Below are 110,247 nucleotides of genomic sequence, written 5' to 3' on the forward strand. Positions count from 1 at the left end.
ATTTTGTTGAATTTGCACAATGCTGGTTTTTTCCCATTGGCATCGGCCATTTTGAGCATGGGAATTTTTTACGGTGGTTTGGCTCAGGTGCTGGCTGGCATCTTTGAGTACAAAAAAGGCAATACTTTTGCTGCAACCGCATTTACCTCTTACGGTATGTTCTGGTTGAGCCTGATCGGATTGCTGTTCCTGCCAACGATGGGATTGGCTGAAGCAACCAGCCATGAATTCCTCGGCGTTTACCTTGCTCTGTGGGGTATTTTCACCTTGTTTATGTTCTTTGGAACATTGAAAGCCAATCGTGTCCTGCAATTTGTGTTTGGCAGCCTGGTTCTGCTGTTTGCTTTACTGGCTATCGGTAATATCACAGGTAATGCGAGCATTTTGACCTTTGCTGGTTTCGAAGGGATTATCTGCGGCGCGAGTGCTTTCTATCTGGCAATGGCTGAAGTTCTGAATGAACAATATGGCCGTACTGTTCTACCGATTGGTGAAGTGAAGTACGCTTAACTATTCCAAACAGGATGAACTCTTAAGCTCATCCTGTTTTGTTTAAGATCCAAATCTTTTTTATATTCAACCCGTTCTTTTATTCAGATAAAGCCCCAACAAAAGACCTATCGCAGATAAAGCCATAATATAGTAAGCGGGTGCTAGTGGCGTATATTTCATCAGCAGAGTGACGAAGATCGGCGTCAGTCCACCAAAAATGGCATAGGCCATATTATAGGAAAATGAAATACCACTGAACCGTACTTCTGGTGGGTAGCTGTTAACCATGACGAAAGGTGCTGCGCCAATTACGCCAACAGCCAGCCCTACCAGGGCATAAGCGCTAAATAATTTAACCGGTTCATGACTGATATTGTGATAAAAGAACCATGCTGTGGCGGCTAATAGAATACAGCCGATGATCAACACAATACCAGCTCCGCATTTATCACATAGATATCCCACAGATATGCAGCTAATTGCCAATGAGATAATCGCCAGGCTATTTGCTTTCAGGGTCAGTGACTGTTCCAGATGGAAGACCGTCTGCATGTAAGTTGGGGCCATCAAGATAATGACCACGATACCGGCAGAAAGTAACCACGTCAGCAGCATAGAGATAATGGTTGCGCGTTTGTGATTCAAAACCACGGATTTCAGCGGGAGTTCTTCCGCTAATGCTTTACGCTCCTGCATTTCTTTGAAAACAGGGGTTTCATGTAGCCAACGGCGTAGATACATAGCGCAAAGACCGAAAAATCCACCTAAGAAGAATGGCAGACGCCATGCCCAATCAAACACTTCCTGTTTGGTATAAATAGAAGTAATAACGGTTGCCACAAGAGAGCCAAACAAAATACCCATGGTTAGCCCGGCAGTGAGAATGCCGCAGGCAAGGCCGATGCGTTTCTGAGGAACATGTTCCGCCACAAAGACCCATGCGCCGGGTACTTCTCCTCCAATTGCTGCACCTTGCATGATACGCATCAGCAGGAGCAGCAGAGGAGCTACCATACCAATCGCATCATAGGTGGGAAGCATCCCAATGGCCAGAGTTGGAATAGCCATCATCAATATACTGAGCGAAAACATTTTCTTGCGCCCAATCAAATCACCAAAATGCGCCATAACGATCCCGCCTAAGGGACGAGCCAGATAACCGGCAGCAAAAATGCCAAATGTTTGCAGTTGCCTAAGCCATTCAGGGATGTCCGCAGGGAAAAACAGTTCTCCAAGCGTAACGGCAAAAAAGACAAAGATAATAAAATCGTAAAACTCCAGAGCACCACCTAAGGCAGACAAAGACAGAGTTTTATAGTCCTGTTTGTTTAATGTTCTATTTTGATGTTGTGACATAAGTTACCGATTTATAGTTATAAAATTAGGCAATTGTGATTATTTTTAATCGCCCATTAGAGATCGTAATCAGATTAAAATAAAACTTATGCTATATTAAAAGACGTTTATTCTGCAATTTGTTTAATTAAACAAATGTGATGATATGCAATTTAAAGGTGGTCAAAAAGGAAAATTTAATGCTTTAGGTATTGAATAAATTTCAATTAGTAGTCAATAAAACAGAAAATTGAAAGATGGAAAAGCTGAAATTGAAGAAGGGAAGAGTACGCCGCTTATCAGCTAATTAACCGCTTTACTGAGTCAAAAAGGCTGAATGCTCTTCCACATATATCCCTTTTATTTTAGAGGTTACTCTGGCAGATGCTGCCTCAGTAAGGAAATAACCGTTTCAATATCCGGTAATGATGGATGCCCAACCATCCGTTTCAATGATGCATCAAAATTCTCATGCCACATGGGTTCAATAACATGATAGCCATCATCCCGTAATTGATTGATATTACGATGCGTTGCATTTTTCTCCCACATCACGCTTCCCATGACAGGAAAAAACAACACAGGGAATGTAGAAGCCAGAATGACAGTGGTTAAACGGTTGGGGGCGCTGCCATGAGCAACTGCTGCAAGAGTGTTTGCTGTTGCAGGCAAAATGGCCATGAGGTCGTGATCGGCGACAATGCGTGAAGGTTTATCTGTTGGCCAATCTTGCGGGTTTTCGCCACTGATGATTCGATCGGCATAGAGCGCCATCGTTGCAGCGGGTAGAAAGGTGGTGGCACTGTTAGTCATCAATACAGTTAATGTACAGTCAATCGTTGCTTTAATAGCTGAAAGATATCTGGGAAGAAGAGTGATATCTACGGATCCGGTAGTTCCAATTAAAATGCGTGGTTTTATTGGTTGGATGATTTCATCATTTTTCATGGGTAAATTGCCTTTATTATCATTAATATAATTATTATTAATATGGCGTGTTATCGATATTCATTGGCATGTTCCAGTAGCTTATCCAGCTCCAACAAGTAAGAATGCCTGCCATGTTCCTGCCATTCTCGTGGGTATCCCAAAGACACTTCAACATGGACGACATCTTCAATATATTCGACATTGGGGATATGCAGGTGGCCGTATACCACCATACGGACGCCTTTTCTTGATGCCCACCGATGAGTTTTTTCACTGCCACACCAAATGGAAAATTCGGTATTACGTAGAGATTCGAGTGGTTTTCGGATAATGGGGAAATGGCTCATAAGAACGATATCTTCGCCGTCCGGGATTTCGTTCAAGCGCTTTTCGGTATATTGGATACGTTCCCGACACCAATCGATAATATTTTTATGGGGATAGGTTTTCAGAAAAAACTCGTCAGAACTTATGATTCCGCAACGACGGGCGCGTTCTATGGCCTGATCCGCCGTATAGTCAGAAATACCCCTGAATGAATAGTCGTATAACGTGAAAATAGGCGCAATGGTAACGGCTGCGCCATTTCCCATGTGGTAACGACCGAATTTATCTTCAGGGGTGAGGACGTTATGCTGTTGGCAGATATTGACCAGATGTTCATAACGCGGCACGCCGGGCAATTTTAATTGATCTCTTGGTGTGCACCAGAGTTCATGATTACCCGGTGTCCAGATGATCTGAGCAAATCGTTGGGAAAGTGTACTTATGACCCATGTAAAATCTGACTCCTGTTCTGCAATATCGCCAGCCAGCAGAAGCCAATCATCGGGGGTTGATGGTTTGAATGATTCGACTATCGCCCGATTTGCTGCATGGGATACATGTAGGTCACTGACAGCCAACAGCATGATTTCACCTCTAATTACCGAGAAATAAATTTATATATCAATAAATTTAGTGCGGAATTATGGCGTTCCCGGAGGGGCTGCTCCCCAATCCCATTTAGGCACCGTTTCGCGGCGTGAGGGGGTTGCATCAGGCTGAGAATTGGCCTCAGCTCTGCGGGAACCCCATTCGATATAACCTGAGAATGCTGCACGAAACTCCGGATCAGACGGTAAGCCGATCTCATCAGCCGCTAGCATCAGTAATTCAACCCATCTTTTTCTCTGCTCTGGTTGTATACTTCTGCCTCTGTGACGACTCAGCATAACTTTGAAGCCACCCCGCTCATTGGTATAGCGTTCTTCTCCACCAAGTACTTCTTCCAACCACATGGCTACATGGGCGGGGTGGTCGGATTTCATGTTTTTGAACAGGGGAGCGAGGAGTTCATCTTTTTCAACTTTGTCATAAAAGACGGTCATGAGTTTCATCAGAGCCTCACGACCACCCATCCATTCAAATAAAGTCGGCGTTTTATTCGTCATACAATACCTCTCAGTAGGAATACATTAATGATATTGATACTCAGGTTGTGCTTGTTTTTTTGAATACCTATTACCCTAACTCCAAGGACGCGATAGCCTTGACTTTATCCAGCCGTCCTTTTGGTATGTTGTTACCTTTGTACATTCTGAAGGTAAAAAAGAGTTCTCGTAATCCAATCTCATGAGCCAGCAGAAGAAAGTCATTGTTGGTGGTTTCAGGAATATCGGCTGACACTTGTTCCCCTGTGGGTACTTGTGCCAAGGCTGTGAAGGTAAGAGTTTCAACAGCCTCTGCGTTATCGGCGTGGAAAGGGCCTATCCGGTAACCATTTTCAGATTTACGTATCCCAATCATGCCGGTAACTCTGTTTTGGGAGACGGTATAAAAACCATATCGGTTTTTGCCGAAAAACCAGTCTGTTAGCAGTGCCCCACGATGAATACCGGTACATTCAGCGTCATATTGGATCACTTCAGCAATATTGGCAGGGGTAATTGGCAAAGCCCCTAATGGGAGGGGCATTTTCTGTGTGACGGCACCTGACAATCTCAGATTGCGGTAGTAGGGAACGAATCCTCTTTTTTCATATAAATGTGATATATCCCAGTTACCATCACAGCCAATAGTCCGTTGGTCTGCAAAAATCATCGTGGTCTTCCATATTCTTCCGGCACAAATATGATTACGAAACTCAGGTTTTACAATGAAGTTGCCACCATGTGCATAGGTATCTGAATAACGTGCCATTGATATGGAGGATATGGGTTGTTCACCACGATAGGTAATGAAAAAACAATTGGGATCAACATTAAAGAAAGAGTCAGTATCACCTTCTCCCATATCCCAATTCTCGGCGCTAGACCAATTAAGGATGATGTCACTCCATTGAGTGTAATTAACCGATCGGATAGTACATTTTTTACTGTTTCTCTCTTTCATGGCCGATATATCCTTCCAACACATTCTGTAGTTAATGTAGAGGTTCAGATCTCTGTATCCGTCGCACGATCTAATGACCTAGAGTTACAAACTAAAGTCCCATTGATTTACTGATGATTTCTTGCAGCACTTCGCTGGTTCCGCCGTAAATAGTTTGGGCACGGCTATTCAGCCAATTTTTGCCAGCAATGGAATCACGCATATAACCCATTCCTCCGTGCAATTGCAGGCAACGATCTGCCACTTTCATTTGCAACTCGGTTGTCCACCATTTAATACGGGCGGCATCTACCAAACTGAAGAGACCTTGGTTAAAGAGCGCAACAGCATTATCGAGATAGACTCTGGCTATTTTTATTTCGGTATCTAATTGAGCGAGGATAAAGCGGTTATATTGAAAAGAGCCAATGGGTTGGTTGAAAGCTTTTCGTTCTTTCACATATTCCAGCGTGCTCTGCAAAATATGTTCTGCACTGGCAACCGCCACCGCTGAGATGCTCAGGCGTTCACGGGGCATTGCCGACATGAAGTAATAGTTACCGAGGTTTTCACGGCCAATCAGGTTGGTAATGGGAACTTTGCAGTCATGAAAAAAGAGTTCAGCCGTATCGCTGCCATTCCAGCCAATTTTCTTCAACGGCTCTCCTCTGGTGAATCCGGGCATGTCCCGCTCTATCACCAGTAGGCTGATGCCTTGACCCTGCTGCCCTTCTTCCGTTTTGACCGCCACAACGATCAAATCGGCATGGATGCCATTAGTGATGTAAGTTTTACCACCATTGACCAGATAGTAATCGCCCTGCCGCTTGGCAATAGTTTTGATGTCTGCTGTATTGGAGCCGCCACTAGGCTCTGTCACCGCAATGGCTACGACTTGTTTTCCGCTACATAACTCCGGCAGCCACCTTTTTTTCTGTTCCGTATTACAGAGAGCAAAAATGTAGCTGGCGACAACATCATTGTGAGCAACGATCCCCGGTACGGTCACGCCTGCTTTGATGAGTTCTTCGATCAGGATCACCGCGAATCGATAATCGTGTTGATCCAGTCCGCCAAATTCGGGGCTAACACCCATGCCTAATAATCCTGACTGGCCCAATTTTTCCCAAAAAGTGCGTTCAACCAGCCCATTTTCTTCCCATATTTTATGATCAGCTACGATTTCACGCTCAATAAATGCATGGCAAGATTTCCGGTAATTATCGAAGTTATCAATCTCAATACGCATATTCACCCCATATTCGTTGTCAGCTATTTTTTTACTCAGCAATATTGTTTTGCACAGTTATATTGTTTTACTTAGCAATATTGGTTTGATGGCTTCCCAATGTCGGTATACAGCGAAGTGATCCCCTTCAATACGGATGAGCGAAATATCGCGAGACGTGTAATTTTTCCACGCTTTCATCGCTGCTAAACTGACATACCTATCTTGAGTGGCTGAAACCAGCATCAGCGGGTAATCCACTTGTATATCGTCAAGCTGGGGAAATTGGCTGCGTATCAGGTAATCACTGCGCAATTGCCTGATGATCGGTTTTATCAGTGCAGGTTCGTTCAAAATTGCTTCCGGCGTTCCTTGATCTTCTTTGGTTTTCTGAATTAATTGTTCGTCTGTCCATGTATGCCGCTCATCTTCCTGTTGAAGATGGGGGGGAACAGAACTGGACACCACGCCAAATAGAGGAGAAATGCCATATTTTTTCACTAACATCTGTCCTACCGCAATACTCAGTACGCCGCCAAAACTGTGGCCGAAGGTGACCAGTTCCGTGATCCCCTGAGTGTGTTTCTGCTGGAAATCTGTCCAGATATCAGATGCCAGCCGATTAACCAGTAAATCCAGATCGTGGATTTCGGGCTGTTTTGCCAGATAACCGCGTCCGGGGATCGCGACAGGCTGTAGAATTGCAGCCTTGGTTGTTGTCAGGTCATTCAACCAAGGACGATAAATCGCCGTTGTTGCTCCCGCATGTGGAAAGGCATAAATAACCCGTTTGTTACTCGTGTCCATTTGCCCTCCGTTCGCCGGTGGTTTCTCTCTCCATCAAAAAAGTTTCTCTTTCCATCAGAAAACTGACTATGCGTTCGGCGGTCATAATAGTTGTCAGATTGGTTGGCATGGAGGGAATGGTGGGAAACAGGGAAGCATCAGCGACGGTCACACCTGTGATTCCGTGCACTTGTCCATCTTCTTGTGTGGCACTGTCAGGATCACTAACGTGGCCCATTCTGAGCGTTCCAGAAGCATGCCAACCCGGATTGACAAGGTTCGTGATTGCACTGTTCATGATTTCGTCGTTATAAATCATGGAGTGAGACCAAAATTGAATACCGTCAAGGAAGCCTGCCACTTCTGGATGGCGCAAAACCTCCCAGACCTTGCGTACACCACCTATAAGACGAGCGATATCCGCTGAGCTACGGGTTAATGGCAGGTCAATGTGAGGCAGTATTGTCGGGTCAGCGGCGCTGATAAAAACCCGCCCTTGTGCTTGTGGGCGCATTAACATCACGGAAGCCCCAACTAACATTGGATAAGCAACACGATCTTTAAATCCCGGCACGGTGTCACTGGCAACATTGTTCAGCAAGCCAATTTGTACATCGACTTTTTCGTCATAGCCGCTGCTGATGCGGGCAGCAATTTGTCGCCAAGGCAGGCCGGTTGTGCAGACTCCTGCTTTGGGGAGTGCCCATAGCACGACTGAAGCATGATCGGTTAAATTTCTGCCCACTGCGGGGACTTCAGCAACAATGGGAATGCCTAATGCGTTTAGATGCTCGGGATCACCGACACCGGAACGCTGTAACAATGCAGCCGAACCGATCGCACCAGCGCAGAGAACAATTTGTTTTGCCTGATAAACCGACTCTTTTCCTGCCTGAATGACTTTGACGCCAGAGGCTACTGTGCCGTTAAAGAAGATCTGTGCGACCAATGCATCAGTGATAATGTGCAGGTTTTTCCTATTTAAAACTGACTCTAGGTATGAACGGTAAACATCCACTCTTTCCGCACCATTGATGACATTAGCAGGCACAGGCCCTACAGCGGGATGTTCGCCGACATTAAGATCATCAACATAAGGAACGCCAAGTTGTTCGCAGGCATGGGCAAAAGCCATATCGAGAGGATGAATCTCGCCATCCGGTGGTCTGCGCAGGCACATTGGCCCTTGTGAACCGTGGCTATCATCATTGACACGATCGACATCACTCTCCAGATGCTTAAACCACGGTAAAACCTGTTCCCAAGACCATTTGGGGCAACCCATGCTGGCCCATTTATCGAAATCGCTCGGAAACCCCCTCAAAGCAATGGCACCATTGACTGCGGAGGAACCGCCTAACACTTTGCCTACCCGATAATTGAAAGGTTTGCGCCCTTTATGCTTACGAGACGGCTGCGCATTATTTTGCGGGTGAGCGGGAGAATGAATGAGGTCGGCGAAGCTGTCTTCACTGCGCACATTGGCCTCATAATCCCAGTTATATCCTTCCAGTACGAGTCTTGATGCGTCCCTGAGCGGGCTAACGGGGTTGTGGACATCGGATGCGGGGCCAGCTTCGATGAGCAATATCGATTTCATGCCATTCTGCGATAGGCGTGATGCAGCCACGCATCCCGCCGAACCCCCGCCTACCACGATATAATCGTATCTCTTACTCATAGGTTGTTCACCGCTTGGGATTGCAGAAGTGTCTCGATAATTCGGGAAAAGGACTGAATATTGGAATTCATGAATAGCCCTTCGATGATGTCTTGTTCGCCAATTGGCGTAATCTTAAATTCTTGTCGCAATGCGCTGAGTAAGCCAACAGCATGCAGTGAGTCACCGCCAATATCGAAAAAGCCATCAGTAACATCAAAATCATCATGCTGAAGTTGTACTTGCCAGAGTTGCAGGATTTTCGCTTCAATATCATTAGCAGGTGCAACGACGGCATCGGTATGTTCTTCTGTATCAGGCCAAGGGAGTGGCAGTGCCTTGCGGTCAATCTTCCCGTTACTGGTTAACGGCATATGGGGTAGCAAAACGTAATAACTGGGCACCATATAAGAAGGCAGGGTTTTTCGGGCAGTCTCCCTCAGTTGTTCCTGAAAATGAAGAGGATCGTCCAAGGTTTCAGCAGTACCCGGAACAATATAAGAGACGATATGCCGTTGCCCGGTTTTGGCATGAATAGGCGCATCAATAACGACGTGACTGGCATTGTCGTGATTCAGGAGACAGGCTTCAATTTCGCCTAATTCGATGCGATATCCATTGATTTTGACCTGATTATCTTCACGTCCCAGAATTTCTATCAAGCCGCCTGCAATATAGCGTCCCAGATCGCCTGTTCGATACAATCGTTCACCAGTGATGGGGTGAGTCATAAAACGCAGGGCAGTTTTTTCGGCATCACCTAAATAACCTTGAGTCACACCATCTCCACCAATATAGAGTTCTCCTGTCACCCATTTGGGGCAGGGGAGCAGCCAATTGTTCAGAACGTGGAAGGTTTGGTTTGCTAATGGCTTGCCATAAGGAATGCTCTTCCAGTTTTTATCTATTTCTTGGATGGGATAGTGTATCGACCAGATAGAACCTTCGGTGGCTCCGCCAAGACTAATGATCGCAACATGGGGCAAATTCTCCCGAATACGTTCTGGCAGATCGACGGGTATCCAGTCGCCACTCATGAGAATTAACCTTAATTTTGTCTCAGAGAGCGCGGAGCCATTTCTGTCTACCAGCACCTTAACCGGGGCTGGCACACTGTCCCAGATAGTAATTTGGTGTTTAATAAGCAGTTCCAGCCAGACTTTTGGGTCATTGGCGGTTTCAGGCATTGAAAAGACGATTTTTCCTCCTACACCCAATAACCCGAAATAGTCATAAACAGACAAATCAAATCCGGCAGGTGCGACAGACAATACCGTGTCTTTTTCCGTTACATGGAATTTGTGATTAATATCTAGCACGGTATTTGCTGCATTGCGGTGGGAAGCCATGACACCTTTTGGCTCTCCTGTTGAACCGGAAGTAAAGATGATATATGCCAGATCATCCAATCCCTGTACTGACATCATGGAAGCCCAATGTAGAGAATCGATGTGTTTAGGACATTCATCCAAATTGATCCGGAAAAAATTTGCTAACTCATCGTGTTTAAAAACTGTGCTGGCAGTGACGATCCCTTTGGCTGAACAGCGATTAAGCAAACTCATTCGACGTTCGACTGGGAGTAGAGGGTCGATTGCCACATAGGCAGCACCTGACATAAGAATGCCCAATAATCCGATCACCAATTCCGGGCTTTGTGGCAGAGATACAGCGACAATATCATTGGGATGAATTAGGACGGAGGTTCGTAGTTGCTGTGCTATTGCACAGGCTCTGCTGACCATCTCTGCATAGGTAATCTGTTTTTCGCCCTGAACAAGCGCAATGGTATTGGGGAATTTTTCTGCGGCCTGTAAAACCATTTCATGCAGCAGTTTGAGATCAAATTCGGTATCCGTGGCATTGGCTGCTGCTCGCTCCATCAGGTCTGAAGCGGGCAACTTCACCAATGATGCGTTTTTATCCCATACGAAATCATTTTCCGCACACGTTGTTATCAGCGCCAGATACGCATCCAACATGGCTTCCACCATACCGTCAGGGAATAGCTCACTGACTGTATTCCAGTTAATTTGGACAAGATCATCAACACGAACAATCTGATTCTCTAACCATACTTGTGGGGTCTGATTGCTGCTATAAATTTGGGTCGCTTCAGTCCAACCAATATCTGTCACTACATCATCCAAATTGGCCGTCAGGGTATTGCTAAATACGACGGGAGCGGCGGCGGCTCGGTTGCCATTACTTAGGTTGCCATGACCCCGGCGGGTCAGCTCTCTCAGAACCTGCACACCATTGTAGGAGCAATGCCAGCGATTCATCATCAAATCAGTCTGGATCTGTGTTAAACGATCATTGAGGCTTTCATTCCCGGTTCCCCGTATGCCCAATAACATAGGATGCAGGAAATTGCCGACGACATTTTCGATGCCATCAAAATAGGGACGTCGCCCAAATTGAGTGATCGTCAGTGTAAAATTTTGGCGTTTCGACCATTGACGAAGGACTTCTGCATACATGCCGAGAAGCACCGTTTCCAGTGTTAACTTGCGTGATTCCGCTTTTTGCCTGAGAGCCAGTAATGTCTCGGCAGCGATTTTTCGGCTGTAACGTTTGGACACCGGGGGAGAAATCAGCTCAGGAACATTTTTCAATGGTAGCTCTGGTGATTGCGGTAAAGTATCTAGCTGTTGTTCCCAATAGGCCTTATCACGCAGTCCCTGAGGCTGTCCCTGTAGATAACGCTCCGATTTGATATAAGTGCGAAAGCCATGAGTATGAAGACCTATGTTGGCAGGTAACATCGGCAACTCATGACCTTGATAAATCAGCCACCAGTCTCGTAATATCAAATGGACACTATGAAGATCGACAAACATCAAGTCGAAATAAATATGCAGGCGGGTAATATCATCATTAATTATTGTTGCCCGTATATCGAATGTCGGTGTTTTATCAACGGGCAATAATTGAGTTTCCATTTCCTGACGAAGTGTTGCCAGTTTTATCTCTTTTTCTGATGTTGACCATGTTCTGCCATCTTGAATAGAAATGGTGTAGTTCAATGGCGCGGATAAAATCCGTTGCTGTCCGTCCAAAGACAAACTAGCCCGTAACATTGGGTGATATTCAATGAGCTTGTTCAATGCGTCATTTAATACTTTGAGATTTAATGCATTAATATCCCACTCGGTATACAGGCAACTGGTTAGCCCCCCCAATTCCAATCCGGGATTACGCCCGATCAAATAAGCATATTGAATATCCGTTAATGGAAAATCTTCTGCCTCTGGGATCTCTGTTTGGGGAGTTATTGGGATGGGAGCATCCAATGGTAATACATTCCTAAGCATTCCATGAATCTGTTGTGTCAGTTGAGAAAGTACCATTTCTGTATTTTTATTTTCTAGTTCATATCGTTCAGGAGAAACAGAAAAATGTAATCCAGATTCTTGCAATGCCTTGAGAAAATGTTGCATACATTATCTCCTACCTTTGACTGAGAAGTTGCGGTTTTTCTATGTGATATTGTATTTGGTTGTTTGTGATTATTTTTTATATTAGAAATAACACATCACCGAAAATATATATCTAGATTGATTGGTTGGACATTGAGTTTTATTTGCTGTCATTTTTTTACACAATATAAACACTTTTATAACTAATGGTTATACCTAATAACGATATTGAATTAATAATAATTATTATATAATTTTTATTACGCATTAATTAATAAGGAATTTAATAAAAAGTATTTTATTGATGGTGTTTTTATTCATGATTTGTTTTTAATAAGGAATGAAAAATATAACGGTGGGTATTCTCCGTCGATAAATAACGTAAATTTATCGACGGTTATTTGAGAATAAAATTAAGGAAATAATGTTAATAATAGCGCGGTTAAATACAGCCCAACACCGTAAGAGGTATGTGCCATCAGGCTTCTTAATCTAGCTGTGGTCGGTGCCGGGGTTTTGGAGGCAGCAATGCCCATTCCCATGCCGGGTTGCATAATGAAATAAGGTGCCACTAATGTCACGATACCTATCACTAAGGCGGGTAGAAAAGTGGGATTTTCTGCCCAATCAGGCCCCATAATTGATAACAGCAGTCCCGCGAAAATGATGCCAATTAAATAGTGGGCAAACCAGCCAATTCCGCTTTCACCTTTTACGGGGGTAGCCTGTAGAATGCTTGTATGGATAAGTTTCCCTTTTGGAATATGCCCAATCCAGCGCCCTACCATGCTATAGTTCAATGAGGGGATGCCGAAACAGCGTTTAATGAAAACCGCCCAAATATCCATAACAACCGTGGCTCCAGCACCAATCAATACAGAACGAACAATAAACTCCAATCCTTCATTCATTTGTTGCTATCCTCCGAATTTTGCCTATCTACATTTGTCTATCTACAACGGTTAATTCCCGTTAGTTACTTAGAGCCTTCTGGGGGAGACTCTTAGCTGGTGGCACTCGAAATGCCTAAAAAACTCTGATACTATCATAGTCAATAAATTTATTGAATGTAATAATATTGGAAACTGGCTATCAATGTTTGATAAACAAATTCTTGTCGAGATCGCGGAAATTGCTAAGGTGCTGGGAAATGCTCACCGGTTGACATTGCTTGAATGTTTAGCGGATGCCGAGCAATCCGTGGAGTGCCTGTCGGAACTGTCTGGCCTCTCTATCGCTAATACTTCTCAACACCTCCAGCATCTCAAGCGAGCAGGGTTACTTCAATCCCGCAAGTCAGGCAAGAATGTGCTTTATCGTCGGGGTGAAGGCCCTGTTATGGAAGTTATATCTGTACTTCAGAAATATGCCAAATTTAACCGTACAGAAATGCGTAGGCTGATCGACGATACGAACAATCAGGAGGCCATTTCATGGGAAGAGCTGCTGGACAGGCTCAAAGACAAAAGTATGACCTTGCTTGATGTCAGGCCAAAAGATGAGTTTGAACAAGGTCATTTGCCCAATGCCATTAATATTCCGGTCGATGAACTGGAAAGCAGGCTAGATGAATTGGCTGCCTATCAGGATCTTATTGCTTATTGCCGTGGCCCTTATTGCGTACTTTCTGCTAATGCCCTTGCATTACTGCGTGCTAAAGGTATTCAGGCTCGTCGGTTTAAAAAAGGTTTCTCAGGTTGGAAAGAGGCGGGAATGCGTATTGAGGAATAAAGTGATTATTCCAATGGATTTCAAAATGCGGTGCTTATGTCTTGGGAACGAATCCCCAGAAGCATAGCTAGCTATGTGACTGGGGTGAGTGAACGTAGCCAACAAAGCTGAAATTTGAAAGACGACAGGTATATTTGGTAATAATCACAAGGCAGGAGCGATCACTATCACACTTCTATCACCCTCAGTTTGAGGTATCTCTGGAAGCCACTAAAATTATAAAGTAGATTGTTACTTCTTAGGCAGACAAAACCTGATCAACTAGTTCATTATGCTAGAGGTCAGGTTTTTTTTCATCGAAAGAAACCTTATGGCTTTTGCTCCATCAGCAATGATGAAAATGATGAAAATGAGAGAAATGGCATGAAATACCAGACACTGGCTCAAGAAATCATTGTGGAAGTTGGCGGTAAAGAGAATATCGTCAGCCTCGTCCACTGCGCAACTCGGCTACGTTTTAAACTGAAAAATTGTACGCTTGCCAATATTGATAATCTGAAAGCCCATCCGAATATCATTACAGTTATCAAGAGTGGTGGACAGTTTCAGGTTGTGATTGGCAATGATGTCAGAGAAGTATATCAAGCTATTCAGCAGGTATTTTCTCCGCCCGATGAAACGGGGAACTCAGACAACCGACAAGAAAGTCTCTTTAATCGTTTTATTGATATTATTTCCGGCATTTTCACCCCCTTTCTCGGCGTTATGGCCGCATCTGGTATTTTGAAAGGATTACTTTCGGTTGCTGTTGTATTTAACTGGATGTCGTCTGACAGTGGGACTTATCATATCTGGTATGCCGCCAGTGACTCTCTATTTTACTTTTTCCCTCTATTACTCGGCTATACGGCGGGTAAAAAATTCGGGGGTAATCCCTTTATCAGCATGGGGATCGGCGGGGCACTGGTTCACCCCCTGATTATCTCGGCTTTTCAGGCATCCGCAGCAGGCGGTACGGCAGAATATTTTATGGGAATGCCCCTCGTGTTCCTGAATTACAGCTCTTCGGTGATACCGATTATTTTTGCTTCTTGGGTCAGTTGCAAGATTGAGAAAAAATTAGATACCTATCTTCCCTCCGCCATCAAAATGTTTGTCACTCCCTTGGTTTGCCTGATGCTTATCGTTCCTCTGGTATTTTTGGTTATTGGGCCGGCCGCAACTTGGTTAAGTCAGTTATTGGCACAGGGTTACCAAGCGATCTATGGATTTGCACCCGCGCTGGCTGGTGCAGTCATGGGAGCTATCTGGCAGGTTTGTGTCATTTTTGGTCTGCATTGGGGATTAGTTCCTGTGATGATCAATAATTTAACGGTTCTTGGTCATGATACGTTGGTGCCTTTGCTACTCGCGCCAGTGATGGGACAAACAGGGGCTGCGTTGGGGGTATTTCTTCGAACACATGATGTCAAATTGAAAATGTTGTCTGGCTCTGCGGTTACCTCAGGTATTTTTGGTATTACAGAACCCGCGGTTTATGGTGTGACTTTGCCTTATCGACGTCCTTTTATTTTTGGCTGTATCGCTGGAGCAATCGGTAGTGCTGTGATTGGTTATTATCAAAGCGCTGTCTACTCAATGGGGCTGGTTAGTATTTTTACCTTCACCCAGATTATCCCACCAACAGGAATCAATAATACGGTGTGGGGAGCAATTATGGGTACAGCTCTGGCTTTTACTATTGCCATGGTTTTGACTTGGTTATTTGGCCTACCCAAGGAGAAGCTCTCTCGCCAGTAACTGGGCACATTACTTCGCTGTATCCATTATTATTTGCTAAGTGTTCATAAGAGGAGATCCGAATGAAACAGTTCCCAACGCATTTTCTTTGGGGAGGCGCAGTTGCTGCCAATCAGGTGGAAGGGGCCTATTTAACTGATGGAAAAGGCCTTTCTACCTCCGATGTTCAGCCGCAAGGCATTTTTGGTTCTATTATTGAGCGTGATGCGTCAAATGCTATGCAGTACCTTAAAGATACCGCCATCGATTTCTATCATCGTTATCCCGAAGATATCGCATTGTTTGCAGAAATGGGTTTTAAATGTTTGCGTACATCCATTGCATGGAGCCGAATTTTCCCGCATGGCGATGATGCTCAGCCTAATGAAGCAGGGCTGGCATTTTATGACAAGCTATTCGATGAAATGGCTAAATACGGTATTAAACCATTGATTACTTTATCTCACTATGAGATGCCGTGGGCATTGGTTAACCAATACGGTGGCTGGGGAAACCGCAAGATAATCGATTTTTTTGAGCGGTATGCGCGCACGATTTTCACTCGTTACCAAAAGAAAGTGAAATTGTGGCTGACATTTAATGAAATCAATATGTCTCTGCATGAACCATTGACGGGAGTCGGGCTTTCCAGAAACAGCACTCAATCGGAAATTTATCAAGCGATTCACCATCAATTGGTTGCCAGCGCCCGAGTGGTGAAATTATGTCGTGAGATCATTCCTGATGCTCAGATTGGTAATATGTTGCTCGGTGGTTTGATGTATCCATTGACGTGTAAACCGGAAGATGTGCTGGTGACTCTCCAGCAAAATCAGAAATGGCTGTTTTTTGGTGATGTACAGTGTCGTGGTGCTTATCCCGGTTATATGCTGCGTTATTTCCGCGAACATGGGATTGATGTCACTATCACAGAACAAGATCGACAAGAACTGCAAAACACCGTCGATTTTATCTCATTCAGTTATTACATGAGCGGCTGTACAACCGGAGATGAAACGGAGTATCAGAAACAAAGGGGTAATATCCTGAACATGATCCCTAACCCTTACTTAGCTAGTTCAGAATGGGGCTGGCAAATTGACCCTGTTGGTTTACGCACATTACTCAATTTATTATGGGATCGTTATCAGAAGCCACTGTTCATTGTTGAAAATGGGCTGGGAGCGAAAGATACCGTCGAAACTGATGGCAGTATTCAAGATGATTACCGTATCCATTATCTCAACGACCACCTTGTACAAGTGCGTGAAGCAATTGAAGATGGTGTCAACGTGATGGGATATACCAGTTGGGGACCGATTGATCTTGTCAGTGCCTCAAAAGCTGAAATCTCCAAGCGTTACGGTTATATCTATGTTGACCAAAATGAACAGGGAACAGGTTCACTGGAACGACGTCGTAAGAAGAGTTTTTATTGGTATAAGCAGGTGATTGAAAGCAATGGACAGAGCCTGAGCGAGAAATAAAAAGTGTGATGATCATTTTATGATGGCTTAATGAGTTGATGTCTCGCTCTTATAGGCCCTCAAAGGGATCCTGATATCCTGTCAGGATCTCTGGTTTTCATATGATGATTAATTACAAATGGTCATTATTAGGGGATGTTATTTATTACCCTCATTAACGACGGGCACTTTTAGGCCTGAACGTTGCCACAACGGTTTCATTTGTTTCTACATATGGGCCATCCAACAATTGGATGCAATAAGGAACACTGGCAAAAATACCTGCTACTAGCACTTTGCCACTGTCATCTTTTAGCCCTTCCAGCGTTTCTGCGATGGCTTTCGGTTGGCCTGGTAGGTTGAGAATCAAGGCTTGATTTCGGATCACGCCCACCTGACGGGATAAGATTGCTGTCGGCACAAATTGCAGGCTGATTTGGCGCATTTGTTCACCAAATCCGGGCATTTCACGGTCGGCAATCGCCAATGTTGCATCAGGAGTCACATCGCGACGAGCAGGCCCGGTTCCTCCTGTTGTCAGTACCAAATGGCAGCCTAGTTCATCGACTAATTCACACAACGTTTGTTCTATCAGGATTTGTTCATCGGGGATCAGGCGAGTTTCTATGTCAAAAGGTGTGGTAATCGCTTTCTCCAGCCATGTTTCCAATGCAGGGAGGCCCTTATCCTGATAGACACCGTTTGAGGCACGATCAGAAACCGATAGAAGGCCAATACGCAATACATTCATATAAACCTCAATTAGCAGCCAAGAAAGAGGCTATTTGAAAGGTGAAAGATAAAAAAGGCGACCGTATTATGTCGCCTTTGTGCAAGAAAAAATAGCTCATTGCCTGAAATTACAGCAGATCAGCGATCATACTCTCAAGTTTGCCTTGGTCTACTGCAAATTTGCGGATACCTTCCGCTAGTTTTTCAGTCGCCATCGGATCTTGATGGTGTTCCCAGTAGAATTCAGCTTCGGTCAAGCGAGCAGGGCGCGCTTTGATTTCGCCTTCATAGCCCAGTTTACGTTCAACTTCGCCTTTAGTTTCAGACAGCTCTTTCAGCAGCGCTGGAGAGATAGTCAAACGGTCACAGCCAGCCAGTCCCAGAATTTCGCCAGAGTTACGGAAGCTTGCACCCATCACGACGGTGTTATAGCCATGCTCTTTGTAGTACTGGTAAATTTCAGAAACAGAAATCACGCCCGGATCTTCATGTGGTGCGAATTCTTTCTGGTCACCGTTGGCTTTGTACCAGTCAAGGATACGGCCAACGAATGGTGAAATCAGGTAAACACCCGCTTCGGCACAAGCACGAGCCTGAGCAAAGGAGAACAGCAGAGTCAGGTTACAGTTGATACCTTCTTTTTCCAGTTGTTCCGCCGCACAGATACCCTGCCAGGTAGAAGCCAGTTTGATCAGAATGCGATCATTGCTGATACCTGCTTCGTTGTACAATTTGATCAAGCGTTTTGCTTTCGCTACACTCGCTTCGGTGTCATAAGACAGGCGAGCATCAACTTCAGTGGAGATACGGCCAGGGATCAGTTTCAGAATTTCCAGACCAATGTTGACAGCTAATTTATCGCCGGCGTCAATAATTTGCTGTTCACGGGAATCGCTCTGACCACGTGCCCATTCAACGGCTTCATCAATCAGTTGGCGATATTCTGGAATTTGAGCTGCATTCAAAATCAGGGAAGGGTTGGTGGTCGCATCTTGCGGCTGATACAGTTTCATCGCCGCGATATCCCCGGTATCTGCTACTACTGTTGTCAGTTTACGCAGGGAAGTCAGTTTATCGGTCATGTTTAATATCTCATCGTTATACGTAAAATATTGGCACTGTTGCCTCGCCATCCTGTGATAATAACATGGTCGCGTCTTGCTGTAAGGTAGGAAAATCCTATCGCTGTTATCCCCTTCATTTTTCAAATGACTTCTTGGTGGGTTTCATTCATTAATCACCGCGATACAACGCGAAATCTATCGGGGATATTCTGCCTTTTCGGTCTATTTTTGCTAAAGTGGAGAAAGAGTGGAGAAAGCCTCAATTTTTGAGAAAATACATCGAACCAGAATCTCGGAACAAAATCATGCTTATTACAATCTCACCTGCAAAAACGCTCGATTATGAAAGCCCTCTCGCGACAGAAACATTTAGTCAGCCGGAATTGCTGGCGGAATCTAAGCAATTGATCGATGTTTGTCGAACGTTAACCCCGGTGCAAATCGGTAGTTTGATGAGTATTAGTGATAAATTGGCTGGCCTGAATGCTGCTCGTTTTGGGGAGTGGCAAATCAATTTTACGTCTGAAAATGCCCGCCAAGCGATCCTTGCCTTTAAAGGTGATGTCTATACGGGAATGCAGGCAGAAACGTTTTCTGATGCTGATTTTGACTTCGCTCAGAGCCACCTGCGAATTTTGTCTGGTTTATATGGGGTATTGCGTCCTCTCGATCTGATGCAACCGTATCGTTTGGAAATGGGGATCAAACTGGAAAACCCACGCGGTAAAGATCTGTATAAGTTTTGGGGCGATCGTATCACTGAAAACCTGAATACAGTGCTGGAACAGCAAGGTGATAACGTACTGGTCAATCTGGCCTCTGATGAGTATTTCAAATCGGTCAATACCAAAAAATTGTCTGCCCAGATTATTAAGCCTGTTTTTCTCGATGAAAAAAATGGCAAATATAAGGTGATCAGTTTTTATGCCAAGAAAGCTCGTGGGTTGATGAGCCGTTTTATCATTCAGAATCAACTGACGGAGCCTGCGCGATTGGCGGAGTTTAATCTGGAAGGATATAGGTTTGATGAATCCCTCTCCAAAGGGAATGAACTGGTGTTTAAGCGCCCTGAGCAGGACTGATCTCCCCGGTGGTCATCACTTCACCGAACAGATGGAGTGATGAATGGTATTTAATTCATTTAATCTGAGGTTCCTTTAAGAAGGGAACCGAAATAGAAAAATAAAGTTTGCTATATCAGTAAAGGTATGAGTTAATAGCGTCATCGGTTTGGAAGTACAGACCTATTTATGACAAGCAAGTTTAAAGCAGTTCACCATTAAGCGTTATCTTCGATATCCTTCATTGCGAATTCCTTCTAATTAGTTCCCATAAGTACGTACAAATTAAAAACAAACCTTATTCTGCCTTATGGCAACTCAAAAAATTTAAAGGAATTCATATGTCTAATACAATGACTGGTTTAGTAAAATGGTTTAATAACGATAAAGGCTTCGGTTTTATCTCTCCAAAAGATGGCAGCAAAGATGTGTTTGTTCACTATTCTGCAATCCAAGGTAATGATTTTAAAAGCTTAGATGAAGGGCAAGAAGTTTCATTTACCATCGAAAATGGTATGAAAGGCCCAGCAGCTGCAAATGTGGTGCCTCTCTAAGGCGACATCTATTTCAGATGCCCATGCTGTAAAGGCTCACAGTATCGGAGGTATCTCTTTGATGTATCAGAGAGTAATCCATACGGAGCAAAATGTATTTTCTGTAAATCAGTTATGTTGCCTGTTTAAATAGAAATACATTCAGATAGTTAAACCTCGCAGATGCGGGGTTTTTTATTGCCTGAAAATCAGATAAGACTTACTGTTTCCTTTGGTCAGAGCTACATGTGTAGTTATGCACAATTGAACAGATGCTTCATTTTAATATCGTTCACAAGGCCGCTTTTGGCTCTATAGTAGTTAAAATCCGAAAATTTTTTAACCAAAATATACTATTCACGCTTGAGTCATAACCTCTTTGAGATTTTTGGCATTTCCTACCCATGAATAATTCTGACCAGAATATTCGAATCTATGGATATGCCTGAGGGTTTTCACAATTTTGTTTTTTAGTAAAACCTTAATCGTGTCTCAGGCATTGAGTTCTTTTCTTAAAGTAATTTCAGACTACGTTACTTCGGCGCTCTTTCCATCAGGTATTCGCGTAAGGTAGCAAAATCCGCAGGCAGGAAATCAGATAATAAGGCGAGATCTGCACGCTCTGCCAGTTCTTGTGGCAATGGAAGTGGTTGGCCGAGGATCTCTTCAACACTTTCTTTGAATTTAGCTGGGTGAGCCGTGCCCAAAAACAGGCCATATTCCCCTTCCTGTAATTGATCGCGCAGGACACGGTACGCCACGGCAGCATGGGGTTCGGAAATATAGTTTTTTGCTGCCAGTTCTTGCATGGTGCTCTGAGTGGTTTTGTCATCCACAACCCCGTTTGCCAGTTCACTCAGTGCCCAACCTTTGCGCTGGAACAGTGCTTCGATGCGTGGCCAGTTATTGGGTTGGCTGACATCCATTGCATTTGATAACGTGGCAACGGTCTGATGTGGCTGCCACGCGCCTTCTGCCAAATAACGGGGAACGGTGTCATTGACGTTGGTGGCCGCAATAAAACGTTTTACTGGCAGCCCCAGCGATTTTGCCAGCAATCCCGCAGTTAAATTACCGAAGTTGCCACTTGGGACGGAAATGACCAACTGGTCGCGTTTCTCGGCTGGGATCTGCGCAACGGCTTCAAAATAATAGCAGATTTGTGCCAGTAGTCGGCTGATATTGATTGAGTTGGCTGAATTGAGGTGCAGGGCGCGTTTCAGTTCCTCGTCATCAAAAGCCTGTTTGACTAAGGACTGACAGGCGTCGAAATCACCTTTGATAGCAACGGTGTGGATATTGTCGCCTAGTGTGCAGAAGAGTTTTTCCTGCAATGGACTGATTTTGCCTTCGGGATAAAGGATCACGACTTGTACGTTATTCAAGCCATAGAAAGCATGGGCAACGGCGGCACCCGTATCACCGGATGTTGCTGTCAAAATAGTAACAGGCTGTTCTCCCGCAATCTGTGCGAGGATTTGTGCCATGAAACGACCACCAAAGTCTTTGAAGGCCAATGTTGGCCCGTGATACAGCTCCAGTGAAGCGACATCGTCTTCAATGCTCATGACAGGAGCAGGGAAGGCAAATGCATTTTTAACGCGGGTTGCCAATTGCTCTGTGGGGATCTCATCACCAATAAAGGCAGAGAGAATCCGCTGGCTGCGGCTGACGAAATCTAATGTTAATAATTCGTCAATTTCAGCACGACTGAATTCAGGTAATTCCTGAGGAAAAAAGAGCCCCTGCTGTTTGCCCAATCCCTGTTTTACCGCCTGTGAAAAACTGACCTGCTCGCTGCTGTCTTTTAAGTTATAGAGTTTCATCGTTACTTTACCTGTCGTGCGCCTGTGTGATCCAGACGGCAAATGTGTACAAAGCCTTCATCATTCTGTACGTAATGTTGTTGCAGCCATTGCGCTACTTCTTCTGCTGCGGATTTTTTATTACAAATCGCAAAGAGTGTCGGGCCAGAGCCTGAGATACTGCATGTCAGAGCACCCAATTCTTTTACTGCATCACGTGCGTTGGCAAAACCGGGGAGAAGTTGTGTGCGATAAGGTTCAGCAACAACATCTTTCATCAATTTGACGGCCAGTTCTGGTTGTTGGGTATGGCAGGCATGGATAAAACCGGCAAAATAACGGCCATGATCAATGATGTCCCTGCGAGCATAGTGTTTCGGTAGGATCGCACGGGCTTCTGATGTCGATACTTTGATACCGGGATACGCCATCACCCATAACCAGTCATCAAACGTGGGAACGGAATAGCAAAGAGGATCTTCCTGAGACAGGATTAACTGTAATCCCCCTAAATAGCATGGTGCGACATTATCATAGTGAATCCCGCCAGAGATGCGTCCTTCCAGTTCTCCCATCATGGTCAGCAATTGGTTACGGTCAAATGGGCGGCCAGCATATTCATTCAGTGCCACTAAACCTGCGACCACAGAACAGGCACTGGAACCTAATCCTGAACCAATCGGCATGTTTTTTTCCAATGTCATGGCGACGGGCAGTTCTTTTCCCAGCCGATGACAAAAAAGCTGCCAACATTGGTAGACAATATTATGTTTGGGATCGACAGGTAATTTGCTGACAAATCGCCCTTGATTATTCAGGCTGAAATGTTCAGCTTGGCTTACGGAAACACAATCCCCAAGTAACGAACCATCAATCGGAGAAACCGCAGCGCCGAGCACATCAAACCCGACACCAACGTTCCCAATAGAGGCGGGCGCATAAACCTTGACTACCATTAAACCCCCAATTTCCATGACAGAGTGCGTAATATATCAGCAAAAACCCCTGCTGCCGTCACATCGTTTCCTGCACCATAACCTCGTAGCACCAGCGGGATCGGTTGATAGTAACGGGTGTAGAAAGCCAGTGCATTTTCGCCATTTTTGACTTTGTATAGTGGATCATTGCCATCAACGGCGACAATTTTCACCATACAACGTCCTTGTTCAATCATGCCAACATAACGCAAAACTTTCCCTTGCGCAGCAGCATCGGTAACCCGCTGGCTGAACTCTTGATCCAATTGCGGTAAACGTTGCAGGAAGTTGTCAACATCGCCATTTGAGTCAAAGAATGCAGGTAAGACTGGCTCAACGTTTATATCGTCTAATTCCAGTTCATAACCTGATTCACGTGCCAGAATCAATAGCTTACGGGAAACATCCATACCGGAAAGATCGTCCCGTGGATCAGGCTCGGTAAAGCCTTTTTCTTTTGCCAGTAAAGTCGCTTGTGAAAGTGTTATACCTTCATCCAGCATACCGAAAATGTAGGATAGCGAACCAGACAAAATTCCGCTGAACTGCACCAACTCGTCTCCCGCATTGAGCAGGTTCTGCAAATTTTCGATAACAGGTAACCCAGCCCCGACGTTAGTGTCATACAGGAATTTACGTTTAGATTTTTCTGCCGCCTGACGAATTTGGTGGTAATAGTCCATCGACAAGGTATTGGCTTTTTTATTCGGTGTGACAACGTTAAAGCCGTCACTGAGGAAACTAGCATATTGTTCCGCAATCGATTGATTAGAGGTACAGTCTACGATGACCGGATTCAGGAGATGATACTCTTTTTCAAGGCGGATCAGACGGCTCAGGCTGAACGGTTCGCTCGCTTCTGAGAGTGCCTGCTGCCAGTTATCCAGATTGATACCTTGCATATTTGTTAATAAGGCTCTGGAATTAGCGATACCACAAACGCGTAGTTCAATGTGTTTTTGTTTGAGCCATACTTGCTGGCGACGGATTTGTTCAATCAAAGCGCCACCCACGCCACCGACACCGACCATGAAGACTTCTACGACTTGAGTGGTGTTGAATAACATTTGATGGCAGAGTCGAACAGCGGTGGTTGCCGTATCATTTTCAATGACAGCGGAAATGGAACGTTCAGAAGAACCCTGTGCAATGGCAACAATATTGATATTGGCACGTGTCAACGCCGAGAAGAAGCGGGCCGAAATGCCTCGTTGGGTACGCATACCATCCCCAACAACCGAGATAATGGCAAGATTGCCTATTATGTCGATGGGATCAAGTACGCCATCTTTCAATTCCAGATAAAATTCTTCTGTCAGCGCCTTTTGCGCTTTTGCTAACTCTTTTTGCGGCACACAGAAACTGATGCTGTACTCTGACGAAGACTGCGTAATTAACACAACGGAAATGCCTTCGCGGGACATCACGGAAAATATCCGGGCAGCCATGCCAACCATTCCTTTCATACCAGGGCCGGAAACATTGATCATTGCCATGTGATTCAGGTTAGTAATGCCCTTGACCGGTATGTTCTCATCTTTTTGTCCATTGCCAATGAAGGTCCCAGGGGCGTCAGGATTAGCTGTGTTTTTTATCAGACAAGGGATTTGAAATTGGGCGATAGGGGCGATGGTACGGGGATGGAGAACTTTGGCACCAAAGTAAGATAACTCCATGGCTTCTTGGTACGACAGGCTTTTCAGCAAGCGAGCATCTGCGACTGCCCTTGGATCACAAGTATAAACGCCATCCACATCAGTCCAGATTTCACAGCAATCTGCGCGTAGACATGCCGCCAGAACAGCTGCTGAATAATCAGAACCGTTGCGTCCCAGTACGACTAATTCTCCGTTTTCGTTACCCGCGGTGAAGCCCGGCATCAGGATAATATGATCAGCAGGGATGTTAAGACTAGCAATCCGTTTAGTCGATTCATGGATATCAACAGTGGACTCAAGGCAATGTCCATGTGCTAACAAATTGTTGACGGGGTCAATGACAGTGACTTTGTGGCCGCGAGCCTGTAATAACGCTTCCATGATGGCAACTGACAGCTTTTCGCCACGACAGATCAGGGATGCGTTAATGCTGTCTGGACAATACCTTAATAAGGAAATACCGTGCAGAGTCTGTTTCAGGTTGGCGAATTCACGCTCGACTATTCCTTTCAGGCGTTCAAAATCGAATCCAGCTTGTTGCTCTTTCAGTCCCGATAACAAATCAGCAAAGATTTGGCTCGCATCGTTCATATTGGAAATGATGTCTTGCCCTGCAACCGTTTTTTCAATCATTGCCACTAAGTGGTTTGTTATCTTTGCCGGTGCAGAGAGTACCAAGGCGACTTGCCCCAATTGCAACTCATTTTCGGCGATATCCGCAACACTCAGCATCCGTTGGTCATTTGCGACCGAGGTGCCCCCAAATTTCAGTACTCGCATTAACGTTCTCTCCTGATTTCTGACCAAAAAAAAGCCCGTATCTTGTGGGATACGGGCTTATTATTGTTTTATGTATATGCGTCAGCCCGCACCGCTACTCGTTGTTCCGGTGGTAATCGTAGTGGTGGTTTTTGTTGTAACCATTTTTTTCAGGCTGATTTGTTGCATAATTTCCTGTCTGTCTTTTTTGGATTCATTTGACCCCCTATTGGTTAAAGTAAATTGTGGTCGGTGTCAAATATTTTTTCTGCTGATAGCAGAAAAAAACGTCATTTTCCGTATTGTAATTATTCAAAATATAACAAAATGACCAACTCATTATCTGGTTTTTGAGCTTATTTTCTAGCATTTAATTTTATAAAAAACATATTTTGTAATTGTTTTATCTTTATGATAAAAACATGTATGTCTGGACGGTTGAGTGCCGGGCTGGTTCAATCAGGCATTCAAGATACCATGACGATTGTTAACATATTTATTTCAAATAAATAACAAATGGCCTTGATTGAAATTAACAATTACAATTAATGTTAACGTGCTACAATTGATTTTGATATGTATCAACAAAAGTTAGTTTTTTTAGAGGGTAAATGCATTACTAGCTGTTATCTTGCTGTTAATAGACTACTATAGGACCGTTATTTAAAACGGGTTCTTCGGGTATGTCCCCTCCAAAAAAGCGACGCTGGCTTTTAGCGTAAAACATATCAAAACGTTTATTTTGGACATGAGCTGGTTTTCTGTCATTCAGAACAAAATCAGTATGTTTTTCTTTTAATAATAACAGCTTATGCCATACAGATTCTGTTTTTTAGCGATTTTAGGTAGCAACCATGCAAACCCCGCACATTTTGATTGTTGAAGACGAAATTGTCACACGCAATACCCTGAAAAGCATTTTTGAAGCTGAAGGGTATGTCGTTTATGAAGCGACTGACGGTTCGGAAATGCACAATATTCTGTCAGATAACGATATTAATTTAGTTATTATGGATATCAATCTACCAGGTAAAAATGGGTTACTTCTTGCCCGTGAATTACGTGAGCAGGCAAATGTCGCGCTGATGTTTTTGACAGGCCGTGACAATGAGGTGGACAAAATTCTTGGGCTTGAAATTGGTGCTGATGATTACATCACCAAGCCATTTAACCCGCGCGAATTAACTATCCGTGCGCGGAATTTGCTTTCGCGGACAATGAATCTGAGTCATTCAGGTGAAGAACGTCGTCAGGTTGAAAGCTATAAGTTCAATGGATGGGAGCTGGATATTAATAGCCGCTCTTTGGTTAGCCCAATGGGTGATCAGTACAAACTGCCACGTAGTGAGTTCCGCGCGATGCTCCATTTCTGTGAGAATCCTGGAAAGATCCAGACTCGTGCAGAATTGCTGAAAAAAATGACAGGGCGCGAGCTGAAACCTCACGATCGTACTGTTGATGTGACTATCCGCCGTATTCGTAAACACTTCGAATCGACACCGGATACTCCAGAAATCATTGCGACTATCCACGGTGAAGGTTATCGCTTCTGTGGTGATTTAGAAGACTAAACCTCTTTGATACTCATTCTTTAATACTGATATTCTTTAATACTAATGTAGTGAAAGAGTTTTAGTATCAGCTAAAAAGCCCGAATGTTTTACAACATCAGGGCTTTTCTTTTTAATTTAACAGACATTGCCTACTGGACGATAGTTTAACAGTCGGTCTATTTCGTGGTTCAATCACTTTTTCCACGGCATAATTGGCACGGCACTAATCGCGTTTTTAGGAGAACCATCGATCACTTTGTCAGAATAAGTTAGGTAAATCAATGAATTACGATTATTATCATAGAATCGTACAACTTGAAGTTTTTTAAACACCAGAGAAGTACGTTTCTGGAAGACGACCTGTCCTTTCTTGGGGGATGTCTTAATCTTATCTGCCAATTCAATCGGGCCAACCTGCTGACAGGATATAGCAGCGTCTGATGTGTCTTCTGCCAATCCCAAACCGCCCTTAATACCTCCTGTCTTAGCTCTGCTCAAATAGCAGGTGACATTTTTAACATCGGGGTCATCAAAGGCTTCTATTACTATTTTGTTATCAGGGCCAAAAAATTTGAACACGGTATCAACAGAGCCAATCTCTTCAGCATGCAGAAGCACAGGAGAAAAGAGTAAGGTAGCTGCTACCACTATTTTCTTGATTGTTACCATATTTAGTCCATATGAATTAAATAAATGCAGTGAAAATATCCACCATTAACATATAATGCAAGTAAATGGTTGCGGTAAAACCATTTTCATCATGAATATACATAACGAAAAGCCATGCCATTATATACCTAATAGGTTTCGAGTTGCATGAGATAGTAGGCTAATAAATAGTCTTTAACAGCGCATGTAATATAATGAAGGGAATTTTTATTTTTAATATTTTCATGTGGTTGTGTGGTTTTGAAAGACAGTACTTGACTTATTATTAAGTTTCCCATTAACTTATTCCAAGTTTTATCTTGTTTTATTATATCTGTGATCTGATTGATAACATTGATGAAACAAAGTTAATTAATTATTTAAGCAATATTTAATATGCCCACTATATAGTGCTAGTCGCATTCTGTGTGCGGCAATAAATTATGTGGCAATAAATAAAGTAATTAACCCTAAGTAATAGTATAAAAATATTTCTATTACGCTTGGAAGCAAGGACTGTATCTTAAAATGTAAAACCCACAATATGCCTGAGTAACAGGTAATCTGGAGGATGAAAAATCCATATTGTTATCTTTGAAGAATGATAGGTATTGCTTATCTATCAAGCTACGTAACATATGTGTACAGAAAAATGTTTTTTCAACAAAGTAAGTTGTTTTACATTTTCTGATTTTTCTTTTTGTCTTGATGACTTAGGGAGATGTATGGATCAAACCAACATCATTCGAGATTTGCTGCATTGGCTGGATAATAACTTAGACCGTCCACTATCGCTCGATAATGTTGCAGCAAAAGCAGGTTATTCTAAGTGGCACTTGCAGCGTATGTTTAAGGATGTGACTGGTCAGGCAATTGCCTCTTACATCCGCGCGAGAAGATTATCTCGAGCTGCTGTTGCATTACGTTTAACCAGTCGACCTATTCTGGATATTGCTTTGCAATATCGTTTTGATTCTCAACAAACTTTCACAAGGGCTTTCAAAAAACAGTTTGATCGAACGCCCGCATCTTATCGCCGAAGTGAAGAATGGTGTGCAAAAGGAATATGCCCTCCTATCTTGCTGGATAACAAGCCTCTGCCAACACACAAATATATTACGTTGGAAGATAAAATATTGATTGGCACTGAGCACTCGTGTAGCTATATGTTGGAAGAGTGGCTAACTGCTTGCACAGGCATGCGGCAAAACTTTTGGATTAACTATCTACAGCATGCGGAAGTATTACCACCCAGACTTTATGGGTTACATCATACTATCCTCAGTCATGAGCATGAAGAAGAGCAAACCGTTTTCTATACCACAGCAATAGAGCCGGAATATGCCGTCTTTGATACTAAAGGTAGTAGCCCAGTCGTCTTGCCTGGGGGGGACTATATTTCGTTCAGTTATTTTGGTAATAAAGAACAATTACAAGAGTTTCTCTTTACCATTTATGGTACTTGCTTGCCTAGATTAAATGTTACTCGCAGAAAGGGATATGATATCGAGCGATACTATCTCACTAATCTCGACTGGAAAAATATCGAGGATGAGTCTCAAAGCCATGTGATGGAATTTGAGTACCTCATCCCAATTGAGCGTTAGCCTTGTAATTCATCCAAAGCGGGCATATTCAGATGTGTGATATCGCCTGCTGTTTCAACGATCCAGCCTGAAGCTAGCCATGGGCTATTTTGATAATCGACTCGTGAGATAGAACAGTTTCTCAGCCTTAAACGACGTTCTGAATTGGCAGGAAGCCCCAGAATTGAACAGACCAAACAGACAAGTGCCATACCATGACTTACGAGCAGTGGGCGGCTGCCAGCCGGTAAATTGAGGCAATTATCCAGTGCAGCTCGCATACGGATAGATAATTCATTCATCGATTCACCTTCTGGGATACGTCCATTTGGTGTACCATCGACGAGACTTTTACGCCAAGATTCTTCTTCGGGGGAGAGGGAGTTTAGTTCGCGATTTTCCAAAATCCCCATATGTAATTCTCGCAAACGTGGTTCCAATATTACGTCACACCCACAGGCTTTGGCGATGATCTCTGCGGTTTGGCGTGTTCGGCCAAGATCACTGGTGATAACATGGGTAATGTTTTCTGATTTGATTTTTTGCGCTACCAAGTGAGCCTGACGCAAGCCAATTTCAGTCAAAGGACTGTCAGATTGGCCCTGAATGCGGCGAGCCACGTTCCATTCGGTTTCGCCATGACGAACAAGATAGACCTGTAACATATGTATTTTCCGTTATACTGCATCGTGAAATAGTTCAAAGGATAATTTATTTATTATGTATCATGTTATTGCGGCAACAACTAACCCTGCGAAAATAAAAGCGATTAGCCTTGCATTCGATGATGTTTTTGGCTCGGGCACTTACCACATAGAAGATGTCAATGTAGATAGCAGTGTACCTCAACAGCCTATTGGCAATACCGAAACCCGAACAGGTGCCCGCCATCGTGTTATGGCTGCCCGTCAAGTCCGGCCTGAAGCTGACTTCTGGGTTGGGGTTGAAGCTGGAATTGAAGATGACATGACGTTTGCCTGGATGGTGATTGAGCATAAACAAATTCGGGGAGAGTCGCGTTCTGCGAGTCTTATGCTTCCTGAAAAAGTATTGGAAGGTATTCGCGAAGGACGAGAACTTGGCCATGAAATGGCTGAAGTCACTGGCATTGATAATATCAAGCAAAAAGGGGGGGCAATCGGTTTTTTTACCAACGGCATTCTGACTCGCACCAGCGTTTATCATCAAGCTCTGATATTGGCTCTTGTACCTATTCATCATGAAATTTACAAGGATATTAATAATTAACTTTAACGGCTGTTTATCCCCGCCGTCTTTCAAGTTGCAGCTTTGTTGGCTACGTTTACTCACCCCAGTTACATAGGTTAGCACATAGTTAGACATAGTTAGCTATGCTACTGGGGATTCGTTCCCTTGCTGTCGAGCTGCAACTCGAAATCCATTGGGTATACAAGTAAGCCGTTTGGGGTCATAACATGATGACCCCGCTTGGCTATTTAAGCCGTTATTTGCACGACTTAATGTAATTATTTAATAGCAGTTATTTTAATAACTGCGCTTCCAACCATGCTTTAACATGAGCTGGCGCTATTTTTAAGCTGTTCGAACCACGAGTGATTGTTGCGATACCCACACTTAGCTCGTTTTTCAGTTCGCGTTGGTTCATTTCTCCACGCATCAATTCCTGAATAATCCGAACTCGGGTTGATAAAGCGGTACGTTCATCGGGGGTCAATAATAGCTGCAAAATAGAATGTTGCAAATTTTCTTCAAATGCGTTTTGCAATAACTTTACAAAAGTGAACCAGTCATCACCATCTTCCGGGGAAATCGCCGGATCAATCAAATGATTTTGTGCCATAAAAAGCCACCATACTATTTAACTAGTACAGCAGCATATCATACATGCATCCTAAATTAATAATGTCTTTGCCATTCGGTATCGGTCAGTACGTTAGATATTTTCCCCATAAAATTATGGTAGAACATATCGTAGGCAAGAACATTTTTGACATAATTGCGTGTTTCATTGAAAGGGATGCTTTCAATAAAGGCAATCGGATCAAGGTGTCCAGAGGTATCAGCCAGCCAACGATCAACATTTGTAGGCCCTGCATTATAGGCGGCACTGGCAAGAATACGGTTATTGTCAAAACGCTGGTAAACCGAATCCAGATAAGCGGTGCCAATTTTAATATTCATAATTGGGTTCATTAATTGATTTTTACTGGCATAGCCCTGAATTTTATTCGTCTTTACCGTATGTTCGGCGGTTTTAGGCATGATTTGCATTAGCCCACTGGCTCCTTTAGAAGAGCGGGCTTGCGGATCCCACGCACTTTCCTGACGAGCAATTGCCATTGCATAACTTTGGGAAATATTTTTGTCTGCTGTAAAGTTTGCGAACTCGTTTTTCCATGCCAGCGGGAAACGTTCTTCAAGATGATCCCACATTTTTCCCGTAATAGTAGCTTGCACACTAAGCGAGGGCCAATGTTGTTCAAACGCATAACGCGCCAATTGTTCCTGCGTCAATGGATTTTGTGAGGCCACTAAGCGAACCCACTCCGAACGTGCCAGACTCTCCATATCCCAATACAACAACTCTTGGATGCGCTTAATTTCCGGCATACCAGCAATGGTCATATCGGGTCTTTTGGCTTTATTAATGTTCAGAGGATAAGTTATATGCAATTTCTGAGCGGCTACCATGGGATAAAAACCACGGTGCTTGGTTAGGTTACGCAATATTGCATTTCCTTCTGTGGTCTTTCCTTGATTGAGCAGAATAATGGCACTCCAATATTGCCATTCATCATTTTGCAAGACCGTTTTGGGCAGTAGCGCCAGCCAGCCATCAAGGCTAGTATAATCGCCATCCCTCAAAGCCAAACGAGCACGTCGCTCAAGCAATTTAGTCGATTGTGAATCCCGGATAGTTTCATCTCGCCACTTTGCTTGTTCTGGTGTGACATCTCCCATTAATTGCCATGCAATGAACTCTTTTAATTGCTGCTGTTCGGAGTCATTCATTTTCTGCATTCGCACCAGTGTTGGAATAGTTATTCTGGCTAATTTGGCATCTTTGCGGGCGAAACGCTGAAAGGCGGTGATAACGACCGAGCGGGTGAAATCTGTTGGAGCCGTGGTGGTTGCGAATTGTTCAACTAATTCAGGATCATGTTGTAGTTTTACCAAACTAGAGACTAACTTCTGATAATTTAATGGCAATCGCTTGGCAAGATAGCTAACGAGTGGAACGTTATTTTCTTTCATAGCCAATTCAAGACGCTGCAAAATTAAATTTGCAGACAAATATCCAGATTGTTCCCAAACATTAATGAGTTGATTGCAACTGTCAGGTAATGAACTGCCGCTGAGCCAAATTTTCTCAGCTCCTTGCCACGCAACCTGCTGGTGACCAGTGGCCCATTGGGCGAAGTAGTAATGGCAACGTTCGGCAACTGAATTTGGGGGATTGGGGGAGAAGGTTAAAAGGTTGTGCCAGTCGCCATTTTTTGCCAGTACATTGATAAATTGAAGTTTCAGCGAGTGTGTTAGTGGCAGAGTCGGGTAATTATCAATAAAGTGTTGAACTTGTTCAGGGGTAACTATTGCCAAATCCTGAGTTAATTGACGATATTCAAGATAAGGGTAGAGAGGATACTTTTGCAGCGTGGGCATTAGACGTGCAATTTCCTCTCTATTTTTGGCATCCCAAGCCTGTTTTATTTCTTGATATCGTTGACGTTGTGCGTCTAGCGAATCAGCATGAGCTGCTCCCACAACAACAAAAACCAGACTTACAGCTATTGCAAAATGCTGCCACTTACTCATTGCCACACACCTCTCCAGAAGATGATTCTACTATCATGCCAAAATGCATATACCCCCTATTTTTCAAGTTTCCGCTTGGTTGGCTACAACCTGAAATCTACTGGGTATGGCTAAAATACCATGTAATTATAAGCATATTATTGATGTGATTGATCACAACTAATACGTGCTAATAAGGAAGGGGCTGTAAAAGTGTTTATTTTATAAGAGAGTAGATAAACCTATTTGTATTCCATCCCTCAGTGAATACAATCGACAGATTGGAACGGCGATGCTATTCATAAAAGGACGTTCCGCCCAGAGGCTTTTTACCGTTTGCGGTTATCTAGCCCCCTGAACGCAAACGAATTTCAAAATTTCCTGATTAATTAAAAGGTAAAATACATTGGCTCAATATGTTTATAGTATGCATCGGGTTGGTAAAATTGTTCCCCCGAAAAGACATATTCTGAAAAATATTTCTCTGAGTTTTTTCCCGGGAGCAAAAATTGGTGTTCTCGGTCTGAATGGTGCCGGTAAATCGACCTTACTGCGCATCATGGCGGGTATTGATAAAGATATTGAGGGTGAAGCTCGCCCACAGCCCGGGATAAAAATTGGTTATCTGCCGCAGGAACCAAAGCTCAATCTTGAACATACTGTTCGCGAAGCAGTGGAAGAAGCTGTCAGCGAAGTAAAAAATGCTCTGACACGCCTTGATGAAGTCTATGCTGCTTATGCTGATCCGGACGCAGATTTTGACAAGCTGGCAAAAGAACAGGGTGAACTGGAATCTATTATCCAATCCCATGATGGGCACAACCTGGATAACCAGCTTGAGCGGGCGGCTGATGCTCTGCGTTTGCCTGCTTGGGATGCTAAAATTGAACATTTGTCAGGTGGTGAACGTCGTCGTGTAGCAATCTGCCGTTTGTTGCTGGAAAAACCAGACATGCTGCTGCTTGACGAACCAACCAACCACCTTGATGCTGAATCTGTCGCATGGCTGGAGCGCTTCTTGCATGATTATGAAGGCACAGTCGTTGCGATTACCCATGACCGTTACTTCCTTGATAACGTTGCTGGCTGGATTCTGGAACTTGACCGTGGTGAAGGCATTCCATGGGAAGGTAACTATTCTTCATGGCTGGAACAAAAAGATGCGCGCTTGGCGCAGGAAGCTGCATCAGAAGCGGCTCGCCGTAAATCCATTGAAAAAGAACTTGAGTGGGTTCGCCAAAATCCCAAAGGGCGTCAGGCAAAAGGTAAGGCACGTCTGGCTCGCTTTGAAGAACTCAATAACGTTGAGTACCAGAAACGTAATGAAACCAGTGAATTGTTCATTCCACCTGGCCCGCGTTTGGGTGATAAAGTGCTGGAAGTGACCGATCTGACTAAGTCTTATGGTGATCGTATTCTGATCGACAACTTGAGTTTCTCCCTGCCGAAAGGAGCGATTGTTGGGATCATCGGCCCGAATGGTGCGGGTAAATCGACACTGTTCCGTATGTTGTCAGACCAAGAGCAGCCGGATTCAGGTTCAATTTCATTGGGTGAAACCGTTAAATTGGCTTCTGTTGATCAGTTCCGCGATAGCATGGATGACAGCAAAACCGTTTGGGAAGAAGTTTCGGGCGGTCAAGATATCATGCGTATCGGCAACTTTGAAATTCCGAGCCGAGCTTATGTTGGGCGCTTTAACTTCAAGGGCGTAGATCAAGGTAAGCGTGTTGGTGAATTGTCTGGTGGTGAGCGTGGCCGTCTGCATTTATCCAAACTGTTGCAAGTCGGTGGCAATATGTTACTGCTTGACGAACCAACCAACGATTTAGATATTGAAACGCTGCGTGCGTTGGAAAATGCCCTGCTGGAATTTCCTGGCTGTGCGATGGTTATTTCCCATGACCGTTGGTTCCTTGACCGTATCGCGACACACATCATTGATTATCAGGATGAGGGTAAGGTGTCCTTCTTTGAGGGGAACTTCACCGAATACGAAGATTATAAAAAGCGGACTCTGGGGGCTGAAGCACTGGAGCCACACCGCATTAAATATAAAAAGATCAGCAAGTAAGCCTGATAAAGAAAACGGCCTGATATCAGGCCGTTTTTCAAGTTTAAGTTTATAAACAATAACTACACTAACACAACACGCGTTGTTCCAGAAAAGACTCATAAGTTTTAACGGCCTTTCCACTTGCTAAAGTGATGACACTATCTGCATATTGCATTAAGCGTTTATCTTGAGAGGCAATTACAACCGTACCTTTCTGTTCATGTGCAATAAATTTAAAGATATTAATCACCATCTGAAATGCCTGCTGATCTAAGTTGCGCATTGGATCATCTGCAAATAAATATTCAGGCCTTCTGACTATGGCTTTTGCCATTGCAGCCAGTTGTTTTTCGTTTTCAGACAGCTCCTCTGGATAATAACGGCTCTTATGGCCTAATTTGACAACGTCCAACGATTTCTGCGCGATTTTTTCTGCTTGTTCACGAGAAAGCGATAATCCATAAGACGTTGATAATAACAAGTTATCTAACAGAGTGAGTTCTCTAAATAAATTGAAACCCTGGAAAATAAACCCACTACTCTCGGTATGAAACTTTCCTAATTCTCTATCATTCATCAGTTTCAGCTTGTTATTATTTATTAATACATCTCCTTGGTCTGGTTGTAACATACCCGATGCAATCGACAGCACTGTACGGTTAGTCGATGCTTTCGGCCCTGTTATCAAAGTAATTTCACCTGGTATAATAGAAAATGTGATATCTGAAATCATTTCATGATTAACTGTATTATCAGTTAAACCATATGAAATATTGATAACCTCAATCGATTTAAATTGATTTAAGTTCATATTCTCAACACAATTAGGTTAAAAGATTAAAGCTTTTTCCTTAACATATACTGTCTAAGTCCATTCGCAATAATACCTATAAGGAATTGCGCAAATAAAAATAGTTTATATGTGAAACATTCACATCAGGGATATACTCATCTTATGTCAATTATTATTTACAATGATTATATAATAAATGAGATGTTTCTTAGTCTTGGAATAAAAAGTCAAAAACGTTAGTTAATTATGCTTAAGATAAAGATTTAGTTAAATAAAAATAGCATAAATCATTCTATTTTTATTCCACTTTGATAATAAGGAAAAAAGTCATTATGTTTTTATTAATAACTTAACATTATTTTGTGCATCACCCCCATTGTTGATAAAAGACCTAACATATTTGTGGGATTATTAATAACTAATAAAATTTATATAAATAAATCAATAGGTCTGTTCATTAAATGACTTATTTCTCTGTAATTCAAGTCAAAACGGTAAAATTCAAGCATCAAAAAATATTATTATCACAATTTATTTTATTGCTATTGTAAAAATAACCACAAGAAACATTTAATTAAACGTTAATATGGAATAAAACAAGGTCGAAAAAAGTTATGGCTAAGAATCAATTACTATCTATTAATTGTAATAATAATAATATAATTTAAATCTATTTTATAGATAAAAGTTAGTTACTCCATTAACATTTCTTGAACTAATTCAACACAGCGCAGAAAACGTTGATCATAGTCTGGCGAATTGACACAGATATAATTGATATTATTTTTCTTCAACATACTTTCAAGTAAATGTTGAAATTCTTTGCGATCCCGTTCGCTACCCAGACTTCTCAAACCATCAGCTACCCAAGGTGTGTTATTTTCTAAAAGAATAACTAAATCAAAGCGATACTCATCAATCATCGCTTGAACAAAAGGATGTTCTTTACCTTCATAGCGTTTGCAAAATGCCTGTGTTGTCACGAAATCGGTGTCAATAAATACAACTTTATTGGCATATTTAACTGAAAAATCAATATATTGAGCATGACCTAATGCAATCTTATCGTAATCTGAGTATTGCAAAGCCATTTCATCCCCCCCTAAGTGGGAAAATACATATTCACGACCGTATTCCCATGCACTGGTGGTGTTAAACATATTGGCCAGCTTATTCACTAATGTCGACTTTCCGCTCGATTCACCACCAAGGATAGCGACAGTGCGCACAAAGAATGGCTTCACTTCTGTAGGGATATATTCCCAATAACGGAAAGGTGCCTGACGAATTTGGCTGCCACTGATATTCATAAATGAACGCTGTGGATCAATAAGAAAAGTCTCAATACCGAAGTATTCTTTATAGCGAGAGACATCCTGCTCTTCACTGGAATAGATATAATTAGGATTGATACCTTTTTCTGCCATGAATGTTTTCACGCCTTTACTCCAAGCTTTCCAGCCATTCGGATAAGGCTCCATTCCTTGTTCATCAAAAACGTGAATATGGATATTTTTCTGATACTTAAACGTTTGCAATAACCATCTCAGGCGATCACTCACTGTGGGTTGTTGGGACATCGAACTGTTGATAAATAACTCACGATCCCGGGTTTCGTCATAACAAAGAACAACATGCAATTCATCAACTTGGCTGGATGCCCGTTGAATCAAATAAATGTGTCCGGTATGTAATGGGTAAAATTTACCAAACACGACTCCAATTGTTTTCTTTTCCATAGGATAGGCTAATCCTAGATATTGATGAAGAGCTGCCAGTTTCTGAGCGCTGGGACTCTTTATTTTGTCATTAACCAATTGGCTCAGATAGCCTTTTGTCATACCGCTCGCATCAGCAATTTGTTGTAACGTGTAACCTGCCTGTTTGATAGCATCTTTCAAATAGTCAAACTGATTCATACATCCTCCTTGTGTTTAGTATATTAAACAACATAGCATGCTCGCTGTGAAAGGTAAAATAAAATTGAGCATATTGATATTTTGGAATGAAATATTGCTATTTTCATGGCCGTAAGAATTTAAAATTAGATAATCAACAATATATAAAAAATAAAATAAATATGTATTAAATTTATGGTTAAATCGAAAAAATAATCACTATATTAATTGTTGGATTTTATTTAATACGATTGATCTATCTTTGGGATTTCGTAGTTATATTTGTATAACTATTTCGGATTAAATGTTACTAATAGTTTTTGATTAGGAAAATAGCGTGGGTTGATAGGGTGAATTTATTACCTGCCTTATTGGTTCTGATAATGTCAGGCAGGTAACAAAATATTTTATGTAACTCGGAATCTATTAAGGATAGAACGCTCTGGAGTAAATAGTGACTCAGTCATCCAGATCGTCCAAAATAGCTAAGGCATCAGCCAGTTTTTTAACACCGAATACCTTCATATCCGGCAATGCTTTTTTGGGAACATTGGCATGAGGCACAATAGCCCGTTTAAAGCCATGTTTGGCGGCTTCTGAAATGCGCTCCTGACCACTGGGAACGGGACGAATCTCACCCGCCAATCCCACTTCACCGAATACCACCAGATCACGGGGTAAAGGACGATTACGGAAACTGGAAACCAAAGAGAGCAATAATGCAAGGTCAGCACTGGTTTCCGTTACTTTCACACCACCGACAACGTTAACAAATACATCTTGGTCAGCCATTTGCAAACCTCCATGTCGATGCAAAACCGCCAATAGAATAGCCAACCTGTTTTGTTCAAGCCCTACCGCGACACGACGAGGATTTGACATCATGGAGTGGTCTACCAGCGCCTGAATTTCAACCAGCAAAGGACGAGTGCCCTCCCACACAATCATGACAGAACTACCCGATGTCACTTCATCGCCACGGCTCAGGAAAATGGCAGAAGGGTTATTCACTTCCCGCAATCCTTGTTCGGTCATAGCGAACACTCCAAGCTCATTGACGGCACCAAAACGGTTTTTATGACTGCGCAGTGTGCGAAAACGCGAATCTGCTTCGCCATCCAGCATGACAGAACAGTCTATACAGTGTTCGAGCACTTTTGGACCGGCCAAAGAGCCATCCTTTGTGACATGCCCAACCATGATAATGGCAACGCCACGGGTTTTTGCAAACCGTGTCAAGTAAGCTGCGGTTTCTCTCACTTGCGCTACACTGCCCGGTGAGGATTGAATATCCGCCATGTGCATCACTTGAATCGAGTCGATTACCATGAGTTTCGGTTGTTCCTGTTCGGCAATCAGGCAAATTTGTTCAATACTGGTTTCTGACAGCATGTTCAGTTCATCGGTCGGTAAGCCTAGCCGATGTGCTCTCATCGCGACTTGCTGCAATGATTCTTCCCCTGTGACATACAATGTTTTCATCTGGGTCGATAATTGGCACATAGTTTGTAAGAGCAGGGTACTTTTCCCTGCGCCAGGATTACCCCCGATCAAAATGGCACTACCAGGAACCACGCCGCCGCCAAGAACCCGGTCAAACTCTTTAAATCCGGTTGAAAAACGGGGCAGTTCTTCCAAACTGATCTCTGAGAGTTTCTGCACTTTGCTGATGCCCACATCTCCGGCATAGCCGCTTAAACGTTCATTACGGGAAGATGAAGCTGCGGCCAAACGCACTTCCGTAATTGTATTCCATGCGTGACATGCGGTACATTGCCCCTGCCAACGTGGATAATCTGCACCACACTCGTTACAGACAAATGCCCGTTTTGCTGCTTTTGCCACTCTGTTCTCCCTCAATATGACTACTAACGTTCTTCGTGTTTCAAGCCACCACTCAAAACACACAAAACACCCATCAAATCGGCATGGCGGATCGCAACCTTAGCCTGCGCATATACTTTGGGCTTGGCATGATAGGCAATTCCCAATCCTGCTTTGCGGATCATTTTCAGGTCATTGGCGCCATCACCAATGGCAACGGTTTGGCTCAGAGGAATGTTCAGCTCTTTTGCCAATCTTATCAGCGTAGTTGCTTTATATTTCGCATCGACAATTGTCCCTTTGACTTTGCCCGTCAGTTTGCCATCTTTAACTTCAAGTTGATTGGCTACGGTGGCAAAAAGACGCAGTTGTTGGCGAAGATTATCGGAAAAGAAAGTAAAACCACCGGAGGCGATCGCAACATGCCAGTCCAATGATTGTAACTTGCGGACAAGGCTCGTCAGGCCAGGCATAAGAGGGAGCGTATCCAGCACTTGCTGCAAGATTGCTGCATCGGCACCCGCCAGTTGAGCAACGCGTTCGCGCAGGCTTTCTGAGAAATCAAGCTCACCCTGCATTGCGCGTTCTGTGATTTCAGCGACTTTGTCGCCAACGCCAGCCAAACGAGCGATCTCATCAATACACTCGATCTGGATAGCGGTTGAATCCATATCCATCAACAAGAGGCCAGGCGAGCGCAGACGTGGGATTTGCCCCAATGGAACAACATCCAGACGACATTCATCTGCCAGTCGTTTAATGCGAGGCGAAAGGCTGCCAGCAATACGGACAACCTGATAATCATCAATACGCCATGAGGATACGACCACCATAGCTGCACCAAGCAGATGCTGAAACTCGCTGATGCGTTGTTTATCCAAACCACGCCCATACAGCAACCATCCGCTGTCCCCAGCTCGGTAATCCAGTGGCATCACTTCATCACCACTGAGGGATAACGGTAATCCCGGCCATTTATGGATCTCATCCGGTAAGTAACGATAGGCCAGATTATTAGACATGAATATCGACTCCTGTATTCCATACAATTTTGGCGGCAAAAAATTCTTTTCAAACTATCCTATCAATATTGCATCTGGCAACATGTGCCTTTGGTGCATGGGATGAGATAATAATGATGATAAAAGCTAAACTAAAATTCCGATTACACAAGACAGCGATTATTTTAGTATGTATAGGTCTGCTGGTACTGCTGATGCAGGGGGTTTCCTATTTCAGTCGTTCTCAACAGCAATCCCATATGGCTCAGTTCGAGGATCTGGCGAAGACATTGGCAAAACAAGTTGCATTCAGCTTATCTGATTATATAGATAATGGTAGCAAAGATATTGATAGTAAAAAAATTGTAGATAATTTGGATTATCTGACTCGGGAGAGTCGAATCTTGGATGCTAGTGTTTATTTGGCAAATGGAACACAGATTGCACGGAGTGGTGAACCGATCTCTGTTCGCGAACGATTATCGCTAGAGGGAAAAAAATCCAGTGGTTATTTTAACCAGCAAATAGTCGTACCTATACCGGGTAAAAACTCGCCCAAAGGTTTTCTCCGCCTGACATTGGATACCCACAGATTGGCAACTGAAGCTAAGCAGGTCGATAACACCACTAACTTACTCCGTATCATGCTCCTGCTATCCTTGGCGATTGGCTTTATTCTGGCCCATAATTTATTGCAGCTATCTCCTAGCCGTTGGCAACAGTCGCCTTATCTGTTGACTGCTAACACCAAATCCGCTGATGAGGTAGAAAATAAAGATGATGATCCTCAACAGTAACTTCAATGCTATAGGTTGGGCAGGTTTTGTAGATTAACGCTTATCATAAATTGCTTTCCCATAATACCGATTAAAGCAAACGGAATAGATTACACCGTGTAAAAGAGCAATCACAATTGCGCCATAAAACACAATCGGTTTATGGGACATCGCAACATGCAAAATAGGGAGCTGATCGAAGCGGAAGATATACATATGGAAAGCAATAACCGCTACCGCAAACATAATACCTGCCGCATTGTGGTGAATGTGCTTTGATAACAGAAGCCACTTTAAGATGAAGAAAAAAGGGATAAGCATCAATAAAGAAATCACTATGTAAATCATAACCATTTCCTTAAGTATTATTTGGGTTAAATATGGAAGTAGATATGTTTTTTACTCTCTAAAAAAACATAATTAACTTACTATCCATTTAATACATATAATATTTACTGTCATACAGTAAGTCTATGTCATAAAGCATACACCAATAATCAACATTGTTATTATTCATAATTTTGATTTTATTAATGAGTTGCAGTGCTTTTATCCCATCAACACTACATCTGGCAACGTATGCCTTTTGCGACACCCTCGATAGGGTGAGGAGCTGTCACAGCGTGAGTTATACTCCTGGGAATTCGTTTCCCTCGCCGCCGCTATGCAACCTGATATCCTATTGGGTATGCCGTGACCTGAATTCTGTTATTCGACAGAATTCAGGTCCTGTTGGATTAGATTATATGGAGAGTTATTAAAAGGTAGCTAATTCAACCAGGTTGTAAGTCTCAGGATTCGGGCCTATCCGCTTGCCAATATCCAATGTTGCCATGGCAGTTAAATCTTCTTTTTCCAATCTGAAATCAAACACCTCAAAATTTTCTTTAATACGAGAAGGGGTAACGGATTTAGGAATGGCAATCATGCCACATTCAAGGTGCCAGCGGATGACAATTTGCGCCGGTGTTTTTCCGTATTTAATGGCAAGTTTTTCAACTAATGGAGAGTCAAAAACGCCTTTTCCTCCCCGTGATAATGGGCTCCAGGATTCAGTTGTAATATGGTGGGTTGCATTCCATGAGTGAAGCTGTCGCTGTTGCATCAGTGGATGCAATTCAATTTGATTGATAGCAGGAATTTCGTTGGTTTCGGATATCAATCTCTGCAAATGTTCAATGTGGAAATTACACACACCAATACTGCGAACCAACCCCGCCTCTTTCAGATCAATAAGTTGTCTCCATGCATCAACATAATGATCTTGCTCAGGCGCAGGCCAGTGAATGAGATAAAGATCTACATAATCCAGCTGTAGTTTGTCCAAACTTTCCTGTAATGCAGCACTGGCGTCCAGATGGCGATCATTCCAAAGTTTGGTGGTGACAAAAATCTCTTCCCGTGGAATATCACTTTCCTTCAAGGCTTTTCCTACACCTTCTTCGTTATGATAAATCGCTGCTGTATCAATAGAACGATAACCCACTTCCAATGCCGTGTGGATAGCTTTAACAACCTGTTCATTACTCGCTTGCCAAACCCCAAGCCCCAATTGTGGCATGTGGTTCTCATCAACGAGCTTAATAATTGTTTGCTGCCCCATGCTTACCTCCTTCAGATTTGGAACTTCAGATGGACGCCTCATAAATTCGCTGACTGACATCAAGCGTAATATCTTGGTGTTCACCGAGAGCAACCAAACCTTGTGTTTCTAATTTTTTGATCATTGCAGGAATAGAACTGCCATCAAGCCGATAATCAGAAAGATGAGTTTTCACTCCCATATCTTCAAAAAACTGACGAGTGGCACGGATAGCCTTGCTGATTCTTTCTTCTTCAGAACCCTCAGTGAAATCCCAGACACGTTCAGCATATTGCAGGAGTTTGTCGTGTTTCGCTTCGCGTTTTTCTTGTAAAAGATGCGGTAATATAATCGCCAGTGTCTGAGCGTGGTCTAACCCGTGAAAGGCGGTTAACTGATGACCCAACTCGTGTGTTGCCCAATCTTGTGGCACTCCGGCACCTAAAAGACCGTTTAGCGCTTGGGTTGCTGTCCACATAATATTGGCGCGAATAGCATAATTTTCAGGTTCTTTTAGTACCTTAGGCCCTTCTTCAAGTAACGTCATCAATAAACCTTCTGCATAACGATCCTGCACTTTGGCATTTACGGGATACGTCAGGTACTGCTCCAACGTATGGACAAAAGCATCTACGACGCCATTAGCCGTCTGCCTGACTGGAAGAGAATATGTTACTTCGGGATCGAGGATGGCAATTTTGGGGAAAACAAAAGGAGAGGAAAAAGATTGCTTATCGCCTGTTTCCCGACGGCTGATGACTGAAAAATTATTGGTTTCGGAACCTGTTGCAGGTAGTGTTAGTACACAGGAAAAAGGAAGAGCAGAAGTGATATATGCACCGTTGGTTATTAATATCTCCCACAAATCATCATGAGGATAATTAACTGCTGCCGCAATGAATTTAGTGCCATCAATGACAGATCCTCCCCCGATTGCCAGTAAATAATCAATCTCATGTTGGCGGATGTAATCGACAGCTTTGATAAGTGTTTCATAGGCGGGATTGGGTTCAATACCACTGAACTCGTCAATTGTATAGCCTTCCAATGCAGCATAAACTTGGGAAAGTACCCCATTGTGCTTAATACTACCACCGCCATAAACTAACAAAATCTTCGCCGTTTTCGGGATTTCATTACTTAATTGGGCAATTTGCCCTTTGCCGAAAATGATTTTGGTGGGGGTGTGTAGGGTGAAATTCTGCATAATAATAACCTTTTCTTACTCGTTAGATCATGTAAGTTTTGGGATATATCAATGAGCATCCTTTTGTTTATTGAGACGATTTTATTTGTATAGTTTCAACAGCATCACGTTAGGATATTGATCGATTGATAAGGTCGTCCATCCCATTCAGGGAAGTTATTCAGCCTATGAAATTCGGGTACTGCTCAAACTGTTGGCACTAACGGTTGCCTGTCGGAATGGACTCTGGTTGTTTAATTTTTGGGGTTGATAAATTTTCAAATAAAAAAACAGCCGCTTTTATAAGAAAGCCTAAACAACAAGTTTTTTGACTTACTTTCTCTTTGATGATTTTTTGTGGCGCCAGTACATCAGTAAAGAAGCGGATAATCCACTGATCAACAAAATCACAGGCAGAATTATCAAAATGTTCATCACCAGATCTTGGTGCGCTTTGACAAATGGGATCTGGTTCAGTATGTAGCCAAAACCCACGATAATAATGACCCATAAAAAGCCACTTAACCAGTTAAAAAACTGAAAGCGTTTATTATTTAGACCAGAAATACCCGCAAATGTTGGCAGAAGAGTACGAACAAACGCTAAAAAACGTCCGATAAGCAGAGCGGATAGGCCGTATTCGGAGAATAGTTGATTGGCACGTTGGCGATATTGTAAGGGAAGTTGCGCCAGCCAATTTTTCACTATTCGGGTATGACCGAGCCAGCGACCCTGCAAATAGCCTAGCCAGCACCCCAGACTTGCCGCAATACTCAATAGAATGACGGTGGGAATGAAACTCATGACGCCTTTGGCAATCAAGGCACCAGAAAGTATCAGCAAAGTATCGCCGGGTAAAAAAGCGGCTGGCAATAGCCCGTTTTCCAGCACTAACGTGACAAAGAGAACACCATAAATAATCCAGATGACATCGGGATTGGCGAGTTGGTTAAAATCATGATGCCAGAGCGCATGCACAATCTCGCTTAACGTTTCCATTGTTTATCCTGTAATTTTTGCGAATGAACTAATTAACGAGCAGGTCTATACCTATATTTCGAATGTAAAAGATGAAAGGAGGTTTCAAGTGTACCGCAAAATGAAGGGGGGAGGGGGGGATTTGATACAACATAAAGGCTTGAACGGGATGACAGGGAAAAAATGACATCATGACTCTCTTTAATACTCTTTTACGACCCCCTCGCATTGGGGCGAGGGTTTACGGCGTTTTTCGCTAAATAGAGAGGCATGATGTTAAAGAATTCATTCTAAACATTGAGTCTCTGATGTTATGCATACTTGGAATTAAAAAAGAGCCAGGCGGGCAAAACCGGCTTCCAGATCATCAATCAAGTCTTGTGGGTTTTCCAATCCGATATGGAGACGGAATAACGTGCCCGTTTTCTGGGGCGAATCATATTGGCGCATTGTCTTAAGCATTTCAGGCTGGATACCCAAAATTAATGATTCAAATCCTCCCCATGAAAAAGCCATCTTGAAATGGGTGAAATTATCCAGATAATCAGAAAATTGTGTCGGTGTAAGTTGGATATTCAGGAGAAAAGAAAATAACCCGCAAGAGCCTGTGAAATCGCGTTGAAAATAATGATGTCCAGGGCAAGAAGGCAAGGCAGGATGGTAAACTTCAGCCACTTCTGGCCGCTGTGCAAGCCATTTGGCAATCTTGATACTGTTTTCTTCATGCTGTTTCAGGCGAACAGCCAGCGTACGTAACCCACGGGTTGCTGTATACACTGTTTCAGGATCAGCAATTTGACCCTGCAAATAAGAACTTTCCCTGAGTTGATCCCAACAACGTGCATTGGCAACCGCGGTTCCCAGCATGCCATCCGAATGTCCGATGATATATTTTGTGGCAGATTGAACGGAAATATCGATACCAAATTCCAGCGCCTTAAACAGCACACCCGCCGCCCATGTATTATCAATGATAATCACCATCTCAGGATTAACCTGACGGACAGCCTGCACGATAGCCGGAATATCCTGTACTTCCATCGTCAGTGAGCCGGGAGATTCAAGAAAAACCACCTTAGTATTGGGTTTAATCAACGAAGCAATACCTTCTCCGATCATCGGGTCAAAATAGTCGGTAGAAATGCCCATCTTATGGAGAAACTGATTGCAAAATTCCTGTGTAGGTTCGTAAGCTGTTCCTGTCAGCAAAACATGATCGCCAGTTTCCACGAATGCTAAAATCGAATGGGTGATCGCTGCTGCTCCAGAAGGATAAAGGGCACAGCCAGCACCATTTTCCAGTTCGGTCATGGCTTCCTGAAAGGAGAAGTGCGTGAGTGTGCCACGGCGTCCATAGAATAATTCACCTTTTGCCCGATTCTTCAAGGCATGTTTCATATCTGCAACGGTATCGAAAATGACAGATGATGTACGTTGAATAAGGGGATTAACCGCGTTTTGCGTATATTTTTTTTGCCTTCCTGCACTGACTAATAAAGTTTCTAGTTTTTTTTCTGTCATAGCATCCCACCCCTAAGCTCATGTTTGGTTCACTGTCCAAGTAAAATTGTTCAAATAATGATAAGCAAGTTAAAAGATTTGGGGCGGTTTTGCCAAAAGGAATTGAGCAACTTGACGAAAATTCAAGGTGCTCTATCAACAGTAAGTCAGAAGAGATTAAATAATATGCATCATTAATTAGCACTTTTTTATCAAATAGTAATGATAATTACTATCAAATCGCTCAATGTCTGATATCATTCACGGCGGACTTTTACCCCACTTGGGGTGATAAGTATGGATCAGGCTTCAAATGAAGCTTTTATACCTAATCGATTTCAACTTGCAGTGCGATCAACGTGCAGTCAACAGAGAAGCAACGGGCAAGATGAAGGAATACATGGTGAAAAATGATCCATACTCAGAATATATATTAGGATTAGCAAGATGAGTAAACGCGATTCACTGCTAAGTAACAGAATCTATAAGAAAGAGAGTAAGGCTAACTGATGCGTAATTTGACAGCTTCTATTCTATTGGCACTCGGATTAACAAGTTCAGCATGGGCTGATACTGCGCCAGCAACGCCAGAAAATCAGGCTGCTGCTCAGGTAGCCGCTCCGGCCACACCAGCCCCTGCCGCAGCTCCTCAGCAAGAGGCTGAAGCGAAAACCGAAGCGCCATCAACCAAAAAACCGCAAGCTACAGAAAAGCAAACCACAGAGCCGCAATCAGACGCGGTTGAGACAACAGAGAGTGTGACCGCAGAAAGCGTGACAACTGAAACTGTTACCACTTCGGTTTCAGACGAATCTGAAAATCTGTCCAGTGGTTTTGCAACGGATCTGTCTATTTGGGGTATGTATCAGAACGCGGATGCAGTAGTAAAAACTGTTATGGTGGGGTTAGTTATTGCCTCTGTCATCACATGGGCACTATTTTTCTCCAAAGGAGTTGAACTGCTGACAGCTCGCCGTCGTTTACGCAAAGAACAACAGGCCTTGGCTGACGCGACCAACTTGGATATGGCAGCGAAAATTGCAGCTGATTTTAGTAAGCAGAGCATCAGTCGTCTAATGTTGAGCGAAGCTCAGTCCGAGCGCGCTTTATCTGCTGAAAGTACCGACAAAGCGGGTACGAAAGAACGTACAGCCTTCCGCATGGAACGTACCGTCGCGGCAATCAGCCGTCATATGGGCCGTGGCAACGGCTATCTGGCAACCATTGGCGCAATCTCCCCATTTATCGGCCTGTTCGGGACTGTCTGGGGGATTATGAACAGCTTTATTGGTATTGCCCATTCACAAACGACAAACTTGGCCGTTGTCGCACCGGGTATCGCGGAAGCACTGCTGGCAACCGCACTGGGGCTGGTAGCAGCGATCCCTGCGGTAGTGATTTATAACGTCTTTGCCCGTGTGATTTCATCATATCGTGGACAAGTGGGGGATATGGCGGCTCAGGCAATTCTGTTGCTGGGACGTGATCTTGATCTGGCTGACAGCAAAGCAGAAAAAGCAGAAAAAGCAGAAGCAAGGTAATCAATTATGGCAATACGTCTTAATGAAGATTTGGACGATAGCGGTGAATTGCATGAAATTAACGTCACGCCATTTATTGACGTGATGTTGGTGCTGCTGATTATTTTCATGGTGGCGGCACCACTGGCAACAGTAGATATTAAAGTTGATTTGCCGGCATCCTCTGCTAAACCGCAACCGCGCCCGGAAAAACCCGTATTCCTGACCGTTAAAGCGGATCATCAGCTGTACGTGGGGGATCAATTGGTTGAGCGCGATACTTTATCTTCGGTATTGGATCAAACCACACAATCCAATAAAGAAACCACGATTTTCTTCCAAGCAGATAAATCTGTGGATTATGAAATGTTGATGAGTGTGATGAATTCACTGCGCAAAGCGGGTTATCTCAAAGTTGGGTTGGTGGGAATGGAGTCTGTTGCCGCTCAGTAAGTTTCATCAAGGCTATCTGATAGCGGATGCCGCAGGAAGATAGTGTGATAAATATGAACTGTCCAATTGATTGGGCAGTTCAATTTTTTATCTTTTATTTCTATTCGGTATATTAATGGTATACCGTCATAACTCCCTCCTCAAAACAAACACCATTCTTTATCTCCATTTGTAGATATTAATTGAGATTATTGTATTAAAAATAAAAAACTAAAGATTGTTTTTTCTGTATGCATATATATTCATGTTTCGATATTTTATTTTATGTTTATCTATACTCGTCGTCTTTCAAGTTGCCGCTTTGTTGGCTACGCTCACTCACCCAGTCACATGGCCTATGCTCCTGGATATTCGTTCCCTTGCCGTCGCGCTGCAACTTGAAATCCATTGGGTATATGCAAAAAATCTTATGCCAAACATTGAATTGTGGCGTTTGCATTCATGGCATATTGGCGGAGTTTTATAATCTTTATATTTGAAATCGACTCCTGGTTTTCTAATAGGGCAAGTATCATCATAATGATTCTTACCCTTTGATTTATCTAATGGTTCGGCCTATTTACTCAAATAATTAAGCATCCGTTCCAGTGGATATACCGCTCGTATCACTACTTCATCACGCATTTGTGTCCCTTGTGTCAGCAATTTCTGGGCATCCTGTTGCTGTTGTGGCGAAAATGTTTTTCCGGCCTTCACGTGATCCAGCATCACTAAACCAAGCTCGGCAATTTCGCTGACATCATTGGCAACGGGTACGAGATCACGCATCATATAGTTCGCTTTGACAATCTTCATCACGGAATTATGGTTATCCCGCCAACGTATTAGTCGATCACGTAATGCCTGCTCCGCCTGCCAATCCTGCTTATTCTTTAATAGCCGATCAACCAATGTTTCCATTTCCCTGACAACCAGACTTTCTGATCCTAACGTATCAGCAAAACGATAAAGTGGTTCATATTGATGGTAATTACCGGCTTGAAACTTAGAATGATGGCGGGAGTAATACTGGGCTGGCTCCACTGCTTCAGCCAAGATTTGCAGTGGTTCAATATTCGTATTGTTTGCCAAACGGGTCATCAACCGTTGGCTATTGGCTTGCTGTTGCAAGCCGACGGATACCGTTGTCCACGCATCCATCGTATGTAAACGCTGATACATGTGCTTTTCATTCGTCACATCTTTGGCAGACCAAAGTCGTTCAGCTATGGCAAAGGTACGTGGCCAGAGTTTAATATCCAACACTTCAGCGGTGACATTCTCTGACCATAATGCAGCTTCAGCTCCCAGAATATTGTGCTGATGGTGATTCGCTGGTACAACAGGTTGATTGCCAGCGGGAGTCGTTGCTAACTTTTCTCCTGTGACTGGATAGCGCACATTACCTAACAGGATATAACCGCTCGCGGTTTTTTGTTGCTGATTGAGGTTTACAACCGGAGTCGTTTCTCCCATCCAACTATCCACAGTAAACTTCACTGTCTCCCCTCGCCAAACAATGCTGTTAACGGCGCGACGTGATTTTCCGGCGAAATCAATAAAACCACGCCATTTGCCGTTGTTGTCCTGAATCAGAGTAAAACTGCCCGTCACTGGGTTTCCTTTTAAACGTGGCATCGTAAATGACCAGCTTTGCGCGGTCTCATCTGCTTTCACGTTATCATCGATGTTGAGTGTTTGTGGCAAGACTTCATTGCGATAGTGATAGGCCGCACTTTGGGGTTGATCAAGATAAAACCCTGTGGACAAGATTCCTTGATAGCCTTCATCAGCGGTCTTGCCCAGTGAATCTTGCCCCTGCCATGATTGAATAACGATAGATTTCGGTAATGCGGGATGATAGATTTCATCCCATCCCACCATTTTACGCCCGTGTTTTTCAAGGATCGTTTCTAGCTCTTGATTGAACCACGCGTGCAAGGCATGACTATCTTTCAAGCCTTTTTCCTGCATAAATATCTGGATTTTTTTAGAAGCCTGCCATTGAGAAGCATCAACTTCATCACCGCCAATGTGAATGTATGGGTCAGGGAAAATTTCAGTGATCTCACCAATTAAAGTATCGACAAACTGATGTACTTGCGGATTGCTTGGATCCAGCGTTGGTTTGTGGACTCCCCACTGGCGCTGCATCTCGTAGTTTCCATATGTGCTGATCAATTCAGGGTAGGCAACGGCAATGGCGGAAGCATGACCGGGTAAATCAATCTCAGGTACAACGCGAATACCTAAACTGCTGGCATAAGCAACCACATCCTGCATCTGCGCTTTACTGTAAAACAGGCCATCGCTCGCACGTTGTTGTAGTTTCGGATAATGATCAGAAGCGAAACGCCAGCCTTGATCATCGGTTAAATGCCAATGAAAGACATTCATTTTGGCGGCAGCCATGCCATCCAATTGGCGTTTAATCACTTCAACTGGCAGAAAATGACGAGCAGAATCAAGTATCACGCCACGCCATGAAAATCGCGGATTATCGGTAATATTGACCAGAGGCAGATAAGTACCTTTGTGATCGTTTTGCAATAATTGCAACAAAGTTTCCACGCCACGCATAGCACCAAAACGGGTCGCTGATTTCAATGTGACACCGTGGGAATTAATGACTAACTGATAACTTTCATCGTTGTTGGGTTGGGGAATCGGCGCTGTTTTCTTGGCTATGCTAATTCTGATCGTCGGGACAGAGGAAATAGAATATTCAGGTGGCGGCAATATCCAGCCAGTTTGTGCTTCAATGCGTTTTCGCCAGCGGGATATGGCATCTTGCATCTCATCTCCCGTAACGATGATATTCAGTTTTCTGTCAATATTATAAAGACGCCCCTGTTGTACTGAAACTTGTTGTGGCCAAGGCATAAGAGGAAGGTGATTGGCAGAAACCGCCATAGCCGAAAAACTACAACTTAACGCGGTGATTAATAATAGAGGGCGGAAGGGAAACTTCATGATTTTTCTCTCATTTTTTTCAATAATGCGTAAAACAATTTTTTTAATGCAAATTCGTTAATTCAAATGGGCGCCGATGTGATTATCGTTTCGGCGCCGGTTTATATTTCCGTGAAAATGAGATACCCGGAAATAGTCACTATTCCTCTAAAAATTCATACTTAATTAATGACATTGCTGCGGTAATATGAGGCGTGATATCTGTTTCTGGCACTGGAGGGAGGATACCCAATGCCATTTTCCTGAGCGGTTCCGCAATAACCATTGAAATTATCAATTCGCTAATAAGGTTATAATCAAGTTTTTTTATTAGCCCCTGCTGATATTGGTGTTCAAGCCAATTGGCCAGAATATTCTTCCCTTTTTCAATACCACCTTGCTGATATTTATCCAGCAGTATTTCACGATAAGGAAAATCAGATTGTAGTAACTTAAATAAACCTACAGAATCTGAAGATAATGATTCCTTGGCCATTTCACCTAAATATATTTTCATTAGTTTGATGACTTGCTGAGAGTTATTGGGCTTTTTCTTAAAGGCGGGGGTAAAATTATCTGCCCAGCGCATGACAACTTGTTCCATCAGGTTTTCTCGATTTGTGACGAAACGGTATAGTGTTTTTTTGGCAATGCCCGCTTTTTTGGCAACCACATCCATCGTTGTAGTTATATATCCTTGATTAATAAGAAGTGAAAGAGTGATATCATGAATTTTTTGGCGTATTTCCTGCTCTGGAATTGTAGGGCGGCCTCTTGGACGTGAATGATTTTCTGCCATTTTAGCACCTTATGAGTTGTGAATATTTGTACCGCATTGGCGTGATTCCATTAAGAAACAGAAATTACTGATTTAAATTTAAATGGATAACTAAATCACTCCCCACCAAATACAGAACTCACCGTATCTTGTCAATAATAATATTTATAAATTATTATTTATTTAAATGAGTTATTAATAATTGTGAAAATAAAATGGAATGAAAAATCACTTCTATCATGACACTTATTTTTTATTACTTTCATTAATATTTATAACTTACCCTTTTTAATTAATTAGTCCCATAACGAGTGCTATCAGGGGCTTAAGTTCCCCCTTAACTATGTGATTTTCTTCACAGGACGGCATTTTTCGTCAAATTTTGTTAGTAAAAGGTTTTTTTAGATCTTAATATCCCCTTTGCTTGTTACAAATTTAACATTTAAGTAACGAAAGCGTGTAAAAAAACGCTACCACCTGATTATTGATTCTGGGAAAAGTAACTTCTTAGAGAGTGCATTTTTTTGCGGTGGCGCAAAAAATAACAACATTAATGAGGATCATGATAATGATAAAACACAACGCAATAGCAATGGCAATTCCGGTACTTCTTCTCACTGGGGCAGTAAATGCCGCTGAAATTTATAATAAAGATGGTAATAAAATTGATTTATATGGAAAAGCAGAAGCCCAGAGAACATTCTCCAAATCAAGTAAAGAAACTGGTGATAGCTCTGTTGCCCGTATAGGTATCAGGGGTTCAACCCAAGTGACAGATAAACTGTCTGGCTTTGGACGCTGGGAATTCAACATGGGTGCTAATGGTGTGGAAACGGAAAGTGGTAAAAATGCCAGAACACGTCTAGCCTTCGTTGGTTTTAAACTTGACGAATACGGTTCGTTGGATTACGGCCGTAACTTTGGTGTCGTTTATGATGCTAACGCATGGACAGATGTATTGCCCGTATTTGGTGGCGACTCTATGGCGGCAACCGATAATTTCATGATGGGGCGTTCGACAGGGCTGTTAACATACCGTAATACTGACTTTTTTGGTTTGGTGAATGGTTTGAATTTTGCCTTGCAGTATCAAGCTAAAAATGATGGTGGTACTAAAAATAGCCGTAGTGATGTTTCAAGGCAGAATGGTGATGGTTTTGCTCTGTCTAGCTCCTATGATTTTGGTAATGGTTTTAGTCTTGGTGGGTCATACGGTAACTCTAACCGTACTTCAGCACAAAAGTTGGGTGCTGATAAAGCCAAAGTTCTTGCTAAAGGGAATAAGGCTGAAGCATGGCTTGTTTCTGCTAAGTATGACAAGAATAACGTTTACCTGGCAGCCATGTACGGAGAAGCTCATAACTTGACCCGATTTGGTAGCTCTGTAAATGATTACACTATGTTTGCCAATAAGACACAAAACTTTGAGCTGACAGCTCAGTATCTGTTTGATTTTGGTCTGCGCCCATCTATCGGCTATGTCTATTCCAAAGGTAAAAATTTGGGCAAAGACTTGCCTGTCAGCAGTGTGGGAACAGACAAAGGGTCTGAAGATTTAGTGAAATATATTTCAGTTGGTGCGTCTTACAACCTCAACAAAAATATGCGTACTTACGCTGAATATCAATTTAATTTGTTGAAGAATAATGAATTTACTAAAACAACTAAGATCAACACTGACGATGTGTTTGGTGTCGGTTTGGTTTATCAGTTCTGATTGAGATAAATGTCAGTTGAAAAAATAGTACGTTGTTATTTCATCGAACTGCCTCAATGGGTGTGATCATCGTAGGCAGTTCGATTGAACTTTCTTTCTGGAAAATTAACTTTCTGCTTCACCACCCAATGCATCAATAGTGTTCTTGATTAGCGCACTGAGTTCACCCGTCATTAAGGTAAAGTCTGCGTCAAATCGTTGGGCAACATCTTCACGATCAATATCATCATTTTGATCACGTAAGGTTTCACAGAATTTGATGCGCTTAAGAGAACCATCATCTGACAGCATGAATTGAATTCGTTCTTCCCAATCTAATGCCAGTTTGGTGACGTATTTGCCTGACTCAATGTGCGTAGCGATTTCGTCTGATACTAATTCCTGCTTCTTACAACGGATAACACCACCGTCTTCCAGAATCGCTTTTAGTTCTGCTTCATCCATCAGAGCATAACCTGTAGGCAGGTTACCTGAACGTACCCATTCGGTTAAAGTCAACTCAATAGGATCGGTGAATGTCAACGGGACAACCGGCAATGATCCCAGCGTTTTTCGCAGTAATGCCAGATTATCTTCGGCGCGTTTTGCACTAGCGGCGTCAACAATGATCAGATGGTTAACGGTATCTATCCAGATATATGTCTGGCTGAAACGGCTGAATGCCCTTGGCAGCAGAGTGTGGAGCACTTCATCTTTCAGCGAGTCTTTTTCTGTTTTTTTCAGTTTACGGTGCTGTTCACCTTCCAAACGAGTTATTTTGGCCTGTAATTCCTGCTTAATTACAGGAGAAGGCAACATTTTTTCTTCCTTACGCGCACAAATCAGGATCTGATTACCAGAAGCATGAGTTAACGTTTCACTGTGGGAACCCATCGGAGAAACCCAGCCGGTTTTCATCATATCTTGACTGCCACACGGGGTGAATGCCAATGAGCTTAATTGTTTTTCCAGTTCATCCGCAGAAAGTGCGATCTCTCTGTTTAAACGATAAATCATTAAATTCTTAAACCATAACATGCAATTACCCCATATTTTTGCGCATCGTGACAACGGTCATCTTAAAATATAAGGGAGCATAATAACGAATCATGTGATGAAGCCCTAGAACTTCGTCAGCTTCATATAATAACTTGCGTATTTTCATATAATAACAAGCGTCATCGTGCTGAATAAAAAAGGTAAGCTATGCGTATAGGTATTGATCTCGGTGGTACCAAGATTGAAGTGATCGCATTGGGCGATCAGGGGGACGAGTTATTTCGCAAACGGGTGGATACCCCTCGTAATGACTATCAAAAAACACTGGCAGCCATTGTCGGGTTGATTGCTGATGCGGAACAGGTAACCGGGCAGCAGGGAACTGTGGGGATTGGAATACCCGGTGCTATTTCGCCTTTTACCGGAAAAGTGAAAAATGCCAACTCAGTCTGGATGAATGGCCAAATATTGGATAAGGATATTGCCGCTTTGCTGGGACGTGAAGTGCGTATCGCCAACGATGCAAACTGTCTGGCAGTATCAGAAGCGACGGATGGTGCAGGAGCAGGAATGCCAATGGTATTTGCTGTCATCATTGGAACGGGTTGCGGTTCTGGGATTGCATTTGAGAGTAGAGTACATGCGGGCGGAAATGGTCTGTCTGGGGAGTGGGGGCATAATCCGTTACCTTGGATGGATGAGGAAGATCGGTTATATCAGGCTGAAGTTTCTTGTTTTTGCGGTAAGCCGGGATGTACTGAAACATTTGTGTCCGGGACTGGGTTCATGACTGATTACTTCCGCCTGAGTGGAGAGCATAAAAAAGGTCATGAAATTATGGAAGCGTTGGTACAGGGAGATGAGTTTGCAGAATTGGCGATGCGCCGTTATGAAAGACGCCTGGCACGGGCTTTGGCACAAGTGATTAATTTATTTGATCCGGATGTGATCGTACTGGGTGGTGGAATGAGTAATGTTGATCGCCTTTATCAGACTCTGCCTGATTTAGTCAAAGAGTGGGTTTTTGGTGGGGAGTGTGCCACTCCGATAAGGAAAGCACTGCATGGTGATTCCAGTGGTGTGCGTGGGGCAGCGTGGTTGTGGCCTCAGCAATAACGCAATATTTCTATCAACACTAACAGTCACAAACTGAAGCAGTCTGAATTCAATTCCCGTCGGTCTCAAATTGTGTGCAGTAATGAGCGAAAGTTGCTCACTACTGCACACAATTTGAAAGATAAGCACTCATGATAGGTGGCTTCTATTTTTGCCTGCATTATTTCTGCTACAGATAAAGCAACATGATTTTATTAAAAATTAACTTAATTTAAATTTATTATTTAATCAAGTAATTATATTTTCATGTTACCCGTAATAAGAAGAATAATAAAACAATCCATTCATGTTGTTTATAAGCTTAGCTTTATTTGCAAATAAAAATATATTTATTTTTTAATGAAATAAATATCACATTTGACTTTAAATTTATTAATTATTTAGGTGGTAAAAAATACGAACTATTAAATAAAGTCGGATATAAAACGAATAAGGAAAATAATTTTTTTGTCATATGCATGGTATGGCAGTCATGGAAAAAACAAAAAAATCCGCGATTTTGTGATGAAAATCACATGCAATTGTAATAATTTGTCTAAATATTTATGTTAATGTGGTTTTCTTCACGAAATGCACTGTTTTTTTAGGTTATTATTAATATGTGTAATAAACTAATTTTAGCATATTGAAGAGATTAAATTTAATTCCTTGAACATTTTTTACTGTGCAAAAATAAGACCAGATTCTGTTTCATCTAATTTGGCTGATTCACTTTATATTGATGTTAATAAAACTCTCTATGGGAAGAAGTAATAAAGATAATTTTAAATAGCATTCAAAATTTGTCATTTTTTTGAGCGATTACCTTTTAGCAGAAAGATCGAGACGGGCATTTATTACCCTCTATCTAATAGATTTCAAGTTGCAGCTTAGTCTGCGATAAGGCGATGTTCTGTCTGAAAGAAAATTAAATTTAATATTTGATGGGTGTCTTATTATGAAAAACATGAAGCCGTTGGCTGTTTTAATTGGGTTATTGGTGATGTCGGGCAGCGCCAATGCCGTTACGGTATACAACGATAAAGGCAGCAAGGTCGATTTGAACGGTCAGTTTCGTATGAAAGCGACAGTGACCAGCCAGGATCGCGATATTCTTATTAAAGATGATGGTAGCCGTATCGGTTTCAGTGGCAGCCATAAATTTACTGACGAAATCTCAGTATTTGGCAAAATGGAATGGGGTTCTGACACCCAAAAAACCAACAGTGAAAATAACAATACGAGCTTCGAAATGTATAATCGCGTTGGTTATATCGGTGCTTCTCATCGTGACTTTGGTGAGGTACGGGTTGGCCGTACTTATATTCCCATCGACTGGGTGAAAAAATCCAGCTATGGCTATGGTAATACAGGCGTATTTTACTTTAGCGATGTATTGAGTAGCACGACGGGTTATAGTAAAGGTGGCGTTGGTAAGAATAACTTTATGACGCGTTTGCCTCAAACCATTTTTTTTCAGACTCAAAGTTATGAAGGTTTCAAACTGGCTGCAACTTACAGCGGTAAATCCGGCTCTGATAAAGAGCGTGTTCATGGTGATATTCGCCACGCTTACTCGCTGGTAGGTTTCTATAAATCGAACGTTGGTCTGGAAGTGAATGCGGGTTACTCTCAGGCTACGGGCGAGAGAAAAAAAGAAGACAATGGCAAAGACGCTGGATTAGCTTCCCCACAAGATAGCTTACTGGCCTTTGGCATGGAATATTATTTCCCAGGCCGTGAATTCTCTATTGGTCTGGATTATGGATTGGCACGCTCCAAAAACTCCAGCTTAGTGTACAACGAAAGCAATGGTAAAGGCTTGAAAGAAAAGTCAGTCAAAGGTGACTGGAAAGCAAACTTGTATGGTCTGGGCGGTAAGTGGCACTGGGATAAAATCGGTAGTGGCATGTACGCAGGATATTACCTGCGTGATGGGGATGCCAATACATTCAACTATAAAAAACAGACTTACACGGTCGGTTTAGACAAACGTTTTAATGTTTCTAAGTACAATAATAGCCTGCTACTGTTTGTGGAAACAGCATATGATGATGCTCGTAGCGACAATCCGGCTTACAAAGACAAGAAACAAGTCATTCTGGGAACAGGGGCACGTTTGTTTTTTTAGATAATATTGCATAGAGGGCCTGATTCAGGCTCTCTTGTCATCCTTCTACTCTTATCTTCTTTCTATTATGGGGGCATAGCACAGTGAAAAATATATTGAAAGTCTCAACATTGGCAATGTTGGTTGCATTCAATGTCAATGCGGCTACCGTCGATTTACGGGTGATGGAAACCTCGGATATTCACAGCAACCTGATTGATTTCGATTATTTTAAAGATAAAACCACTGAGCAATTTGGCTTGGTTCGTACAGCAAATTTAATCAGGGCAACCAAGGCTGAAGCAACCAATGTGATTTTGGTTGATAACGGTGACTTGATCCAAGGCAGCCCTCTTGCGGATTACATGGCGGCAAAAGGGCTGCAACAAGGAGATGTTCATCCGGCTCACAAGTTGATGAACACAATGGGCTATACCGTGGGTAACTTTGGTAACCATGAATTCAATTTTGGGTTGGACTACCTGAAACAGGCCATTGCTGGTGCCAAGTTCCCCTATATCAACGCCAATGTTATGGATGCTAAAACCGGCAAAAACTACTTCACACCTTACATTATCGTTGATACCTCTGTTAAAGATCGAGAAGGCAAAGAGCATACCATTAAGATCGGTTATATCGGTTTTGTTCCGCCACAAATCAGCATATGGGACAAAGCAAATCTGGATGGCAAAGTTGTCGTCAATGACATTACCGAAACCGCGAAAAAATTTGTTCCTCAAATGAAAAAAGAGGGTGCTGACCTGATTATCGCCATTCCGCACTCTGGTTTCTCGCAAGAGCCTTACAAAGCGATGGCAGAAAACTCCGTTTACTATCTGAGTGAAGTGCCGGGCATTAACGCTATCTTGTTTGGTCATTCTCATGGTGTTTTCCCAACCAAGGAATATGCAGGGATCAAAGGCGTTGATGTTGCCAATGGAACAGTCAATGGCATTCCTGCTGTGATGCCGGGACAGTGGGGTGACCATTTGGGTGTGGTTGATATGGTGATCAATAACGGCAATGGTGAGTGGAAAGTTGAATCTGCTAAAGCAGAAGCCCGTCCTATCTATGATAAAATCCAGAAAAAAGCACTGGTCGAGCGCGATAATCAACTGGCCTCCATCATTGACAAAGAACATCAGGGAACCCGCGATTTCGTTGGTAAGTTCATCGGCAAAGCTTCTGCCAACATGTACAGCTATCTGGCTTTGATTCAGAGTGATCCGACCGTCCAGATCGTCAATGACGCACAGGTGGATTACACCAAACGCTTCATTCAGGGTGATCCAAATCTGGAAGACATTCCAGTCTTGGCGGCGGCAGCGCCGTTTAAAACGGGCGGCCGTAAAAATGCACCGGCTGACTTTGTAGAAGTGGAAAAAGGTGACCTGACTTTCCGTAATGCCGCTGACCTGTATCTCTACCCAAATACGCTGGTAGTAGTGAAAGCAACAGGCTCTGACGTTGTTGAATGGCTGGAGTGCTCCGCGGGCATGTTTAATCAGATCAACCCGACTTCGACCAAACCGCAAGAGTTGCTGAACTGGGATGGCTTCCGAACCTATAACTTCGATACCATCACCGGAGTTAACTATAAGATAGATCTCACCCAGCCAGCGAAATACGACACAGATTGTCAGCTCGTCAACAAAGGCGCTAACCGCATCAAAGACGTGACCTATCAGGGCAAGCCGATTGATCCGAAAGCCACTTTCCTGATTGCCACCAATAACTACCGTGGTTACGGTGGTAAATTCGCGGGAACGGGTGAAGATCACATTGCATTTGCTTCACCGGATGAAAATCGTACCATTTTGGCTTCTTATATCTCCAGAATCACCAAAGAGAAAGGTGTGGTATCAACACAGGCTGAAAATAACTGGTCATTCCTGCCAATCAAAACAGAGACAAAACTGGATGTACGCTTTGAAACTTCTCCAACCGAGAAAGCAGCGAAATTCATCCAAGAACACGCTCAATACCCAGTGAAATACCTGAAAAATGATGATATCGGCTTTGCTCTCTATCAAATTGATCTGACAGAGAAAAAGTAAATCTTAGCTGTATTGATGCCTGCTCCTTAAAGCCTTTTGGGGCAGGCGGATTATTGATCTGATGATGGACTTATTGCTATGCGTTTTCTAACACGGTTACCTTTCCTAAAAACAGTATCTCTCGTTTTTGCGTTAATGGCGGCAGGATGTGCCACTGCGCCCGACACTACTCCCGACACTACTCCCGACACTACGTCACTATTGAAAGCCCAATCTAATCTGGCTGGCGGTGCTTCCTGCATTGTGCCTGAACAGCCAACGGCCAATTACGATTATGATGCCAAAACTGATCACTATGGCCAAAACGACAGGGCTTCGACTGATTATTTTAAATTGGCAATCAACTACTCCCCTGCATTTTGTGATTATAAAAAGAAGAAAATCAAAAAATTGCAGCACGAAAATCAGGAAGAAAAAGCCCAGCGTGAATATGAAAAAATTGCGCTGCAATGTTTCTCTGACAATAAATTTGGCTGGATACTACATGGCCTGTGGGCGGAGAGCTGCGATGGTAAATCGATGGAAGAGTGCCGCGATTGGTCAGATATCCGAAAACATCCTCGCTTGTGCAAAGGCGACTTGCCAGCACTGGATTACCAAATTATCAAACCGTACCTGTGTACCTCTCCCGGCATAGATTTACTGCAAGGTGAATGGGAGAAACATGGCGTCTGTGCCTTTGAAACTCCCACTCAATTCTTTAGCAAACAGCAAAAACTATTCGACGAACTGGTCTTGCCGGAAGGGCGTTCATCCAATAAGAAGCTGATTAAATTCCTGCAGGCACATAATCCAGTATTGAAAGGCAAACATATCCAAATTAGCCACGACGAATTCTATATCTGTTATAGCAAGAATTTTGAAGTGATTGATTGCCCACGGCCTGAACATTAAGAGATAGCAACATGAATTATAAATATAAATTACTTCCGATTGCGATTGGCGCAGCTTTGTTAGCGGGATGTACAACTAAACCCGTTCATGACCGGGCAAATGTGGTGGATGTCCGGGTTTTGGGGTTGAATGATTTTCATGGGGCATTGAAAGCGCCGGGCTCTAATCAACCGGGTGGCATTGAACATATGTCTACCTTGATTAAGGAACTGAAAAAAGAGAATCCGAATAATATTGTGGTAGCCGCAGGCGATATGATCGGCGCCAGCCCGCTGCTTTCCTCCATGTTCCATGATGAACCAAGTATCGAAGCTTTGTCCCTTGCCGGATTGGAAGCGACTTCTGTCGGTAACCATGAATTCGACAAAGGTAAGGAAGAACTACTGCGTAAGCAAAATGGCGGTTGTCATCCGGTGACAGGCTGTCAGGGGCCAACACCGTTTAAGGGAGCAGATTTCCAATACCTGTCTGCCAATGTCACCGTGAATGAAACGGGCAAAACCCTTTTCCCTGAATACGTAATTAAAGAATTTGAGGGAATTCCGGTTGCTTTCATCGGGCTGACGCTGGAAGGAACGCCTGCCATTGTGACTCCACAAGGTACAGCAGGATTAAGTTTTGCCAATGAAGTCAAAACCATTAACGCCTTAGTGCCGGAATTGCAGAAAAAAGGCGTGAAAGCGATTGGGGTATTGATCCACGAAGGAGCAGCTCAGAAACGCGATGGAGAACGCATTGATGTCAACGCCTGTAATGATGTGACAGGCAAGGTATTGGAAGTCGTCAATCATCTGGATAAAGAAGTGGATTTTGTCATCAGCGGTCACACCCATCAGGCCTACAACTGCGTGATTAATGGTAAGTCCGTCACTTCCGCTCAATCCAATGGCGCACTGATCACCAAGTTGGATCTGAAATTGGATAAAGCCACAAAAGATGTGGTGAACTTCAAAGCGGAAAATATTTGGGTCGATGACCGTAAATACGGTAAAGATCCAAAAATAACTGAATTACTGGCATCCTATGAAAAAATTGCCACACCGCTGGCAAACCGCGTTATTGGTAAATTGGAAAGCAATCTGACCAAGCAATTGACTCAGGGTGGAGAATCATCGTTGGGTAAAGTGATTGCGGATGCGCATTTATATTCGACAACGGCAAAAAAAGATGGCGGAGCACAAATCGCCTTTGTCAATAATGGTGGCATTCGTGCACCTATGGATGCGGGCGATGTAACTTATAACGCGATTTATACCGTTCAACCATTCTCCAATATGATGGTAACTAAGACACTGACCGGCGAACAAATTAAACGTCTGCTGGAACAGCAATGGGATCGCACACGCCCGCAAATTTTGGCGGTGTCACATAGTTTTCAATATTCATGGGACAGCCGCAGGCCTGTGGGTGATCGCGTGATGGTTAATTCGATGAAAATCAATGGTAAGCCGGTTGATTTACAAACGAAATACCGTGTGGCAGCCAATGAATATCTGGCGACAGGAGGAAGTAGTTTTTCTGTATTTAAAGAAGGAACCGATCCTGTATATAACGTGCCGGATATTGATGCAGTCGTTAAATATTTCACGGAAAAATCCCCAATCTATTACCCAAAACAGGATCGGATTATCGATCTCGGTGCAAAATAATGTGACAGCGGTACAAGATAACGCAAATCACAGTAGATAAAACAAGCAGATCAAAGATATTGTAACGGGTGTTTGATCCTGATCAGAAATGCAACGTTAATTATTATGCGTTGCATTTCTTCATTGGAATAAAGTTTAAGTTTAAAGCGCATTCTAATTACTCGAAGATATTACTCAATGTAGTAATCTTCATATCAGTAATGGTCATAAGGTGATAGTGATATATGTAATCGTTATTCAATAATAAAAATAGTTATGGAGACCGCTAATATGCAAAATATGCTGGTAAGGATAATAAAAAATAAGACTGTAAAAATATTATTCTGTTCTTTAAGCTTAATATTGGGAAGTGCCACTTTCTCTTATGCGGCGGTTGTCCCGCCCAATATACAATTGGCGGATAAGCAAGAAATTACCCGTAATAATTTTTCTGAGCCCGGTTCTTTAGATCCGCATAAATCTGAAGGCAGCAGTGAATTTGATATTTTATATGATTTTTTTGAGCGTCTGGTTGCTACGGATAAAGAAGAAAATATTATCCCTGCCTTGGCTGAACGCTGGGAAACTAAAGATAATAAAACGTGGATCTTCCACTTAAGAAAAGGGATTAAATGGTCTGACGGTACATCGATTACGGCCCATGATGTGGTGTTTTCTTTCCGTCGGTTGGTCACACCTGATACGACTTCGCCTTACGGCAGCTATCTGATCCAAGCTACGGTTGTGAATGCCCATGATGTCTTATCAGGTAAGAAAAAACCTGAAGAACTGGGTGTAAAAGCACTGGATGATGAAACGGTAGAAATTGCACTGGAAAGGCCAAAAGCGGGTTTTCTGAATATGTTGGCACACCCTGTGATGTCTCCCGTCAGTGAAAAGATTATCAAAAAATATGGCAGTAAATGGACGCAGCCACAATATTTTGTCAGTAATGGGCCTTTTAAACTCTCTGAATGGATTGTGAATGAAAAGATTGTCGGTGTCAGAAACTCTTATTATTGGGATGATAAAAATACTGTAATTAATAAAGTCACTTACTTGCCATTATCAGCTTATAAAGCTGACTTTAATCGCTATATGACTGGAGAGATTGATATATCCAACGGTGGGCCATCAGAATTTTTGCCAATGGTTAAGGAGAAATTTGGCGATCAATTGCATGTCAAACCTATATTGGGAGTCTACTATTATCTGTTCAATACGCAAAGGCCGCCATTTAATGATATTCGGGTCAGAAAAGCGCTGGCTTTAGCACTGAATAGGAGCATTATTACTGACAAAATATTGGGTAATGGTCAAAAACCTACTTATGATGTCGTGTTTCCGGGTACTGGTGGCATTTATTTAAAGCATCCTGATTATGCCTCATGGACACAGGAGCAGCGTGTTGAAAAGGCAAAAGAATTATTGAATGAAGCGGGTTTTAATAAAAATAATCCGCTTAAGTTTACCCTGCTGTATAACACTTCTGATAGCCATAAAAAAATTGCCATTGCTGCCAGCTCGGAGTGGAAAAAGCATCTTGGTGTAGAAGTTATTTTGCAAAATCAAGAAAGTAAAACACAGAATGATACTATGGCTCAAGGCGACTTCGAAGTGACGAGATACGCATGGAATGCGGATTATAGTAGCCCGACCAGCTTTTTAGATATCTTTACTTCAGAAAATACCAATAACTATATGAGATATCAAAATAAGAAATTTGATCAATGGGTTTTAAAAGCAGATGAAACTAACGAACCAGCCGATTATCAACAGGCAATTGATATTCTTAATAAAGAATTTCCTGCTATTCCGGTTTATTATTATGTCCGTGTTAAATTAATTAAGCCTTATATTGGTGGCGTTCATATTGATTCAGTGGGACATATTTCGACAAAAAAACTTTATATTATAAAACACTAGTTGTTTCGATAAAAAGAGTCTATTTAAATAGGATTTTTTTAGTTAATGAAGTTAATTAAATTAGTGAGTTAGATGAAAATGGTAACGTAATGTAATAACAAAAACAGCAATTTATGGAGGTTAAAGATATGAAGAAAATAATGGCAAGTTTAATTAAAAATAAAATCACCCAAATACTTACCTGTTCGATAGGAATACTATTAACAAATATCGTACCATCCCATGCCGCAGTCGTTCCCCCGGGTACACAATTAGCTGAAAAACAGGAGATCGTACGTAATAATGGTGCTTTCCCTGCTTCTTTGGATGTACATAAAGTAGAAAGTAATGTTGAGCTGAATATTATCCATGATTTTTTTGATGGTTTAGTTTACACCGATAGTAAAGGCAAGATTATTCCCAGACTGGCTGAACGCTGGGAAACAAACGATAACCAAACATGGATTTTCCATTTAAGAAAAGGAGCTAAGTGGTCTGATGGCACACCGATTACCGCCCATGATGTGGTATTTAGCTGGCGGCGTTTACTTGATCCAACAATGGGTTCCCCTTATGGCAGCTATCTTGGAACTGCCCATGTCGTTAATGCAAACGACGTATTGTCAGGTAAGAAAAAAGCAGAAGAACTTGGTACTAAAGCGCTGGATGATTTCACTCTGGAAGTAAAACTCGATAAACCCGTGGCTTATTTCTTGCAGATGCTAACCCACCCGATTCTGGTTCCTATTAATGAAAAAATAGTCAAAAAATACGGCGATAAATGGACACATCCAGATACTTTTGCTGGCAGTGGTGCTTTTAAACTGTCGGAATGGAAAGTGAATGAAAATGTTATTGGCATCAGAAATACCCATTACTGGGATAATCAAAATACTGTAATTAATAAAGTCACTTATCTTTCCCTCACATCAGAGAAATCAGATTTAAACCGTTATCTCGCTGGTGAAATTGATATTACTTTTACCATTCCCTTGGATTCCTTTACATCATCAAAGAAAACATTGAGTGATCAGGTTCATGTTGACCCGATGCTAAGCACTTACTATTACGTCTTTAACACTAAAAAACCGCCATTTGATGATGTCAGAGTCAGAAAGGCACTAAGTTTAGCCATAGACAGAGATGTGATTGCTGACAAAGTATTGGGCATGGGGCAACTCCCCGCTTACGATATTCTTCCTCCTAATATTGGCGGGATCACATTAACTCCGCCAGAATATGCCTCATGGTCACAAAAGAAACGGATTAAAAAAGCCAAAGAACTCTTGAATGAAGCGGGTTTTAACGAGAAAAATCCCCTTAAATTTGACGTACTTTATAACACGAAAGAATCACATAAAAAGATTGCTATTGCTGTCACATCAATGTGGAAACAGAACTTAGGTGTTCAAGCCAACTTACAAAACCAAGAGTGGAAAGTGATGTTGGATAATATGCACCAGAATAAGTTTGACGTCGTCAGATACGCATGGACAGCGGATTATAACAGCCCAATGTCTTTCTTGGATACCTTTCTGACAGGTAGTAGCCATAATATCCCACTATATGAAAATAGTGAATTTGATCAGATGGTAATTAAAGCAGGCGAAACTAATGATATTGCTTCTTATCAGAAGGCTATGAATATTTTTAACAATGATGTGCCTGTCATACCTGTTTATTACTATGTCACTAATCGCATGGTTAAACCTTACGTCGGTGGGCTGTATGTTAGCCCAATGGATTATATTTCAACGAAAAATCTTTACATTATTAAGCATTAGATAAATTTTGACGAAATAACACCGATTATGGAGAAAAAACATGATTAACCTCATAAACACACCTAAAAAAATAAAATTATTATCCTGTGCCATGGCATTAATATTGGGAAATATCACATTATCTCATGCTGCGGTGGTTCCTGAGGGAACAAAACTGGCCGCTAAGCAAGAGATTGTACGTAATAATGGTGCAGAGCCGGCTTCTTTGGATATACATAAAGTTTCAAGTGATGTTGAATTTAATATTATCAGCGACTTTTTTGAGGGCTTAATCAATATCAATAGGCAAGGAAATATTGAGCCAAGATTAGCAACTAGTTGGGAAACCAATGATAATAAAACATGGATTTTTCATTTAAGAAAAGATATCAAATGGTCAAATGGTTCACCTATTACGGCTCATGATGTGGTTTTCAGTTGGCGGCGTCTGATTACTCCAGATACAGTTTCTCCTTATGGTAGTTATATTGAAAGTGCTTCTGTAATAAATGCAAATGAAGTATTGATAGGTAAGAAAAAACCAGAGGAACTTGGGGTAAAAGCTCTGGATGACATGACGGTAGAAGTGAGGCTAGATAAGCCTGTCGGCGATTTTTTACAGATGCTGGGCCATCCTGTTATGTTTCCAATCAGTGAAAAGGCAGTAAAGGAATATGGCGATAAATGGACTAGGCCGGAAGTATTTGTGGGTAGTGGGCCATTTAAACTCTCTGAATGGATCGTAAATGAAAAGATAGTAGGAGTCAGAAACCCCAAATATTGGGATGATAAAAATACAGTGATTAATAAAGTGACCTATCTTCCTTTATCTTCGGAGAAAGCAGATTTAAACCGTTATCTTGCAGGAGAAATAGATATTACCAATACTATTGCAGCAGAATCTTTTCCATCATTAAAGAAATCATTACCTGATCAGGTAATGATTTCTCCCAAATCAACAGTATATTTCTATGAGTTTAATAATAAAAAGCCGCCATTTAATGATGTCAGAGTCAGACAGGCGCTAAGCTTAGCTGTGGATCGAGATATTATTGTTAATAAGATATTGGGGCAGGGACAATTACCTGCCTATATTATGCTTACGCCAGATATTGGGGGCTTCAACTTTAAACAACCTGATTATGCTTCATGGACACAGGCGCAACGTATCTCTAAGGCCAAAGAATTATTAAATGAAGCTGGATTTAATCAAAAAAATCCCCTTACATTTAATCTACTTTATAATACTCAGGAAGGACATAAAAAAATTGCCATTGCTATTTCTTCAATGTGGAAAAAAAATCTTGGTGTGAATGCCGTTTTGCAGAATCAAGAATGGAAAGTCATGTTGGATAATATGCAGCAAGGAAAATTTGATGTTATCCGGCGGGCATGGGTTGCTGATTATAATAGCCCGATGACATTCTTATCTATATTTTCATTAAATAACATAAAAAATACATCTCTGTATGAAAATAATGAGTTCTCTAATATATTAGAGAAAGCAGGTGAGGTTAATTCTAAAGATTATTATCAGCAGGCATCTGATATATTAACAAAAGACATGCCAGCTATTCCTATTTACTTCTATGTTAATCATAAAATGGTTAAACCTTATGTTGGCGGATTTTTCGTTAACACAAGGGGAGAGTTTTTTACAAAAGATCTTTATATTATTGAGCATTAAATGTGTAAAGAGATAAGAGCCTGTATCAGCAGGCTCTAATTATCAATAGTGTTATGATTATTTATAGTTATAATAATATTTTAATTATTTTTATTTGAAATTATAGAGAGTGAAAAATGCAACGTAATAAAGTAGGATTAACAACAAAGCAAACTATTAAAGTATTATCCTGTACTATTGCCATGACACTAGGAAGCATGACTTTATCCCATGCAGCAACTGTTCCTGCCGGTACGCAATTGGCAGATAAACAGGAGATTGTTCGTGGTAATGGCGCAGAGCCTGCTTCATTGGATGTGCATAAAGTCGAAAGCGATGTTGAATTTGCGATTATTCACGACTTTTTTGATGGGTTGGTTTATACCGATAATAAAGGCAATATTGAGCCTAGATTGGCAGAACGCTGGGAAACAAAGGATAACCAAACATGGGTTTTCCATTTAAGGAAAGGCATACAATGGTCTGATGGTACGCCAATTACAGCGCATGATGTGGTGTTTAGCTGGCGTCGTTTGATAAACCCTGACACACTTTCACCTTATGGTAGTTATCTAAGCAATGCTTCTGTGGTGAATGCCAAAGATATTTTTGCGGGCAAGAAAAAAACAGAAGAGCTGGGCATAAAAGCGCTGGATGATTTCACGTTGGAAGTGAAACTGGAGAAACCTGTTGCCGATTTATTACAGATCTTAACCCACCAAGTGATGGTTCCCATTAGTGAGAAGGCGCTTAAAAAATATGGTGATAAATGGACTCAGCCAGAGATTTTTGTCAGTAGCGGTGCTTTTAAATTGTCTGAATGGAAAGTTAATGAAAGAATTGTAGGAGTCAGAAATTCTTATTATTGGGATGACAAAAATACTGTCATTAATAAAGTGACCTTTCTGACTATTCCGGCTGAAAAAGCAGAGACAAATCGCTATTTGGCCGGTGAGATTGATATTACTAAAACCATGCCCTTGGATTCCTTTGCACAATTGAAAAAAACACTGGGTGAGCAAGTCCGTGTTTCCCCAAAATCATCGATTTATTATTATGAAATTAATAACCAACATCCGTCATTTACTGATATCAGAATCAGGCAGGCATTAAATTTAGCACTGGATAGGGATATCATTGTCGATAAGGTCTTGGGACAAGGGCAGATTCCGGCTTATGATATCATGCCGCCAAATACGGGGGGATTTGATTTTAAACATGCAGATTATGCCTCTTGGACGCAAGAACAACGTATTGCGAAAGCAAAAGAATTACTGAATGAGGCGGGTTTCAATCAAAGTAATCCACTGACTTTCAATTTACTTTATAACACCCGAGAAATGCATAAAAAATTGGCCATTACAGCAAGTTCAATGTGGAAAAAAAATCTTGGTGTGAATGCCATTTTGCAAAATCAGGAATGGAAAGTGGTGTTGGATAATATGCACAATGGAAAATTCGATCTTGCAAGAGGAGGGTGGATTGGTGACTATAATAGCCCAATGACGTTCTTGCGGATTTTTGTTTCCGGAAACTCTAATAATACGTCACAATACGCTAATGATAAGTTTGATAATTTGGTAAAAAAAGCAAGTAAAACTAACGATAAAGAAGATTATCAGCAGGCACTTGATGTTATAACCCATGATGTTCCTATTATCCCGATCTACTATCATGTTAATACAAAATTGGTGAAGCCTTATGTGGGTGGGTTTTATGTTAACCCAAGAGGAGATTTCTCCACGAAAGATCTTTATATTATCAAACACTGAATGAGTTTTAACATAAGAGCCTGTGTCTATCAGGCTCTTATTAGCTTACCTCTTCTTTCAAATAACGGCCTTACTGGTTGCATTCACTCATCATCACTACATATTTATCTATCCTTCTGAGGGGCCACTCTCGTGCAATTTTTATTTTTAAATGAAAATACCATATCAAATTGATTTTAAATTGAAAAATAAACTGAACTTTAGAAGTCATAAATAAAGTTAATCTGTTTGTAATCTATTGTGGTTGCAATTAATAATTTATTGAGTAATAAAGGAGATTAAAAAATTATTTAGAATTGAAATAAAAATGGAGGTTCAATAATAAATAACTGAAGAACATCTTATCGTTATAGGAGATTATGACATGCTAAATCGAATCATAAAAAACATTATCAAAAAATTATCTTATTCTATCAGTATCATGCTGGGCGGTATCACGCTATCTTACGCCGCCGTTATTCCACCAGATATACAATTGGCCGAAAAACAAGAGATTGTGCGTAATAATGGTTCAGAGCCGGCTTCATTGGATGTCGATAAAGTTGAAGGTAATGTAGCAATTAATATTATTAATGATTTTTTCGATACGTTGGTAAGTACAGATAAAGAAGGTAATGTCGAACCGAAACTGGCTGCAAGCTGGGAAACGAAAGATAATAAAACATGGATTTTTCATTTAAGGAAAGGGATCAAATGGTCTGATGGAACGCCAATTACGGCTCATGATGTGGTTTTCAGTTGGCGGCGTTTAACTGACCCTAAATCGCTTTCTCCCTATGGTAGCTATTTCGTTGATGCTTCTGTAGTGAATGCTAAAGAGATTTTGGCAGGGAGGAAACCAGCGGAAGAGCTTGGGGTTAAAGCATTGGATGATGCGACGCTAGAAGTAACGCTAGAAAAGCCGGTTGGCTATTTTTTACAGATGCTGGCTTTTCCCATAACAGTACCAATTAGTGAAAAGGTGGTTGAAAAATATGGGAATAAATGGACACAACCTGAATTTTTTGTTTCCAGTGGCGCTTTTAAATTAGCAGAATGGAGAGTGAATGAAAAAATTGTCGGTGTGAGAAACCCTTATTATTGGGATAATAAAAACACAGTAATCAATAAAGTCACTTATCTTCCACTTTCATCAGATATCTCAGATTTAAACCGTTATCTGGCCGATGAGATAGATATTACATTTACGATCCCATTATAAGCCTTTGCATCATTAAAAAAAAGTATAAGCTCGCAAGTTCATATTTCCCCGCTCCTTAGTACATATTACTACGCGTTCAACAACAAAAAGCCGCCATTTGATGATGTTAGAGTCAGGCAAGCACTGAGTCTTGCTTTGGATAGAGATATCATTGCGGATAAAGTTGTTGCCCAAGGCCAAATTCCTGCTTACACAATTATACCACCGGGGATCGGCGGTTTTAAGTTTAAACAGCCTGATTATGAAACATGGACACAAGCCCTACGTATTAAAAAAGCTAAGCAATTATTGAATGAGGCTGGATTTAATAAAAATAATCCTCTTAAATTTAATTTGGTTTATAACTCATCAGACATGCATAAGAAAATTGCTATTGCTGCAACTTCAATGTGGAAAAAGACTCTCGGAGTTATTGCTAATATTCAAACTGAAGAGTGGAAAGTTTTGTTGGATAACGAGCATCAGGGAAAGTTTGATGTTGTTAGAGGTGGATGGATTGGAGATTATAACAACCCAATGTCTTTTTTGAATATATTTACCACGAATCAAAGTAACAATACATCATTTTACTCCAATAAGGATTTTGATCATTGGGTAAAAAAATCGAGGGAAACTAATAAGAAAGAAGACTTTCAACAGGCTATCGATATTCTGACAGAGAATACTCCCATCGCTCCCGTTTATTATTATGTGACAGCTCAATTAGTGAAGCCTTATATTGGAGGTTATGATTCTAATCTTATTGGATTGACTTCTACGAAAGACCTTTATGTAATTAAACATTAGATTAGGAGCCTGCTTGGCAGGCTTTCCATGTTGATATTTGATCTCTGGGGGTTAAACCCGAAATTCGGGTGCCAATTGACTGAACCCCAATCCATTCTTTTTTTCCACTTTAATCTGAACAGGAATGCGTTCTTTTAATGCTTCTACGTGGCTGATTACCCCGATGGTTTTTCCTGAGGCATTGAGGTGATCCAGTGCATCCAGTGCGATATCAAGGGTTTCTGGATCAAGCGTACCAAAGCCTTCATCAAGAAACAGGGATTCTATTTGCGTCTTGTTACTCACTAAGTCAGACAAGGCGAGTGCAAGGGCAAGGCTGACAAGGAAACTTTCTCCACCGGAGAGGGTTTTGGTATCCCTGACGGCATCAGCTTGCCAAGTGTCCACGATTTGCAATTCCAGTCCACCATCATCTTTGCGTTGCAAATAGTAACGGCCATGCAATTTTTCCAGCCGGATATTCGCCAGATGTACGAGATGAGTTAATGTCAGACCTTGCGCGAAACGGCGAAATTTAGCGCCGTCAGCGGAACCAATCAGGTTATTGAGATAACTCCAGTCATCATAGTTTTGTTGCGAGAGCGCGATTTGTGTCAGTAGTGTCTGCTGCTGCTGGCGGCGAGTGGCATCGCTGTTTAACAGGGTTCTGACTTCGCCTTGTTGCAGGTTGTTGTGTTTCAGTTTTGCCGTAATGTCGAGCAGTATCGCTGATAATTGATGAGATTCATATTGCTCAAGCAGTTGTGGTTGCGTTTCTGTATGCCTCTGTAACGCTATTTCTGATTCACGGTGTTTTGTTTTGGCTTGCAATTGCTGTTGTTCAAGTATTGTTTGTAACTGTTGTAATTTTTCCCGTTGTTCAGGTTCCAATAGGGCACGTTCAAAAGCGGGTTGATCGGGAAAACCTTGTTGCGCCAATCCAGTTTGAAATTGAAGAGAGGCATGTTGGCTTTCTGCTATGGCTGCTTTACTGCTCTTTTCAATTTCATTGGCTGCACCAGCTAATTGATTCATTTTGTTTTGCAGTTCTTGCTGATGGAAAACGGCTTGTGTATAGGTTACCTCCAATTCATTGTATTTTTGTTGCAAAGCCTGACGAATGGTAATGACGGATTGCTCACCAAATAAATGATGGCGTGCTTGCCGTGTTTGTTCCAATAATTGCTTTTGTTTCTGCTGTTGTTCATTCAGGGTATGAATATGGATAACGAGCTTGCTTTTTTGTTTTTCCAATTCATGAAGTTGGCTTTGTAAGCCCGCCAACTCTTTCTGTAATTGCTGCCATCTTTCTAGTGAAGCATGATAATTTTTTAATTCTTGTTCACGTTGTTGCAGCCAGTTTTCTGTCTCTTGATGAGTTGGCAGTATAAAAGGTGTAGCCTGTAATTCAGTGCTTAATTGCTGTGCTGTGGCCGCATGATCGGATTCTATCTGTCGGATCTCGGCTGTTTTTTCTGCTAATAGTTTCTGGGATGAATCTTGTTTGAATTTCTCCAGTTCAATATTTTTCTCATGGGCTTGGTATTGTCCGCGATTGGCAGCCAGTGCTTTTTCCGCTGCTTGGCAGGCTTTTTCTGTTTGTAAAAGTGCTTCCTGTTGGTTCAGGTGTTGTTGATAAGCATATTGCCGTTGGTTGATAAAGTGATTAACAGGCTCTGCATCCATCGGCAATTCAGTGGCTTGTAACTGCTGGCAATGGTGTTCCCATTGTTCAACAAACTTCGCTAATTTAGCGTTGGATTGTGCAATATTTTGCTGTAATTGTTCGCTGATCTGCTGCTGGATTTGTTGTTTTTGCTGTAGGGTAGTGCGGTTTTCTTGTAGCTGGTCAATCTGTCGGCGCAAGGCTTTCAAACGATTTTCTGATTGTGGCAGGGCAATATTTTGGTATTCACGGATTAAAGGATGGTGAGTCGAACCGCAAAGCGGACAAGATTCTCCTTCTTTTAATTGTGTCCGTTCTTTTTCTAAGCTGATAATCCTTTGTTCTAACCGAATATGATTATCTAGATCGTCATAGTGTTGCTGCTTTTCTATCAACTGCTGATTGAGCGCGGTGATCTGATCAGGTAGCGGGTTAACTAATGCTTGAGATTGTGTCAGTTGGATCTGATCGGTGGCGATCGTATTCTTTAGTTGCTGGATCTGAGGTAGCAAGATCTCCAGTTGGTTTTGCGACAGTAACTGTTTCTGATAATTTGCTAAATATTTCTGTAACTGATCCAACGGATGCTTTTCTTGCAAAGCAGTGAGTTTGTTTTCCGCAGCAGTGAGGCTGTTGTGCAATGTTTGGTTCTGTATTTTTTGTTGCTTTAGTGCTGTGCTCAACGTATTCAAATGATCGTTTACACGGGCTATCTCTGTGGTAAGTTGCTGGGTGTTTTGCGTCAGTTGGTTTATTTTCTCTTGTCGTTCTTTCTGACGGACAAATAATTGCTTCCACTCTGGTAGTTTACTGTCCAAGGCGTGGTAATAGGGATGCTCCTCGTGGTAGGTTTCCAGCGCTGCTTGTTCTTTATTCAGCATATCTGTTTGGCTTTGCGCAACTTGATATTGGGATGAAATGTCAGAGAAATCGCGGTCTTGCCCAGCTATTTCTTTTTCAAGAGCGAACAGATCTTTTGCTTGCGTATCGATTTTATGATCGAGTGGCATGATCTCCTCTGTGATCAGTTTTTCCTGTTGATTTTGATGTTGCTGATGTTCTTCCCTCAGTTTTCCTAAATGTGTGAGTTCTTGTTCAGAGGGTTGCAGCCGTGCCTGTTGCTGCTGGCGTTCATTTTCTATTCTTGTTTGTTGTTCAATGAGCCGATTTTTTTCATTGAGAGCACGAAGATGTGCATCCCAGAATGGGCGGATTTTTTCTGCTGGTTCGCTGGCCGTAAGCTGCTGCAATTGAGGTTGGGCTTTTTGAATAACGTGCTCTGCTTGTTGTAAAAGTGACGTATTGTTTGCCAGTGATTGCTGAAGTTCATCCCGCCTGAAAAGCCACTGGTCGGCTATTTGTAATGCTTTAATCTGTTGGCTGAGTTGAGTTTCTTCTGTAGTCAGTTGTTGCTGCTGATCTTGGTATGCTTGCTGCTGTTCTGGTGTGAGTAATTCAATGGAGGAAGCTTTAGCGTGCTGAAGATTCAGCTCAGATTGAGCCTCTTTATGGCGTTGATAAATTTCTTGGGACAAAATGCCGTAAATTTCGGTGCCAGTTAGCTCTTCCAGTAGATCTGCCCGATCTTTATCCTGAGCATTTAAGAAAGCGGCGAAATCACCCTGTGATAAGAGCATTGATTTGGTAAAACGGCTAAAATCCAGTCCCGTTATCTCAGCGATTTTTTCTTTTTTGTCTTGGATTTTATCGGCCAAAATTTTACCGCTTTTTTTGTCCGCCAATTCAACTTTCGGGGCTTGTAGATTGCCATTAGCTTGGTTACGGGCACGGCGCTGGCTCCAGAATGCCCGATAAGCAACACCTTTGACTTCGAATTCCACTTCAGCAAGACATTCAGCCGTATGACGGGTCATTAATTCATTCTGAGAAGACGAAATGGTATTTAGCCTTGGTGTTTCATGATATAGCGCGAGACAGATGGCATCCAGCAAGGAGGTTTTTCCTGCCCCTGTTGAGCCTGTAATGGCGAATAATCCATTGCTGGCAAAAGGCTCTGCCGTAAAGTCAATTTTCCACTCGCCTTGTAGTGAATTGATATTTTTCAGCCGTAAGCTAAGAATTTTCATGGAATGCGCTCTTCATGTTATTGCTGAGATTGTTATTGATGAGACTGTTATTACTGAGAAATGTCATCCAGCGTTTGCTTAAATAGGGTAGTTATTCGTTGTTTCTGAGAAATATCTTTTATTTCAGCCAATGCTAAACGTCGTGTGAAGACTTCATTGACGCTGAGTTCAGTCAGAGTTTCTTTATTTTGCTCAGACATTGATAGCTGGCGGGGGTTTTTGCTGCGGTGCAGCAGAATAATCTCAACGGGTAGGCCTTCGCTTAGGGTTTGAATGCGCTTTTGGATATCGGGCAGGTAATCTTGAGTTGCGACTTCAATATCCAGCCAGACTGGGCGTTCTCCCTGATATTCCTTGAATGTTTGTAACTGTTCTTCTATTTGTTTCAAATTGCCACGAATTAATTGCATAGGCTGATAACGGGGAATGGGCAAAAGAGTGATGCCATCAAGTTTATCGGCTTTAAAGTCAACCAGACAGACACTTTTTTCCTGACCGACTTCGTCAAAACTGAGTGGAATAGGAGAGCCACTGTAGCGAATATGTTCTGATTTACTAATGACTTGAGGGCGGTGGATATGGCCCAGTGCAATATAATCGGCCGGTGGAAATGCCTGTGCAGGGAAAGCATCCAATGTGCCGATGTAAATATCGCGAACAGAATCCGTCGTGGAAGCACCCACTGTCGTGAGGTGCCCGGTTGCAATAATCGGTAATGGTTGCCCGAGCTGTTCTCGCAACGAACAAGCTTGTTGATAGAGCCGTTGGTAGTGTTCGGTAATGGCATTTTGCAATGCCTGTTGTTTTTGTGTACCAGATTGTCCGGCTTGACTGATCATGATATCTCGTGGGCGCAGGTAAGGAATGGCACAAAGGATCGCTCCTGCGTTCCCTTCTTTGTTATTCAGCACCTGTAATTGTTGCCCGACTTCTGCTTCAGCGTTGGCAATCACTGTTGTGTTCAGGTAGGTGAGCAGTGATTTTGATTCATTGAGAGTGGCAACGGAATCATGGTTTCCCCCGAGAATGATAAGCTGACAACCCGTAGGCTGGAGTGACACAATAAATTTGTTATAAAGCTCCCGTGCATAACTGGGTGGAGATCCTGTATCAAAAACATCTCCGGCAATAATCAGCGTATCAACTTGGTGTTGAATGATTTGTTCAATAAGCCACTGTAAAAAGTGCGTATGTTCTGCGGCACGATTTTTGGTAAAGAAATATTGGCCAAGGTGCCAATCTGATGTATGAATGATCCGCATGTTTTCCCACCATTGCCTATGTATCTTGCTTAGCTTGCTACTATTTATTAACTCGCTACTATTTATTAACTCACTACTACTTACTAACCCGCTACAATACCCTACTACACGCGCTAATTATAATGGGTGTGTGAGGGATGTCCTGTCCTATTCCACTCACGTTATTGAATTTTCGGGTTGGCTCGCATCCATAATGAAACACGACAAATGTCTGATAAATTTCTTGCAAACCGGATTACGGTTTGCTGATTGAAATATAAGCCTTTTCATAAAATTGTCATAAAATTGACTCATAATGTCCTAAAGTGAACGTTGCTGACTTCAATAATATTGACAGGATTAACCATGACTAAACGTATTTTGGTAGTGGAAGATGAAGTCCCGATTCGTGAAATGGTTTGTTTTGTACTGGAACAAAATGGTTATCAGACCGTTGAAGCTGAAGATTATGAGACAGCAATAGGGCGTTTGTCAGAGCCTTATCCTGATTTGGTGTTATTGGACTGGATGCTTCCCGGCGGTTCGGGGATACAGCTTATCAAGCAAATTAAGCGGGATAATAATACCAAGACGATCCCTGTCATTATGGTAACAGCTCGCGTGGAAGAAGAAGATCGGGTACGGGGTCTTGATGTCGGAGCTGATGACTATATCACTAAGCCGTTTTCACCCAAGGAATTAATTGCCCGTATCAAGGCTGTTTTGCGCCGTATTTCTCCTATGGAGGCGGGTGATGTCATTAATATGGATGGATTGATACTGGATCCGTCATCTCATCGTGTTTCCAGTCAAGGTCAGGATTTGGAAATGGGCCCAACTGAATTCAAACTTCTTCATTTTTTCATGACTCATCCAGAACGTGTTTATAGTCGTGAACAGTTACTTAATTATGTCTGGGGAACGAATGTTTATGTGGAAGATCGCACTATTGATGTGCATATCCTGCGTTTGCGCAAGGCGCTGGAGGTTGGGAAGCACGATAAAATGGTACAGACTGTTCGCGGTACGGGATATCGTTTTTCTACCCGTTATTGATGAGTTTGAGTGCCTTAAATGTTAATTGGCTATGTTGGTGTTAATTCGTAGTCGAGTTGTCATGCCGGAGAAAATAGCGTGCTTGAGCGTTTGTCTTGGAAAAAGTTGGTATTGGGCCTTGTGCTTTTTTGTCTTCCCGCCGTCATTTTGTCTATTTTTGTCGGTCATTTGGCTTGGTTGCTCGTCATCGCGCTATTTTTGGCTCTGATATGGCATGGGTATAATTTGCTGAAATTATCCGATTGGCTATGGTTGGATCGCAGTATGCTACCTCCTGCGGGTCATGGAGGATGGGAACCCATCTTTTATGGTATTTACCAGATGCAGCAGCGCAATCGCAAACGGCGTCGTGAACTCGCATTGTTGATTAAGCGCTTTCGTAGTGGAGCAGAATCACTGCCCGATGCGATTGTGATGATGACCACGGAAGGTCATATTTTCTGGTGCAATCGTCTGGCACAACATTTACTTGGGTTTCGTTGGCCGGAGGATAATGGTCAGCATATTTTCAATTTACTTCGCTATCCTGATTTCAGCCGCTATATCACAGCAAATGATTTTTCCCGTCCTTTATCCATCGAATTGAATAATGGCAATATGATGGAATTCCGGGTCATGCCTTATTCAGAAAAACAATTATTGATGGTGGCTCGCGATATTACCCAAAAACGATTGTTGGAAAATGCCAGACGGGATTTTTTCGCCAATGTTAGCCATGAACTTAAAACGCCACTCACTGTATTACAAGGCTATTTGGAAATGATGGCAGATCAGGAGCTTGATAGTAAGATAAATCAGAAAGCGATCGGGACGATGCAGGAGCAGATCCGGAGAATGGATGGCTTGGTGCAGCAACTATTGCACCTCTCTAAAATTGAGATAGGGCCGCAAGTGGATATGAATCAGGTCGTTGATGTTCCCGCTATGTTGGAGTTATTGCAGCAAGAAGCCCTGACATTGGGGGGAAACCAGTACAATATTGTGTTTAACATAGATGAAAACCTGAAAGTTTTTGGTAATGAAGAGCAGCTGCGCAGTGCGATGTCAAACCTTGTCTATAATGCTATTAAGCATACTCCTCTGGGAACACGAATTGAGGTGAGTTGGCTAAATATCTCTCAGGGAGCGTTGTTCAAAGTAGAGGATAATGGTGGGGGAATTGGCGCCGAACATTTACCTCGTCTGACAGAGCGTTTTTATCGTGTTGATCGTGCCCGTTCGCGGCTAACTGGCGGAAGTGGATTAGGGCTTGCGATAGTTAAGCATGCTCTGCATCATTACAATACTCATCTTGATATCTCGAGTGCATTAGGTTCTGGCTCAACTTTTAGTTTTTTATTATCGCTTAGGCTCATTGTTTCTGTCAAAAATAGTCCAACTAAAATTTTGTGACTGAGGTGAGGGCGTTGAGATGGAAAGTATAAACAAAGCAATCGTGGATTAAAAAAAGATATAGGGGATCAGTTTAATAGAATTGAATGTTAATAATACACATAAAAAATGATTTATTAATCAATATGGACAAAAAAAGTACAAATCATATAGTGTGTATTCAATGATAGATAACAATAATCACTGGTTTTAAAAGTGAGTTTGAAATATTGTTCTGGTTTTAGGTTTGCCGCTTGCCTTTTGGCGCTATAAAAGTTTTACTTGGGGGCAGTTGTTGGCGATTCTAGCTGTAATTACCTCTATCATTCTGTAATTACCTCTATCATTCTGTAACTTGCCGAATTTCAGTGAATATTATTGATTATTGGCTGTTAAATCTGAGGTCAGTCTCGCCAGTGAAAATTCAAGTATTTGCGATACTTAATATCGCATATACAATTCTTTTAGCAACAATATATTAACAATAATTATGGCACACCGTTTATCATCTAAGGATATCTGGGCATTAGGTTTTATGACCTTTGCCTTGTTCGTCGGGGCGGGAAATATTATTTTTCCGCCCATGGTTGGCTTGCTGGCGGGAGAGAATGTTTGGATCGCAGCTGCAGGCTTTTTGTTAACCGCTGTTGGCCTGCCAGTAATTACCGTGATCGCTCTAGCGAAAGTAGGTGGTGGTATTGAGGCACTCAGTTCGCCTATTGGTAAAACTGCGGGTTTGATTCTGGCAACTACCTGTTATATGGCGGTCGGCCCTTTATTTGCGACACCAAGAACCGCGACTGTTTCTTTTGAAGTCGGTATCGCACCATTAACTGGAACCGGTGAGCTTCCTCTGTTCATCTATAGTGTGATTTATTTTGCACTGGTGATCCTGATTTCACTGTATCCGGGCAAACTGCTTGATAGCGTCGGCCATATATTGGCTCCAATTAAAATTCTGGCATTGGCAATTCTGGGTCTTGCGGCTGTTCTATGGCCAGCAGGTAGTCCTATTCCTGCCATTGAAAGCTATCAGGAGATCCCATTCTCAAATGGCTTCGTCAATGGTTATTTGACAATGGATACGTTAGGCGCAATGGTGTTCGGTATTGTTATTGTCAATGCAGCCCGTTCCCGAGGTGTTGAATCTCCTTCTCTGTTAACTCGCTATGCCATGTGGGCTGGTTTGATTGCCGGACTAGGTTTGGCGCTGGTTTATCTCTCTTTGTTCAAATTGGGCGAAAGCAGCGGTTCATTGGTGCCAAAAGCGGAAAATGGAGCGGTTATCCTGCATGCTTATGTTCAGAATACTTTTGGTAGCTATGGCAGTTTCTTCCTTGCACTGTTGATTTTCATTGCCTGTATGGTGACGGCTATCGGTCTTACTTGTGCTTGTGCAGAGTTCTTTAGCCGTTATTTACCGTTATCGTATCGTGCACTGGTTCTGATCTTGGGCATCTTCTCCATGATGGTTTCTAATCTGGGGCTGAGCCATTTGATTACGTTCTCAATACCTGTGCTGACGGCGATCTATCCGCCTTGTATTACTCTGATATTATTGAGCTTTACATTGCGTTGGTGGAAAAACTTCAGCCGTATTCTGGCGCCAGCGATGTTAGTCAGCTTGCTGTTTGGGATTTTGGATGCTATTAAAGCGTCTGAGCACCTGTCTCACTTACTGCCATCATGGGTGACTCACCTGCCATTGGCCGATCAAGGTTTAGCGTGGTTGATACCAACGCTGTTATCAGTAGTGGTTTGCGCTATCTATGATCGCATCGCGGGAGGAGCAAAGCTCCCAAAGCATGAAGTACAGCAGGAACATGTCTGATTACCTGCTATCTGAATGATGATTGATGAGTTAATTTATTCATTCATCAAATAATAAAGAGAAGGGTGAGCACTTTAAAGTGCTCACCCTTTTTTATATTGGGTCTTTTATTGAGTTTCAGTAGCCAATAGCCGCACCAGCTGGGCGTCTGACATCATTGGAACCATAAATATACCTTTCACGAACAATACCTGAAACGGCTGAATCATTGCCTGAAGAATGGGGAGTGACTCCGCTGGCTCCTGGCAAGCCAATCATAATGAGTTCTGTGGCACCCCACGGTGTCTGCTCTACCATTTTGTAACCCATTTTATCCAGTAAATTCAGGGTATCTTTTGAAAGACCACGTTGTTCATAATAGACCTCATCAGGTAGCCATTGGTGGTGAATACGCGGGCTATTGACGGCTTCTTGTGGAGACATACCGAACTCGATGATATTTAGCGCAGTTTGCAACGTGATCGAAATAATACGTGAACCTCCCGGAGAGCCTAACACCAGAAAGGTTTTATTATCTTTGGTCACGATTGTCGGGCTCATTGATGATAGTGGGCGCTTACCTGCGGCGATTGAATTGGTTGCACCTTGTACCAGTCCATACAGATTTTTCTCACCGATTTTAGTTGTGAAATCATCCATCTCATCGTTTAGGAAAAAGCCCGTTCCCGGTGCAATGACAACCGCACCAAAACGTCCATTGATAGTGTAAGTCGTTGAAACTGCATTACCGTTTTTATCTACGACAGAATAGTGGGTGGTTTCTGGTTTTTCATGGGGGGCAATCCCCGGCTGTATTAATTTTGAAGGCGTTGCTTTATTTGGTTGGATCTCTTTTCTGATGGATTCAGCATAGCTTTTGCTTAACAGCCGATCCAGTGGGTTTTTAATGAATGCTGGATCACCAAGATAAGTATTTCTGTCTACATAAGCATGGCGCATGGCTTCCGTCAGAGTATGGATATAGGCAGCAGAATTGACCCCCATTGATTTTAGATCGTAACCTTCAACAATGTTCAATATTTCGCACAGGGTGACACCGCCGGAGCTAGGTGGTGGAGATGAAATAAATTTATATCCACGGTAGCTACAGGTAACAGGCTCTGTTTCTGTTGTGTAATAGTTGGCAAAATCTGCTGCGGTGATAATTCCGCCTGATTTTTTTGAGGCTTCTTCAACTAATTGGGGAATTTTACCGTGGTAGAAAGCATTTGTTCCTTCTTTCGCTATAGCTTCCAATGTGTTGGCCAAATCAGTTTGGATGAACTTATCCCCTGGTTCAAATGGTGTGCCATCTTTGTGCAGGAAAATACGAGCCGCTTCAGGATCTTGAGCGAAACGCTTAACTGTAGTGTCGAAGATATCGGTATCGCCCCGCGTCAGAATATAACCTTCGCGTGCCAGCTTGATGGCCGGAGCCATGACTTGCTCACGAGACAATGTACCATATTTTTTCAATGCCTCTTCAAATCCCATGACTGTCCCGGGTACGCCAATTGCTTTGTAGCCATATAAGCTGGCATTTTTGATGACGTTTCCGTCTTTATCCAAATACATATTGGCACTGGCGGCTGCGGGGGCGGTTTCACGGAAGTTAATGAAGGTATCTTTGCCATTTGCGAGATGGATAGTCATAAAGCCACCGCCACCAATATTGCCACAGCAGGGATTAACGACGGCTTCAGCATAACCGACAGCAACTGCGGCATCGATGGCATTTCCACCTATTTTAAGAATGTCGATGCCAGCTTGTGCAGCTAAGTGTTGTGCACTGACAACCATGCCGTTTTTAGCTTCAATTGCAGGTTCAGTAGCTGCATGAAGTGTACAGGAAACGAATAACGCGATAATAACAAATGGAATTTTCCAGATTTTGACCATGCCTTGTTCTCCTGAGCGTGAATCTATGGCGAAAGGGGGAATCGATCGTATTTTGGGATTGTATATTTTTTGTTAAAAATATGTGTCTCACCTTATCCAAAGCTCAGAATTTTGGAAAGATGATTTTCGTGTGTAAGGCGATAAAACGAAAAATATTAGGATAATTAATTTATTTGGATAAAAAAAACCAGTCGGCTAAGCGACTGGTTTAGGGTAATAAATAAAACGATGTTATTGATTTATGTAATTTTGAGCAGAATTACAGTTTGTCTGCATTTTTAGTCAGGTATTTTGCTACGCCTTCAGGTGAAGCGCCCATACCTTCTTGACCTTTTGCCCATTGAGCAGGACAAACTTCACCGTGCTCTTCGTGGAATTGCAGTGCGTCAACCATACGTACCATTTCATCAATGTTACGGCCCAGTGGCAGATCGTTAACAACCTGGTGACGAACAACACCATTTTTGTCAATCAGGAAAGAACCACGCAGAGCAACACCAGCTTCTGGGTGCTCAATGCCGTAAGCTTTCATGATGTCACGCTTGATGTCAGCAACCATTGGATATTTGACTTCGCCGATACCACCTTCGCTGATTGGGGTTTTACGCCATGCGTTGTGAACGAATTCAGAGTCAAAGGAAATGCCGATGACTTCAACACCACGTTTCTGAAATTCTTCATAGCGGTGATCGAAAGCGATCAGTTCAGAAGGGCAGACAAAAGTGAAGTCCATTGGCCAGAAGAAAATAACGGCAGGACGGCCATTCAGGTGTTTTTTCAGATTGAAATTATCAACGATTTCACCGTTACCGAGAACTGCAGCAGCTGTAAAGTCAGGGGCTTGGCGGGTTACTAAAACCATAATTGACTCCTGTGATTTTAAAAGGTGTTATGTGGAAACGGGTTACAGCATAAGGAATTAGGGTATAGCAATAAAGGATAAAATACCAATTGATATAATAGATTTTACCTATCAATAATCTATTTTTAATTCCTTTTAGCCTACATAAGATAAAACTATTTAGGAAAAGTGCAAGGTTCTGGGGAAATTTCCTGCTCTAGTAGACGCTTATTTGACGCCAATGTCATCATTTGCGGGTAGAATTGCCAAAATAGTGCTTCGAAATCAAGGTAGTGGTTTTCGATATCCTGATATGATCCCGCGAGCGCTGATAATTTGGGACGTCTTCTCGCCATGCCTTGCAGGACATTGGCAATACATGACATATCTGCATAGCGGATGAGCAAATTTTGTGACCAGAGATATTGATTGAGCTCTTGAAACTTTTCGGGAGTGGAGCTGAGATGAGGTTCTATATCGCGGCGGGCAAGATTGACAAATTCCGGCAGAGAGTAATTTTTTTCAAATTTGTCCCAATGCAGGGAAAGAAAGTGATCCCAGATGATATCAAGGGTAATTGGGGCAACTCGCCGATATTCACAGCGGAATAAGCGACGTGCTTCAATGACAAGCGGGTGTTTATCCGTCAGGGTGTCTACCCGGCGGTGCATACGGATACCTGCTACAATATCGGAACTGAATAATCCTTCTGGTGAGCCGCGAACGAAATCCGCCAGCAAATTTCCCAATAAGGAACTTTCCGATAATGCAGCTAAATGAAGATGTGCGAGAAAATTCATAGTGAGAGTATACCGTAAATAGTTAAACTAAGTGCTTCTTTGTTGCACCCTCGGGCTTGCAGCACTAGACTAGTCTGCCTGTTTTTTAGAATGATACAGATAAAATGCGTGTCGCTGATTTTACATTTGAATTGCCAGAAGAGCTGATAGCTCACTATCCTCAGTCGCAGCGAAGTGGTTGCCGACTGCTTTCCCTTAATGGTGAAACAGGGGAGCTGACGCACGGTATTTTTACTGATGTGCTGAATAAGTTGGAAGCTGGTGACCTGTTGGTTTTCAATAATACTCGCGTCATTCCTGCGCGCCTGTTTGGCCGCAAAACGACGGGGGGAAAATTAGAAGTTTTAGTCGAAAGGATGCTGGATAATAAGCGAGTACTTGCTCACGTTCGTGCGTCCAAAGCACCGAAAGAAGGCGCTGAACTTATTCTCGGTGAAGATGTTCTTGGTAAAGAAGTTCTCGGTGAGGAGCGAAGCATTAAAGCAACGATGCTGGCGCGCCACGATACGTTGTTTGAAATCCGTTTTGATGATGATCGTGATGTATTGGCTATTTTAGATGAAATCGGCCATATACCGCTGCCTCCTTATATTGCTCGTCCTGATGAAGATGCGGATCGGGAGTTATATCAGACGGTTTACAGTGAACGTCCCGGGGCAGTAGCTGCACCGACAGCCGGGTTGCATTTCGATGAGCCTCTTTTGGCTGCTCTGCGTGAAAAAGGCGTTGAAATGGCCTTTGTTACCCTGCACGTAGGCGCGGGCACTTTCCAGCCAGTCAGAGTGGAAACCATCGAAGATCATGTGATGCATGCTGAATACGCGGAAGTACCACAAAATGTGGTGGATGCGGTATTGGCATGTAAGGCACGTGGCAATAAAGTGATTGCGGTGGGAACAACGTCAGTTCGCTCCTTGGAAAGTGCTGCCAGAGCCTGTCAAGATGGCGTGATCGCGCCATTTTTTGATGATACCCAAATTTTTATTTACCCTGGATTTGAATATCAGGTTGTTGATGCGCTGATTACCAATTTCCACTTGCCGGAATCCACGCTTATCATGCTGGTTTCTGCATTTGCTGGTTATAAAAATACCATGAATGCTTATAAAGAAGCGGTAACAGAAAAATATCGTTTTTTCAGTTATGGTGACGCGATGTTTATCAATCGTAATACAGTGGCATCAAAAGAAACGTTATCGAAATAAAAGCGTTTAAAATTAAAAGAGTCGTTATTCCAGATCCGCTGGTGTTAACGGTGTCTAAACATCGCATCAGACTGTTTTTCTGATGTCTGGAGGTTAAGTGAAATTTGAGTTACAAAAGACGGATGGGAATGCCCGTCGTGGTCGATTGATTTTTGATCGTGGCGTAGTGGAAACCCCGGCATTTATGCCGGTGGGCACTTACGGTACAGTAAAAGGTATGACACCGGAAGAGGTGAAAGAAACAGGTGCTCAGATCCTCTTGGGAAATACTTTCCACCTATGGCTGCGTCCGGGGCAGGAAATCATGAAATTGCATGGTGACCTGCATGATTTTATGCAGTGGCATGGACCTATCCTGACAGACTCGGGTGGTTTTCAGGTATTTAGCCTGGGTGCGATGCGCAAAATCAAAGAAGAGGGAGTTCATTTCCGTAATCCAATCAATGGAACGCCTGTATTCCTCAGCCCTGAAAAATCCATGGAAATCCAACATGATTTGGGTTCCGATATCGTTATGATTTTCGATGAATGTACTCCATACCCTGCGGATTGGGATTATGCGAAGCGTTCCATGGAAATGTCATTGCGTTGGGCAGCACGCAGCCGTCAGCGCTTTGATGAATTGAGCAATAAAAATGCATTGTTTGGCATCATTCAAGGTAGTGTCTACGAAGATTTACGTGATGTATCGGTAAAGGGACTGGTAGAAATTGGTTTTGACGGCTACGCTGTGGGTGGTCTGGCTGTTGGTGAGCCAAAAGAAGATATGCATCGTATTTTGGAACATGTCTGCCCGCAAATCCCGCAAGATAAGCCACGCTACCTGATGGGAGTCGGCAAGCCAGAAGACTTGGTTGAAGGTGTTCGTCGTGGTATTGACATGTTTGACTGCGTGATGCCGACACGTAATGCCCGTAATGGTCATCTGTTTGTGACAGAAGGAGTTATCAAGATCCGCAATGCCAAACATAAAGAAGATACTTCTTCACTGGATGAGCATTGTGACTGCTATACTTGCCGCAATTATAGTCGTGCATATCTGCATCACCTTGATCGCTGTAACGAAATTCTTGGTGCAAGGCTGAATACAATACATAATTTAAGGTATTATCAACGTTTGATGGCTGGAATTCGTAAAGCCATTGAAGAGGACAAACTGAAACAGTTTGTTGAAGAGTTTTATCAGCGGATTGGCAAACCCGTTCCGTCGTTAAATATATAATTTGGCGTGACTAACCAGCCTTAATATGTGTAGCATATTGGGCTGGTTTTTGATCGAGCCACTGTCGATTTTCGATAACAATTTTCGAGGGCTATGTGATAACCATGTCTTCGATAACAATGAGGGAAATTTAATGAGTTTTTTTATTTCTGAAGCTGCGGCAGCTTCTGGTGCGCAAGCTCAGGGGAACCCATATTCTCTGATTATCATGCTGGTTGTTTTCGGTTTGATTTTCTATTTCATGATCCTGCGTCCACAACAAAAACGTACCAAAGAACATAAAAAATTGATGGATTCCATCTCCAAAGGGGATGAAGTGCTGACTTCTGGTGGTTTGGTTGGGCGTGTCTCTAAAGTGTCAGAAACAGGCTATGTTGTGATTGCCTTGAATGACACCACAGAAATAACTGTCAAACGTGACTTCGTTGCTGCCATTCTGCCGAAAGGTACAATGAAGGCTATTTAATTTTCCGATTTTCCCGAAGGGAACTGCCGTGTTGAACCGTTATCCTTTGTGGAAGTATCTGATGCTGATCGCTGCGATCCTCATCGGTTTGCTTTATGCACTTCCCAACCTTTATGGTGAGGATCCGGCTGTACAAATCACTGGCGCGCGAGGCATCGCCGCCAGTGAAAAAACGCTGGACCAAGTCCGTAATGTTTTAGAAAAAGACCAAATCAAGAGCAAGTCTATTGCACTGGAAAATGGGGCAATTCTTGCTCGTTTCAGTAATTCTGATGTTCAGCTCCGTGCCCGTGAAGCGCTGGTTTCTGCATTGGGTGAACAGTATGTTGTAGCGCTGAACCTTGCACCTGCGACACCTGGCTGGTTAAGCAAAGTCGGTGCTGAGCCGATGAAATTGGGGCTTGATCTGCGTGGTGGTGTTCACTTCTTGATGGAAGTGGATATGGAAACTGCCCTGAGCAAGTTACAAGAACAGAACATTGATAGCTTACGCATTGAGTTGCGTGATCAAAACATTCCTTATTCTACTATCCGCAAAATTGATAATTACGGCGTCGAAGTTCGTTTCCGTGATGGCGACACACGTTCTAAAGCTGACAGCTATCTTGAGCCTCGTCACCGTGATTTAGTGTTCTCCACGGGTGCAAACAACGTGCTGAAAGTTGTCATGAGTGATGAGCGCCTGCGTGAAGCCCGCTCTTATGCTGTGCAGCAAAACATCACTATTCTGCGTAATCGTGTTAACCAATTAGGGGTTGCTGAACCTCTGGTTCAACGTCAGGGTGCTGACCGTATTGTTGTTGAACTGCCAGGTATTCAGGATACCGCCCGCGCGAAAGAGATCCTCGGTGCAACCGCAACACTGGAATTCCGTTTGGTCAATTCCAATATTGACCAGAATGCGGCGCAGGCTGGCCGCATTCCGGCTGATTCAGAATTGCAGTATACCCGCGATGGTAACCCTGTTGTACTGTACAAGCGTGTTATCCTGACAGGTGATCACATCACTGACTCCACTTCGAGCACTGATGAGAATGGCTACCCACAGGTTAATATCTCTTTGGATAGTGCTGGTGGCACGGCAATGTCTAATTTCACCAAAGATAATTTGCAAAAACCAATGGCAACGCTGTTTGTAGAATACAAGGACAGCGGTAAGAAAGATGCTAACGGCCGAGCACTTTTGGTTAAGAAAGAAGAAGTCATCAACATTGCTACCATTCAGTCACGCTTGGGTAACAGTTTCCGCATTACGGGAATTGGTAACCCTGCTGAGGCTCGTCAGTTATCACTATTGCTACGTGCAGGTGCGTTGATTGCACCAATCCAGATTGTGGAAGAGCGTACCATCGGGCCAACTCTGGGCTTGCAGAATATTGAGCAAGGTCTTGAGGCATGTTTGTGGGGCTTGATTTCTTCCATCCTGTTCATGGTGATTTACTATCGCAAGTTTGGTTTTATCGCGAGTAGCGCACTGCTGGCTAACCTGGTTCTGATTGTGGGTATCATGTCCTTGTTGCCGGGAGCGACACTGACCATGCCGGGGATTGCAGGTATCGTCCTGACACTTGCTGTGGCCGTGGATGCGAACGTTTTGATAAACGAACGTATCAAAGAAGAGTTGCGTAACGGGCGCACTGTACAGCAGGCTATCCATGAAGGTTACAAAGGTGCGTTCTCCAGTATTATCGACGCAAACCTGACTACGCTGATTACCGCCGTGATCTTGTATGCTGTGGGAACAGGCTCTATCAAGGGCTTTGCTATCACAACCAGCATCGGTGTGGCGACTTCAATGTTCACCGCCATTGTGGGAACACGTGCAATCGTGAACCTGCTGTACGGTGGCAAGCGTATCAATAAGCTGTCAATTTAAGGAGCACGTTGTGGCACAGGATTACACTGTTGAACAATTAAACTATGGGCGTAAAGTCATCGACTTTATGCGCTGGGACAACGTTGCCTTTGGTATTTCGTTACTGTTATTGGTCGCTTCTATTGTCATGATAGGAGTTCGCGGGTTTAACTGGGGGCTTGATTTTACTGGTGGTACGGTAATCGAAATTAACCTGAGCAAACCTGCGGATCTTGATAAGATGCGAGAAGGCCTGACAAAAAATGGCTTTTCTGATGCACTCTTGCAAAACTTTGGCAGCAGCCGTGATGTTATGGTTCGTATGCCGCCAGTATCAGGCAATGCAGGGCAAGAACTGGGTAATAAAATTATCTCAGTCATCAATGCCGATATCGATAAAGAAGCAACCGTTAAGCGTGTTGAATTTGTCGGCCCGAGCGTAGGCAGTGAGCTTGCGCAGACCGGGGCGATGGCACTGTTGGTAGCACTGATCAGTATCCTGATTTATGTCGGATTCCGTTTTGAATGGCGTTTGGCATTGGGAGCGGTTATCGCACTAGCCCATGACGTGGTTATTACATTGGGTATACTGTCGTTATTCCATATTGAGATTGACCTGACAATTGTGGCATCTCTGATGTCTGTTATCGGTTACTCATTGAACGATAGTATCGTTGTGTCGGATCGTATTCGTGAGAACTTCCGCAAAATACGCCGTGGTACTTCGTATGAAATCACGAACGTCTCTCTGACCCAGACACTGAGCCGTACCATTATGACGTCAGCAACGACACTGTTGGTCGTGATGATGCTTTACATCTTTGGTGGCGAAATGCTGAAAGGCTTCTCATTGGCAATGTTAATCGGGGTTTCCATCGGTACAATATCTTCTATCTATGTGGCGTCAGCACTGGCGTTGAAATTGGGTATGAAGCGCGAACATATGATTCAGCAGAAAGTTGAGAAAGAAGGGGCAGATCAGCCTTCCATTCTTCCTTGATTGCTTAGCATACCTTACTAAAACACCCTGTTAGTACTCACTGACAGGGTGTTTTTATTATCACTTCAAGGTACACTGTTATCCCTTCGGTTAACTGTCAGGAAACGATATGCATTGCCCATTTTGCGCAGCCGTTGATACTAAAGTTATTGATTCCCGTTTGGTTGGGGATGGCTCACAAGTGCGCCGTCGCCGTCAGTGCTTAGAATGTCATGAGCGCTTCACTACGTTTGAGGTTGCAGAACTGGTGATGCCGCGAGTTATTAAAAGTGATGATATTCGTGAGCCTTTCGACGAAGAAAAATTGCGTCGCGGAATGCAGAAAGCTCTGGAAAAGCGTCCTGTCAGCTCTGATGATGTGGAAACAGAGATTAGCCACATTAAATCACAGGTACGGGCAACAGGAGAGCGTGAAATTCCGTCAAAGATGATCGGGAATTTCGTGATGGATGCACTGAAAAAGCTTGATAAGGTCGCTTATATTCGCTTTGCATCTGTTTACCGTAGCTTCGAAGATATCCGTGAATTCGGTGAAGAAATAGCCAAATTACAAGACTAAACACCATGACTCCCGATGAAAAAATGACCCTTAATGCACAAATGACCCCAGATGAAAAATATATGTCTCGTGCGCTGGCATTGGCGTATCTGGGACGATTTACGACATCACCGAATCCGAATGTAGGTTGCGTCATCGTTAAGGATGATTACATTGTGGGTGAAGGTTTTCATTTACGGGCTGGTGAACCTCATGCTGAAGTTCATGCTCTCCGTATGGCTGGCGACAAGGCAAAAGGGGCGACGGCCTATGTGACTCTTGAACCATGCAGCCATCACGGCAAAACCCCTCCTTGCGCTGATACTTTGATTGAAGCGGGAGTCAGTCGCGTAGTGGCGGCAATGCAAGATCCGAATCCACAGGTTGCCGGACGGGGATTGTATAAGTTGCAGCAGGCAGGTATTGCTGTTGAGCATGGTGTGATGATGGAACAAGCAGAAGCGGTGAACAAAGGGTTCTTCAAGCGGATGCGTACCGGTTTTCCTTATCTGCAACTCAAAATGGGAACATCACTGGATGGGCGTACCGCATTAGCCTCAGGGGAAAGTAAATGGATTACCTCACCTGAAGCCCGTCAAGACGTGCAAAAATTGCGGGCACAATGCAGCGCAATTCTGAGTACCAGCGCAACCGTATTGGCTGATGACCCTTCCTTGACTGTCCGCTGGAATGAGTTAGGCGCGGAAGTTCAGGCAATTTATCCTCAAGAAAATTTACGTCAACCAATCAGGATTATTGTTGATAGTCAAAATCGTGTGACACCACAGCATCAAGTTGTGCAGCAAACGGGGCAATGTTGGTTAGCACGTACTTCCATTGATGAACAGATGTGGCCCGATAATGCAGATCAAATCTTATTGCCTGCACGTCCCTTACCAGATTTAGCATATAAGGCTGGAAATAACCTTGAACAGAGTACAGGGATTGATCTGGTATTGTTGATGATGCTACTCGGTAAACGTCAAGTGAACTCGGTGTGGGCAGAATGTGGGCCAGCATTGGCCGGAGCATTGTTATCGCTAGGATTAGTGGATGAACTGATTCTTTATATGGCACCGAAAATATTGGGCAATAGTGCTCGTGGATTGTTTGATATCCCGGAATTGCAGAAATTATCAGATGCGCCTGAATTCACACTGTTTGATGTGAAGCAAGTTGGCCCTGATTTGCGCTTACGCCTGCGTCCAGTTTATTAAAGCAATCAACTTGGTCGCGCTGATTATGAAATAAAAATCGGGTACTCGGAACGTCTTGATTTAAGTTTGAACATAAATCAAGACGCAGAGAAAAAGAATGTGATAAGATCCGCGCCCCTGCGGATATGAATAAGGTATAAGGACGGCTATGAACGTAATCAAAGGTGTTGTTGCAGCTCCTGAAGCCCGCATCGCCATTGCGATTGCCCGCTTTAACAACTTCATAAATGACAGCCTACTGGAAGGGGCCTTGGATGCGCTGGAGCGTATCGGTCAAGTTTCTTCAGACAATATCACCGTAGTATGGGTTCCGGGTGCTTATGAATTGCCACTGGCGGTCAAAGCACTGGCTGAGTCCCAAAAATATGACGCGGCTATTGCTCTGGGAACTGTTATCCGTGGTGGTACAGCCCATTTCGAATATGTTGCTGGCGAGTGTAGCTCTGGTTTATCTAATGTGGCGATGACCAGCAATATTCCTGTTACATTTGGTGTTCTGACAACCGAAAATATTGAGCAGGCAATTGAACGCGCTGGCACTAAAGCGGGCAATAAGGGCGCGGAAGCTGCCTTGACCGCATTGGAAATGATCAATGTAATTAAAGCCATTAAAGGCTGAGTTTTCTAGTTTTAATTAAGGGGAATTTTGTGAAACCTGCTGCTCGTCGTCGTGCTCGTGAGTGTGCTGTCCAGGCAATTTATTCATGGCAATTATCCAAAAATAGTATTGCTGATGTTGAATTGCAGTTTCTGTCAGAGCAGGACGTAACCGGTGTTGATGTCACCTATTTCCGTGAGTTGCTATCCGGGGTAGCGGTCAATGCTACAAAATTGGATACTTTGATGGCACCTTATCTTTCTCGTCAACTTGAAGAGTTAGGTCAGGTGGAAAAAGCCATCTTGCGCGTTGCGATGTTTGAACTAAGCTTTCGTGATGATGTTCCCTACAAAGTGGCTATTAACGAAGGTATCGAACTGGCAAAAACGTTTGGTGCTGAAGATAGCCATAAATTCGTGAATGGGGTATTGGATAAAGCTGGCCCGGCAGCACGTAAGAAAAAGTGATTGCTTGTCAGGAGTTCCCCATTATAACTCGATGATTTTATACATAAGGCCGGTATTCCGGCCTTATGTGCTCATCGTTAGTCAATTTTTGGAATTCTATTATGGCATGTGGTGAATTTGACCTCATTGCACGTTATTTCAATCGCCATGTCATTCGCCGACGTGATGTAAGTCTAGGGATTGGTGATGATTGTGCGCTGATGACCGTTGCAGATAAGCAAGAACTCGCGGTAACAACGGATACGTTAGTTTCTGGTGTTCATTTCCTTCCTGATATCTCACCAGAGGATTTGGCCTATAAAGCTCTGGCTGTCAATATCAGTGATCTGGCTGCTGTTGGAGCAGATCCAACTTGGGCATCTCTTGCTTTAACGTTACCGACCGTCAATGAGGATTGGTTAAAACGATTCAGTGATAGTTTGTTTGAACAACTAAACTATTACGGTATGCAGTTGATCGGTGGGGATACCACAAAAGGCCCCATGAGTTTGACTCTCACTGTACATGGTTTGGTTCCGGCAGGTAGGGCGTTACGCCGTGCGGGTGCGAAGAACGGAGACTGGATTTATGTGACCGGGACGTTGGGTGACAGTGCTGCAGGACTTGCTCTGTTGCAAGAGCACCTGACAGTGGAAGATACCGCGATCCATAACTGGTTGGTTAGACGCCATCTTCGCCCGCAACCACGGGTTTTACAGGGGCAGGCACTGCGTGATCTGGCCTCTTCGGCAATTGATCTGTCTGATGGCTTGATTTCTGATCTCAATCACATCCTGACAGCCAGCCAATGTGGCGCACGTATTAATCTGGATGCGTTACCGTATTCGGAAGCACTACAACAATATGTTGCTCCAGGGCAAGCATTGAAATGGGCGTTGAGTGGTGGGGAAGATTATGAATTGTGCTTCACCGTGCCAGAGCTTAACCGTGGTGCATTAAATATGGCATTAGCTCATACAGGCGCAAGTTTCTGTTGCGTTGGGCAAATCAGGCCAGAATCAGAAGGTATCCGCTACTTTAACAACAACGAAGAAATTGAGCTGGATCTGAAAGGCTTTGACCATTTTAAAACTGATAAAAAGCCGGTAATACCTTGTTCGGTAGCACAGCAGACAGAAAATGACCAAACGGAGGGAACGCATGGATGATGCGAAACGCCGCCTAAAAATGAGTAATCCGTGGCATTTATTGGCGACGGGTTTCGGCAGTGGTTTATCGCCGATTATGCCGGGCACAATGGGTTCAGTGGTGGCGATCCCTTTTTGGTTACTGTTGGTGCAGTTGCCTACCTGGGGAATTTGGTTAGCTATCTTGTTGGGTACAGTCATTGGTTGCGTGATTTGCCAAAAAGCAGCCGATACCATGCAGGTGGACGATCCCGGTTGTGTCGTTTGGGATGAATTCATTGGTATGTGGATCACATTAATGGCAATCCCAGTGCTCAACTGGCAATGGGTGTTGGTTGGCTTTGTGGTATTCCGCATTTTCGATATGTGGAAACCGTGGCCGATCCGCTGGTTTGACCGCTATGTAAAAGGCGGGGTCGGTATCATGCTGGATGACATTATCGCGGCGATATTTTCGGTTGTGGTGATCTGGCTATTGAATTTCTACCAACTATTGCCTTTCTGAGTATTCTGCCTTTCTGAATCTTCGCTTTTATCGTTGTGATAATTAATAAATTAGCCACTGGAACTAGTGGCTAATTTATTTTTATCGACGGCTTATTTGTGCTCAGTGCGTTGCCCCGCCTATAACAGTGATATCTGATTTATTGCTCCATGCTGTTTCAACAGTGATTTTTAATGCCTTCGTCATTAACTCCAGAGCTATGCTTGGTTGATGGGAAAATTTTGCGGATTGTTCTGGTAAATAAGGAACGTGAATAAATCCACCACGTATGGAAGGATAATTCTGAGTTAAATGATGCAATAAGCCATACATAACATGATTACATACAAAGGTTCCGGCGGTTTGGGAAACCGAAGCGGGAATACCTGCTGTATTTAACGCTTTCACGATTGCCTTGATGGGCAGAGTAGAAAAATAAGCGGCAGGGCCACCCGCAATAACGGGGGTATCAATTGGCGATTGCCTGCATTATCAGGAATTCTTGCATCATTGATATTAATTGCGACGCGCTCTACGCTGATAGCCGTTCTGCCTCCCGCCAGCCCGACAGCAATCACCAGTTCAGGCTGGTACTTATTGATAGCGGTATAAAGCTGCTGCAAGGATATATCGAAAACACAGGAAAGTTGGCAAATTTCAACTTTCTTATCAGCGAATTGGTATCCCTGCAATGGCCTGCTGGCTTCCCATGATGGATTAATTGCTTCCCCACCGAAAGGCTCAAATGCTGTGATTACCGAGACGTTCAGAACTTTCTTGCCGTTGTTCTGGTGTACGTTGATGATAGTTTCCTAAACGAACCCCGCCAAACCCTGCCAGAAGTGCCATAACAACCACCAATATTCCAACACTGACATGAGCGATTTTCTGGGCATGAGTTTCATCAGTGACCCAAATCGCCACCAGATCGCCACTCCATTTCCCTACTAAAAAGATGAAACCATACAGTGCCCAAAATAGCCCTGTAGTTAAACGACGGGGATTCGCTTTGTCACGCCATGACATGACCGCGACAGCGAGCAAAAGAAGCCCTGCCAACACATAGAGATAAAACCGATCATGATGACGGCGATCCCGATCAGAGGCCAAAAATTGATGGTTTGCTGCATATTTTACTTCCCCATAGATAAGTTTATCGTTGTTATGTTGTTGGCTCACATGGTGACTTTTGTTAAATCATTTTTTGTATTGTTGAACAAAATAAATAGTGAGTGATTAACTAATAGGCAAATAAAATTCACATGGAATTATAAAAATGGAATGCAGATCACTTTTTAAGGGATATATAGTGAACGGATTCAACCAATCGCTTAAAAGTAAATTAATAAATAAAGTTGGAAAATAGAGATGATTGTCTGATGAATAAATAGGGGTATTTTTGATAAATAGTAATTTAAAATTTTATTTTTAGTGTAATTAAAATATATTTTTAATTGGTTTATTATTTTTAAGTTTTTTCTATTGGACATCCATTAATGTAAAATTATTTATATATTATTAATTTATGTCAATTGCTAATTAAATAATACCAATTCATAATGTATTTATTAAAAGACGATTTATTTTGTTTTTATAGTGTTATTTTATGGTGTTATGAATAATAATAAAAAATATTTTTATCTAAATTTTTTGAATTTATAAAAATAAATTAACGTTCGGTAGTTCTTTGTTTTATGTATTTATAATTGGGTGTTTTTATCATCTGTAAATACGGTTTTTTTCTATTACATATTTTAATTTTGTTTGAGAAAGAAATGAGAGTTAGCACAGCGTGTAGCTTTTCTTTAAGGGGAAAGGAGTAAGTAGTGAATCAGTTTGAATATTATTATCAGTGGAAAATTGATGACTTGATGAAACTGGAGGAAGCGGTTAGTGAGGAGAGTTCACATCTCAATGATACTCTCAGCGGGCGGGATCCCGATGTAGAAAGGCTTAATGAAGAAATATATTTAGAAATAGTCAACGATGTTAAAGAAGAATACGGGATAAATTTTATTTAAATCCTAAATTTCCAAGTTATCTTAAGGTGTATGAATATATTTATGATTCAACAAGTATATTTTTATCCCAATATTTTTATATTCGCTATATGGATAATATATTTTATGAAAAATCCACAGTGTGGCGAAATTTATTATTAGATGAGGTGTTTCCCCTTTTTTATTATTGATAACTCTATTTATTTATATTTGTTTTTTTTTACATAAACCTACATCTTTTTTTATTGACAGAGAAAAGAATATTTTTATACGTGGGAAAAAGGAAAAATGTATGCTGCACGTTATACTCAATTAGACGCTGTTCATGTTTCTGATATTTTGTTTTTAAGAACTTATGGGTTTGGTGAAAACAACAACTTGGTTATTCATGTTTTCGAACCTAGTATCCTTGATATTCTTATTTCAAGAATAGGTAAAGATTATTTGTTGGCCTTTATGGCTAAATATCTCATTCAAGGAAAAGAGTTAGCCAGTTCGGTCGATTTTCAACGCCCTGTGCTCCCTTTTTGAAAGACAACTTAGGAGTATTAGACAAAAAGACAGTTACACATATCGCATATTTCTAATATTGGCCATAACCATATACTCGTATTTTGAGCTGCCTTGAACAACGAAACTGCGGGAAATAACCGTCTTGCCATATGACGTTTGAGCAGCAGATCCAACAAACTTAGTCAGATGAGTCCTGTAGCCCGCTCTTTTTTTCTCGTGGCAAAAACCTGCCAGTTTTGGCAGAGATTTCTCCTGTCCGTTACGTGCTGAACGATAAGAGGATTGAGTGATTTGCTTCCCATGATTTTTATTCCCTCCATAAGTGTTTTCTCTTCCCCCTTTCTCCATTGATATAACTGTTCGTCAAATTATTTTGAGCGGATATAAATTTGATGATGTGAAATCAATAATTTTATCGTCTGTTTTCCTATCTTGTAATTACCATCCTAAAAATAACAATATTAAATAATAACCAATGGTTATTTATATCTTTAATAATATTCCCATGATTTCCATAGTACATAAAAATGATTATTTTTCTATTTTGTTAGATATTTTATGATTGTTGTATTACTTAAAATGATATTTATTTGATTTTGATATGAAAGTATATTTTTGCGAATAAGTTGTTTGCTAGCAAACTCGATTTTTTAATAAAAAAAGCTATCGCTGGTTAAATTTTATTTATTTTATTCTGTATTTATTGCACTGGGCGGAATAATAAATCTGTTAGTGTGTTAGATGTTATTTATTAATGATTTATGATTAATTTCCAGTTTGTATTATTTATAAGATCATTGTTTTAAAAAGAAACCACTAGGATAACCTTCACTTATATTCACCGTTATATCAAGGATGAAGACTAATAAAAAAGAGACAGCAAGGGTTTATATTTAATCAAACAATAGCCTGAATATGTTTCCAAAGCAGGATGCCTGCCTAATTAAAAATTCTTATAACGACGATAACTCACAATATCTACCTAGCAGCCAATTTAGGTATGAGGATGCTGAGGTATTGCTTTTCTAATTTATCGCCAGGACTGATTCAAAAAGTAATTACCTGATCTCTGGTCAGGTAAACAAGTTTTTATTTAATAATAAATTCGAAAGGAGTATCCGTATGGATAGCATTCTGGCCTCTCCATTTACACGCCTATTTTGGAATGAATGGATTCTTGAACCTGACTCAGTTAAATACCATATGGTCATAGACCAAACGATTCAGGGCGATTTAGATGAAAGTAAATTGAGATCGGCTATACAGGGATTGATGAATCAATATCCATTATTTCAGTATCAGCTTGATGAAGAAAGTAGTGAATTATATTGGAAATCTGGTTCGAATAGCCTTAATCCCCTACAACTTTTTGACTGTGAAAAAAAACTGCCTCAGTTTGTTTCACAACCATTTGATTTAAGGCAAGGGCCACTTATCCGGTTTGGATTGTTCCGACAGTCAGAGCGACAATTTCAATTGGTCATTGTATTGCACCATATTGTAGTGGATGGAGGGAGTACCGAAGAGCTCTATCACGCTATATCGGATTTGTATAATCAGCGCCCCCTGCGTCATACCCCGCTGACACTAGAGCAAGTTGCGGAAAAGTTTGCACAATATCGTCAGCAGATCAAAATATTGGAAGAACATCAGCCGGAACAGTTCTGGAAAACATGTCTGGCTGATGTGGCAGCAACTAATCCGTTGCCTTATTTATCAGAACTGGCGAAAGATGAACAGGAACTGATCGGAGAGGTTCGTTTCAATCTGCCATTAAGTGATTGGCAGCACCTTAAACGTTCTCTGCGGCACTGTACGCCATTTCTGGTGTTCAAAACGTTGTGGGCGGCACTGATTGCTCAATATATACCTGATGGAAAGGTTCACGTCAGTTATCCTGTTGCCGTGGCAGGGGGAGAGTCTCTTTCATTGGGTGCCCAAATCAACACCGCTGTTTTTCCCTTACAATTGGATGATACAGCCAGCTTTGCTTCGCTTTACCAGCATGCGTTAAATTATACCTCATCATTGAAGACACCATCCGGTCTGCGTTGCTCATATTGGCCACTTTTTAAGGTGTTACCCGTTACCCCTATCCGTAAGTTAAATGTCGTTGTAAATCAAGCTCATTTCAAGGATTTCTGTCTGGAACTGGAGGGTTGTGAAGTTAATTACAATCACCGTTTCAACAACGACTTGGCTGATTCGGAATGGGCGCTGGAATATCAGCAGCAAGGTGATCAATGGGCTTTCCGTATCCGCTACCCACGCAGCCGTTTCCACCCTGAACAAATTACTGCTTTGGCTAAGCAGTTCCAGCAATTACTGGTTAATGCCCTGACAAATCCAGAAAAACCAATCCGACAATTTTCGTTCCTGACGCCGGATCAGCGTATGGCCTTACTGAAATATGGTCATCAGGGAGAGCAGGCCGATGTCCCGGAAACAACGATTCATGAAAAGTTTCAACAGCAGGCTTGCTTGCATCCACAACAAATCGCGTTGATTGATAACCAGCAGCAATTCAGTTATGCGGAATTGGAACAACGTAGTAACCAACTGGCTCAGTTGATACGGGAACGCTATCTGCAAACAACAGGACAATCATTAGCCCCTGATACATTATTGCCGATTTTTATGAATCGTGGGGTTGATATGGTGGTTGCCATGCTGGCCGTGATGAAAGCGGGAGCGGCCTATCTGCCTCTTGATCCGCAAGTCCCAACGCAACGGCTGGCCTATATTCTGACCGATAGTCAATCCCGGCTGGCAATTACGGATATGGCGCATCAGCCTATATTGCGTGATTACGGGCAAAACCTGGCTTTGCTGACATTGGGCAGCCATGGGGATGATTATTGTGATCAGCCAGCCAGCGCGCCGATAGCTGCCTCAAAGCCGAATTCATTGGCCTACTCCATCTATACTTCTGGCACGACAGGCCGTCCGAAAGGGACTCTGCTGGAACATCGTGGGGTATTACTCATGTTGGATGGTCTATATGCCAAGGTGATTAAGGGCATTGAACAACCTCAACGCTGGCTACAGTTTGCTTCGCTGGCATTTGATGCCCATGTGTTCGAAACCTTCATGGCATTGTGTTTTGGTCATACATTGGTGGTTGCTTCAGAAGAAGAGCGCCATGATCCTGACTTGTTGATAAAATTAATTGAAACTTATCAAGTTGAAATAGCCACTTTCCCTCCCACTCTGTTGAAAACAAAACCGGTGTTACCTGCCCGATTGCAAAATATTCTGGTGGGAGGGGAATCAACACCTCAAGCCATTCTGGATCACTACGCCATGCAGGGGCGGCGGATATTTAACGCCTATGGCCCCACGGAAGCCAGCGTATGTGTCACTACGCACCATTATCAGTGGGATGGTGCCCATAATATTGGTCGTCCGTTTCCCGGCATTCAGGCTTATATATTGGATGAGCAGTTGCAGTTAGTCCCGATGGGCATGAGCGGTGAGCTTTATCTCTCTGGCGCCGTGCTGGCCAGAGGATATTTGGGGCAGCCGGAATTAACAGCCAAGGCATTCATTGCCAACCCGTTTGCTCAACATTCCGATGATCAGCGGCTCTACCGCACGGGTGATCAGGCGCGCTGGTTGCCGAATGGGGAGCTGGAATATCTGGGACGCAAGGATTTTCAGGTAAAAATTCATGGGCATCGCATTGAACTGGCTGAAATTGAGCAGGTATTTATTGCGGCATCTGGGCTGAGTCAATGCACAGCGCAGGTACGCGGTAAGGATCGCTCGCACATTGTGCTCTACTATGTGTCAGATATTACCTTAAATGAAGATAGCATACGCCGTACTTTGCAGCTTTCCCTGCCGGATTATATGATGCCATCTGCATTCGTACAACTGGCATCCTTGCCGATGACGATTAGTGGCAAGTTGGATGCTGTGGCGTTACCAGAACCCGATTTTAAACAGAGCCGTTATGTTTATCGTGCCGCAGAAACGGAGTTAGAGCATCGGCTGCAAAATCTCTGGCAAGGGATTCTGGGTTTGGACGAAATAGGGATTGATGACGATTTTTTCCATCTGGGGGGAGATTCCATTTCCGCTATCCGTTTGGTTTCAGAAATGCGTCGCCAGCAGTTGCCATGCAGCACCAAACTGTTATATCAATGTCGCACGATTGCCGAACTGGCAGTACAGTTGGCGGCTACCCCTGATTGCCAGATGAAGCATTCCGAGCAGGGAGTTCTACAGGGTGATTTTCCTCTTCATCCTATTCAGCATTGGTTTTTCGAACAGGCGTTTGCTGAACCGGATCACTGGAATCAGGCTTTCTTGATTCGGGTGCCACCTTTGCAACCGCAGAAGCTGGAAGCAGCGATTCAAGCGTTGATGGAACGGCACGATATGCTGCGAGCCAGATTTATTCCTGCTGAATGTCAGCTTTATCTGGGTATCAAGCAGGTCGTACCAACGGCGCTGGAGATTTGCCATTATGACCAGTTGACCGATGAAGCATTCAATGACCGTCTGGATAGCTGGCAAAGTGATTTTAATATTGCGGCTGGCCCATTGTGGCGTTTTGCCTATATTGATGGCTATGCGGATGGTTCAGCGCGCATTTACTGTGCCTTGCATCATCTGATTGTTGATGCCGTGTCATGGCGCATAGTACTTGATGATTTAAAACAGCTTTATCATGGCGACAATCTTGGTGCCAAAACTGCCAGTTATCGGCAATGGCAGACAGCCCTGACGGAACAGCTCTCCAGCTTCGAATCTCAGCGTGAATTCTGGCTGCAGCAGTGTGTTTTACAATCTGATTATCGGCCATTATTGGAGGCCAGCCACACTCGTCAATTTCTGCAACAAACTTTACAGCCTGCCGCCAGTATTCGTTTACTGGATGTGACCAAGGGTGCAGCAAGCTTTGCTCCCAATGAGGTATTGCTGACTGCACTTTTACATGCACTGGGCAATCTCAGTGGAATATCGAACCATACGCTGCTTCTGGAAGGTCATGGCCGCCATTTGCCATCGATACAGTTGGATGTTGGCCGTACGGTTGGTTGGTTTACGTCTCTCTATCCCCTGCATTTTTCTGCTGAGGGTGAAGAGGCGATTTCATTGCAGCAAGTTCATGCCACTCTTGCAGGTATACCGGATTCAGGCATTTCATACGGTGCATTGCGCAGTTTGGGGGGGGAGGAACCTGCTCTGTCAGCGCCTTATCCTGCCGTAGTGTTCAATTATCTGGGGCAGCTACAGGCGCCTGAAAGTGATTGGCAGATTAGTGCAGAATCGGCCGGACAGACCATTAATCCACACAATGTTGATTCCGGTTTGCTTACCCTCAATATCTGGCTTATCGGCCAAGAGCTGCACTATCGCTGGGATGGCTTACTCAGCCAATCGCAGCTTGCTCAGTTGGATCACAGCTTCCAAATAGCATTGATATCGCTTATCGACACTATGGCATCATCAGCCAATACGACTCAGCAGGAAATGGATGGTGGGATTAATGCCGCATTGCTGTCCCGATTACCGGCAGGATTGGAGCCAGTCGTTGTTTATCCCGCTAACAGTCTGCAACAAGGATTTATCCACCATTATCTGAGTTACCCAGATAACTCGACCTACCACTTTCAGTTTGTCTTGGATTACGAACAACCGATCGATCTGAATAATTATTACAGTGCTTGGGAATACGCCCAGCAACGATATCCGGTGTTGCGTACAGGCTTTGACTGGCAGGAACAGCCGCTGCAAATTGTGTCCAAACATGCTGAATTATTATGGCAATACCATGATCTCAGTACCCATTCTGCACAGGAGCAGGAACTGACTGAGCTTTGCCAACAACAATACAACGACTCTTTCGAACTGAATAAACCGGAGCTTATGCGGGTTTGTCTCGTTAAATTGGCAGCAGACCGATACAGCCTGATCCACACCAGTCATCACATTATCATTGATGGTTGGAGCAGCCAGATATTACTGGAATATGTCCATCGCACTTACCAGCAGTTACAGGCGGGACAAATGCCAGATACCCGCATCGATATTTCTTATCTGGCGACCCAGCGTTATTACGCCAGTCAGGTTGCAGAGTGCCGCCATCACTGGCAAAAGTTGGGGACTCAGCATTGGGAGAGTACGGATATTTCCCTGTTGTTGGCTCGTGATGCACGGAATTCCTCCGGTAATGAAACGCCTGATATTCAGGCGGTAGCATGTCAGGCATTGCCTCATGCAGTGGCTTTGTCATTACAGGAAACCGCCCGCAACCATGGCTTGACACTCAATGTCATGCTTCAATTCGTCTGGCACAAGTTATTACATCTGTTTAGCCAACAATCACAAACCATCGTTGGTATCACCTTGTCTGGCCGTAATCATCCAGTATCAGGCATAGAGCGTAGTGTCGGGTTGTTTATCAATACATTGCCACTGGTGATGGATTGGGAGCCGCAATCAACCTGTCTGCAACAGCTTCGTACTCTTCATCAACGTATGATTGATTTGGATACTTACAGTTATCAGCCACTGGCCGAATTACAATCTGCGGGTGAAAAACTGTTTCAAACTATCTTTGTCTATGAAAATTATCCAACGACAGAATTGGATACCATGCGAGCCAATCTGCGGGCTGCCAGTGGCAATACTACTGACTACCCCTTGAATCTGATTGCTGAGGGCGATGTAGAACAAGGTTTGACACTATCTCTGTCCTATAACCAGAATAGCCTTGATGCCAAACGTGCCAACGCCATTTTGCAAATGTTGGGCGTATTGCTGGCTCGTCTTCCTTCCCATCTTCATTATCCTCATCAGCGGTTATTGGCGCTGAGTGATGACAAACGTCGGCAACTGTTGGAAGAGTGGGCTTTTGCGGCTTCAGAAACATGGGAACCGATGACGCTGCATGGTTTACTGGAAAGGCAGGCGCGATTAACACCGCAAAATTCGGCGTTAATGGACGATTACCGGACATTAAGCTATCAAGAACTGGATGATCTCTCATCACGTCAGGCAGTTCGGCTGCGGGCTACCTATCGCCGGCTTTTCCAGCGTGAATTAGCTTCCGGTGAATTGATTGGCCTGTGTTGTGAACGTGGTATTGACATGATCGTAGCCTTGCTGACGATCCTTAAAGCTGGGGCGGCTTATGTGCCGATGGACACAAATGTTCCTGCAGAGAGATTGGATTACATCCTACAGGACAGCCAAATCCAGTTGGTACTGACTGAGCCAGATTTGGCACCTCTGTTTGAGCGCCCCGGTCTACAACAGCTATACCTGAGAAAATTGGCGGATACAGAGGCCACAGGCGATATACAATCGTTACTGCCACAGGTGGAACCAAGGCAATTGGCTTATGTTATTTACACATCAGGCACGACAGGTAAGCCGAAAGGTACGCTGGTGGAACACCGGGGTTCTGCTGTCATGGCGCGTAGTCTGTTTACCAGAATGGAAATGACGCAGCCAGGCATTCGCTTCCTGCAATTTGCTTCTATTGTGTTTGATGCCCATCTGATGGAGATTTTCCCGGCATTTGTGGGTGGACATTCGCTGGTGGTAGCATCTGACGTACAGCGTTATGACTTGCAGGAATTGCAAACGTTATTGCAGAAGTGGCAGATTGGTTATGCGATGTTGCCGCCTGTGCTGCTCAAACTCAAACCGACGTTGCCGGATAGCCTGCAATGGCTGGCGGTGGGTGGTGAAGCCTCCTCTCAGGATGTGTTGGATCACTACGCGGCTCAGGGGCGTAATGTCTTTAACTGCTATGGCCCGACTGAAACGAGTGTCTGCTGCACCGTTAACCCTTATCACTATAATGGCGCGTGTAACATCGGCAAGCCGTTGGCGCAATGTGGGGCTTATGTGCTGGATAGTAATCTGCAACCATTGCCGGTTGGTGCGCCCGGTGAGTTGTTCCTATCCGGTGTGGGATTGGCTCGCGGTTATTTGAATCAACCAGAATTGAGCCGTGAAAAATTCGTTGTTAATCCATTCCAACAGCATTCAGATCATTCACGCTTATACCACACGGGCGACATTGTGCGCTGGCTGGATGATGGATCGTTGGAATATCTCGGTCGTAATGACAGTCAGGTGAAGATTCGAGGGTATCGGATCGAGCTTGGAGAAATCGAGAGTGTGCTCGCCGATATCCCCGGTGTTGATCAGGCTGTGGCTATCATTCATGGTCAGGAATCCCCAAAAATAGTCTGTTACTATACGTTGAACGACAGTATGTCAAACGGCAGTATATCGACCAGTGATGATCTTTCGTCCGAGATCCGGCAGACATTGGCACAGGTGTTGCCTAACTATATGCAACCCAGTGCATTGATTCCATTAGCCCGCATTCCGATGACTATTAATGGCAAACTGGATCGCCGCCTGTTCCCGGCACCTACGTTTACGGATGCACAGCAGAAATACATCTCTGCTGAAACACCGCTGCAACAACAGTGTTGTGATATCTGGGCGGAACTGCTGCAATGCGAACGTATTGGTATAGACGATAACTTTTTCCGACTGGGCGGCAATTCCATTATGGCTATCCAGTTGAGTAATCGCCTGAGTCAGTCATTGCAGTGTGAAATCCCATTGGTGGCGTTGAATCGGCATCCTACTGTCCGATCCCTGAGTACCTTCCTATCCGATAATTGCACACACCTTGAAGTGATCCCGAAAACAGGGTTGCAACGTGGAGTTCTGTCTTTTTCACAAATGCGACTCTGGTTTATCGAAACGCTGATGCAGGAAAACAATGTTTACCACATTCCCCTGTTATTCAGCTTACAGACAGATATTCAGATGGACAGCTTTGTTCATAGTTTGCAAGCTGTGGTGCAACGCCATCAGATATTACGTTGTACCTTTGAGCAAGATGATAATGGAGAATCTTTCCTGCAAGCCCATGATGAGGCACTGGTGGTCGCCCATGCTGAAGTGCAGACGGATGAGTGGCATGATTTCTTGCAGCAGGAGATTTTACGTATCTTTGATTTACGCTACGAATACCCCATCCGGGCGACGCTGTTACAACGAATAGAATCAGATGGACATGTGTCTCATTTCTGTCTGCTCAACATTCATCACATCAGTTTTGACGGCTGGTCGTTGAATGTGTTTTTAAGGGAGTTGGCAGAGTTTTATGGTGCTGAATTGGACAACCGCCCACCCGCACTACCGCCGTTATCTATCCAATATATGGATTACGCAGCTTGGCACCAACAGATGCTGTCTAGCGATAAATTGGAACAGCTAAAACAATTCTGGCTAAAACAGTTGCAAAATTGCCCTCAATTGGAACTTCCCTGCGACTATCCGCGCCCTGATATTTTTGACCATCGTGGCGGCACGACTTTCTTCTCCCTTACACCTCAGTTAAGCCAGCAACTGCGGCAATTGGCGCGCCAATTGGATGTGACCTTACATGCGGTCTTGTTGACGGGTATGAATTTCCTGTTGGTCAGGTATTGCAGCAAGCACGATATTGTCGTTGGTAGCCCGATAGCCAACCGCTCACACCCGCAGTTGGAGCCACTGATTGGCATGTTCGTTAATATGTTGGTACTGCGTAACCAGGTATCACCAGAATGGAGTGTAGCTGAACAAATTCGTCAGGTCTTTGCCAACACCATTAGCAGCCAGCAGCATCAAGATATGCCTTTCGAAAAATTGGTCGAATTCCTGAAGTTAAAACGTGATTTATCACGCCATCCGCTATTTCAGATCTCTTTCGCGCTGGAACAGAAAGCGACTGATGCTAATGCACCTTTCATCATGCAAAATCTGGCGGAGTTATATGATGTCGCCAAGTTTGACCTCAGCTTCGGGTTTGAAGAGGGTAATGATGCGCTGGCTGGCAACATTAACTACGCTAAGGCTTTGTTTGCGCCAGAAACCATCAATGACATGGTCCAGCACTTCCAGAATATATTGATGCAGATGGTGGCTCATCCAGAACAATTGGTGCAAGACATCAGTCTGTATTCATCGGAAGAGAGAATGGCTCTGTTGCAGCCGCCAATGGAAACACAGGATGCTTCTCTCTACAGTTACCCATTGTATCAGGGGATCCTCGATTGGACTCGGCAGCAGCCAAATGACATTGCCTTAATTGATACTATCGGCCAATGCAGCTATGCTGAAATACTTCAGGCTGCACAGACACTGGCCGCGCAAATCCATCAACATCCGCGTAATCAATCTGAACTTATCGCCATTCAGGTCAGTAAAGGCAGGGCGCAGATCATTGCTGTTCTGGCTGTCTTGCTGGCAGGGAGAGCTTACGTACCGATGGATATTTCATGGCCGCAGAAACGTTGCCAACAGATCATTGATCAGACAGGTACGCAGTTGCTGATCAGTAGTAAAGCATGGACAGCCGAAACTTGTGAAATTATCCAGCTCGATCCTTATGGTTGCGCCATTCATTTGACTGAGCCTAAACCGATGTCATTGCCTGTGCCGATCCCCTGTGACAGTCTGGCCTATGTCATTTTCACCTCTGGCTCCACGGGAACACCGAAAGGCGTTGCTGTTCGCCATGACACGGCTAACAACACATTGATAGACATCAACCGTAAATTGAATGTTGTGCGGGGAGATACTTTGCTGGCTCTTAATGCCTTGTGCTTTGATTTGTCAGTTTATGACATATTCGGCGTTTTAGGTGTAGGCGGAAATCTGGTGATCCCAAGCGAAGAACAGCGATACCAGCCAGCAACCTTACTCAGATTAATTCGTGAGCATGGCGTCACGATCTGGAATGCGGCACCTGCGTTGTTTGAATTGCTATTGCAGGAAGTGGAAATATTGGCAGAACGGCCTAACGTGGCGATGGATCGTGTTCTGTTATCCGGCGACTGGGTACCGGTTAATCATATACAGCGCTGCCGTGACTGGCTCCCCGGTTGCCGCATTTTCAGTGGCGGCGGGGTCACTGAGGCTTCGGTGTGGTCGATTTTATTCGAAGTACCACAAGGCGCCAGTTATAACCAGAGTATCCCTTATGGCAAGGCATTGGCGAATCAATTCTTCCTTCTCTTGGATAAAGATCTGGAACCTGTACCGGCTCAGGCCATCGGTGAGATGTATATCGGCGGGATAGGTGTGGCTATTGGCTACTATCAGGACCCGGCACGTACAGAAGAACGTTTCCTATATCATCCTATCAGTGGTGAACGTCTGTATCGGACAGGCGATTTAGGGCGCTGGTTACCGGATGGCAACATTGAGTTTCTGGGACGAATAGACAGTCAGGTCAAAATCAATGGTCATCGGATAGAATTGGGGGAAATTGAAAATACGCTGATGGCAATGAAGGACATTCGCCAGTGTGCTTTGGTTAAAATCAGTGGCTTATCTGATAGTCTGGCCGCCTATTACGTCAGTGACGAACTTCTGGATGAAAACGATTTACGCCAGCATCTCGCACAAGTGTTGCCGTCGTATATGGTTCCTGCTGTACTGGTGCATATGCCAGAACTGCCGTTGAATTCCAGCGGCAAGATAGACCGTAAGCAATTGTCGGCGCTAAATTATATCGCGCCAAAACAGCATCAGTATCAACCGCCACAGACTGAACAGGAGCAGCAACTCTGTCAGTTATGGCAGCAGAAACTGGAGCTGGATCACGTTGGCGTAAACGATGACTTTTTTGAATGTGGTGGAACGTCCATTTTGGCTATTCCGGTCTGCCAGCAGATGTCGACCTTGCTGGGGCAGGCAGTCACCGTGATGGAATTGTTCAAGCGGCGCAGCATCCGCGGCATTCTTGAAAGCCTTGAATATCAACTGATCCAGCCATTGAATAACGGTTCAGCTAAAGAAACGTTATGGATGATCCATCCGGCTATGGCGGGATGTGAAGTTTATCTGGACATCGCCAGAACGCTGGATGGCAAACTGACGTGTCTGGGTGTGGATAATTACAACCTGTACCATCGGCCATTAATCACTTCACTGCGTGACATAGCCAGTTTCTATCTGGAGCAAATGGAACGGTATCAGTCATTGACACAAGGCCCTGTACGTATTTTGGGGTGGTCAATGGGTGGGTTAATTGCTCTGGAGATTGCATCACAACTGGAAGCCAGAGGGATACGTGATATCCATCTCTACCTGCTGGACAGCTTCTATCAAGTCAGTCTGGGGGCTTTACATCCAAGCTGGCGGCAGATGCTATTACAGGAGCTGGGGCTGGAAGGGGATGCAGCGGTACGAGCGCTGGAGGCAGGCCCTGCGGACGATGCGATTTGCCAGAATGAGCTCTCGCAACCTCTGCAACATAGCCCGGTCACTCTATTTAAAGCGACTCAGTTGCCGGAGTTCCACGCTCAATTAAACAAGCAGGGAAAAATACCGATAGCACTGCACGCTGATGATAACCAGATAGGGCAGGCTTGCCAGCATCTGTCTGTCATACCACTGCCTTGTGACCACCACAATATTATCGAACTGAAATCACAGATTATTGAAGGTGTGTTGGAGTTGGTGGATTGATCTGACTTGTTGTGAAAAAACGGCGCGATTTTTATGTCTAATATATTGATTGCGCCGAATGATGATGAGAACAGGCCCAGTTTATTTTTCCATATGAAAGGTTAAAACCACCGACTTTAGTCGGTCAGCTTTAGCTGCGATACTATATTGCACGAGAGGTGCAATATGGATTACAGATA

General features: G+C 43.0%; 77 protein-coding genes, 4 pseudogenes and 1 other annotated feature (1 of these 82 only partly in view). Of the genes and pseudogenes, 42 read left to right on the plus strand and 39 right to left on the minus strand.

Annotation, left to right across the window (positions count from 1 at the left end; translation table 11 throughout):
* Positions 1-510: the 3' portion of an acetate uptake transporter gene (gene satP, locus Xhom_RS44555; protein WP_069316923.1), read on the plus strand. Its footprint begins 63 nt before the window's first position; 510 of the gene's 573 nt are visible here — the last part of the coding sequence; its start codon lies off the left edge, out of view; the stop codon is at positions 508-510.
* A 66-nt stretch (positions 511-576) separates the two neighbouring features.
* On the opposite strand, the gene Xhom_RS44550 is transcribed toward satP, so the two are convergent.
* From Xhom_RS44550 to Xhom_RS44505, 10 genes are all read right to left on the minus strand, one after another.
* Positions 577-1,848: an MFS transporter gene (locus Xhom_RS44550; RefSeq protein ID WP_069316922.1), complete on the minus strand. Its 1,272-nt coding sequence runs from the start codon at positions 1,846-1,848 to the stop codon at positions 577-579.
* A 351-nt stretch (positions 1,849-2,199) separates the two neighbouring features.
* Entirely contained in the window at positions 2,200-2,775 is a 576-nt protein-coding gene (locus Xhom_RS44545) for a flavoprotein (protein WP_069316921.1), read from the minus strand.
* Between the two features lie 50 nt (positions 2,776-2,825).
* Positions 2,826-3,668, minus strand: coding sequence for a metallophosphoesterase family protein (locus Xhom_RS44540; RefSeq protein ID WP_069316920.1), 843 nt, complete (start codon positions 3,666-3,668; stop codon positions 2,826-2,828).
* A gap of 57 nt (positions 3,669-3,725) precedes the next feature.
* On the minus strand, positions 3,726-4,190 hold the full coding sequence (locus Xhom_RS44535) for a group II truncated hemoglobin (RefSeq protein ID WP_069316919.1): 465 nt from the start codon (positions 4,188-4,190) through the stop codon (positions 3,726-3,728).
* A 70-nt stretch (positions 4,191-4,260) separates the two neighbouring features.
* The gene (locus Xhom_RS44530; protein ID WP_069316918.1) at positions 4,261-5,130 is read right to left on the minus strand and encodes a GNAT family N-acetyltransferase; all 870 of its coding nucleotides are present in this window, start codon (positions 5,128-5,130) and stop codon (positions 4,261-4,263) included.
* Positions 5,131-5,221: 91 nt separating this feature from the next.
* A complete protein-coding gene (locus Xhom_RS44525; protein WP_069316917.1) occupies positions 5,222-6,358 on the minus strand; it encodes an acyl-CoA dehydrogenase family protein in 1,137 nt (378 codons plus the stop codon).
* A 57-nt stretch (positions 6,359-6,415) separates the two neighbouring features.
* Positions 6,416-7,144, minus strand: coding sequence for a thioesterase II family protein (locus Xhom_RS44520; protein WP_069316916.1), 729 nt, complete (start codon positions 7,142-7,144; stop codon positions 6,416-6,418).
* Positions 7,131-8,804: a GMC family oxidoreductase gene (locus Xhom_RS44515; RefSeq protein WP_069316915.1), complete on the minus strand. Its 1,674-nt coding sequence runs from the start codon at positions 8,802-8,804 to the stop codon at positions 7,131-7,133. The genes Xhom_RS44520 and Xhom_RS44515 overlap by 14 nt, the downstream gene beginning before the upstream one ends.
* The gene (locus tag Xhom_RS44510; RefSeq protein ID WP_069316914.1) at positions 8,801-12,226 is read right to left on the minus strand and encodes a non-ribosomal peptide synthetase; all 3,426 of its coding nucleotides are present in this window, start codon (positions 12,224-12,226) and stop codon (positions 8,801-8,803) included. The genes Xhom_RS44515 and Xhom_RS44510 overlap by 4 nt, the downstream gene beginning before the upstream one ends.
* Before the next feature lie 392 nt (positions 12,227-12,618).
* Complete coding sequence (locus Xhom_RS44505; protein ID WP_069316913.1) at positions 12,619-13,116, minus strand: DUF2938 domain-containing protein; 498 nt, start codon at positions 13,114-13,116, stop codon at positions 12,619-12,621.
* 184 nt (positions 13,117-13,300) lie between these two features.
* Between Xhom_RS44505 and Xhom_RS44500 the strand changes: the two genes are divergently transcribed.
* The 3 genes and pseudogenes from Xhom_RS44500 (at position 13,301) to Xhom_RS44490 (ending at position 17,142) form a co-directional block, all read left to right on the plus strand.
* Positions 13,301-13,936: an ArsR/SmtB family transcription factor gene (locus Xhom_RS44500; protein WP_069316912.1), complete on the plus strand. Its 636-nt coding sequence runs from the start codon at positions 13,301-13,303 to the stop codon at positions 13,934-13,936.
* Between the two features lie 363 nt (positions 13,937-14,299).
* A pseudogene (locus Xhom_RS44495) lies at positions 14,300-15,652 on the plus strand (PTS transporter subunit EIIC); the annotation flags it as partial.
* Between the two features lie 86 nt (positions 15,653-15,738).
* Positions 15,739-17,142, plus strand: a complete 1,404-nt coding sequence (locus Xhom_RS44490; protein WP_069316910.1) for a glycoside hydrolase family 1 protein — start codon at positions 15,739-15,741, stop codon at positions 17,140-17,142.
* 154 nt (positions 17,143-17,296) lie between these two features.
* Here Xhom_RS44490 and mog read toward each other — a convergent pair whose 3' ends face one another.
* A complete protein-coding gene (gene mog, locus Xhom_RS44485) occupies positions 17,297-17,872 on the minus strand; it encodes a molybdopterin adenylyltransferase (RefSeq protein ID WP_069316909.1) in 576 nt (191 codons plus the stop codon).
* A gap of 109 nt (positions 17,873-17,981) precedes the next feature.
* Positions 17,982-18,935 (minus strand): transaldolase, encoded by a 954-nt coding sequence (gene tal, locus Xhom_RS44480; RefSeq protein ID WP_069316908.1) that lies wholly within the window; start codon positions 18,933-18,935, stop codon positions 17,982-17,984.
* A gap of 287 nt (positions 18,936-19,222) precedes the next feature.
* Between tal and yaaA the strand changes: the two genes are divergently transcribed.
* The 3 genes from yaaA (at position 19,223) to ymcF (ending at position 20,661) form a co-directional block, all read left to right on the plus strand.
* A complete protein-coding gene (yaaA, locus tag Xhom_RS44475; protein WP_069316907.1) occupies positions 19,223-19,999 on the plus strand; it encodes a peroxide stress protein YaaA in 777 nt (258 codons plus the stop codon).
* A 320-nt stretch (positions 20,000-20,319) separates the two neighbouring features.
* A complete protein-coding gene (gene cspE / locus Xhom_RS44470; protein ID WP_069314953.1) occupies positions 20,320-20,532 on the plus strand; it encodes a transcription antiterminator/RNA stability regulator CspE in 213 nt (70 codons plus the stop codon).
* Between the two features lie 6 nt (positions 20,533-20,538).
* Complete coding sequence (gene ymcF, locus Xhom_RS44465; protein ID WP_232326365.1) at positions 20,539-20,661, plus strand: cold shock small protein YmcF; 123 nt, start codon at positions 20,539-20,541, stop codon at positions 20,659-20,661.
* A 383-nt stretch (positions 20,662-21,044) separates the two neighbouring features.
* On the opposite strand, the gene thrC is transcribed toward ymcF, so the two are convergent.
* Genes thrC through thrA form a run of 3 tightly spaced genes read right to left on the minus strand, consistent with a single transcriptional unit; the run spans position 21,045 to position 25,731 of the window.
* Positions 21,045-22,337, minus strand: coding sequence for a threonine synthase (gene thrC, locus Xhom_RS44460; RefSeq protein ID WP_069316906.1), 1,293 nt, complete (start codon positions 22,335-22,337; stop codon positions 21,045-21,047).
* Between the two features lie 2 nt (positions 22,338-22,339).
* A complete protein-coding gene (thrB, locus tag Xhom_RS44455) occupies positions 22,340-23,290 on the minus strand; it encodes a homoserine kinase (RefSeq protein ID WP_069316905.1) in 951 nt (316 codons plus the stop codon).
* The gene (thrA, locus tag Xhom_RS44450; RefSeq protein ID WP_069316904.1) at positions 23,272-25,731 is read right to left on the minus strand and encodes a bifunctional aspartate kinase/homoserine dehydrogenase I; all 2,460 of its coding nucleotides are present in this window, start codon (positions 25,729-25,731) and stop codon (positions 23,272-23,274) included. Before thrA ends, thrB begins: the two co-directional genes overlap by 19 nt.
* A gap of 24 nt (positions 25,732-25,755) precedes the next feature.
* Positions 25,756-25,875 (minus strand) — a sequence feature (Thr leader region).
* Between the two features lie 689 nt (positions 25,876-26,564).
* On the opposite strand from thrA, the gene arcA reads away from it, so the two are divergent.
* Entirely contained in the window at positions 26,565-27,281 is a 717-nt protein-coding gene (arcA, locus tag Xhom_RS44445; RefSeq protein ID WP_038238609.1) for a two-component system response regulator ArcA, read from the plus strand.
* 174 nt (positions 27,282-27,455) lie between these two features.
* On the opposite strand, the gene creA is transcribed toward arcA, so the two are convergent.
* The gene (gene creA / locus Xhom_RS44440) at positions 27,456-27,932 is read right to left on the minus strand and encodes a protein CreA (RefSeq protein ID WP_069316903.1); all 477 of its coding nucleotides are present in this window, start codon (positions 27,930-27,932) and stop codon (positions 27,456-27,458) included.
* Between the two features lie 704 nt (positions 27,933-28,636).
* On the opposite strand from creA, the gene robA reads away from it, so the two are divergent.
* Positions 28,637-29,518: an MDR efflux pump AcrAB transcriptional activator RobA gene (robA, locus tag Xhom_RS44435; RefSeq protein WP_069316902.1), complete on the plus strand. Its 882-nt coding sequence runs from the start codon at positions 28,637-28,639 to the stop codon at positions 29,516-29,518.
* On the opposite strand, the gene gpmB is transcribed toward robA, so the two are convergent.
* Positions 29,515-30,162 (minus strand): 2,3-diphosphoglycerate-dependent phosphoglycerate mutase GpmB, encoded by a 648-nt coding sequence (gene gpmB / locus Xhom_RS44430; protein WP_069316901.1) that lies wholly within the window; start codon positions 30,160-30,162, stop codon positions 29,515-29,517. The two genes, robA and gpmB, sit on opposite strands and share 4 nt — an antisense overlap.
* A 55-nt stretch (positions 30,163-30,217) precedes the next feature.
* Here gpmB and yjjX point away from each other — a divergent pair, with 55 nt between their 5' ends.
* Complete coding sequence (gene yjjX, locus Xhom_RS44425; protein WP_069316900.1) at positions 30,218-30,745, plus strand: inosine/xanthosine triphosphatase; 528 nt, start codon at positions 30,218-30,220, stop codon at positions 30,743-30,745.
* Positions 30,746-30,998: 253 nt separating this feature from the next.
* Here the strand turns inward: yjjX and trpR are convergent, their stop codons facing one another.
* Positions 30,999-31,319, minus strand: a complete 321-nt coding sequence (gene trpR, locus Xhom_RS44420) for a trp operon repressor (RefSeq protein WP_069316899.1) — start codon at positions 31,317-31,319, stop codon at positions 30,999-31,001.
* Positions 31,320-31,375: 56 nt separating this feature from the next.
* Positions 31,376-33,295: a murein transglycosylase gene (gene sltY, locus Xhom_RS44415; RefSeq protein WP_069316898.1), complete on the minus strand. Its 1,920-nt coding sequence runs from the start codon at positions 33,293-33,295 to the stop codon at positions 31,376-31,378.
* A 385-nt stretch (positions 33,296-33,680) separates the two neighbouring features.
* On the opposite strand from sltY, the gene ettA reads away from it, so the two are divergent.
* Positions 33,681-35,348 (plus strand): energy-dependent translational throttle protein EttA, encoded by a 1,668-nt coding sequence (ettA, locus tag Xhom_RS44410; protein ID WP_071933877.1) that lies wholly within the window; start codon positions 33,681-33,683, stop codon positions 35,346-35,348.
* Between the two features lie 67 nt (positions 35,349-35,415).
* Here ettA and Xhom_RS44405 read toward each other — a convergent pair whose 3' ends face one another.
* The 4 genes from Xhom_RS44405 to serB all read right to left on the minus strand — a co-directional run bounded on the left by Xhom_RS44405 (position 35,416) and on the right by serB (position 40,867).
* Complete coding sequence (locus Xhom_RS44405) at positions 35,416-36,141, minus strand: ATP-binding cassette domain-containing protein (protein WP_069316896.1); 726 nt, start codon at positions 36,139-36,141, stop codon at positions 35,416-35,418.
* A 674-nt stretch (positions 36,142-36,815) separates the two neighbouring features.
* A complete protein-coding gene (nadR, locus tag Xhom_RS44400; RefSeq protein ID WP_069316895.1) occupies positions 36,816-38,042 on the minus strand; it encodes a multifunctional transcriptional regulator/nicotinamide-nucleotide adenylyltransferase/ribosylnicotinamide kinase NadR in 1,227 nt (408 codons plus the stop codon).
* Positions 38,043-38,480: 438 nt separating this feature from the next.
* The gene (radA, locus tag Xhom_RS44395) at positions 38,481-39,866 is read right to left on the minus strand and encodes a DNA repair protein RadA (RefSeq protein ID WP_069316894.1); all 1,386 of its coding nucleotides are present in this window, start codon (positions 39,864-39,866) and stop codon (positions 38,481-38,483) included.
* Between the two features lie 23 nt (positions 39,867-39,889).
* Complete coding sequence (serB, locus tag Xhom_RS44390) at positions 39,890-40,867, minus strand: phosphoserine phosphatase (protein ID WP_069316893.1); 978 nt, start codon at positions 40,865-40,867, stop codon at positions 39,890-39,892.
* Positions 40,868-40,983: 116 nt separating this feature from the next.
* Between serB and Xhom_RS44385 the strand changes: the two genes are divergently transcribed.
* The gene (locus tag Xhom_RS44385) at positions 40,984-41,643 is read left to right on the plus strand and encodes a YtjB family periplasmic protein (protein ID WP_069318486.1); all 660 of its coding nucleotides are present in this window, start codon (positions 40,984-40,986) and stop codon (positions 41,641-41,643) included.
* A gap of 33 nt (positions 41,644-41,676) precedes the next feature.
* Here Xhom_RS44385 and Xhom_RS44380 read toward each other — a convergent pair whose 3' ends face one another.
* From Xhom_RS44380 to metC, 5 genes are all read right to left on the minus strand, one after another.
* The gene (locus Xhom_RS44380; protein ID WP_069316892.1) at positions 41,677-41,970 is read right to left on the minus strand and encodes a hypothetical protein; all 294 of its coding nucleotides are present in this window, start codon (positions 41,968-41,970) and stop codon (positions 41,677-41,679) included.
* Between the two features lie 409 nt (positions 41,971-42,379).
* Positions 42,380-43,225 carry a 2,5-didehydrogluconate reductase DkgA gene (dkgA, locus tag Xhom_RS44375; protein WP_069316891.1) on the minus strand — a complete coding sequence of 282 codons (846 nt, stop codon included), beginning with the start codon at positions 43,223-43,225 and terminating at the stop codon, positions 42,380-42,382.
* Between the two features lie 25 nt (positions 43,226-43,250).
* Positions 43,251-44,411, minus strand: coding sequence for an alcohol dehydrogenase (gene yqhD / locus Xhom_RS44370; RefSeq protein ID WP_069316890.1), 1,161 nt, complete (start codon positions 44,409-44,411; stop codon positions 43,251-43,253).
* A gap of 312 nt (positions 44,412-44,723) precedes the next feature.
* Positions 44,724-45,389: a DedA family protein gene (locus Xhom_RS44365; protein WP_069316889.1), complete on the minus strand. Its 666-nt coding sequence runs from the start codon at positions 45,387-45,389 to the stop codon at positions 44,724-44,726.
* A gap of 306 nt (positions 45,390-45,695) precedes the next feature.
* Entirely contained in the window at positions 45,696-46,889 is a 1,194-nt protein-coding gene (gene metC, locus Xhom_RS44360) for a cystathionine beta-lyase (protein WP_069316888.1), read from the minus strand.
* Between the two features lie 488 nt (positions 46,890-47,377).
* Here metC and exbB point away from each other — a divergent pair, with 488 nt between their 5' ends.
* Both exbB and exbD read left to right on the plus strand, forming a co-directional pair.
* Positions 47,378-48,409, plus strand: a complete 1,032-nt coding sequence (gene exbB / locus Xhom_RS44355) for a tonB-system energizer ExbB (protein WP_069316887.1) — start codon at positions 47,378-47,380, stop codon at positions 48,407-48,409.
* Between the two features lie 6 nt (positions 48,410-48,415).
* Entirely contained in the window at positions 48,416-48,841 is a 426-nt protein-coding gene (gene exbD / locus Xhom_RS44350) for a TonB system transport protein ExbD (RefSeq protein WP_069316886.1), read from the plus strand.
* 555 nt (positions 48,842-49,396) lie between these two features.
* Here exbD and Xhom_RS44345 read toward each other — a convergent pair.
* Both Xhom_RS44345 and Xhom_RS44340 read right to left on the minus strand, forming a co-directional pair.
* Positions 49,397-51,793, minus strand: a complete 2,397-nt coding sequence (locus Xhom_RS44345; RefSeq protein ID WP_069316885.1) for a beta-N-acetylhexosaminidase — start codon at positions 51,791-51,793, stop codon at positions 49,397-49,399.
* A gap of 139 nt (positions 51,794-51,932) precedes the next feature.
* Positions 51,933-52,571: a TetR/AcrR family transcriptional regulator gene (locus Xhom_RS44340; RefSeq protein WP_069316884.1), complete on the minus strand. Its 639-nt coding sequence runs from the start codon at positions 52,569-52,571 to the stop codon at positions 51,933-51,935.
* 547 nt (positions 52,572-53,118) lie between these two features.
* On the opposite strand from Xhom_RS44340, the gene Xhom_RS44335 reads away from it, so the two are divergent.
* Positions 53,119-54,267: a porin gene (locus Xhom_RS44335; protein WP_069316883.1), complete on the plus strand. Its 1,149-nt coding sequence runs from the start codon at positions 53,119-53,121 to the stop codon at positions 54,265-54,267.
* Positions 54,268-54,372: 105 nt separating this feature from the next.
* On the opposite strand, the gene rdgC is transcribed toward Xhom_RS44335, so the two are convergent.
* A complete protein-coding gene (gene rdgC / locus Xhom_RS44330) occupies positions 54,373-55,284 on the minus strand; it encodes a recombination-associated protein RdgC (RefSeq protein ID WP_069316882.1) in 912 nt (303 codons plus the stop codon).
* 168 nt (positions 55,285-55,452) lie between these two features.
* On the opposite strand from rdgC, the gene mak reads away from it, so the two are divergent.
* From mak to Xhom_RS44280, 10 genes and pseudogenes are all read left to right on the plus strand, one after another.
* Entirely contained in the window at positions 55,453-56,361 is a 909-nt protein-coding gene (gene mak / locus Xhom_RS44325; RefSeq protein WP_069316881.1) for a fructokinase, read from the plus strand.
* 937 nt (positions 56,362-57,298) lie between these two features.
* Positions 57,299-58,471, plus strand: coding sequence for a porin (locus Xhom_RS44320; protein WP_069316880.1), 1,173 nt, complete (start codon positions 57,299-57,301; stop codon positions 58,469-58,471).
* 83 nt (positions 58,472-58,554) lie between these two features.
* Entirely contained in the window at positions 58,555-60,507 is a 1,953-nt protein-coding gene (locus Xhom_RS44315) for a bifunctional 2',3'-cyclic-nucleotide 2'-phosphodiesterase/3'-nucleotidase (protein ID WP_071933876.1), read from the plus strand.
* Between the two features lie 78 nt (positions 60,508-60,585).
* Positions 60,586-61,401, plus strand: coding sequence for a ribonuclease T2 family protein (locus Xhom_RS44310; protein ID WP_069316879.1), 816 nt, complete (start codon positions 60,586-60,588; stop codon positions 61,399-61,401).
* 11 nt (positions 61,402-61,412) lie between these two features.
* Positions 61,413-63,050, plus strand: a complete 1,638-nt coding sequence (locus tag Xhom_RS44305; protein ID WP_069316878.1) for a bifunctional metallophosphatase/5'-nucleotidase — start codon at positions 61,413-61,415, stop codon at positions 63,048-63,050.
* Between the two features lie 270 nt (positions 63,051-63,320).
* Positions 63,321-64,955 carry an ABC transporter substrate-binding protein gene (locus Xhom_RS44300; protein ID WP_232326110.1) on the plus strand — a complete coding sequence of 545 codons (1,635 nt, stop codon included), beginning with the start codon at positions 63,321-63,323 and terminating at the stop codon, positions 64,953-64,955.
* A gap of 128 nt (positions 64,956-65,083) precedes the next feature.
* Positions 65,084-66,718: an ABC transporter substrate-binding protein gene (locus Xhom_RS44295; protein WP_069316877.1), complete on the plus strand. Its 1,635-nt coding sequence runs from the start codon at positions 65,084-65,086 to the stop codon at positions 66,716-66,718.
* A 40-nt stretch (positions 66,719-66,758) separates the two neighbouring features.
* Positions 66,759-68,384 (plus strand): ABC transporter substrate-binding protein, encoded by a 1,626-nt coding sequence (locus Xhom_RS44290; RefSeq protein ID WP_069316876.1) that lies wholly within the window; start codon positions 66,759-66,761, stop codon positions 68,382-68,384.
* 116 nt (positions 68,385-68,500) lie between these two features.
* Complete coding sequence (locus tag Xhom_RS44285) at positions 68,501-70,135, plus strand: ABC transporter substrate-binding protein (RefSeq protein WP_069316875.1); 1,635 nt, start codon at positions 68,501-68,503, stop codon at positions 70,133-70,135.
* A gap of 364 nt (positions 70,136-70,499) precedes the next feature.
* Positions 70,500-72,122: pseudogene (locus Xhom_RS44280) on the plus strand (ABC transporter substrate-binding protein).
* Positions 72,123-72,173: 51 nt separating this feature from the next.
* On the opposite strand, the gene Xhom_RS44275 reads toward Xhom_RS44280, so the two are convergent.
* Positions 72,174-75,854: an AAA family ATPase gene (locus Xhom_RS44275; RefSeq protein WP_069316874.1), complete on the minus strand. Its 3,681-nt coding sequence runs from the start codon at positions 75,852-75,854 to the stop codon at positions 72,174-72,176.
* Between the two features lie 50 nt (positions 75,855-75,904).
* Entirely contained in the window at positions 75,905-77,116 is a 1,212-nt protein-coding gene (gene sbcD / locus Xhom_RS44270; RefSeq protein ID WP_069316873.1) for an exonuclease subunit SbcD, read from the minus strand.
* A 345-nt stretch (positions 77,117-77,461) separates the two neighbouring features.
* Here sbcD and phoB point away from each other — a divergent pair, with 345 nt between their 5' ends.
* The 3 genes from phoB (at position 77,462) to brnQ (ending at position 81,353) form a co-directional block, all read left to right on the plus strand.
* Positions 77,462-78,151, plus strand: coding sequence for a phosphate regulon transcriptional regulator PhoB (phoB, locus tag Xhom_RS44265; protein WP_069316872.1), 690 nt, complete (start codon positions 77,462-77,464; stop codon positions 78,149-78,151).
* Between the two features lie 78 nt (positions 78,152-78,229).
* On the plus strand, positions 78,230-79,543 hold the full coding sequence (gene phoR, locus Xhom_RS44260) for a phosphate regulon sensor histidine kinase PhoR (protein WP_069316871.1): 1,314 nt from the start codon (positions 78,230-78,232) through the stop codon (positions 79,541-79,543).
* Positions 79,544-80,012: 469 nt separating this feature from the next.
* Positions 80,013-81,353, plus strand: a complete 1,341-nt coding sequence (gene brnQ / locus Xhom_RS44255; RefSeq protein WP_069316870.1) for a branched-chain amino acid transport system II carrier protein — start codon at positions 80,013-80,015, stop codon at positions 81,351-81,353.
* A 117-nt stretch (positions 81,354-81,470) separates the two neighbouring features.
* Here brnQ and ggt read toward each other — a convergent pair whose 3' ends face one another.
* The 3 genes from ggt to Xhom_RS44240 all read right to left on the minus strand — a co-directional run bounded on the left by ggt (position 81,471) and on the right by Xhom_RS44240 (position 84,872).
* The gene (ggt, locus tag Xhom_RS44250; RefSeq protein WP_069316869.1) at positions 81,471-83,231 is read right to left on the minus strand and encodes a gamma-glutamyltransferase; all 1,761 of its coding nucleotides are present in this window, start codon (positions 83,229-83,231) and stop codon (positions 81,471-81,473) included.
* A 259-nt stretch (positions 83,232-83,490) separates the two neighbouring features.
* Positions 83,491-84,093: a peroxiredoxin C gene (locus Xhom_RS44245; protein ID WP_069316868.1), complete on the minus strand. Its 603-nt coding sequence runs from the start codon at positions 84,091-84,093 to the stop codon at positions 83,491-83,493.
* Between the two features lie 155 nt (positions 84,094-84,248).
* Positions 84,249-84,872 carry an acyl carrier protein phosphodiesterase gene (locus Xhom_RS44240; protein WP_069316867.1) on the minus strand — a complete coding sequence of 208 codons (624 nt, stop codon included), beginning with the start codon at positions 84,870-84,872 and terminating at the stop codon, positions 84,249-84,251.
* 104 nt (positions 84,873-84,976) lie between these two features.
* Between Xhom_RS44240 and queA the strand changes: the two genes are divergently transcribed.
* The 11 genes from queA to pgpA all read left to right on the plus strand — a co-directional run bounded on the left by queA (position 84,977) and on the right by pgpA (position 95,072).
* Positions 84,977-86,077, plus strand: coding sequence for a tRNA preQ1(34) S-adenosylmethionine ribosyltransferase-isomerase QueA (gene queA, locus Xhom_RS44235; protein WP_069316866.1), 1,101 nt, complete (start codon positions 84,977-84,979; stop codon positions 86,075-86,077).
* 97 nt (positions 86,078-86,174) lie between these two features.
* Positions 86,175-87,299 (plus strand): tRNA guanosine(34) transglycosylase Tgt, encoded by a 1,125-nt coding sequence (gene tgt / locus Xhom_RS44230; RefSeq protein WP_069316865.1) that lies wholly within the window; start codon positions 86,175-86,177, stop codon positions 87,297-87,299.
* Between the two features lie 133 nt (positions 87,300-87,432).
* The gene (gene yajC, locus Xhom_RS44225) at positions 87,433-87,765 is read left to right on the plus strand and encodes a preprotein translocase subunit YajC (RefSeq protein ID WP_069316864.1); all 333 of its coding nucleotides are present in this window, start codon (positions 87,433-87,435) and stop codon (positions 87,763-87,765) included.
* A gap of 28 nt (positions 87,766-87,793) precedes the next feature.
* Positions 87,794-89,641: a protein translocase subunit SecD gene (gene secD / locus Xhom_RS44220; protein WP_071933875.1), complete on the plus strand. Its 1,848-nt coding sequence runs from the start codon at positions 87,794-87,796 to the stop codon at positions 89,639-89,641.
* 10 nt (positions 89,642-89,651) lie between these two features.
* Entirely contained in the window at positions 89,652-90,620 is a 969-nt protein-coding gene (gene secF, locus Xhom_RS44215; protein WP_069316863.1) for a protein translocase subunit SecF, read from the plus strand.
* A 109-nt stretch (positions 90,621-90,729) separates the two neighbouring features.
* Complete coding sequence (gene nrdR, locus Xhom_RS44210) at positions 90,730-91,179, plus strand: transcriptional regulator NrdR (protein ID WP_069316862.1); 450 nt, start codon at positions 90,730-90,732, stop codon at positions 91,177-91,179.
* Between the two features lie 41 nt (positions 91,180-91,220).
* Positions 91,221-92,375 carry a bifunctional diaminohydroxyphosphoribosylaminopyrimidine deaminase/5-amino-6-(5-phosphoribosylamino)uracil reductase RibD gene (gene ribD, locus Xhom_RS44205; RefSeq protein ID WP_069318482.1) on the plus strand — a complete coding sequence of 385 codons (1,155 nt, stop codon included), beginning with the start codon at positions 91,221-91,223 and terminating at the stop codon, positions 92,373-92,375.
* Positions 92,376-92,523: 148 nt separating this feature from the next.
* Positions 92,524-92,994, plus strand: coding sequence for a 6,7-dimethyl-8-ribityllumazine synthase (ribH, locus tag Xhom_RS44200; RefSeq protein WP_069316861.1), 471 nt, complete (start codon positions 92,524-92,526; stop codon positions 92,992-92,994).
* Between the two features lie 29 nt (positions 92,995-93,023).
* Positions 93,024-93,440, plus strand: a complete 417-nt coding sequence (gene nusB / locus Xhom_RS44195; RefSeq protein WP_069316860.1) for a transcription antitermination factor NusB — start codon at positions 93,024-93,026, stop codon at positions 93,438-93,440.
* 101 nt (positions 93,441-93,541) lie between these two features.
* Positions 93,542-94,588: a thiamine-phosphate kinase gene (gene thiL, locus Xhom_RS44190; RefSeq protein ID WP_069316859.1), complete on the plus strand. Its 1,047-nt coding sequence runs from the start codon at positions 93,542-93,544 to the stop codon at positions 94,586-94,588.
* Complete coding sequence (gene pgpA / locus Xhom_RS44185) at positions 94,581-95,072, plus strand: phosphatidylglycerophosphatase A (protein WP_069316858.1); 492 nt, start codon at positions 94,581-94,583, stop codon at positions 95,070-95,072. Before thiL ends, pgpA begins: the two co-directional genes overlap by 8 nt.
* A 102-nt stretch (positions 95,073-95,174) precedes the next feature.
* On the opposite strand, the pseudogene pcp reads toward pgpA, so the two are convergent.
* Together pcp and Xhom_RS44175 are read right to left on the minus strand one after the other, a co-directional pair.
* A pseudogene (gene pcp / locus Xhom_RS44180) lies at positions 95,175-95,821 on the minus strand (pyroglutamyl-peptidase I).
* Positions 95,805-96,077 (minus strand): annotated as a pseudogene (locus Xhom_RS44175) (5-oxoproline transporter, DUF979 family subunit); the annotation flags it as partial. The pseudogenes pcp and Xhom_RS44175, both read right to left, overlap by 17 nt.
* A gap of 800 nt (positions 96,078-96,877) precedes the next feature.
* Here Xhom_RS44175 and Xhom_RS44170 point away from each other — a divergent pair.
* Positions 96,878-97,072, plus strand: coding sequence for a hypothetical protein (locus tag Xhom_RS44170; protein WP_069316856.1), 195 nt, complete (start codon positions 96,878-96,880; stop codon positions 97,070-97,072).
* A 267-nt stretch (positions 97,073-97,339) separates the two neighbouring features.
* A complete protein-coding gene (locus Xhom_RS44165; RefSeq protein ID WP_069316855.1) occupies positions 97,340-97,582 on the plus strand; it encodes a hypothetical protein in 243 nt (80 codons plus the stop codon).
* Positions 97,583-97,615: 33 nt separating this feature from the next.
* Here the strand turns inward: Xhom_RS44165 and Xhom_RS44160 are convergent, their stop codons facing one another.
* A complete protein-coding gene (locus Xhom_RS44160) occupies positions 97,616-97,912 on the minus strand; it encodes a hypothetical protein (protein ID WP_069316854.1) in 297 nt (98 codons plus the stop codon).
* Between the two features lie 774 nt (positions 97,913-98,686).
* Here Xhom_RS44160 and Xhom_RS44155 point away from each other — a divergent pair.
* Positions 98,687-110,068, plus strand: coding sequence for a non-ribosomal peptide synthetase (locus Xhom_RS44155; protein WP_069316853.1), 11,382 nt, complete (start codon positions 98,687-98,689; stop codon positions 110,066-110,068).
* Positions 110,069-110,247 lie beyond the last annotated feature (179 nt).

The organism is Xenorhabdus hominickii (assembly GCF_002632725.1).
Taxonomy (GTDB): domain Bacteria; phylum Pseudomonadota; class Gammaproteobacteria; order Enterobacterales; family Enterobacteriaceae; genus Xenorhabdus; species Xenorhabdus hominickii.

Excerpts from the sequence above, each read along its gene's own strand:
- Xhom_RS44385 (WP_069318486.1), top strand. The coding sequence starts at position 40,984 with ATGATAAAAGCTAAACTAAAATTCCGATTACACAAGACAGCGATTATT.
- Xhom_RS44545 (WP_069316921.1), bottom strand. The coding sequence starts at position 2,775 with ATGAAAAATGATGAAATCATCCAACCAATAAAACCACGCATTTTAATT.
- thiL (WP_069316859.1), top strand. The coding sequence starts at position 93,542 with ATGGCATGTGGTGAATTTGACCTCATTGCACGTTATTTCAATCGCCAT.
- trpR (WP_069316899.1), bottom strand. The coding sequence starts at position 31,319 with ATGGCACAAAATCATTTGATTGATCCGGCGATTTCCCCGGAAGATGGT.
- yjjX (WP_069316900.1), top strand. The coding sequence starts at position 30,218 with ATGTATCATGTTATTGCGGCAACAACTAACCCTGCGAAAATAAAAGCG.
- arcA (WP_038238609.1), top strand. The coding sequence starts at position 26,565 with ATGCAAACCCCGCACATTTTGATTGTTGAAGACGAAATTGTCACACGC.
- thrB (WP_069316905.1), bottom strand. The coding sequence starts at position 23,290 with ATGGAAATTGGGGGTTTAATGGTAGTCAAGGTTTATGCGCCCGCCTCT.
- Xhom_RS44155 (WP_069316853.1), top strand. The coding sequence starts at position 98,687 with ATGGATAGCATTCTGGCCTCTCCATTTACACGCCTATTTTGGAATGAA.
- tal (WP_069316908.1), bottom strand. The coding sequence starts at position 18,935 with ATGACCGATAAACTGACTTCCCTGCGTAAACTGACAACAGTAGTAGCA.
- queA (WP_069316866.1), top strand. The coding sequence starts at position 84,977 with ATGCGTGTCGCTGATTTTACATTTGAATTGCCAGAAGAGCTGATAGCT.
- Xhom_RS44535 (WP_069316919.1), bottom strand. The coding sequence starts at position 4,190 with ATGACGAATAAAACGCCGACTTTATTTGAATGGATGGGTGGTCGTGAG.
- Xhom_RS44530 (WP_069316918.1), bottom strand. The coding sequence starts at position 5,130 with ATGAAAGAGAGAAACAGTAAAAAATGTACTATCCGATCGGTTAATTAC.
- Xhom_RS44320 (WP_069316880.1), top strand. The coding sequence starts at position 57,299 with ATGAAAAACATGAAGCCGTTGGCTGTTTTAATTGGGTTATTGGTGATG.
- Xhom_RS44305 (WP_069316878.1), top strand. The coding sequence starts at position 61,413 with ATGAATTATAAATATAAATTACTTCCGATTGCGATTGGCGCAGCTTTG.
- nadR (WP_069316895.1), bottom strand. The coding sequence starts at position 38,042 with ATGAATCAGTTTGACTATTTGAAAGATGCTATCAAACAGGCAGGTTAC.
- rdgC (WP_069316882.1), bottom strand. The coding sequence starts at position 55,284 with ATGTTATGGTTTAAGAATTTAATGATTTATCGTTTAAACAGAGAGATC.
- Xhom_RS44275 (WP_069316874.1), bottom strand. The coding sequence starts at position 75,854 with ATGAAAATTCTTAGCTTACGGCTGAAAAATATCAATTCACTACAAGGC.
- dkgA (WP_069316891.1), bottom strand. The coding sequence starts at position 43,225 with ATGGGGCAGCAAACAATTATTAAGCTCGTTGATGAGAACCACATGCCA.
- Xhom_RS44500 (WP_069316912.1), top strand. The coding sequence starts at position 13,301 with ATGTTTGATAAACAAATTCTTGTCGAGATCGCGGAAATTGCTAAGGTG.
- exbD (WP_069316886.1), top strand. The coding sequence starts at position 48,416 with ATGGCAATACGTCTTAATGAAGATTTGGACGATAGCGGTGAATTGCAT.
- robA (WP_069316902.1), top strand. The coding sequence starts at position 28,637 with ATGGATCAAACCAACATCATTCGAGATTTGCTGCATTGGCTGGATAAT.
- creA (WP_069316903.1), bottom strand. The coding sequence starts at position 27,932 with ATGGTAACAATCAAGAAAATAGTGGTAGCAGCTACCTTACTCTTTTCT.
- Xhom_RS44240 (WP_069316867.1), bottom strand. The coding sequence starts at position 84,872 with ATGAATTTTCTCGCACATCTTCATTTAGCTGCATTATCGGAAAGTTCC.
- brnQ (WP_069316870.1), top strand. The coding sequence starts at position 80,013 with ATGGCACACCGTTTATCATCTAAGGATATCTGGGCATTAGGTTTTATG.
- Xhom_RS44295 (WP_069316877.1), top strand. The coding sequence starts at position 65,084 with ATGAAGAAAATAATGGCAAGTTTAATTAAAAATAAAATCACCCAAATA.
- mak (WP_069316881.1), top strand. The coding sequence starts at position 55,453 with ATGCGTATAGGTATTGATCTCGGTGGTACCAAGATTGAAGTGATCGCA.
- yaaA (WP_069316907.1), top strand. The coding sequence starts at position 19,223 with ATGCTTATTACAATCTCACCTGCAAAAACGCTCGATTATGAAAGCCCT.
- Xhom_RS44540 (WP_069316920.1), bottom strand. The coding sequence starts at position 3,668 with ATGCTGTTGGCTGTCAGTGACCTACATGTATCCCATGCAGCAAATCGG.
- Xhom_RS44505 (WP_069316913.1), bottom strand. The coding sequence starts at position 13,116 with ATGAATGAAGGATTGGAGTTTATTGTTCGTTCTGTATTGATTGGTGCT.
- Xhom_RS44510 (WP_069316914.1), bottom strand. The coding sequence starts at position 12,226 with ATGCAACATTTTCTCAAGGCATTGCAAGAATCTGGATTACATTTTTCT.
- Xhom_RS44490 (WP_069316910.1), top strand. The coding sequence starts at position 15,739 with ATGAAACAGTTCCCAACGCATTTTCTTTGGGGAGGCGCAGTTGCTGCC.
- Xhom_RS44160 (WP_069316854.1), bottom strand. The coding sequence starts at position 97,912 with ATGGAGAAAGGGGGAAGAGAAAACACTTATGGAGGGAATAAAAATCAT.
- Xhom_RS44365 (WP_069316889.1), bottom strand. The coding sequence starts at position 45,389 with ATGGAAACGTTAAGCGAGATTGTGCATGCGCTCTGGCATCATGATTTT.
- thrA (WP_069316904.1), bottom strand. The coding sequence starts at position 25,731 with ATGCGAGTACTGAAATTTGGGGGCACCTCGGTCGCAAATGACCAACGG.
- yqhD (WP_069316890.1), bottom strand. The coding sequence starts at position 44,411 with ATGCAGAATTTCACCCTACACACCCCCACCAAAATCATTTTCGGCAAA.
- Xhom_RS44310 (WP_069316879.1), top strand. The coding sequence starts at position 60,586 with ATGCGTTTTCTAACACGGTTACCTTTCCTAAAAACAGTATCTCTCGTT.
- ribH (WP_069316861.1), top strand. The coding sequence starts at position 92,524 with ATGAACGTAATCAAAGGTGTTGTTGCAGCTCCTGAAGCCCGCATCGCC.
- Xhom_RS44300 (WP_232326110.1), top strand. The coding sequence starts at position 63,321 with ATGCAAAATATGCTGGTAAGGATAATAAAAAATAAGACTGTAAAAATA.
- Xhom_RS44290 (WP_069316876.1), top strand. The coding sequence starts at position 66,759 with ATGATTAACCTCATAAACACACCTAAAAAAATAAAATTATTATCCTGT.
- sltY (WP_069316898.1), bottom strand. The coding sequence starts at position 33,295 with ATGAGTAAGTGGCAGCATTTTGCAATAGCTGTAAGTCTGGTTTTTGTT.
- sbcD (WP_069316873.1), bottom strand. The coding sequence starts at position 77,116 with ATGCGGATCATTCATACATCAGATTGGCACCTTGGCCAATATTTCTTT.
- Xhom_RS44525 (WP_069316917.1), bottom strand. The coding sequence starts at position 6,358 with ATGCGTATTGAGATTGATAACTTCGATAATTACCGGAAATCTTGCCAT.
- metC (WP_069316888.1), bottom strand. The coding sequence starts at position 46,889 with ATGACAGAAAAAAAACTAGAAACTTTATTAGTCAGTGCAGGAAGGCAA.
- Xhom_RS44405 (WP_069316896.1), bottom strand. The coding sequence starts at position 36,141 with ATGAACTTAAATCAATTTAAATCGATTGAGGTTATCAATATTTCATAT.
- Xhom_RS44340 (WP_069316884.1), bottom strand. The coding sequence starts at position 52,571 with ATGGCAGAAAATCATTCACGTCCAAGAGGCCGCCCTACAATTCCAGAG.
- Xhom_RS44520 (WP_069316916.1), bottom strand. The coding sequence starts at position 7,144 with ATGGACACGAGTAACAAACGGGTTATTTATGCCTTTCCACATGCGGGA.
- mog (WP_069316909.1), bottom strand. The coding sequence starts at position 17,872 with ATGAATGTATTGCGTATTGGCCTTCTATCGGTTTCTGATCGTGCCTCA.
- gpmB (WP_069316901.1), bottom strand. The coding sequence starts at position 30,162 with ATGTTACAGGTCTATCTTGTTCGTCATGGCGAAACCGAATGGAACGTG.
- cspE (WP_069314953.1), top strand. The coding sequence starts at position 20,320 with ATGTCTAATACAATGACTGGTTTAGTAAAATGGTTTAATAACGATAAA.
- serB (WP_069316893.1), bottom strand. The coding sequence starts at position 40,867 with ATGTCTAATAATCTGGCCTATCGTTACTTACCGGATGAGATCCATAAA.
- yajC (WP_069316864.1), top strand. The coding sequence starts at position 87,433 with ATGAGTTTTTTTATTTCTGAAGCTGCGGCAGCTTCTGGTGCGCAAGCT.
- nrdR (WP_069316862.1), top strand. The coding sequence starts at position 90,730 with ATGCATTGCCCATTTTGCGCAGCCGTTGATACTAAAGTTATTGATTCC.
- Xhom_RS44345 (WP_069316885.1), bottom strand. The coding sequence starts at position 51,793 with ATGAAGTTTCCCTTCCGCCCTCTATTATTAATCACCGCGTTAAGTTGT.
- Xhom_RS44335 (WP_069316883.1), top strand. The coding sequence starts at position 53,119 with ATGATAAAACACAACGCAATAGCAATGGCAATTCCGGTACTTCTTCTC.
- Xhom_RS44550 (WP_069316922.1), bottom strand. The coding sequence starts at position 1,848 with ATGTCACAACATCAAAATAGAACATTAAACAAACAGGACTATAAAACT.
- Xhom_RS44515 (WP_069316915.1), bottom strand. The coding sequence starts at position 8,804 with ATGAGTAAGAGATACGATTATATCGTGGTAGGCGGGGGTTCGGCGGGA.
- pgpA (WP_069316858.1), top strand. The coding sequence starts at position 94,581 with ATGGATGATGCGAAACGCCGCCTAAAAATGAGTAATCCGTGGCATTTA.
- Xhom_RS44165 (WP_069316855.1), top strand. The coding sequence starts at position 97,340 with ATGTATGCTGCACGTTATACTCAATTAGACGCTGTTCATGTTTCTGAT.
- ggt (WP_069316869.1), bottom strand. The coding sequence starts at position 83,231 with ATGGTCAAAATCTGGAAAATTCCATTTGTTATTATCGCGTTATTCGTT.
- thrC (WP_069316906.1), bottom strand. The coding sequence starts at position 22,337 with ATGAAACTCTATAACTTAAAAGACAGCAGCGAGCAGGTCAGTTTTTCA.
- exbB (WP_069316887.1), top strand. The coding sequence starts at position 47,378 with ATGCGTAATTTGACAGCTTCTATTCTATTGGCACTCGGATTAACAAGT.
- Xhom_RS44285 (WP_069316875.1), top strand. The coding sequence starts at position 68,501 with ATGCAACGTAATAAAGTAGGATTAACAACAAAGCAAACTATTAAAGTA.
- phoB (WP_069316872.1), top strand. The coding sequence starts at position 77,462 with ATGACTAAACGTATTTTGGTAGTGGAAGATGAAGTCCCGATTCGTGAA.
- Xhom_RS44380 (WP_069316892.1), bottom strand. The coding sequence starts at position 41,970 with ATGATTTACATAGTGATTTCTTTATTGATGCTTATCCCTTTTTTCTTC.
- Xhom_RS44245 (WP_069316868.1), bottom strand. The coding sequence starts at position 84,093 with ATGGTTTTAGTAACCCGCCAAGCCCCTGACTTTACAGCTGCTGCAGTT.
- ribD (WP_069318482.1), top strand. The coding sequence starts at position 91,221 with ATGACCCCAGATGAAAAATATATGTCTCGTGCGCTGGCATTGGCGTAT.